General features: G+C 59.7%; 94 protein-coding genes (1 of these 94 running past the window's edge). 40 read left to right on the top strand and 54 right to left on the bottom strand.

Annotated elements, in window-relative coordinates; translation table 11 throughout:
- The 9 genes from BFP95_RS24330 to yegS form a co-directional block, all read left to right on the top strand.
- A partial coding sequence (locus BFP95_RS24330; protein WP_139115329.1) for a chemotaxis protein CheA occupies positions 1-1,257 on the top strand: 1,257 nt, incomplete at its 5' end.
- A 47-nt stretch (positions 1,258-1,304) separates the two neighbouring features.
- Entirely contained in the window at positions 1,305-2,435 is a 1,131-nt protein-coding gene (locus BFP95_RS24335) for a protein-glutamate methylesterase/protein-glutamine glutaminase (RefSeq protein WP_065873416.1), read from the top strand.
- Positions 2,435-3,175: a flagellar motor protein gene (locus BFP95_RS24340; RefSeq protein ID WP_033900785.1), complete on the top strand. Its 741-nt coding sequence runs from the start codon at positions 2,435-2,437 to the stop codon at positions 3,173-3,175. The genes BFP95_RS24335 and BFP95_RS24340 overlap by 1 nt, the downstream gene beginning before the upstream one ends.
- Positions 3,176-3,190: 15 nt before the next feature.
- Positions 3,191-4,078, top strand: a complete 888-nt coding sequence (gene motD / locus BFP95_RS24345) for a flagellar motor protein MotD (RefSeq protein WP_049712169.1) — start codon at positions 3,191-3,193, stop codon at positions 4,076-4,078.
- Positions 4,079-4,129: 51 nt separating this feature from the next.
- Positions 4,130-4,918 carry a ParA family protein gene (locus tag BFP95_RS24350; protein ID WP_065873415.1) on the top strand — a complete coding sequence of 263 codons (789 nt, stop codon included), beginning with the start codon at positions 4,130-4,132 and terminating at the stop codon, positions 4,916-4,918.
- Entirely contained in the window at positions 4,918-5,709 is a 792-nt protein-coding gene (locus tag BFP95_RS24355; RefSeq protein ID WP_065873414.1) for a CheW domain-containing protein, read from the top strand. The genes BFP95_RS24350 and BFP95_RS24355 overlap by 1 nt, the downstream gene beginning before the upstream one ends.
- A gap of 80 nt (positions 5,710-5,789) precedes the next feature.
- Entirely contained in the window at positions 5,790-6,272 is a 483-nt protein-coding gene (locus tag BFP95_RS24360) for a chemotaxis protein CheW (protein WP_003236843.1), read from the top strand.
- Complete coding sequence (locus BFP95_RS24365; RefSeq protein WP_065873413.1) at positions 6,273-6,665, top strand: DUF2802 domain-containing protein; 393 nt, start codon at positions 6,273-6,275, stop codon at positions 6,663-6,665.
- 222 nt (positions 6,666-6,887) lie between these two features.
- The gene (gene yegS, locus BFP95_RS24370) at positions 6,888-7,808 is read left to right on the top strand and encodes a lipid kinase YegS (protein ID WP_065873412.1); all 921 of its coding nucleotides are present in this window, start codon (positions 6,888-6,890) and stop codon (positions 7,806-7,808) included.
- Here the strand turns inward: yegS and BFP95_RS24375 are convergent.
- The 3 genes from BFP95_RS24375 to BFP95_RS24385 form a co-directional block, all read right to left on the bottom strand.
- Positions 7,767-8,426 (bottom strand): response regulator transcription factor, encoded by a 660-nt coding sequence (locus BFP95_RS24375; protein ID WP_065873411.1) that lies wholly within the window; start codon positions 8,424-8,426, stop codon positions 7,767-7,769. The genes yegS and BFP95_RS24375 overlap by 42 nt on opposite strands.
- Positions 8,423-9,316: a sensor histidine kinase gene (locus BFP95_RS24380; protein ID WP_065873410.1), complete on the bottom strand. Its 894-nt coding sequence runs from the start codon at positions 9,314-9,316 to the stop codon at positions 8,423-8,425. Before BFP95_RS24380 ends, BFP95_RS24375 begins: the two co-directional genes overlap by 4 nt.
- 355 nt (positions 9,317-9,671) lie before the next feature.
- Positions 9,672-10,121, bottom strand: a complete 450-nt coding sequence (locus BFP95_RS24385) for a hypothetical protein (protein WP_175403045.1) — start codon at positions 10,119-10,121, stop codon at positions 9,672-9,674.
- A gap of 539 nt (positions 10,122-10,660) precedes the next feature.
- On the opposite strand from BFP95_RS24385, the gene BFP95_RS24390 reads away from it, so the two are divergent.
- Both BFP95_RS24390 and BFP95_RS24395 read left to right on the top strand, forming a co-directional pair.
- Positions 10,661-11,599 (top strand): chemotaxis protein CheV, encoded by a 939-nt coding sequence (locus tag BFP95_RS24390; RefSeq protein WP_065873409.1) that lies wholly within the window; start codon positions 10,661-10,663, stop codon positions 11,597-11,599.
- A 45-nt stretch (positions 11,600-11,644) separates the two neighbouring features.
- Entirely contained in the window at positions 11,645-12,451 is an 807-nt protein-coding gene (locus BFP95_RS24395; protein ID WP_065873408.1) for an MOSC domain-containing protein, read from the top strand.
- A gap of 67 nt (positions 12,452-12,518) precedes the next feature.
- Here the strand turns inward: BFP95_RS24395 and BFP95_RS24400 are convergent, their stop codons facing one another.
- The 8 genes from BFP95_RS24400 to BFP95_RS24435 all read right to left on the bottom strand — a co-directional run bounded on the left by BFP95_RS24400 (position 12,519) and on the right by BFP95_RS24435 (position 21,980).
- Entirely contained in the window at positions 12,519-12,803 is a 285-nt protein-coding gene (locus tag BFP95_RS24400) for a pyrimidine/purine nucleoside phosphorylase (protein ID WP_058424671.1), read from the bottom strand.
- Between the two features lie 63 nt (positions 12,804-12,866).
- Positions 12,867-13,409 carry an exonuclease domain-containing protein gene (locus tag BFP95_RS24405; protein WP_065873407.1) on the bottom strand — a complete coding sequence of 181 codons (543 nt, stop codon included), beginning with the start codon at positions 13,407-13,409 and terminating at the stop codon, positions 12,867-12,869.
- 73 nt (positions 13,410-13,482) lie between these two features.
- Entirely contained in the window at positions 13,483-15,366 is a 1,884-nt protein-coding gene (locus BFP95_RS24410) for an acetyl-CoA carboxylase biotin carboxylase subunit (RefSeq protein ID WP_065873406.1), read from the bottom strand.
- Between the two features lie 368 nt (positions 15,367-15,734).
- Positions 15,735-16,496, bottom strand: a complete 762-nt coding sequence (locus BFP95_RS24415) for an enoyl-CoA hydratase/isomerase family protein (RefSeq protein WP_065910837.1) — start codon at positions 16,494-16,496, stop codon at positions 15,735-15,737.
- Positions 16,493-17,650, bottom strand: a complete 1,158-nt coding sequence (gene atuD / locus BFP95_RS24420) for a citronellyl-CoA dehydrogenase (protein ID WP_065873404.1) — start codon at positions 17,648-17,650, stop codon at positions 16,493-16,495. Before atuD ends, BFP95_RS24415 begins: the two co-directional genes overlap by 4 nt.
- 44 nt (positions 17,651-17,694) lie before the next feature.
- Positions 17,695-19,311, bottom strand: coding sequence for a geranyl-CoA carboxylase subunit beta (gene atuC / locus BFP95_RS24425; RefSeq protein WP_065891079.1), 1,617 nt, complete (start codon positions 19,309-19,311; stop codon positions 17,695-17,697).
- 3 nt (positions 19,312-19,314) lie between these two features.
- Complete coding sequence (locus tag BFP95_RS24430) at positions 19,315-20,187, bottom strand: SDR family oxidoreductase (protein ID WP_065873402.1); 873 nt, start codon at positions 20,185-20,187, stop codon at positions 19,315-19,317.
- 14 nt (positions 20,188-20,201) lie between these two features.
- A complete protein-coding gene (locus tag BFP95_RS24435; protein WP_065891078.1) occupies positions 20,202-21,980 on the bottom strand; it encodes an acyclic terpene utilization AtuA family protein in 1,779 nt (592 codons plus the stop codon).
- A gap of 153 nt (positions 21,981-22,133) precedes the next feature.
- On the opposite strand from BFP95_RS24435, the gene BFP95_RS24440 reads away from it, so the two are divergent.
- Both BFP95_RS24440 and BFP95_RS24445 read left to right on the top strand, forming a co-directional pair.
- Complete coding sequence (locus BFP95_RS24440; protein ID WP_065873400.1) at positions 22,134-22,757, top strand: TetR/AcrR family transcriptional regulator; 624 nt, start codon at positions 22,134-22,136, stop codon at positions 22,755-22,757.
- Between the two features lie 93 nt (positions 22,758-22,850).
- Positions 22,851-23,639, top strand: a complete 789-nt coding sequence (locus BFP95_RS24445; protein ID WP_083207168.1) for a substrate-binding periplasmic protein — start codon at positions 22,851-22,853, stop codon at positions 23,637-23,639.
- 128 nt (positions 23,640-23,767) lie between these two features.
- Here the strand turns inward: BFP95_RS24445 and BFP95_RS24450 are convergent, their stop codons facing one another.
- Positions 23,768-24,319, bottom strand: coding sequence for an RNA polymerase factor sigma-70 (locus BFP95_RS24450; RefSeq protein ID WP_027603895.1), 552 nt, complete (start codon positions 24,317-24,319; stop codon positions 23,768-23,770).
- A gap of 302 nt (positions 24,320-24,621) precedes the next feature.
- On the opposite strand from BFP95_RS24450, the gene BFP95_RS24455 reads away from it, so the two are divergent.
- From BFP95_RS24455 to BFP95_RS24480, 5 genes are all read left to right on the top strand, one after another.
- Positions 24,622-25,374, top strand: a complete 753-nt coding sequence (locus BFP95_RS24455) for a thioesterase II family protein (RefSeq protein WP_065873398.1) — start codon at positions 24,622-24,624, stop codon at positions 25,372-25,374.
- Between the two features lie 52 nt (positions 25,375-25,426).
- Positions 25,427-38,308 carry a non-ribosomal peptide synthetase gene (locus BFP95_RS24460; protein ID WP_065910838.1) on the top strand — a complete coding sequence of 4,294 codons (12,882 nt, stop codon included), beginning with the start codon at positions 25,427-25,429 and terminating at the stop codon, positions 38,306-38,308.
- 131 nt (positions 38,309-38,439) lie between these two features.
- Positions 38,440-41,142, top strand: coding sequence for a hypothetical protein (locus BFP95_RS24470; protein ID WP_256534313.1), 2,703 nt, complete (start codon positions 38,440-38,442; stop codon positions 41,140-41,142).
- Positions 41,143-41,316: 174 nt separating this feature from the next.
- On the top strand, positions 41,317-44,034 hold the full coding sequence (locus tag BFP95_RS24475) for a hypothetical protein (RefSeq protein ID WP_065910840.1): 2,718 nt from the start codon (positions 41,317-41,319) through the stop codon (positions 44,032-44,034).
- A gap of 321 nt (positions 44,035-44,355) precedes the next feature.
- Complete coding sequence (locus BFP95_RS24480) at positions 44,356-47,022, top strand: hypothetical protein (protein WP_065880794.1); 2,667 nt, start codon at positions 44,356-44,358, stop codon at positions 47,020-47,022.
- Positions 47,023-47,077: 55 nt separating this feature from the next.
- Here BFP95_RS24480 and dsbG read toward each other — a convergent pair whose 3' ends face one another.
- The 3 genes from dsbG to dsbD are packed head-to-tail and all read right to left on the bottom strand — an operon-like array spanning position 47,078 to position 50,388.
- Entirely contained in the window at positions 47,078-47,839 is a 762-nt protein-coding gene (gene dsbG, locus BFP95_RS24485) for a thiol:disulfide interchange protein DsbG (protein WP_065873395.1), read from the bottom strand.
- Positions 47,815-48,660 carry a TlpA disulfide reductase family protein gene (locus BFP95_RS24490; RefSeq protein WP_065910841.1) on the bottom strand — a complete coding sequence of 282 codons (846 nt, stop codon included), beginning with the start codon at positions 48,658-48,660 and terminating at the stop codon, positions 47,815-47,817. Before BFP95_RS24490 ends, dsbG begins: the two co-directional genes overlap by 25 nt.
- The gene (gene dsbD / locus BFP95_RS24495) at positions 48,661-50,388 is read right to left on the bottom strand and encodes a protein-disulfide reductase DsbD (protein ID WP_065880797.1); all 1,728 of its coding nucleotides are present in this window, start codon (positions 50,386-50,388) and stop codon (positions 48,661-48,663) included.
- Between the two features lie 162 nt (positions 50,389-50,550).
- On the opposite strand from dsbD, the gene BFP95_RS24500 reads away from it, so the two are divergent.
- The 5 genes from BFP95_RS24500 (at position 50,551) to BFP95_RS24520 (ending at position 55,451) form a co-directional block, all read left to right on the top strand.
- Positions 50,551-51,231: a response regulator gene (locus BFP95_RS24500; RefSeq protein WP_065873392.1), complete on the top strand. Its 681-nt coding sequence runs from the start codon at positions 50,551-50,553 to the stop codon at positions 51,229-51,231.
- Complete coding sequence (locus BFP95_RS24505) at positions 51,228-52,550, top strand: ATP-binding protein (protein WP_065873391.1); 1,323 nt, start codon at positions 51,228-51,230, stop codon at positions 52,548-52,550. The genes BFP95_RS24500 and BFP95_RS24505 overlap by 4 nt, the downstream gene beginning before the upstream one ends.
- A gap of 124 nt (positions 52,551-52,674) precedes the next feature.
- Complete coding sequence (locus BFP95_RS24510; RefSeq protein WP_065873390.1) at positions 52,675-53,442, top strand: N-acetylmuramoyl-L-alanine amidase; 768 nt, start codon at positions 52,675-52,677, stop codon at positions 53,440-53,442.
- Positions 53,443-53,752: 310 nt separating this feature from the next.
- On the top strand, positions 53,753-55,147 hold the full coding sequence (locus BFP95_RS24515; RefSeq protein ID WP_065880798.1) for an aspartate aminotransferase family protein: 1,395 nt from the start codon (positions 53,753-53,755) through the stop codon (positions 55,145-55,147).
- A gap of 82 nt (positions 55,148-55,229) precedes the next feature.
- Positions 55,230-55,451, top strand: a complete 222-nt coding sequence (locus BFP95_RS24520; protein ID WP_065873388.1) for an MbtH family protein — start codon at positions 55,230-55,232, stop codon at positions 55,449-55,451.
- A gap of 144 nt (positions 55,452-55,595) precedes the next feature.
- Here the strand turns inward: BFP95_RS24520 and BFP95_RS24525 are convergent, their stop codons facing one another.
- The 8 genes from BFP95_RS24525 to minC form a co-directional block, all read right to left on the bottom strand.
- The gene (locus tag BFP95_RS24525) at positions 55,596-56,933 is read right to left on the bottom strand and encodes an amidohydrolase (RefSeq protein ID WP_065873387.1); all 1,338 of its coding nucleotides are present in this window, start codon (positions 56,931-56,933) and stop codon (positions 55,596-55,598) included.
- 17 nt (positions 56,934-56,950) lie between these two features.
- Positions 56,951-59,116: a mechanosensitive ion channel family protein gene (locus tag BFP95_RS24530; RefSeq protein WP_065910842.1), complete on the bottom strand. Its 2,166-nt coding sequence runs from the start codon at positions 59,114-59,116 to the stop codon at positions 56,951-56,953.
- Between the two features lie 52 nt (positions 59,117-59,168).
- Positions 59,169-59,336 carry a hypothetical protein gene (locus BFP95_RS29845; protein WP_175406705.1) on the bottom strand — a complete coding sequence of 56 codons (168 nt, stop codon included), beginning with the start codon at positions 59,334-59,336 and terminating at the stop codon, positions 59,169-59,171.
- A 155-nt stretch (positions 59,337-59,491) separates the two neighbouring features.
- Positions 59,492-60,781: a M18 family aminopeptidase gene (locus BFP95_RS24535; RefSeq protein ID WP_065873385.1), complete on the bottom strand. Its 1,290-nt coding sequence runs from the start codon at positions 60,779-60,781 to the stop codon at positions 59,492-59,494.
- A 196-nt stretch (positions 60,782-60,977) separates the two neighbouring features.
- Positions 60,978-61,613, bottom strand: coding sequence for an RluA family pseudouridine synthase (locus BFP95_RS24540; protein ID WP_065873384.1), 636 nt, complete (start codon positions 61,611-61,613; stop codon positions 60,978-60,980).
- A gap of 95 nt (positions 61,614-61,708) precedes the next feature.
- Positions 61,709-61,963, bottom strand: a complete 255-nt coding sequence (minE, locus tag BFP95_RS24545; RefSeq protein WP_003175252.1) for a cell division topological specificity factor MinE — start codon at positions 61,961-61,963, stop codon at positions 61,709-61,711.
- A gap of 3 nt (positions 61,964-61,966) precedes the next feature.
- A complete protein-coding gene (gene minD / locus BFP95_RS24550) occupies positions 61,967-62,779 on the bottom strand; it encodes a septum site-determining protein MinD (protein WP_017737535.1) in 813 nt (270 codons plus the stop codon).
- Positions 62,780-62,979: 200 nt separating this feature from the next.
- On the bottom strand, positions 62,980-63,717 hold the full coding sequence (gene minC, locus BFP95_RS24555) for a septum site-determining protein MinC (protein WP_065910843.1): 738 nt from the start codon (positions 63,715-63,717) through the stop codon (positions 62,980-62,982).
- A gap of 118 nt (positions 63,718-63,835) precedes the next feature.
- On the opposite strand from minC, the gene BFP95_RS24560 reads away from it, so the two are divergent.
- Positions 63,836-64,768, top strand: coding sequence for a lipid A biosynthesis lauroyl acyltransferase (locus BFP95_RS24560; protein ID WP_065873382.1), 933 nt, complete (start codon positions 63,836-63,838; stop codon positions 64,766-64,768).
- Positions 64,769-64,801: 33 nt separating this feature from the next.
- Positions 64,802-65,950, top strand: coding sequence for a patatin-like phospholipase family protein (locus BFP95_RS24565; RefSeq protein WP_065873381.1), 1,149 nt, complete (start codon positions 64,802-64,804; stop codon positions 65,948-65,950).
- A 48-nt stretch (positions 65,951-65,998) separates the two neighbouring features.
- On the opposite strand, the gene BFP95_RS24570 is transcribed toward BFP95_RS24565, so the two are convergent.
- The 7 genes from BFP95_RS24570 to puuE all read right to left on the bottom strand — a co-directional run bounded on the left by BFP95_RS24570 (position 65,999) and on the right by puuE (position 73,145).
- On the bottom strand, positions 65,999-66,784 hold the full coding sequence (locus BFP95_RS24570; RefSeq protein WP_049712208.1) for an outer membrane protein OmpK: 786 nt from the start codon (positions 66,782-66,784) through the stop codon (positions 65,999-66,001).
- Positions 66,785-67,221: 437 nt separating this feature from the next.
- Positions 67,222-68,568 carry a nucleobase:cation symporter-2 family protein gene (locus BFP95_RS24575; RefSeq protein WP_065873380.1) on the bottom strand — a complete coding sequence of 449 codons (1,347 nt, stop codon included), beginning with the start codon at positions 68,566-68,568 and terminating at the stop codon, positions 67,222-67,224.
- A gap of 182 nt (positions 68,569-68,750) precedes the next feature.
- On the bottom strand, positions 68,751-70,034 hold the full coding sequence (locus BFP95_RS24580; protein ID WP_065880802.1) for a urate hydroxylase PuuD: 1,284 nt from the start codon (positions 70,032-70,034) through the stop codon (positions 68,751-68,753).
- A 51-nt stretch (positions 70,035-70,085) separates the two neighbouring features.
- A complete protein-coding gene (locus tag BFP95_RS24585; RefSeq protein WP_065873378.1) occupies positions 70,086-70,589 on the bottom strand; it encodes an ureidoglycolate lyase in 504 nt (167 codons plus the stop codon).
- Positions 70,590-70,669: 80 nt separating this feature from the next.
- Positions 70,670-71,665: an allantoicase gene (alc, locus tag BFP95_RS24590; RefSeq protein WP_065873377.1), complete on the bottom strand. Its 996-nt coding sequence runs from the start codon at positions 71,663-71,665 to the stop codon at positions 70,670-70,672.
- A gap of 41 nt (positions 71,666-71,706) precedes the next feature.
- The gene (gene uraD, locus BFP95_RS24595; protein WP_065873376.1) at positions 71,707-72,222 is read right to left on the bottom strand and encodes a 2-oxo-4-hydroxy-4-carboxy-5-ureidoimidazoline decarboxylase; all 516 of its coding nucleotides are present in this window, start codon (positions 72,220-72,222) and stop codon (positions 71,707-71,709) included.
- Entirely contained in the window at positions 72,219-73,145 is a 927-nt protein-coding gene (gene puuE / locus BFP95_RS24600) for an allantoinase PuuE (RefSeq protein ID WP_065910844.1), read from the bottom strand. The genes uraD and puuE overlap by 4 nt, the downstream gene beginning before the upstream one ends.
- A 386-nt stretch (positions 73,146-73,531) precedes the next feature.
- On the opposite strand from puuE, the gene uraH reads away from it, so the two are divergent.
- Complete coding sequence (gene uraH, locus BFP95_RS24605; RefSeq protein ID WP_065873374.1) at positions 73,532-73,885, top strand: hydroxyisourate hydrolase; 354 nt, start codon at positions 73,532-73,534, stop codon at positions 73,883-73,885.
- A gap of 155 nt (positions 73,886-74,040) precedes the next feature.
- A complete protein-coding gene (locus tag BFP95_RS24610) occupies positions 74,041-79,305 on the top strand; it encodes a dermonecrotic toxin domain-containing protein (RefSeq protein WP_065910845.1) in 5,265 nt (1,754 codons plus the stop codon).
- Here the strand turns inward: BFP95_RS24610 and BFP95_RS24615 are convergent.
- From BFP95_RS24615 to BFP95_RS24625, 3 genes are all read right to left on the bottom strand, one after another.
- Positions 79,292-79,927: a LysE family translocator gene (locus BFP95_RS24615; RefSeq protein ID WP_065891070.1), complete on the bottom strand. Its 636-nt coding sequence runs from the start codon at positions 79,925-79,927 to the stop codon at positions 79,292-79,294. The two genes, BFP95_RS24610 and BFP95_RS24615, sit on opposite strands and share 14 nt — an antisense overlap.
- Before the next feature lie 11 nt (positions 79,928-79,938).
- Positions 79,939-81,285: an NCS2 family permease gene (locus BFP95_RS24620; protein WP_065873371.1), complete on the bottom strand. Its 1,347-nt coding sequence runs from the start codon at positions 81,283-81,285 to the stop codon at positions 79,939-79,941.
- Between the two features lie 169 nt (positions 81,286-81,454).
- Positions 81,455-81,889 (bottom strand): MarR family winged helix-turn-helix transcriptional regulator, encoded by a 435-nt coding sequence (locus BFP95_RS24625; RefSeq protein ID WP_065873370.1) that lies wholly within the window; start codon positions 81,887-81,889, stop codon positions 81,455-81,457.
- Between the two features lie 81 nt (positions 81,890-81,970).
- Between BFP95_RS24625 and BFP95_RS24630 the strand changes: the two genes are divergently transcribed.
- From BFP95_RS24630 to BFP95_RS24660, 7 genes are all read left to right on the top strand, one after another.
- On the top strand, positions 81,971-83,137 hold the full coding sequence (locus tag BFP95_RS24630) for an aminotransferase-like domain-containing protein (RefSeq protein ID WP_065910846.1): 1,167 nt from the start codon (positions 81,971-81,973) through the stop codon (positions 83,135-83,137).
- Between the two features lie 10 nt (positions 83,138-83,147).
- Positions 83,148-83,750, top strand: coding sequence for a glutathione S-transferase family protein (locus BFP95_RS24635; RefSeq protein ID WP_065873368.1), 603 nt, complete (start codon positions 83,148-83,150; stop codon positions 83,748-83,750).
- Positions 83,751-83,929: 179 nt separating this feature from the next.
- Complete coding sequence (locus BFP95_RS24640; RefSeq protein WP_065880804.1) at positions 83,930-84,889, top strand: 3-oxoacyl-[acyl-carrier-protein] synthase III C-terminal domain-containing protein; 960 nt, start codon at positions 83,930-83,932, stop codon at positions 84,887-84,889.
- Positions 84,864-85,124, top strand: coding sequence for an acyl carrier protein (locus BFP95_RS24645; RefSeq protein ID WP_065873366.1), 261 nt, complete (start codon positions 84,864-84,866; stop codon positions 85,122-85,124). Before BFP95_RS24640 ends, BFP95_RS24645 begins: the two co-directional genes overlap by 26 nt.
- Complete coding sequence (locus BFP95_RS24650; protein WP_065873365.1) at positions 85,117-85,761, top strand: hypothetical protein; 645 nt, start codon at positions 85,117-85,119, stop codon at positions 85,759-85,761. The genes BFP95_RS24645 and BFP95_RS24650 overlap by 8 nt, the downstream gene beginning before the upstream one ends.
- On the top strand, positions 85,758-87,110 hold the full coding sequence (locus BFP95_RS24655; protein WP_065873364.1) for an MATE family efflux transporter: 1,353 nt from the start codon (positions 85,758-85,760) through the stop codon (positions 87,108-87,110). The genes BFP95_RS24650 and BFP95_RS24655 overlap by 4 nt, the downstream gene beginning before the upstream one ends.
- Complete coding sequence (locus tag BFP95_RS24660) at positions 87,100-88,155, top strand: alpha/beta hydrolase (RefSeq protein WP_065873363.1); 1,056 nt, start codon at positions 87,100-87,102, stop codon at positions 88,153-88,155. Before BFP95_RS24655 ends, BFP95_RS24660 begins: the two co-directional genes overlap by 11 nt.
- A 243-nt stretch (positions 88,156-88,398) precedes the next feature.
- On the opposite strand, the gene BFP95_RS24665 is transcribed toward BFP95_RS24660, so the two are convergent.
- Positions 88,399-88,944 carry a helix-turn-helix transcriptional regulator gene (locus BFP95_RS24665; RefSeq protein ID WP_065873362.1) on the bottom strand — a complete coding sequence of 182 codons (546 nt, stop codon included), beginning with the start codon at positions 88,942-88,944 and terminating at the stop codon, positions 88,399-88,401.
- 427 nt (positions 88,945-89,371) lie between these two features.
- On the opposite strand from BFP95_RS24665, the gene BFP95_RS24670 reads away from it, so the two are divergent.
- Genes BFP95_RS24670 through BFP95_RS24685 form a run of 4 tightly spaced genes read left to right on the top strand, consistent with a single transcriptional unit; the run spans position 89,372 to position 95,275 of the window.
- A complete protein-coding gene (locus BFP95_RS24670) occupies positions 89,372-90,622 on the top strand; it encodes an efflux RND transporter periplasmic adaptor subunit (protein WP_065873420.1) in 1,251 nt (416 codons plus the stop codon).
- A gap of 44 nt (positions 90,623-90,666) precedes the next feature.
- A complete protein-coding gene (locus BFP95_RS24675) occupies positions 90,667-91,383 on the top strand; it encodes an ABC transporter ATP-binding protein (protein ID WP_065873361.1) in 717 nt (238 codons plus the stop codon).
- A 1-nt stretch (position 91,384) separates the two neighbouring features.
- Positions 91,385-93,814: an ABC transporter permease gene (locus BFP95_RS24680; RefSeq protein ID WP_065910847.1), complete on the top strand. Its 2,430-nt coding sequence runs from the start codon at positions 91,385-91,387 to the stop codon at positions 93,812-93,814.
- A gap of 48 nt (positions 93,815-93,862) precedes the next feature.
- Positions 93,863-95,275, top strand: coding sequence for a sigma-54-dependent transcriptional regulator (locus BFP95_RS24685; protein ID WP_065873359.1), 1,413 nt, complete (start codon positions 93,863-93,865; stop codon positions 95,273-95,275).
- A gap of 10 nt (positions 95,276-95,285) precedes the next feature.
- Here BFP95_RS24685 and BFP95_RS30100 read toward each other — a convergent pair whose 3' ends face one another.
- Positions 95,286-95,636 carry a hypothetical protein gene (locus tag BFP95_RS30100; RefSeq protein WP_256534314.1) on the bottom strand — a complete coding sequence of 117 codons (351 nt, stop codon included), beginning with the start codon at positions 95,634-95,636 and terminating at the stop codon, positions 95,286-95,288.
- On the opposite strand from BFP95_RS30100, the gene BFP95_RS24690 reads away from it, so the two are divergent.
- Positions 95,619-96,593, top strand: coding sequence for a sensor histidine kinase (locus BFP95_RS24690; protein ID WP_256534315.1), 975 nt, complete (start codon positions 95,619-95,621; stop codon positions 96,591-96,593). The genes BFP95_RS30100 and BFP95_RS24690 overlap by 18 nt on opposite strands.
- A gap of 58 nt (positions 96,594-96,651) precedes the next feature.
- Positions 96,652-97,314, top strand: coding sequence for a 4'-phosphopantetheinyl transferase family protein (locus tag BFP95_RS24695; RefSeq protein WP_246750220.1), 663 nt, complete (start codon positions 96,652-96,654; stop codon positions 97,312-97,314).
- On the opposite strand, the gene BFP95_RS24700 is transcribed toward BFP95_RS24695, so the two are convergent.
- From BFP95_RS24700 to BFP95_RS24790, 19 genes are all read right to left on the bottom strand, one after another.
- Positions 97,251-97,916 carry a GIN domain-containing protein gene (locus BFP95_RS24700; protein WP_065873356.1) on the bottom strand — a complete coding sequence of 222 codons (666 nt, stop codon included), beginning with the start codon at positions 97,914-97,916 and terminating at the stop codon, positions 97,251-97,253. The two genes, BFP95_RS24695 and BFP95_RS24700, sit on opposite strands and share 64 nt — an antisense overlap.
- Positions 97,917-97,930: 14 nt before the next feature.
- Positions 97,931-99,001 carry a MupA/Atu3671 family FMN-dependent luciferase-like monooxygenase gene (locus BFP95_RS24705; protein ID WP_065910849.1) on the bottom strand — a complete coding sequence of 357 codons (1,071 nt, stop codon included), beginning with the start codon at positions 98,999-99,001 and terminating at the stop codon, positions 97,931-97,933.
- Entirely contained in the window at positions 98,985-100,292 is a 1,308-nt protein-coding gene (locus tag BFP95_RS24710) for a cytochrome P450 (protein ID WP_065910850.1), read from the bottom strand. The genes BFP95_RS24705 and BFP95_RS24710 overlap by 17 nt, the downstream gene beginning before the upstream one ends.
- Positions 100,282-101,229: a 3-oxoacyl-ACP synthase gene (locus BFP95_RS24715; RefSeq protein ID WP_065873353.1), complete on the bottom strand. Its 948-nt coding sequence runs from the start codon at positions 101,227-101,229 to the stop codon at positions 100,282-100,284. The genes BFP95_RS24710 and BFP95_RS24715 overlap by 11 nt, the downstream gene beginning before the upstream one ends.
- Complete coding sequence (locus BFP95_RS24720) at positions 101,226-102,017, bottom strand: hypothetical protein (RefSeq protein WP_189683649.1); 792 nt, start codon at positions 102,015-102,017, stop codon at positions 101,226-101,228. The genes BFP95_RS24715 and BFP95_RS24720 overlap by 4 nt, the downstream gene beginning before the upstream one ends.
- 59 nt (positions 102,018-102,076) lie before the next feature.
- Positions 102,077-103,291, bottom strand: coding sequence for an acyl-CoA dehydrogenase family protein (locus tag BFP95_RS24725; RefSeq protein WP_256534316.1), 1,215 nt, complete (start codon positions 103,289-103,291; stop codon positions 102,077-102,079).
- A complete protein-coding gene (locus BFP95_RS24730; protein WP_225930646.1) occupies positions 103,236-104,240 on the bottom strand; it encodes a 3-oxoacyl-[acyl-carrier-protein] synthase III C-terminal domain-containing protein in 1,005 nt (334 codons plus the stop codon). Before BFP95_RS24730 ends, BFP95_RS24725 begins: the two co-directional genes overlap by 56 nt.
- Positions 104,206-105,027: an alpha/beta fold hydrolase gene (locus BFP95_RS24735; protein WP_065873349.1), complete on the bottom strand. Its 822-nt coding sequence runs from the start codon at positions 105,025-105,027 to the stop codon at positions 104,206-104,208. Before BFP95_RS24735 ends, BFP95_RS24730 begins: the two co-directional genes overlap by 35 nt.
- Positions 105,028-105,036: 9 nt before the next feature.
- Entirely contained in the window at positions 105,037-105,516 is a 480-nt protein-coding gene (locus BFP95_RS24740) for a hypothetical protein (RefSeq protein WP_065873348.1), read from the bottom strand.
- Positions 105,513-106,640: an acyl-CoA dehydrogenase family protein gene (locus BFP95_RS24745; protein ID WP_065910852.1), complete on the bottom strand. Its 1,128-nt coding sequence runs from the start codon at positions 106,638-106,640 to the stop codon at positions 105,513-105,515. The genes BFP95_RS24740 and BFP95_RS24745 overlap by 4 nt, the downstream gene beginning before the upstream one ends.
- Positions 106,637-107,041 (bottom strand): VOC family protein, encoded by a 405-nt coding sequence (locus tag BFP95_RS24750; protein WP_065873346.1) that lies wholly within the window; start codon positions 107,039-107,041, stop codon positions 106,637-106,639. The genes BFP95_RS24745 and BFP95_RS24750 overlap by 4 nt, the downstream gene beginning before the upstream one ends.
- Before the next feature lie 122 nt (positions 107,042-107,163).
- Complete coding sequence (locus BFP95_RS24755) at positions 107,164-108,681, bottom strand: AMP-binding protein (protein ID WP_065873345.1); 1,518 nt, start codon at positions 108,679-108,681, stop codon at positions 107,164-107,166.
- A complete protein-coding gene (locus tag BFP95_RS24760) occupies positions 108,650-110,203 on the bottom strand; it encodes an AMP-binding protein (protein WP_065873344.1) in 1,554 nt (517 codons plus the stop codon). Before BFP95_RS24760 ends, BFP95_RS24755 begins: the two co-directional genes overlap by 32 nt.
- Positions 110,204-110,458 carry a phosphopantetheine-binding protein gene (locus tag BFP95_RS24765; RefSeq protein ID WP_065873343.1) on the bottom strand — a complete coding sequence of 85 codons (255 nt, stop codon included), beginning with the start codon at positions 110,456-110,458 and terminating at the stop codon, positions 110,204-110,206.
- Positions 110,436-112,031 carry a class I adenylate-forming enzyme family protein gene (locus BFP95_RS24770; RefSeq protein WP_256530426.1) on the bottom strand — a complete coding sequence of 532 codons (1,596 nt, stop codon included), beginning with the start codon at positions 112,029-112,031 and terminating at the stop codon, positions 110,436-110,438. The genes BFP95_RS24765 and BFP95_RS24770 overlap by 23 nt, the downstream gene beginning before the upstream one ends.
- 11 nt (positions 112,032-112,042) lie before the next feature.
- On the bottom strand, positions 112,043-113,020 hold the full coding sequence (locus BFP95_RS24775) for a 3-oxoacyl-ACP synthase (RefSeq protein WP_065910854.1): 978 nt from the start codon (positions 113,018-113,020) through the stop codon (positions 112,043-112,045).
- A gap of 1 nt (position 113,021) precedes the next feature.
- On the bottom strand, positions 113,022-113,930 hold the full coding sequence (locus BFP95_RS24780) for a hypothetical protein (protein WP_065873340.1): 909 nt from the start codon (positions 113,928-113,930) through the stop codon (positions 113,022-113,024).
- Between the two features lie 10 nt (positions 113,931-113,940).
- The gene (locus tag BFP95_RS24785; RefSeq protein ID WP_065873339.1) at positions 113,941-115,248 is read right to left on the bottom strand and encodes a diaminopimelate decarboxylase; all 1,308 of its coding nucleotides are present in this window, start codon (positions 115,246-115,248) and stop codon (positions 113,941-113,943) included.
- Positions 115,229-115,343, bottom strand: the end of a protein-coding gene (locus BFP95_RS24790) for a hypothetical protein (protein ID WP_065873338.1). The gene runs 191 nt beyond the window's last position; 115 of the gene's 306 nt are visible here — the last part of the coding sequence; its start codon lies beyond the right edge, outside the window — the gene reads right to left on this strand; it ends in the stop codon at positions 115,229-115,231. Before BFP95_RS24790 ends, BFP95_RS24785 begins: the two co-directional genes overlap by 20 nt.

Raw genomic sequence — 115,343 nt, forward strand, 5'->3', positions numbered from 1 at the left:
GCCGCCAAGCCTGCGCCCGCACCGGCCGCCGCTCCGGCGCCTGCACGTGCTGCAGCGGCACCGGTTGCCGAGAAGCCTGCCAGTGAAGCCGAAACCACCGTGCGCGTTGATACCGCACGCCTGGACGACATCATGAACATGGTCGGCGAACTGGTACTGGTGCGTAATCGCCTGGTGCGCCTGGGCCTGAGCAGCGGCGATGAAGCCATGCAAAAGGCCGTGTCGAACCTGGATGTGGTGACTGCCGACCTGCAGACCGCCGTGATGAAAACGCGGATGCAGCCGATCAAGAAAGTCTTCGGCCGCTTCCCGCGCCTGGTTCGCGACTTGGCGCGCCAGTTGAAGAAAGAGATCAACCTGGAACTGGTGGGTGAAGAAACCGACCTCGACAAGAACCTTGTCGAGGCCCTGGCCGACCCGCTGGTCCACTTGGTGCGCAACGCCGTCGACCACGGCGTCGAAACCCCGGAAGAACGCGAAGCCTCGGGCAAGTCCCGTGGCGGCAAGGTGATCCTGGCGGCGGAGCAAGAGGGCGACCACATCCTGCTGTCGATCACCGATGACGGCAAAGGCATGGACCCGGCCATATTGCGCAATATCGCAGTCAAGCGTGGCGTGATGGACAAGGACGCCGCCGACCGCCTGACCGATAGCGAATGCTACAACCTGATCTTTGCCCCGGGCTTCTCGACCAAAACCGAGATTTCCGACGTGTCTGGTCGCGGTGTGGGCATGGACGTGGTGAAGACCAAGATCAGCCAGCTCAACGGCTCGATCAACATCTACTCGACCAAGGGCCAGGGCTCGAAGATCGTCATCAAGGTGCCGTTGACCCTGGCGATCATGCCGACCCTGATGGTGATGCTGGGCAACCAGGCCTTCGCCTTCCCGCTGGTCAACGTCAACGAGATCTTCCACCTCGACCTGTCGCGCACCAACGTGGTGGACGGCCAGGAAGTGGTGATTGTGCGCGACAAGGCGTTGCCACTGTTCTACCTCAAGCGCTGGCTGGTCGCTTCGGCTGCCCATGAAGAGCAGCGCGAAGGCCATGTGGTGATTCTCTCCGTGGGCACCCAGCGTATCGGCTTTGTCGTCGATCAGTTGGTTGGCCAGGAAGAGGTGGTCATCAAGCCTTTGGGCAAAATGCTGCAGGGAACCCCGGGCATGTCGGGTGCGACCATCACCGGTGACGGTCGGATCGCGCTGATTCTCGATGTTCCGAGCATGCTCAAGCGTTACGCCGCTCGGCGTATTTGATTCTGGTGGGGCAGGGCGGTTAGCCCGCCCCGCCTAACGGAGTGTTTATGGCAGTCAAGGTCCTGGTGGTGGACGATTCGGGTTTCTTCCGTCGCCGCGTCTCGGAAATTCTTTCCGCTGATCCAACGATCCAGGTGGTCGGCACGGCCACCAACGGTAAAGAGGCGATTGATCAAGCCATTGCGTTGAAACCGGACGTGATCACCATGGACTACGAGATGCCGATGATGGATGGCATCACGGCAGTTCGGCACATCATGCAACGCTGCCCGACCCCGGTATTGATGTTCTCCTCGCTGACCCACGAAGGCGCCCGAGTGACCCTCGACGCGTTGGACGCTGGCGCAGTGGACTTCTTGCCGAAGAATTTCGAAGACATCTCGCGCAATCCTGAGAAGGTCAAGCAGATGCTGTGCGAGAAGGTGCACAGCATTTCGCGCAGTAACCGTCGCAGCTTATTCAGCGCGCCAGCGCCTGCACCGGTGGTGGCCCCTGCTGCACCCGCTAGTTCCTCATTCAGTCGCCCAGCTCCGGCCCCGGCCCCGGTTGCACGGCCTGCGGTGATGCCGGCACGTGCGTCTGCGCCAAGTGCGCATTCGCCTGCACCTAAGCGTAAAGCCTACAAGCTGGTCGCTATTGGTACGTCCACGGGCGGCCCGGTTGCCCTGCAACGCGTATTGACCCAACTGCCGGCCAATTTCCCGGCGCCGATCGTGTTGATCCAGCACATGCCTGCCGCCTTCACCAAGGCCTTTGCCGAGCGCCTGGACAAGCTGTGCCGCATCAGCGTCAAGGAAGCCGAGGATGGCGACATCCTGCGTCCTGGCCTGGCGCTGCTGGCCCCGGGTGGCAAGCAGATGATGGTGGATGGCCGTGGTGCGATCAAAATCCTGCCGGGCGATGAGCGCCTGAACTACAAGCCGTGCGTGGATATCACCTTTGGTTCGGCCGCCAAGTCCTACGGCGACAAAGTTCTGGCGGTGGTGCTCACCGGCATGGGCGCCGACGGCCGTGAAGGCGCGCGCCTGCTCAAGCAGGGCGGCAGCGCCATCTGGGCCCAGGACGAAGCCAGCTGTGTGATCTATGGCATGCCCATGGCCATCGTCAAAGCGGACCTGGCCGACGCGGTCTACAGCCTGGACGACATTGGCAAGCATCTGGTGGAGGCTTGCCTCTGATGGATGTCTTGAGCCTGATCGGCATCATCATGGCGTTTGTCGCGATTATCGGCGGCAACTACCTTGAGGGCGGCCACCTCGGCGCCCTGGCCAACGGCCCGGCGGCGCTGATCGTGATCGGTGGCACCGTGGGCGCGGCGTTGCTGCAATCGCCCATGAGCTCGTTCAAGCGCGCCATGCAGATTCTGATATGGATCATTTTCCCGCCTCGCGTGGACCTGCCAGGCGGCATCGACCGCGTGGTCAACTGGAGCCTCACCGCACGCAAGGAAGGCCTGCTGGGCCTGGAAGGCGTGGCCGATGCGGAGCCCGACAGCTACGCGCGCAAAGGCCTGCAATTACTGGTGGACGGCGCCGAGCCGGAAGCGATCCGCAGCATCCTGGAAGTGGATTTCTACACCCAGGAAAGCCGCGACATCAACGCCGCCAAAGTCTATGAAAGCATGGGCGGCTACGCGCCGACCATCGGCATCATCGGTGCGGTGATGGGCCTGATCCACGTGATGGGCAACCTCGCCGATCCGTCGCAACTGGGCAGCGGTATTGCCGTGGCATTTGTCGCCACCATCTACGGTGTGGCCAGTGCCAACCTGGTGTTGTTGCCGGTGGCCAGCAAGCTCAAGTCGATTGCCATGCGCCAGTCGCGTTACCGCGAAATGTTGCTCGAAGGCATTCTGTCGATTGCCGAGGGCGAGAACCCGCGTTCCATCGAATTGAAGCTCCAGGGCTTCATGGATTGATGGGAGATATCGATTATGAGCCGTCGTCGTCGCGAGCCTGAAGAACACGTCAACCACGAACGGTGGCTGGTGTCCTACGCGGACTTCATCACTTTGCTGTTCGCGTTTTTCGTGGTGATGTACTCGATCTCGTCGATTAACGAAGGCAAGTACAAAGTCATTTCCCAGGCGCTGATTGGCGTGTTCAACGACGCCGACCGCGCCCTCAAGCCGATCCCGATCGGCGAAGAACGGCCCAAGACCGTGACCCCGGCCAAGCCGCTGGTCAACGATAGCGATGAAACCGCTGCCGGCGTCGGTGGCACCAGCGATCCGCTGAAAAGCATCGCCGACGACATCAGTGCCGCGTTTGGCGACTTGATCAGTTCCAACCAGATGACCGTGCGTGGCAATGAGTTGTGGGTGGAGATCGAGCTTAATTCCAGCCTGCTGTTTGCCAGTGCCGATGCGATGCCCAGCGACCAGGCATTCACCATCATCGACAAGGTGGCGACGATTCTGAAGCCGTTCGAAAACCCGATCCACGTTGAAGGCTTTACCGACAATTTCCCGATCGCCACCGCGCAGTACCCGACCAACTGGGAGCTTTCGGCAGCACGGGCGTCGAGCATCGTGCGCATGCTCGCGATGCAGGGCGTGAACCCCGGGCGCCTGGCGTCGGTAGGGTACGGCGAGTTCCAGCCGGTGGCGAATAACGCCACGGTAGAAGGCCGCGCACGCAATCGTCGGGTGGTGCTGGTGGTGTCGCGCAACCTGGATGTGCGCCGCAGCCTGACCGGTACCGGCACTGCCAATGCAACTCCGGATGCGGCGTTGAAGCGGGCTGGCACACAAACTGCACCGGCACCTGCAAAGCCGCCGGTTCGTCAGAGTGCCGTCAATTCTCCGTCGCCGGCTCAATAACCCTATGCAATGTCTCGGTCGCGCCTGTGCCCGCCGGGAGGAACCAACCGAATGAGAGTCTGGGCAGTTGCCAATCAAAAAGGTGGAGTCGGCAAGACCACCACCTCCATCGCCTTAGCCGGTTTGCTCGCTGAGGCGGGCAAGCGTGTGGTCGTGGTGGACCTGGACCCTCACGGCTCCATGACCAGCTATTTCGGCTACGACCCGGATGCGCTGGAACACAGCAACTACGACCTGTTCCTGCATAAAGGCAGCGTGCCGGCCGATTTGCCGGGCCAACTGCTGCTGCCTACCAGCAACGAAAGCATTTCCCTGCTGCCCTCCAGCACCGCCCTGGCCACCCTGGAGCGCCAGTCGCCGGGGCAGAGCGGGCTGGGCCTGGTGATCGCCAAGACCCTGGCGCAACTGTGGCAAGACTTCGACTACGCGATCATCGACAGCCCGCCGTTGCTTGGCGTGTTGATGGTGAACGCCCTGGCAGCCAGCCAGCAACTGGTGATCCCGGTGCAGACTGAACACCTGGCGGTTAAAGGCCTGGAGCGCATGGTCAGCACTCTGGCGATGATCAACCGCTCGCGCAAACAGGCGCTGCCGTACAGCATCGTGCCGACCTTGTTCGACCGTCGCACCCAAGCGTCCCTCGGCACCCTGCGCGTATTGCGCGATGCCTATCCGGAGGCCATCTGGAACGGCTACATCCCGGTGGACACGCGCCTGCGTGACGCCAGCCGTGCAGGCCTCACACCGTCGCAGTTCGACGGCAAGAGCCGTGGCGTCCTTGCCTACCGCGCATTGCTCAAGCACCTGCTGTCCCAGCAGCTTGTGGCGCAGGTGGCGTGATGAACCGGCCCACCAAACTCAAGACCCGGCCGCAACTGGCACTGGAATCCTACCTGGATGCCTTGCTGCAGGATGCGACCGCGCAAGAACTGCCGGAACCGATCCTGGTGCTGGAGCCGGCTGTCGAACCAGTGGCCTTGCTGGATGAATTCCAGTTGGCGGTGCTGGAAGAGCAAGCCCGAGATGCGCAGGTCGTGGTGCCGATTACGCCGGTTGTGACCGCGCCTGTGGTGGTTGCGCCCGTCGTGCTCGAGCCGGTGGTGGAAGTGCACCTGCCACCGAGCATCACGCCGCCGCCGGTGACCGGTGATGGCCGCCCGAGCTGGGCTGCAGAGCCGTTTGAATGCCTGCTGTTCGACGTCGCCGGGTTGACCCTGGCGGTGCCGCTGGTGTGCCTGGGCTCGATTTATTCACTGGAAGGCCAGGAACTGACGCCACTGTTCGGGCAACCGGAGTGGTTTCTCGGCATCCTGCCCAGCCAGGCCGGCAACCTGAAAGTCCTCGATACCGCGCGCTGGGTCATGCCTGACCGTTACCGCGACGACTTCCGCCAGGGCTTGCAATACGTGATCTCGGTGCAGGGCTACGAGTGGGGGCTGGCCGTGCATCAAGTCAGCCGCTCGTTGCGCCTGGACCCGAACGAAATCAAATGGCGCAGCCATCGGGGTCAACGGCCTTGGCTGGCGGGCACCGTGATTGAACACATGTGCGCGTTGCTTGATGTTTCCGAACTGGCCGAGTTGATCGCCAGTGGCGCCGCCAAGTCGATGCCAATAACTAAACGCAGTTGATTGAACAATAAGGGCCGCATGTGAATGCGGTCAGCGAAGCACACACGCCGTGTAAAACGGCATTTGAAGGGGTCAGGGGTATGAACAAGTCAGCGTCCGCACAAGGTTTGGATGATCCGATCCTGCAATGGGTTACCTTCAAACTGGACAACGAGTCCTATGGCATTAACGTGATGCGCGTGCAGGAAGTGCTGCGCTACACCGAGATTGCCCCGGTACCGGGTGCACCGAGCTACGTGCTGGGCATCATCAACCTGCGCGGCAACGTGGTGACGGTGATCGACACCCGCCAGCGTTTCGGCCTGGTGCCGACCGAAGTCAACGACAATACGCGTATCGTCATCATCGAGGCCGACAAGCAAGTGGTCGGGATCATGGTCGATAGCGTGGCCGAAGTGGTCTACCTGCGCCAATCCGAAGTTGAAACCGCGCCGAACGTGGGTAACGAAGAGTCCGCCAAGTTCATCCAGGGCGTGTGCAACAAGAACGGCGAACTGCTGATTCTGGTTGAGCTGGACAAGATGATGAGCGAAGAAGAATGGTCGGATCTGGAGAACATCTGATTGTTTCTTGAAGCAGCGGTAATTGTCCTGGCCCTGTTGTGGGCCGGGACGTTGGCATTCCTGCTGCGCTATGTGCGCCAGCAACGCGAGTTGTTGTTGCAGCAGGCTGAGCGCGATGCTGTGCGTGACCGGCGCGTGCTTGAGTTGGTAAAGCGAGTCGATCATTACCAGCAGAGTGCGGTAAAGGTTGGGGATGAGGTGCATGAACTGCGCGCGATCCTTGCGCCGATCCCGGATAAGCTGGCGCAGATTGAGCAGCGGGATCCCTCGAGTCTGTCGTTTGCCCAGGCCGCCAAGTTGGTGGGGATGGGGGCTACGGTGGATGAGCTGACGCAGTCGTGTGGGTTGACGCAGGCTGAGGCGCAGTTGATGAGTAAGCTGCATAAGAGCTGACTGTGGGCTTTGCTCGGCGTACATATCCATTCCTGCGGTAACGACTACCTATGGTTCCGCTCTTACAGCGGGTCACTTTTGGAAGGATCCAAAAGTAGTGGCCGTTACCTAAAAAACGGATAGGTACTCAGTCATCCAATTATTTTCCCATTCCATGGCTTTTTTCTCCTCGCCAAAGGTCCACATCCTTCAAGCACCTTTGAATCCAGGAGTAACCCACCCATGACCACCCCCAAGGCACTGTTGATCCTCCATGGCAAGCAAGCCCTCAACGAGGATGTGCGCGATGCCGTGAAGGCCCGGCGCGAGCAGGGCGGCGAGCTGGCGGTGCGGGTGACGTGGGAGGGCGGTGACGCCCAGCGCCTGGTCAATGAAGCCCTCACCGACGGCTACACCCATATCATCGCCGGCGGCGGCGACGGTACCTTGCGTGATGTGGCCGAAGCCATGGCCCAGGCCAAAACCGACGCCAGCCTGGTGCTGATGCCCTTGGGCACCGCCAACGACTTCGCCAAGGCTGCCGGTGTGCCGCTGGAACCCGCCCAGGCCCTGGCGCTGCTGGACGTGCCGCCACGGGCCATCGACCTCGGTAAGGTGGGCGGGCAAATTTTCCTCAATATGGCCACCGGCGGTTTTGGCAGCCAGGTCACTGCCAACACTTCCGAAGACTTGAAGAAGGTGCTCGGCGGCGCCGCATACCTGTTCACCGGCCTGTCGCGTTTCAGCGAGTTGAAGGCCGCCTACGCCGAGCTGGATGGTCCCGATTTTCACTGGAAGGGCGAGTTGCTCGCCTTGGGTATCGGCAACGGTCGCCAGGCGGGGGGTGGGCATGAGCTATGCCCCGGTGCAATGGCGGATGATGGCCTGCTGGACGTCAGTATCCTGCCCGCGCCGCAGGAAGTGGTCGGCACGCTGCGTGAGCTGATGACCAATGGCTGGGGCCTGGACACCATGTTTGTCCGTGCACGGCTGCCGTGGGTGAATATCAAGGTTGCGCAAGGCTTGTACATCAACTTGGATGGCGAGCCGCTGGAGGGCGACGACCTGCACTTCGAGGCCTTGCCCAAGGCCTTGCGCGTGCACCTGCCGGTGGATTCGCCGTTAGTCGTCCAGGCTGATGATCTGCTCGCGCACGGCAAATAACACCAGGCCGGCCACGTCGAAAATCTGCAGGCGTTTCATGATTTGCGAGCGGTGCGCTTCCACGGTCTTGATGCTCAAGCCCAAGCCGTGGGCGATTTCCCGGGTGGACTTGCCGCGCACGATCAAGCGCAGGATTTCCAGCTGCCGCGCCGTGAGGTTATGGCTGTGCGCGGCGGGCGTGGCGGGCCCCTGGCTACGGACCAGCGCCTGGTTGATCACCGTGTGGGCAATCGCCGGGCTCAGGTAACGTTCGTTGTTGCGCAAGGCCAGCAGCGCGTGTTCCAGCTCGTTGGCGGTGGTGTCCTTGAGCAGGTAGCCATGGGCGCCGGATTCCAGCGCGCGCATGATCAGTTCCGGGTCAGTGTGCATCGACAGGATCAGTACGCGGCTCTTGGGGTAGGCCCGCTTGAGTTGCTGCAAGGCATCCAGGCCGCCGGTGTGCTTCATCGACAGGTCCAATAACACGATATCGGGCAGCAAGGCGCTGAACTGCTCAAGTAGTTGCGCGCCATCGCTGGCTTCGCCGATGACGGTGTAGCCGGGAATGTCCTGGACCAGCGCGCGTACGCCGGCCCGGATCAAAGCGTGGTCATCCACCAGGAGTAATTTGCAGGTCACTCGATAACCTTAGGGGAACTGGCCCGTTCAAGGGCGCGGGGCGCCCAGGGGAAAAGCGCGTCGATCCGTGTCCCTTTGCCTGGCTGGCTGCTGACGGATAATGAACCGCCAAGCTGATCAACCCGCTCGGACATGCCGGCCATGCCCCGTTGGCCTTCCAGGGCAGGGTTGATGGCCGGCGAAAAACCCTGGCCGTCATCGCAGATACTCAGCGAGAGGCCCTCGGGCAGGCGTTGCAGGCGGACCAGCAGGTTACCCGCCTGGGCGTGGCGTAGCATGTTGGTCACCGCTTCTTGGGTGATGCGAAAGGCCGCTACCGCCATTTCTTCCGGAATACCGGTCAGCCGTTGCTGGCATTCCAGGCTCCAGCACACCTGGGTGTTTTCCAGGGTCTTGAGCAGGTGCGCGCGCAGGCTGGCTTCCAGGCCCAGGCTGGCCAGCTGGCGAGGGTTGAGAATGGCGGAGACGTCGCGCACCTTGGCCAGGGTTTCATTCAGGGTGTTGCACAGCACCGTGCACTGGCTTTGCAGGTCGTCCGGCAGGCGGCGCTTGAGCCATTCGCTTTGCAGCTTGGCGGCTGTGAGCAGTTGGCCGATATCGTCATGCAGCTCGCGGCTGAGGCGGTGGCGTTCGTTTTCCTGGACTTGCAGCAGGCGGTCGGCCAATTCCTGGGGCTGGAACTTGATGGATTTGCGCGAGCGCCACTGTTGCAGGCCCATCACGAGCAGGGTGGCCAGGTTGAGCACAATCACCAGCAGCGGCAAGGGCGCAGAACGGGTATAGGTCCAGAGGCTCAGCAACAGCGAGCCAAGGCACAGGGCGAGGATCAAACGGCGTGCATTGCTGCGGGACGCGGACCTTGCGATGAGTGTCTTGAGGCTGGCGTACATAGCGGATGGAGCCAATGAGGGTTCGCTGCGGGAAGACCGGTCATGGCGGCTGACAGGGCTCTGTTTGGAATGCGTTATCGAATCGTTTTCAAGCATGATGAAGTTGGGTCACTTCGAGCGGGGCATAGTACCACCACTATTACCGTTGGTCGCCTGGCTGGGTTATTAAACGTGCAAATGTTCCAGGTGGTATTCCCGGAGTTCATGAAGTGAGGGGTTATATTACTTCCGTGAATTTGTATCGTTATTACCGTTAATGGCTAATTGATATTGCGTGGGTGGGATTCAATTCCATTTGATGGGTGGCGATGTCGTTTTTAGATACCTTCAGGTTTAAACACGACCTGATATCCGCTCAAGACGTGTGGTGCATTCGCTGCTGAGGTTTAAAGCTGAAATCCTTTTGTGGAATATGCAGAGTTACCGTAGCAATCAGCGTCGTTTGCTCCGCTTCATCCAATGCCAGTTGGCCGGTTCTTACATCAATCAACTCCAGCTGCCAGGCGAGCAATTTCAAGCACTCTTCCAGGGCGTCCAAGGCTTGATCATGCAACTGCAAGGGGCTCTCGGCATTGGCGATCAGGTACTGAATATGCCGCGAGAACTCGCTGATCGCCTGCAGTGCAAGGTGATCGGCGCTCTCGGCGAGCTTGATCAGGCTGGCCTTCATGCAGTCGATGGCGTCACTGTCGTTTCGGATCAAATGCAAGTGGCTCAAGCATTCCTCCGATTTGGCCAGCAGCTTTTCCGCCTCGTGCAGGAATTCGGGAAGTGCAAGTTGCCACTCTCTACCGTTGTTCATCATGCAAGTCTCCACAACATAAGGTCGGGTGATGAGATGTCGCACCGGGTGAATGGCTTAAAAGTAGCGCTGAAATATGACTGAAATCTGTAGGTTGGTTCTGAGATTTCAGTAGGACGTTTATTAGAGTGACGGCGACGGCTGTGCGCGGCCCTCATGAATGGGGTCAATTGCACACCTTCAAGTGCCGACATCTGAGTGTCTGGAAGACCCGCGGGCTGAGGGCTTGGGATGGCAAACAAAAGCCTGACTCCATTCATGCATTGAGAATGGCGTCACATTAATGGCTATTAGATATTGCGAATATCAGGTCGGGCCTGATTGCGCATAGGGGAATCCCTTACATGGCGGAACCTTGCGTCGAACTTAATGTCGCGCAACGTCGCTGCACCGCTACTTGTAGAGCCAGAGCAGTAAACCATGATGTCAGTGTGACATCAATGCATTTACGTGGCATTTTACAGGGGTCAAGGTCTGGCGCTCGCCGCCGATAACAAACCTTATGTGAACTGCACAATCCCCTAGCGCATCAGGAGCTTTTAATGGCCGGCATTCTCGACACGGTAGATCAACGCACGCAACTGGTGGGTGAGAATCGCCTTGAGATCCTTATGTTCCGCCTGGCCGGGCGGCAGCTGTTCGCGATCAACGTGTTCAAGGTGCAGGAAGTCCTGCAACTGCCCAAGCTGACGTTGATGCCGCAACGCCACCCGTTCGTATGTGGCGTGGTCAACCTGCGGGGCCAGACGCTGCCGGTGATCGACCTGTCCCAGGCCATCGGCATGCGCCCGCTTGTGCCGGGGCCCAACAGCACCATTATTGTCACCGAGTACAACCGTTCGGTGCAGGCGTTCCTGGTGGGCGGCGTGGACCGCATCGTCAACATGAACTGGGAAGCCATCCTGCCGCCGCCAGCCAGCGCCGGGCGCCAGCATTACCTCACCGCCATCAGCAAGGTCGACGACCAGTTGGTGGAAATCATCGACGTGGAAAAAGTCCTGGCTGAGATCGTGCCGTACAACGCCAAGGTCTCCCGTGAAAAACTCGAAGACCCGGTGCTGGAACGCGCCCGTGGCCGTGAAGTGCTGCTGGTGGATGACTCCAACGTGGCCCTCTCGCAACTGCGCGACACCCTCGGCCAACTGGGCGTGAAGATGCACATCGCCAGCGATGGTCTCAAGGCCTTGAACATGCTCAAGGCCTGGGCCGACAGCGGCCAGGTGATGACCGACAAGCTGTTGATGATCTTCACCGACGCCGAAATGCCCGAAATGGACGGCTACCGCCTCACCACCGAGATCCGCAATGATCCGCGCCTGCGCAGCCTCTACGTGGTGCTGCACACCTCGTTGTCGGGCAGCTTCAACGACTCGATGGTGAAGAAGGTCGGCTGTGACAACTTCCTGTCCAAGTTCCAGCCCGACAAGCTGGTGGACGTGGTGCGCCAACGTCTGATGCTGGACGAAGTGCCCGCCATGTAGTGAGCGGTTATAGTGTGGGCTTTACTCGTTCAGGAATGCAGGCTCATGCTTCGTCTCAGCGCGTTGTACCGTTACCCTTTGAAGTCCGGCAAGGCCGAAATACTGCAACAGGTCGGCCTGGATAAACTCGGTGTGGACGGGGATCGACGCTGGATGCTGGTGGATGAAGCCAGCGGGCGTTTCCTCACACAGCGCGCCGTGGCGAAGATGAGCCAACTGTCGGCGCTGTGGAACAGCCGCGGTGGCCTCACCCTGAGTTCGCCTGGCTACACGCCGCTGGACGTGGCGCTGCCGGCCAGCGACGACGCGTTGCGGGGTGTGACCATCTGGCGTGACACCCTGCGCGTGCCCGACGCCGGCGACGCAGCGGCTGCCTGGGTCAGTGACTTTATCGGCAAACCGACGCGACTGGTCCACATCCCCCTGGAGCGCGCGCGTACCACCCAGGCGGGTTACGGCAAGGACGATGACCAGGTCGCGTTTGCCGACGGTTACCCCTTGCTCGTGATCGGCCAGGCCTCCCTGGACGACCTCTCGCAACGCATCGGCCGCCCCATGGAAATGCTGCGCTTTCGTCCCAACCTCGTGATCGAAGGCAGCGAAGCCTTCGCCGAAGACGGCTGGAAACGCCTGCGTATTGGCGATGTGGAGTTCCGTGCGGTCAAGCCGTGCTCGCGCTGCATTCTTACCACCATCGACCCGCACACCGGCGAACGCAGCGCCGACCGCGAGCCTTTTGCGACGCTGGAGACTTATCGCAAGACTGAGGATGGCGCGATTTTCGGCCAGAACCTGGTCAATGACGGCGTTGGGCGACTGGAGATTGGAATGCCGGTGACCCTTCTCGAGTAATTCACCCGCCCATAAAAAAATGCCCGTCTCGCAGGAGACGGGCATTTTTTTGAGCCTTGGAAAACCCTTACCCGCGGTATTCGCACAGGTAAGCGGTGTCCACGGCGACCTTGAGCTGGAACTTGCTGTTGGCCGGTACGTTGAACTGGCTGCCGGCAGCGAAGGTTTCCCAGTCGCTGGCGTCAGGCAGTTTGACGGTCAGGGCGCCGGAGACCACGTGCATGATTTCACGCTGCGCCGTACCGAACTCGTATTCACCCGGGGCCATTACGCCGATGGTCGCCGGACCTTCTGCAGTGCCGAAAGCGATCGACTTGACGGTGCCGTCGAAGTACTCGTTGACTTTAAACATGGGCGATTCCTCGGAAAAGGGTCTGGAAAGGTCGGCCAGTATGCCCAAGGGCAGGGGAGCTGCCTAGACCGGCAGAATCAGCGGTAACAAGCGCGCCGTATTGCGCGCATCCTCCAGCGCCCGATGCTGCTGGCCATGGAACTGCATCCCCGCCAATTGCAGGGCGCCGTTGAGGCCCAGAGGCTTGTCCAGACGCCGGGCCTTGGCGAAGCGCTGCTTGAGGTTTACATGGGGCGTGTTGGCGAGCGCGCTGGCCAGGCCATTGCGCTGCCACTCCAGCTCCAACTGCTTGCGATCGTAATCGCCCCAACTGGCCCAGCCTTCCAGGCGCGGCTGATGCTGGCCCAGCCAGCGTTCGAACAGCGGCCACACCTCGGTGATCGGCGCCGCGCCATCGATGTTTGCCTGGGTGATGTGCGTCAGTTGGCGACAGAAAGGCGTCAGCAATGGCCGGCGCAGCGGGCGTACAAAGCGCTGGAAATGATCCAGCTCGCGCCCCTGGCGGTTGACCAGGCTCGCGCCGATCTCAATGACTTCCATCTCCGTCACGGGCCAGCCGCCTTCATCCGTTGTGGCTTCAAGGTCAATAATCAGCCAATGAGGCATCGCGCAGGTTCCCGTACTCTTCCCTTTCTGTTGGGGATAGAGCGTAGCCCGGCCGTGTAGTTCCGCCTAGGGGCTATTCGATCTCCAGTAAAACCTGACGATTACGCACTTGATCTCCGGCAATAACCTGCACGCCCTTGATCACGCCGTCGATACCGGCGGTCAGCGGATGCTCCATTTTCATGGCTTCGAGCACCAGCAGCAGTTGGCCTTTGGTCACGCTGTCGCCGGCGCAAACCCGCACATCGACGATGGCGCCGTCCATCGGTGCCTTGACGGTGCCGCTGCTGGCGTCGGCCTGGCGGCTGGCGACTTGCTGGGTGCGGTTGGTCACCGTGAGGCCGGGCAGCCACAGTTGGTTGCCGTCAAGATGATAGGCAACGCGGCGGCGGATGCCGTTGAGTACCACGGTGGCGTAGCGCCCGTCGGTGGTGAGTGGCAGAGGATCAGCGCTGACGCTGTGGATTTCGCCGTTGACTTCAAGGCGATAGGTGCCTGGGACGCTGGCGCTGTTGCGCCATCCCGCCAGGGCTTGCGGATGCGGGTCGGCGCTGTGCGTATAAAACAGCGCGGCGGCCAGGGCGAGTTGGTCGTTTGATGCGGACTGGGGCAGGACTTCGTTGAAGTGTTCTGCGATAAATCCGGTGCTGAAATCCCCAGCGATAAAGTCCGGGTGCTTGAGCATATCGGCCAACAGCTGCCGATTGGTCGCGACCCCCAGCAACACGGTGTCTTCAACCGCCCGCAGCAGTTTGCGCCGCGCCTCTTCACGTGTGGCGCCATGGGCAATGATCTTGCCCAGCATCGGGTCGTAGAACGGGCTGATGCGCTGGCCCTCCACCACGCCATGATCGATGCGCACGCCCACGGCCGGTTCCCAGAGCAGCACATCGCCGGTTTGCGGCAAGAAGCCCTGGGCCGGATCTTCGGCGTACAGGCGCACTTCCATGGCATGGCCGCCCAGGGTTACGTCGGCTTGGGTCAGTGGCAGTGTTTGGCCGGCGGCGATCTGCAGTTGCCAATCCACCAGGTCCAGCCCGGTGATGAGTTCGGTCACCGGGTGCTCCACCTGCAGGCGGGTGTTCATCTCCAGGAAGTAGAACTGACCGTGGCGGTCGAGCAGGAATTCCACGGTGCCCGCACCGACGTAATTCACCGCACGCCCGGCCTTCAGGGCGGCTTCGCCCATGGCTTGGCGCAGTGCTTGGGTCATGACGGGGCAGGGGGCTTCTTCGATGACTTTCTGGTGGCGGCGTTGGATTGAGCAGTCGCGTTCGCCGAGGTAGATCAGGTTGCCGTGGCTGTCGCCGAACAGTTGGATTTCGACGTGGCGTGGGTCGATCAGGGCTTGTTCGAGGATCAGTTCGTCGCTGCCAAAGGCATTTTTGGCTTCGGAGCGGGCGGTGTGCAGGTTGTTCAACAGGTCTTTTGGATGGTGCACCAAGCGCATGCCGCGACCGCCGCCGCCGGCGCTGGCTTTGATCATCAGAGGGTAGCCGATGCGTTCGGCTTGTTGTTGCAGGGTGGTGTCGTCCTGGGCGCTGCCTTGGTAGCCGGCGATGCAGGGGACGCCGGCTTCGAGCATGGCGAGTTTGGATTGGCGTTTGCTGCCCATCAGTTCGATGGCCTCAGCGCTGGGGCCGATGAAGGTGAGGCTGGCGTCCTGGCAGGCACGGGCGAAATGGGGGTTTTCGGAGAGGAAGCCGTAGCCGGGGTGGATGGCGTCGGCGCCTGTTCGTTTGGCTGCGTCGAGGATGGCCTCGATGTTGAGGTATGACTGGTGGACCGGGGAAGGGCCGATATGGACGGCTTCGTCGGCCATCTGGACGTGCAGGGCTTGGGTGTCGGCGTCGCTGTAGACCGCGACCGTGCGATAGCCCAGGGCTTGGGCGGTGCGTTGGATGCGGCAGGCGATTTCGCCGCGGTTGGCGATAAGGATTTTGGTGAGCTGTGGCATTTTTTTGCTCCGTGGGTATATCCGTTATTTAGGTAACGGCTACTTAGGGTTCCGCTCTTACAGCGGGTCACTTTTGGAAAGGCCCAAAAGTAACCAAAAGGCCTTCGCCCCAACACTCGGCACCTCGCCTAGGCTCGGTGTGCCCTCACTCCGGCTTTGGAGCGTGTGCCGCCGCGATGGGCCATCCTTGGCCCAGCGCGGCTAACCCGGCGTCCTGCCGGGTTACCCACGCTCCAAAGCCTGCGTTCGGCCAGCGTGTTTGACGGGGCGCCTCAGATCAAAAGCAAAAGCGCGGCGGCCTTAGGGCCGACCGGCTTTGTGTGTCGTATGCGGTCAAAAATGTGGGAGCTGGCTTGCCTGCGAAGGCGTCATCTGCACCACCCCGGCTTGCGCTTCTGCACAAACGCCTGCGTCCCCTCAATCCCTTCTTCGCTCCTCACCGCCTCGGCAAACCACTGCGCGCCTCGATCCAGCACGCCTTCAAGCGGTTCATCCACACTCGCCAGCAACAGCGCTTTAGTCCGCCCATTCGCGCCCGGCGCACACCGCAGCACTTGCCCCAACACCTCATCCAAACGCTCCGCCAATGCCTGCGGGTCGCGCTCGGTGAAGTGCACGACGCCCAGTCGCTCCGCTTCCACCCCATCAAACCGCGCCGCCGTCAGCGCCAGCCGTCGTGCCTGGGTCAGACCAATGCGCTTCACCACAAACGGCGCAATCTGCGCGGGTAATAACCCCAGACTGGTCTCCGGCAAACCGAATTGCGCCTGGTGATCGGCAATCGCAATATCACTCACACACGCCAACCCGAACCCACCGCCCAGCACCGCGCCTTGCAGCACTACGATCACTACTTGCGGCACCGCTTCCACTTCTTGCAGTAACGTGCCAAACGCCCGATTCAGCGCCTGTAGTTGGTTGCCCGCAGTGACCAGGTCCTTCACATCCGCCCCGGCGCAGAAATGTCCGCCCGCGCCGCTGATCACCAGCGCGCGCACCTGGCTGTCCAGCTGTGCCAATACGGCGCGCAGTTCGTTGACCATCTCCAGGCTCATCGCATTGCGGCTTTCCGGTCGGTTGAGGGTGATGTGCAGCACGCCGTTGTGCGGTTCCAGCAGCAAGGTATTCATGATTTTTTCCCCGGCAGGGTGCCCATCAGTTTGCAGATGATGCCCAGCATGATTTCGTCGGCGCCGCCGCCAATCGATACGAGGCGCACATCGCGGTAAGCGCGGGCCACAGGGTTGTCCCACATAAAGCCCATGCCGCCCCAGTATTGCAGGCAACTGTCGCTGACTTCGCGGCCCAGACGCCCGGCCTTGAGTTTGGCCATGGAGGCCAGGCGGGTTACGTCCTTGCCTTTGACGTATTGCTCGGTGGCCTGGTAGACCAACGCGCGCAGGCATTCGATTTCGGTGGACAGTTCGGCCAGGCGAAAGTGGATGACTTGGTTGTCGATCAGCGCCTTGCCGAAGGTCTGGCGCTCTTTGCAGTAGTCGATGGTGCTGTCGATGCAATGCTCCAGGCCCTTGATCATATTGGCCGCGCCAAACAGGCGTTCTTCCTGGAATTGCAGCATCTGCATCATGAAGCCTGCGCCTTCGTGGCCGATGCGGTTGCGCTGGGGCACGCGCACGTTGTCGAAAAACACCTGCGCGGTCTCGGAGCTGTGCATGCCGAGTTTTTCCAGGGGCGGGCTGACGCTGATGCCGGGGGTGTTCATCGGCAGCATGATCAGTGATTTGTTGATGTGCGGTTTGTCGTCGGAGGTGTTGGCCAGCAAGCAGATAAAGTCGGCGCTGGGCGAGTTGGTGATCCACATTTTGCTGCCGTTGATCACGTAGTCGTCGCCGTCTTTGCGCGCATGGGTCTTGAGCCCGGCCACGTCGGAACCGGCGCCGGTTTCCGAGACGCCGATGCAGCCGACCTGTTCGCCGCTGATGGCCGGGCGCAGGAATTCGTCGCGCAGTTCATCGGAGCCGAAGCGGGCGAGGGCGGGGGTGCACATGTCGGTTTGCACGCCGATGGACATGGGGATACCGCCGCAACGGATGGTGCCGAACTCTTCGGCGGCGACGATAGAGTAGCTGTAGTCCAGGCCCATGCCGCCGAATGTCTCCGGCTTGGAAATGCCCAGCAGGCCGAGGTCGCCGGCCTTGCGGAAGATCTCGTGGATGGGAAAGCGCCCGGCTTTTTCCCATTCATCCACATGGGGGTTGATCTCGCGGTCGACGAAGGCACGGACGGTGCGGCGCAGTTCCTGGTGTTCCTGGGTGAAGATCATTTTTATTGTTCTCCTGATCGCGACGCGGAGCGTCCCGGCGAAATTTAGAGACGCGCTACACCGAAAGTATTGGCTTGCAACTCACGCACCTCGGCCTCGTGGCAGGTATCCAGCAAAAAGCCCAGCAAGGTCCGCGTATCCCGTGGATCAATCAACCCGTCGTCCCACAGGTTGGCGCTGCCGTACAGCGCGGTGGACTGGCTGTCGAGCTTCTGCGCGGTGACCTGCTCCAACATATCCAGCACTTTGGGATCCGGCACCAGGCCGTCCTTCAACTGCTTGGCCTCGGTGACAATCCGCAGCACCTTGCCCGCCTGCGCGCCACCCATGACCGCGGTGCGGCTGTTGGGCCAGGCGAAGATAAAACGCGGGTCCAGGCCGCGGCCGCACATCGCGTAGTTGCCCGCGCCATAAGAGCCGCCCACCACCACCGTGAGTTTAGGCACGCGGGCATTGGCCACCGCCTGGATCATCTTTGCGCCGTGTTTGATCACGCCTTGTTGTTCCGACTCGGTGCCCACCATGAAACCGGTGGTGTTGTGCAGGAACAATAGCGGCGTGCGGCTCTGGTCGCAGAGCTGGATGAATTGCGCGGCCTTGCTCGCGCCCTTCGGCGTGATGGGGCCATTGTTGCCAATCACGCCGACGGCGCGGCCCTGGATGTGCAGGTGGCCGCAGACAGTGTGCGCATCGAACTCGCCTTTGAACTCGAGGAACTGCGAGCCGTCTGCCAGGCGCGCGAGGATTTCGCGCACGTCGTAGGGTTTTTTCGGGTCGTCGGGGATCAGGCCCAGCAGTTCTTCGATGGGGTACAGCGGCTCTGCGAAGGCGCGTTTCGGCACCGGCGGCAGGCGATCGTCCCAAGGCAACAGGCTGACAATCTCACGAGCGATGCGTACGCCGTCGGCGTCATTTTCCGCCAAGTACTCGGCGGTGCCGGCCGTTTGTGCGTGCATCTCGGCGCCGCCCAGTTCTTCATCGGTCGCCACTTCGCCGGTCGCGGCCTTGAGCAGCGGCGGACCAGCGAGGAACAGTTTGGCGCGTCCGCGCACCACCACCACGTAATCCGACAACCCCGGCTGATACGCACCGCCCGCCGTGGCCGAGCCATGCACCACGGTGATCTGCGGCAAGCCCATGGCCGACATGCGCGCCTGGTTGGCAAAGCTGCGCGCGCCTTCGACGAAAATCTCGGCGGCATAGTTGAGGTTGGCACCGCCGCTCTCGGCCAGGGTCACCACCGGCAGCTTGTTCTCCATGGCGATCTGTTGCAGGCGCAGGGATTTCTTCAAGCCCGTGGGGGAAATGGTGCCGCCCTTGATCGCGCTGTTATTGGCCACCACCAGCATGCGCACGCCGCTGACGTAGCCGATCCCGGCGATCAACCCACCGCCGGCGGCGCTGCCGTCCTTGTCGTCGTGCAGCTTGTAGCCGGCCAGGCTGGCCAGCTCCAGAAACGGCGCGCCGGGGTCCAGCAAAAGGTTGAGGCGTTCGCGGGGCAGCAGTTGGCCGCGCTTGTCGAACTTGGGCTTGGCGTCCTGTGCCTTGCTCAGCAGGGTGTGTTCCAGTTCGCGCACGTGGGTGATGGCGGCGAGCATGGCTTCACGGTTCTGCGCGAACTGTGGGCTGTGGGTATCGATCAGGGATTCAATCACCGGCATGGCTTATTTCTCCGCCTTGAGCACATCCGGCAGGTAGGCGCGGTGGAAGCCGTTGAACGGTTCGCTCGACGGTTGCGCCTTGTGCAACGGCCAGGCGCGGCTGCCGAGGCTGGCGGCGCCGTCAATGCGCAGGGTGCTACCGCTGATAAAGGCGGCGGCGGGGCTGAGCAGGAAGACGATGGCTGCGCTGACTTCCGACTCGGTGCCGATGCGCTTGAGCGGCACATGCTCGCGCAGGGTTGGAATCACTGCCTTGAACGCACCTTCGTAGGTGTCCATGCCGCTGGAAGCGATCCAGCCCGGCGCGACGGCGTTGACTCGCACGCCGGCACAACCCCACTCAAAGGCGGCGGTCTTGGTGAAGTTGTCCATGCCGGCGCGCGCCGCGCCCGAGTGGCCCATGCCGGGCATGCCGCCCCACATGTCCGCGAGCATGTTGACGATGGCACCACCGTGCTTGCTCATGGATTGGTTGAACACTTCACGGGCCATCAGGAAACCGCCGACCAGGTTGGTGCGCAGCACGGTTTCAAAGCCTTTCTGGTTGATCGAGGCCAATGGTGACGGGTACTGGCCGCCGGCGTTATTCACCAAACCGTGGATCGGGCCGTGATCACTCAGGATCTGGCTGACCAGCGTCTTCACCGCCTCCTCATCGCGAATGTCGCAGGCCTGCCAATGAGCGATGCCACCGTCTTCAGCGATTTCCGCTGCGACCGCTTGCAGCTTTTCCGGCTTGCGTCCCACCAGAATCACCTGGGCGCCCAAGGCTGCCAATTCGTGTGCAGTGCAACGGCCAATCCCGCTGCCACCGCCGGTGACAATCACGGTTTGCCCCTGAAACAGGTCGGCTTTGAAGATCGAGTCGAAGGCCACGGCAACGCTCCTGGTTATACGAGTTGATCGGCTATGTGCTGCGGCACGGCAATCGGGATTTCCAGCAGTTGCTGGGCGAGGGCTTTACCTTGCGGGTCAATGCGCAGGCTGGCGATGCCACCACCACCGAGTGCGTTTTCCAGCAAAAAGTTGAGGCTGTGGCTGCCGGGCAAATACCAGCGCTCGACGCGGCCATGCACGGGATCCAGTACGTGGCCCATCCAATCGACAATCACCTCCGGGGTCAGCGCCTCGGCGATCCACGGCAGGTAGTCGGGGTCACGGGCGATTACGCCGATGTTGCTGTGGTTACCCTTGTCGCCGGAGCGCGCCACGGCCAGTTTCACCAGAGGCACGCTGGCGTCGGCGCGGCCTTGGGGTTTGGGTGGGACGATCGGTGCAGCGGGCAGGGTGGGGGCGTCGGCAATCGGCAGTGCGCAGGTGTGGCGTTCGCCTCGGAGGTCGATTTCCAGCTCGCAGGCGGATTTGTCGATCAGGAACGAAAACAGCCGAATCAGCGGATACACCGTTGGCCGCCCGCCGACGATGCCGGTCAGCCCTGGCGCCATGCCGGTGGCGGCCTGGGCAATCTCGCGGGCGAACAGCACCAGCGCCTGTTTACTGGGGTGTCGCACCGCCAATTTCACCACCACTTCGCGGCAGTCCTGGCGCATCGCATGGGCGCCATAAGTCGCTTCGCTCCCCAGCAGTTCGATATTCACCTCGGTGTAGGGCGCCCAGCCGCGTTGGCTGAACAGCTCCGAGGTTTTGTTGATGATCGCCTGGCCGACCCGTTCGGCCTTGGCCACCGCATCGATTCCGGCGATCAGGCAACTGGCGGTGCAGCGAAAACCCTCCGGGTAGGTGGCGCTGACTTTGTACTGGTCGGTTGGGGGCGAGCCCTTGGCGCCATGCAGGCGCACCCGGTTCTTACCTTGCTGCTGCAATTTGACCTGGCTGAAATCGCAGATGACATCCGGTAGCAGGTAGGCATGCGGATCGCCGATTTCATACAGCAACTGTTCGGCCACGCTGAGTTCGCTGATCAGCCCACCGCTGCCGTCGACTTTACTCACAATAAACTGGCCGTCGGCGCTGACGTCTACGATAGGAAAGCCGATGTGCTCGTAGTCCGGTACCTCGCGCCAATCGGTGAAATTGCCGCCGGTGCACTGCGCGCCGCATTCGATGATATGCCCGGCCAGTGCGGCCTGGGCGAGGCGGTCGTAGTCCTGCCAGGACCAGTTGAACGCATGCACCAACGCCGCGCTGACCACCGCACTGTCCACCACGCGGCCGGTGATGACGATGTCCGCGCCCAATGCCAGCGCCTGTGCAATGCCCGGTGCGCCGAGGTAAGCATTGGCGGACACGCACATCGGCGGCAGCGGTGCGCCATTGAACATATCGGTGATGCCGTGCAGCCGTTTGAGCTGAGGCTGCAGGTCATCCCCCAGCAACACGGCGATGTTCAGTGCAACGCCCGCATGGTCACAGGCTGCTTGCAGAGCGGCGGCGCAGGCCTGGGGGTTGATGCCGCCAGCGTTGCTGATCACACGGACGCCCTGGCGTTGGATATCGCCCAGCAACGGCGTGAGCACGTCGACAAAATCCGTGGCGTAGCCGGCCTGGGGATCTTTCATCCGCGCACCGGCCAGGATCGACATCGTGACTTCCGCCAGGTAGTCGAAGACCAGGTAATCCAGCTCACCGCCGTGCACCAACTGCGCGGCAGCGGTACACGTGTCGCCCCAGAAGGCGCTGGCACAGCCGATACGAACCGTCTTGCTCATGAGAAATCCTTCCTCGAATGGCTGTTAGCGAGACTACCAAGCAAGCGCTTGGTTTGTAAACTCCATGCACAAGTTTTAGCCAAGCGCTTGCTTGGGTGGCTGTCACGGCCTAAATTGCCGGCCAAGACGTCCGTGGAAGTAGAGGAGAGAGGCATGGATGAGCATAAAGCCCTGCGGGTGATGCGCACCATGATCGACGGCGGCCAATTGACCGACCCCGAAAGCGCTCGTGGCAAGCTGCTGCAAACGGCGGCCCACCTGTTTCGCAACAAGGGCTTCGAGCGCACCACCGTGCGCGACCTGGCCAGCGCCGTGGGTATCCAGTCCGGCAGCATCTTTCATCACTTCAAGAGCAAGGACGAGATCCTGCGCGCGGTGATGGAAGAAACCATCCACTACAACACCGCGATGATGCGCGCATCTCTTGAGGAAGCCACCGACGTACGCGAACGTGTGTTGGCGCTGATCCGCTGCGAATTGCAGTCGATCATGGGCGGCAGCGGCGAAGCGATGGCGGTGCTGGTGTACGAATGGCGCTCGCTGTCGGCTGAAGGCCAGGCTCAGGTGCTGGCTCTGCGCGATGTGTACGAGGCGCTGTGGCTGCAAGTGCTGGGCGAGGCCAAGGACGCCGGCTATATCCGTGGCGATGTGTTTATCACCCGGCGCTTCCTGACCGGCGCTTTGTCCTGGACCACCACTTGGTTCCGCGCCGAGGGCAGCATGACCCTCGAGCAATTAGCCGAAGAAGCCCTGCTGATGGTTCTGAAGGCCGATTGAGGCGCAAGGTATTAATTTGCCGGAGAAAAGTTGTCTCGCCAGACAAAAACGCCTAGCTTATCGCCATTAGCGTGTTGAACGGTGTGTGCCTTGATGTTTTCGCCATGGCGGCTGGCTGCAGGACTAACTTTTTGGGCAGTGGGCGCCGCGTGGTGGATGCCGGCTTCGGCTGCCCAATTGGTCAGGATCGGCGCGGCGCATTTCCCGCCTTACACCGTGCGTCCGGAGCAGGGCGCTGACACCGGTTTGCTGCCGCAACTGGTCGAGGCCTTGAACGCCTCGCAGACCGATTATAAATTTGTGCTGGTGCCCACCTCAATTCCGCGACGTTTTCGCGATTTCGAGCAGGGCCGGATTGATATGGCCATCTTCGAAAACCCCGACTGGGGCTGGCAGGAGATCCCCCACACGACAGTCGACATGGGCCTGGAAGACGCGGAAATTTTCGTCGCCCAGCGTGAGCCTGGTCGCGACCAGGCCTATTTCGCTGACCTGAACGGCAAGCATTTGGCGGTATTCAGCGGTTACCACTACGCCTTCGCACATTTCAACCCCGATCCCAAGTACATGGCTGAGCACTTCAACGCCACGTTGACCTACTCCCATGACAGCAACCTGTTGATGGTCGCGCGCGGGCGGGCCGACATCGCCTTGGTGACCCGTTCTTACCTGAGTGATTTCATGGTGCGCAACGTGGACATGGCCGGGCAGTTCCTGGTGTCGGAGCGTATCGACCAGGTGTATCACCACTACGCATTGCTGCGCCCCAAAGCGCCGATCACGGGGGAAGCGTTTTCCGCGTTGCTCAAGCGCTTGCGCGAAAATGGCGAGATGTTGAAGATTTTCGAGCCGTATCGGATTGATGTGACGCCGGTACCCTGAGAGGCACAACACAGATCAAAACTGTGGGAGCTGGCTTGCCTGCGATAGCGGTGTATCAGGGAAAACATGGGTAGCTGACCCACCGCTATCGCAGGCAAGCCAGCTTCCACATTGTTTACAGCGGCGTGTCAGACCCGCCGCGCAAACGTATCGCTGTGGTTGCCCGACACCTTGCGGCAATGCACCAGCGCATCCCGAATCATAAAATTCACCAAGGTCGGCGATACGCCGAGTTCCTTGGCGATATCCTTTTGCGGCACGCCATGCAGGCGGTACATCTCGAACGCGTAGCGGGTGCGCTGCGGCAACTCCGTCAGGGCGTCGGCGATGTTTTCCAGGGTATTGAAATTGATGTGCGAGGTTTCCGGTGAAGCGCCGTGAATAACCACATTCAAGCCTTCCTCTTCGGTGCCTGAGTATTTGAGCTCCAGGGCCTGCTTGCGGTAGTGATCGATCGCCAAGTTGCGCACGATCTGGAACAGATAGCTGAGCTGGGCCTTGAACGATGAGGTGATCGTCGGCGCCGACTGCAGGCGGAAGTAGGCATCCTGCACTACGTCTTCGGCCCGGGAGCGGCACCCGGTAATACGTGCCGCAATCTTCACCAGAATCAGTCGATTATCGACGAACGCCTGGAGAAGCGGTGAGTCGCACCTGCCTGTGGATACTTGTTCCGTCATGGAAATCACCTTGTCGCAAAAGAGGTTAGGGGAGGGCGTCCTTGCTGAGGCCTCCTACACATCGGGCAACAAATTATGCTGAATGATAATGATTGTCAAATGAGAAGGCGAACTAATCTTATGCTTTCTGGTTAGGTGTGAACCGCGTCTCGCTTGTACCCGACGACTAATTATTTGCCGGTGCCGTCCGTTCTTCTGGGTGACAGGTCCGTTAGTAAAACGACCAAGGATCAGCACCCGCAGGAGGACGAGATGGGTTTGCATCGTGCACACAGCGTGTTTCAGTTTGGAGTCGTCGCCTGATGAGTACGCCGGCTCGACTGCGTCTGTTCTGCCTGCCTTATTCGGGCGCCAGCGCTATGGTTTACGCGCGTTGGCGCAGGGCCCTGCCAGAGTGGTTGCACGTTTGCCCATTGGAATTGCCTGGCCGTGGCATGCGCATGGACGAACCGTTGCAGCGCGATATCAAAGCCTTGGCTGCGCAGCTCGCGGATGAAATCAGCCGTGACTTGAACGGCCCTTATGCCTTGTTCGGCCACAGCCTCGGCGGCCTGCTCGCCTTCGAACTGGCCCACGCGCTGAATGCACGCAATGTGCCTGCGCCGTTGGCGCTGTTCGCTTCAGGTACAGCCGGGCCGGCACGTCGTGACGTGAGCGAATACGCCATCGAAAAGACCGACGAACAACTGATCACCCGCCTGCGCGAGCTGCAAGGCACCGCCGAAGAAGCCCTGGCCAACCCCGAGTTGATGCAGTTGATGCTGCCAATCCTGCGCGCCGATTTTCTCTTGTGCGGCAGCTTCACCTATGGCGAGCGGGCGCCGCTGGGCATGCCGATTCATGTATTTGGCGGCAAACAGGACAGCGTGCGCGCCGACCAGTTGCTCGACTGGCAACTCGACGCCGCCAGTGGCTTTTCCCTGGACATGTTCGACGGCCACCACTTCTTCCTCATCCAACACGAAAGCGCCGTGCTGCGCTGCGTGCGGCGCTACGCCGACGAACACCTGGCCCGCTGGCGCAACGGCGCGGCGCGGCAACTGGCCGCCGGCTAAAAGCCCCCCCAATTCCCGAATTTCCCGCAAGCCGATTTCAGGCAGGAACCCCATGATGGACGCCTTCGAACTTCCCCAAACGCTGGTCCAGTCCCTTCAACGTCGCGCCGTGCAGACGCCTGACCAGGTCGCTCTGCGCTTCCTCGCTGAGTCGGCCGAGCACGGCGTTGTGCTCAGTTACCGCGACCTGGACCTGCGCGCCCGCAGCATCGCCGCTGCCTTGCAAGCCAATGCGGACCTGGGCGACCGTGCGGTGCTGTTGTTCCCCAGCGGCCCGGATTACGTCGCGGCGTTCTTTGGTTGCCTGTACGCCGGGGTCATTGCGGTGCCGGCTTACCCGCCGGAGTCGACCCGTCGCCACCACCAGGAACGCCTGCTGTCGATCATCAGCGATGCCGAGCCGCGCCTGCTGCTGACCGTCGCGAGCCTTGCCGATGGCCTGGCGCAGATCGAAAACGCCCCAATGGTATTGAGCGTCGATACTCTGGAGAGTGCCGGCACTTGGATCGCCCCCGACCTGCACCCCGACGACATCGCATTCCTGCAATACACCTCCGGCTCCACCGCATTGCCCAAGGGCGTGCAAGTCAGCCATGGCAACCTGGTGGCCAACGAAGTGCTGATCCGTCGCGGCTTTGGCATCGACCTTAACCCGGATGACGTGATCGTCAGCTGGCTGCCGCTGTACCACGACATGGGCCTGATCGGCGGCCTGCTGCAACCAATCTTCAGCGGCGTGCCCTGCGTGTTGATGTCGCCGGCGTACTTCCTCGGTCGGCCATTGCGCTGGCTGGAAGCGATCAGCGAATACGGCGGTACCATCAGCGGCGGCCCGGATTTCGCCTATCGCCTGTGCAGCGAAAGGGTCAGCGAGTCGGCGTTGGAGCGCCTGGACTTGAGCCAGTGGCGCGTGGCCTATTCCGGCTCCGAACCGATCCGCCTCGACACCCTGGAACGCTTCGCCGAGAAGTTCGCTGCCTGCGGTTTTACCCCGAATAATTTCTTCGCGTCCTACGGCCTGGCTGAAGCGACCCTGTTTGTCGCTGGTGGCATTCGCGGCCATGGCATCCCGGCGCTGCGCGTCGACGAGCAGGCATTGGCTGCCAACCGTGCCGAGCCGGGGCAGGGCAGTGCGATCATGAGTTGCGGCACCAGCCAACCCGAACACGCGGTGCTGATCGCCGACCCGCACACCCTCACCGAACTGGCCGAGAATAACGTCGGCGAGCTCTGGGCCACCGGGCCGAGCATCGCCCACGGCTACTGGCGCAACCCCGAAGCCACCGCCAAGACCTTTGTGCGACACGCTGGCCGTACCTGGCTGCGCACCGGCGACCTGGGTTTTATCCGCGACGGTGAGGTGTACATCACCGGCCGCCTGAAAGACCTGCTGATCGTGCGCGGTCATAACCTGTACCCGCAGGACATCGAGCAGACCATCGAGCGCGAAGTGGAAGTGGTGCGCAAAGGCCGGGTCGCGGCATTCGCAGTGAATGACCAGGGCCTGGAAGGTATCGGCATTGCCGCCGAAATCAGCCGCAGCGTGCAGAAAATCCTGCCGCCCGATGCGCTGATCAAGGCGATCCGCCAAGCCGTCGCCGAGGCGTATCAGGAGGCGCCGAGCGTGGTGGTGCTGCTCAACCCGGGTGCCTTGCCGAAGACCTCCAGCGGCAAGGTGCAACGTGCAGCGTGTGCGCTGCGGTATGTCGATGGCAGCCTCGACAGCTATGCGCAGTTCCCTGATCTGCACGTGCAGGTCAGCGATGCAGCGTTGGGCTGCGAACTGCAAAACCAGATCGCCGCGATCTGGTGCGAGCAACTGCACGTCGCGACGGTCGCGGCCGATGACCATTTCTTCCTGCTCGGCGGCAACTCCATCACCGCCACCCAGGTGGTCGCGCGCCTGCGTGAAACACTGGGCCTGGAGCTGAACCTGCGCATGTTGTTCGAAGCGCCAACCCTGGAAGGCTTTGCCGCCAATGTTGCGCAGTTGGAGCAGGACGGCGGCGTCGCCCAAGGCGCCATCCATAGCCTGTCACGCCAGGAAGACCTGCCCCAATCCCTGGCGCAAAACCGCCTGTGGATCACCTGGCAACTGGACCCACACAGCAGCGCCTACACCATCCCCGGCGCCCTGCGCCTGCGCGGCCAGCTGGATGAAGACGCCGTGCGCTTGAGCTTCCAACACCTGGTCCAGTGCCACGAAGCCCTGCGCACCCGCTTCTACGAACGCGACGGCCAGGCCTTCCAGCGCGTCGATGCCAAGGCGGATTTCGAGCTCCAATTCATCGACCTCAGCGACCTGCCCGTGGCCGAGCGTGAAACCCGCGCGCAACAGATTCGCGAAGACGAAGCGCGCACCCAGTTCGACCTGGAAAAAGGCCCGCTGCTGTGGGTGACCCTGGTGCGCCTGGACGATGAAGATCACCAGTTGCTGGTGACGCTGCACCACATCATCGCTGATGGCTGGTCGCTGAATATCCTCATCGACGAATTCTCATGCCTGTACGCCGCCGCAACCCAGGGCGAAACCCTTGAGCTGCCGCCGCTGGCCCTGCAATACGCCGACTACGGTAGCTGGCAGCGCCAATGGCTGGCCGAAGGCGAAGGCCAGCGCCAATTGGCGTACTGGAAAGCGCAACTCGGTGAAGAACATCCAACCCTGAGCCTGGCAACCGACCACCCGCGCTCGGCGCAACACCGGAACAGCGCTTCGCGTCATACCGTACGAACTAGCGTGCACCTCAGCGAAGCGATCCGCCAGACCGCCCAGGCCAACCAATCCACCCCGTTCATGTTGTTACTGGCAGCATTCCAGAGCCTGCTCTACCGCTACAGCGGTCAGCGTGACATTCGCATCGGCGTGCCCAACGCCAACCGTCCGCGCCAGGAAACCCAAGGCCTGGTCGGCTTTTTCATCAACACGCAGGTCATGCGTGCCGAGCTGGACGGGCGTCTGCCGTTCAACGACCTGTTGGCCGCGACTCGCCAGGCTGCGTTGGGCGCCCAGGCCCATCAGGACCTGCCGTTCGAACAACTGCTGGAAGCCTTCCCGCAAGCGCGCGAACAGGGTCTGTTCCAGGTCATGTTCAACCACCAGCAACGCGACCTCAGCGCCTTGCGCCGTCTGCCGGGCATGCTCGCCGACGAGCTGCCATGGCACAGCCGCGAAGCCAAGTTCGACCTGCAACTGCACAGCGAAGAAGACCGTAACGGGCGCCTGAGCCTGTCGTTCGACTACGCCGACGAATTGTTTGACAGCGCGACCATCCAGCGCCTGGCCGAGCACTTCATCAACCTGTTGCAAGGCGCGTGTGACCAGCCGCAGCAAGCCATCGGCGATCTCAAGCTGATGCAGGAAGACGAGCAGCAACCGTGGAGTGAAGCGCCGTGCGCGCCCGCCCAGCAATGGCTGCCGGAGCTGCTCAACAGGCACACCTCGGACAGCCCCGCACTGGTCTGGGAGGGCAGCAGCCTGACCTTCGCGCAATTGCACACCCAGGCCAATCGCCTGGCTCACTATCTGCGCGACAAGGGTGTCGGCCCGGATGTGTGCGTGGCGATCGCCGCCGAGCGTTCGCCGCAACTGCTGATCGGCCTGCTGGCGATCATCAAGGCCGGTGGCGCCTACGTGCCGCTGGACCCGGATTACCCCGCCGAGCGCCTGGCCTACATGCTGGAGGACAGCGGCGTGCATCTGCTGCTGACCCAGACCGCGTTGCTGGACCACGTGCCAGTTGCCTGCGGCGTTTGCGTGATTGCGATGGACAGCCTGCACCTCGACAGCTGGCCGACCCAGCCGCCCGGCCTGCACCTGCACGGCGATAACCTCGCTTACGTGATCTACACCTCCGGTTCCACCGGCCAGCCCAAAGGCGTGGGCAATACCCATGCGGCCCTGGCCGAACGCTTGCAGTGGATGCAGGCCACCTATCAACTGAATGACACCGATGTGCTGATGCAAAAGGCACCGATCAGTTTCGACGTGTCGGTGTGGGAATGTTTCTGGCCGCTGATCACCGGTTGCCGCCTGGTGCTGGCCGGCCCTGGCGAGCATCGCGACCCGCACCGTATCGCGCAGTTGGTGCAGGAACACGGCGTGACCACGTTGCACTTTGTGCCGCCGCTGCTGCAGCTGTTCATCGACGAACCGCTGGCCGCCGAATGCACCAGCCTGCGTCGCCTGTTTTCCGGTGGCGAAGCCTTGCCCGCCGAACTGCGCAACCGCGTCCTGGCGCAGTTGCCGGCGGTGCAGCTGCACAACCGTTATGGCCCGACCGAAACCGCGATCAACGTGACCCACTGGCACTGCCGCGCGGAGGACGGCGAGCGCTCGCCGATTGGCCGCCCGCTGGGGAATGTGATCTGCCGCGTGCTGGACGATCAGCTCAACCCCGTGCCGCGGGGTGTGCCGGGTGAACTGTGCATCGGCGGTATCGGCCTGGCCCGGGGTTATCTGGGGCGCGCCGGGTTGACGGCTGAGCGCTTTGTCGCCGACCACTCGGGTGCGCGACTTTATCGCACCGGTGACCGTGCCCGTTGGAGTGCCGATGGTGTGCTTGAGTACCTGGGCCGTCTCGACCAGCAGGTCAAGCTGCGCGGTTTCCGCGTGGAGCCGGAAGAAATCGAAGCGCGCATGCTGGCCCTGGACGGCATCGCCCAAGCCGTGGTGCTGGTGCGTGACGCGCAGTTGATCGGCTACTACACCGCCCACGGCGAACGGGATGAACAGCAGGTCAAAATTGCCCTGGCCGCCGAGCTGCCGGAGTACATGGTGCCCGCGCTGCTGATGCGCCTGGACGCCATGCCCCTGAGCCCCAGCGGCAAGCTGGACCGTCGCGCGTTGCCTGAGCCGGTGTGGCAAACCCGCGAACACATTGAGCCCGAAACCCCACTGCAACAGCAGATCGCCGCCATCTGGCGCGAAGTCCTCGGCCTGCCAAAAATCGGCCTGCGCGATGACTTCTTCGCCCTCGGCGGCCACTCGTTGCTGGCCACGCAGATCATCTCCCGTACCCGCCAAGCGTGTGACGTCGAGCTGCCGTTACGCACCTTGTTTGAAGCCAGTGAGCTGGGCGCTTTTGCCGAGCAGGTCGGCCTGATCCAGGCGTCGGGCCTACGCAACCAGCAGACGGCTATCGCTAAGGTCGATCGCAGCCAGCCGGTGCCGTTGTCCTATTCCCAGCAGCGCATGTGGTTCCTGTGGCAGATGGAACCGGACAGCCCGGCCTACAACGTCGGCGGCATGGCGCGCTTGCGTGGCGTGCTCGATGTGGGGCGTTTCGAGGCAGCGTTGCAGGCCTTGATCATGCGTCACGAAACCCTGCGCACCACCTTCCCGAGCATCGACGGCGTGGCCTATCAAAAGGTCTCGCCGCAGACCGGCTTGCGCATGGATTGGCAGGATTTCTCAGGCCTGAACGAAACCGAGCGCCAGCAGCGTCTGCAGCAGTTGGCTGATCATGAAGCGCACACGCCGTTCAACCTGGAAACCGGGCCGTTGCTGCGTGCCTGCCTGGTCAAGGCCGGCGAACAGGAACACTACCTGGTGCTGACCCTGCACCACATCGTCACCGAAGGCTGGGCCATGGACATCTTTGCCCGTGAACTCAGCGCGCTGTACGAAGCCTTTATCGACGAGCGCGAATCGCCGCTGGCGCCGTTGCCGGTTCAATACCTGGATTACAGCGTGTGGCAGCGTCAGTGGCTGGAGTCCGGCGAGCGTCAGCGCCAACTCGACTACTGGACCGCGCAACTGGGCACTGAACATCCGCTGCTGGAACTGCCCGGCGACCGCCCACGCCCACCGGTGCAAAGCCATCAGGGCGAGCTGTACCGCTTCGACCTCAGCGATGACCTGGCCGCCCGCGTGCGTACCTTCAATGCCGAGCGCGGCCTGACCCTGTTCATGACCATGACCGCCACCCTGGCCGTGTTGCTCTACCGTTACAGCGGCCAGACCGACCTGCGCATCGGCGCCCCCGTCGCCAACCGTATTCGCCCGGAAAGCGAAGGGCTGATTGGCGCGTTCCTCAACACCCAGGTGCTGCGTTGCCAGCTCAATGGGCAGATGAACGTCGCTGAACTGTTCGAGCACGTGCGCCACACGGTGATCGAAGGCCAGTCCCATCAAGACCTGCCGTTCGACCACCTGGTGGAAGCCCTGCAACCGCCGCGTAGTGCGGCGTACAACCCCCTGTTCCAGGTGATGTGCAACGTGCAGCGCTGGGAATTCCAGCAAAGCCGTCAACTGGCCGGCATGACCGTCGAGTACCTGGCCAACGATGCCCGCGCGACCAAGTTCGACCTCAACCTGGAAGTCACCGACCTCGACCATCGCCTGGGTTGCTGCCTGACCTACAGCACCGACCTGTTCGACGAACCGCGTATTGCGCGCATGGCCGACCATTGGCGCAATCTGCTGGAAGCCTTGATCGCCAATCCGCAGCAACGCCTCAGCGAGTTGCCGTTGCTGAGCGCCGATGAACAGCGTGTGGTGCAAGACAGCCTGGGCGTTGAACAAGGTCAGCACCGTCTCGACCAGTGCATCCATCCACTGTTCAGCGAGCAGGCGATGCATCGCCCTGATGCCCCGGCCCTGACCTTTGCTGGTGAAACGCTCACCTACGCCGAGCTGGACGCCCGCGCCAACCGCCTGGCCTGGATGCTGCGTGAGCGTGGCGTCGGCCCGCAGGTGCGCGTCGGCCTGGCGTTGCCGCGTTCCCTGGAAATGGTCATCGGCCTGCTGGCGATCCTCAAGGCCGGTGGCGCCTATGTGCCGCTGGACCCGGAATACCCGCTGGACCGCCTGCACTACATGATCGAAGACAGCGGCATCGGCCTGCTGCTCAGCGATGCGGCGATGTTCGAAGCCCTCGGCAAGTTGCCGGAGACGGTCGCATGCTGGTGCCTGGAAGATGACTTGCCGGTGCTCGCCAACTACCCGTGCGATGCGCTGCCGTTTATCAGCCTGCCGCAACACCAGGCGTATTTGATCTACACCTCCGGCTCCACCGGCAAGCCGAAAGGCGTGGTGGTGTCCCACGGTGAAATCGCCATGCATTGCGCGGCGGTGATCGAGCGCTTTGGCATGCGTCCCGATGACTGCGAGCTGCACTTCTATTCGATCAACTTCGACGCCGCCACCGAGCGTCTGCTGGTGCCGCTACTCAGCGGTGCCCAGGTAGTGTTGCGTGCCCAGGGCCAGTGGGATGCCGAGGAAATCTGCGGATTGATCCGCACCCATGGCATCAACATCCTGGGCTTCACACCGAGCTACGGCAGCCAGTTGGCGCAGTGGTTGGCGACCCAGCAGCAGACCTTGCCGGTGCGCATGTGCATCACCGGTGGCGAAGCGCTGACCGGCGAGCACTTGCAGCGCATCCGTGCCGCATTTCTGCCTGAGGTGTTCTTCAACGCCTATGGCCCGACCGAAACCGTGGTGATGCCGCTGGCCAGTCTTGCGCCCGAGCAGTTGGAGGAGGGCGCCGCAAGCGTGCCGATCGGCAGCATCATCGGTGAGCGCGTGGCCTACATTCTCGACGCCGACCTGGCGTTGGTGCCGCAGGGTTCGACCGGCGAGTTATACGTCGGCGGCGCCGGTCTGGCCCAGGGTTATCACCAGCGCCCGGGCATGACGGCGGAGCGCTTCGTTGCGGATCCGTTTGCCACGCATGGCGGGCGTCTATATCGCACCGGCGACCTGGTGCGCCAGCGCGCCGATGGCCTGGTGGAGTACCTGGGGCGCATCGACCATCAAGTAAAAATTCGCGGTTTCCGTATTGAACTGGGCGAGATCGAAACCCGCCTGCTGGAGCACGATGGCGTGCGCGAAGCGGTGGTGCTGGCGCTGGATTCGCCAAGCGGCAAACAGTTGGTGGCGTACCTGGTCAGCGACGCAGACCACGGCGCGTTGCGCGACGCGCTCAAGGCCCACCTCAAGGCGCAGCTGCCGGACTACATGGTGCCCGCGCACTTGATCGTGCTGGACAGTATGCCGCTGACCGCCAATGGCAAACTCGACCGCCGTGCCTTGCCGCAGCCCGACCCCGAGGCCAATCGCCAACAGTACGTAGCGCCCCGCAATGAGCTGGAAAGCACCTTGGCGGCGATCTGGTGCGCAGTGTTGAATGTGCAGCAAGTCGGCCTGGACGATAACTTCTTTGAACTGGGCGGCGACTCGATCCTGTCGATCCAGGTGGTCAGCCGTGCGCGGCAAGCGGGCATTCACTTCAGCCCGCGCGACCTGTTCCAGCACCAGACCGTGCAAACCCTGGCCGCTGTCGCCACGCGCGCTGAGCACATCAGCGCTGAGCAAGGCGTGCTGACGGGCAGCTCGGGCCTGACGCCGATCCAGCATTGGTTCTTCGACACCGAGATCCCGCAGCGTCAGCACTGGAACCAGGCGCTGCTGCTCAAACCGCTGCAACTGCTTGACCCGCACCGCCTTGAGCAAGCGCTGCTGGCGGTACTGGAACACCACGACGCGCTGCGCCTGAGCTTCACCCGGCGCGAGGCGCAATGGCACGCCGAATACCTCGCCGTACCGCAAGGTGGTGTGTTGATGCAGGCGCAAGTACGGGATATGGCGCAATGTACCGCACTGTTCACCGAGACCCATCGCAGCCTCGACCTGGAGCACGGCCCGCTGTTGCGCGCTTTGTTGGTGGATGGTCCCGAGGGCCAGCAACGCCTGCTGATCGCGATCCATCACTTGGTGGTGGACGGCGTGTCATGGCGTGTATTGCTCGAAGACTTGCAAAGCGTTTACCGCCAACTGAGCGACGGCCAATCCGTCAGCCTGCCAGCCAAGACCAGTGCGCTACGTGATTGGGCCGCGCGTTTGCAGGCCTACGCCGGCAGCGAATCCCTGCGCGAAGAGTTGAGCGTCTGGCAGCACCAACTGGCCGGCCCGCAGGCCGTACTTCCTGTGGCACGCCCGCAAGGCTCGCTGCGCAACCGTGACGCCGACACCGTCAGCGTGCGCCTGGATGCCGAGCACACCCTCCAGTTGCTGCAACAGGCCCCGAGCGCCTACCGCACCCAGGTCAACGACTTGCTGCTGACCGCGTTGGCGCGCATGTTGTGCCGCTGGAGTGGTCACGCTTCGGCGCTGATCCAGCTGGAAGGGCACGGCCGCGAAGCCCTGTTCGATGAGGTCGACCTGACCCGCAGTGTCGGCTGGTTCACCAGTGCCTATCCATTGCGCCTCACCCCGCAAGCCGGACAGGGCGATTCGATCAAGGCGATCAAGGAACAACTGCGTGCCGTGCCGCATAAAGGTGTGGGCTATGGCGTGCTGCGCTACCTGGCGGATGACGTGTGCAAACGCGCCATGGCTGCACTGCCGAGCGCGCAGATCACCTTCAACTACCTCGGCCAGTTCGACCAGAGCTTTGGCGCCGATGCACTGTTCCACCCGCTGGATGAGTCCGCGGGCCTGGCCCATGATCCGGATGCGCCGTTGCCCAACGAGTTGAGCGTGGACAGCCAGGTGTACGGCGGCGAGCTGGTGCTGCGCTGGACCTTCAGCCGTGAGCGCCACGATCAACAGACCATTCGCGAATTGGCCGATGCGTATCTGGCCGAACTGCGAAGCCTGGTCGCGCATTGCCTTGAGGACACCGCCGGCGGCCTCACACCGTCCGACTTCCCGCTGGCGCACTTGACCCAGTCACAGCTCGACAGCTTGCCGGTTCCGGCCAGTGCCATCGAAGACGTTTACCCGCTGACCCCGATGCAGGAGGGCCTGCTGCTGCACACCCTGCTGGAGCCGGGCACCGGCCTCTACTACATGCAGGACCGTTACCGCATCAACAGCGCGTTGGACCCGGAGCGTTTTGCCCAGGCCTGGCAAGCGGTGATCGCCCGCCACGAAGCCCTGCGCGCCTCGTTCTGCTGGAACGTCGGCGAAGACATGCTGCAAGTGGTCCATAAGCCGGGCAGCACGCCGATTGAGTATCTGGACTGGAGCAACGATCCGGAAAGCGAACAGGAACCGCGCCTTCAAGCCTTGCTCAAGCAAGAGCGCGAAGCCGGTTTCGATCTGCTCGAGCAGGCGCCGTTCCACCTGCGCCTGATCCGCGTCGGTGCTGAGCGTTACTGGTTCATGATGAGCAACCACCACATCCTCATCGATGCCTGGTGCCGGTCGTTGCTGATGAACGACTTCTTCGAGATCTACATGGCCCTGGGCGAAGGCCGCGATGCGCAACTGGCCACGCCACCGCGCTACCGCGACTACATCGCCTGGCTGCAGCGCCAGAACCTGAATGAGGCACGCCAGTGGTGGCAGCAGAACCTGCAAGGCTTCGAGCGCACCACGCCGATTCCGAGCGACCGGCCGTTCCTGCGTGAACACGCGGGCCACAGCGGCGGCATGGTGGTGGGCGATTGCTACACCCGCCTCGATGCCTGCGACGGTGTGCAACTGCGTGAACTGGCCCAGGCCCATCAACTCACCGTCAACACGTTTGCCCAGGCCGCATGGGCGCTGGTACTGCGCCGTTTGAGCGGCGATCGCGACGTGCTGTTCGGCGTCACCGTGGCCGGACGCCCGGTGGACATGCCGCAGATGCAACGCACGGTCGGCCTGTTCATCAACAGCATCGCGCTGCGGGTGAAACTGCCCGAGGATGACCAGCGCTGCAGCGTGCGCCAGTGGTTGAGTGGCCTGCTCGACAGCAATATGCAGCTGCGCGAGTACGAATACCTGCCGCTGGTGACGATCCAGGAATACAGCGAATTGCCCAAGGGCCAGCCGCTGTTCGACAGCCTGTTCGTGTTCGAAAACGCCCCGGTGGAAGTCTCGGTGCTGGACCGCGCGCAAAGCCTGAATGCCACCTCGGACTCCGGTCGCACTCACACCAATTTCCCGCTGACGGCTGTGTGTTATCCGGGTGATGACCTCGGTTTGCATCTCTCCTATGACCAGCGTTATTTCGACGAAACCACCGTGCAAGGCATCCTCGGCGAGTTCAAGCGCTTGCTGCTGGCGCTGGTGCAGGGCTTCCATGGCGACATGGCCGACCTGCCGCTGATCGGCGAGCAGGAGCGCGCGTTCCTGGTGGACGGCTGTAATCAGAGCGAACACGCCTATCCGCTGGAGCGCAGCTATATCGAGTTGTTCGAAGAACAAGTGGCCGCGCATCCGCAGCGCATCGCCGCCAGTTGCCTCGACCAGCAGTGGACCTATGACGAACTGAACCGCCGCAGCAACGGTCTGGGTCATGCGCTGATCGCAGCAGGCGTCGGCCTGGATCAACCGGTTGCCTTGCTGGCCGAACGTAACTTGGATTTGCTGGGCATGATCATCGGCAGCTTCAAGGGCGGTGCCGGCTACCTGCCGCTGGACCCGGGCCTGCCGAGCCAGCGTCTGCGCAGCATCATCGACCTGAGCCGCACGCCGTTGCTGGTGTGCACTGAGGCCTGTCGCGAGCAGGCCATCGCGTTGCTGGACGGTTTCGACTGCCAGTTGCTGGTGTGGGAAGAAATACCGGCGCGTGGCGAAAATCCCGGCATCTACAGCGGCCCGGACAACCTCGCCTACGTGATCTACACCTCCGGCTCCACCGGCCTGCCCAAGGGCGTGATGGTCGAGCAGCGCGGCATGCTCAATAACCAACTGAGCAAGGTGCCGTACCTGGCCTTGAGCGACGCGGACGTGATCGCGCAAACCGCTTCGCAGAGCTTCGATATTTCCGTGTGGCAATTCCTCGCTGCACCGCTGTTCGGCGCACGGGTAGATATCGTGCCGAATACCATTGCGCATGATCCCCAGGGCCTGCTGGAGCATGTCCAGGCCCAAGGCATCACCGTGCTGGAAAGCGTGCCGTCACTGATCCAGGGCATGCTGGCCCAGGACCGTATCAGCCTGGACGGCCTGCGCTGGATGCTACCCACCGGTGAAGCGATGCCGCCGGAGCTGGCGCACCAATGGCTGCTGCGCTACCCGCAGATTGGCTTGGTCAACGCGTATGGCCCGGCGGAATGCTCGGATGACGTGGCGTTCTACCGCGTCGACCTGGCGTCTACCCGCGGTACTTACCTACCGATTGGTACGCCCACCGACAACAACCGTTTGTACCTGTTGGACGGTGCGCTGGAGTTGGTGCCCCAAGGCGCTGTGGGCGAGCTGTGCGTCGCCGGCACTGGCGTCGGTCGCGGCTACGTCAGCGATCCGCTGCGCACCGCCCCGGTGTTCGTGCCCAACCCCTTCGGCGCACCGGGCGAGCGCCTGTACCGCACCGGCGACCTGGCGCGGCGTCGCAGCGATGGCGTGCTGGAGTACGTCGGGCGTGTCGACCACCAAGTGAAGATTCGCGGCTACCGCATCGAACTGGGCGAAATCGAAGCGCGCTTGCACGAACAACCGGAAATACGCGACGCGGCGGTGGGTGTGCAGGAAGGCGTCAACGGTAAGCATTTGGTTGGCTACCTGGTGGCAGCTGATGAAGCGCTCAACCCAAGCGAACGCCTGGACCGCATCAAACAACGCCTGCGCGCCGAACTGCCGGAATACATGGTGCCGCTGCACTGGCTCTGGCTCGACCGCCTGCCGCACAACGCCAACGGCAAACTCGACCGCAACGCCCTGCCGGCCCTGGAGATCGGCCAGTTGCACAACCAGGACTACCTGGCGCCACGCAACGAACTGGAAACCACCCTGGCCGCGATCTGGGCCGAGGTGCTGAAAGTCGAACGGGTAGGGGTGCAGGACAACTTCTTTGAGCTGGGCGGGCACTCGTTGCTGGCGACGCAGATTGCCTCGCGGGTGCAGAAAACATTGCAGCGCGATGTACCGCTAAGGGCGATGTTTGAGTGCAGCACGGTGGCGGAGTTGGCTGAATATATTGAGGGGTTGGCGGGGAATGAGATCAGTGCGGAGAAGGTGGATCGGTTGAGTGATTTGATGGCGGAATTGGAGGGGCTTTGATGGGGTCGCTTGTCAGAACTGTCAATTCTGACAGTAGGCAAGTGGGCTCATACGAGGTTTAGATAACCATTGTTTCCTGGCCTGCAGAGGCGGGCCGGGTGGTTATCTTTCCTTGGATGGGAGTGCCGATCGTGGCTAAACCGACTAAACCAAACACAACAGGCTCAGCGAATACAACGGCTTCGGGCCGGGGCAGCTCGGCCGGCGTTCCCAAAAAACCAGCCAACCAATACCTGTTGCCGACTGTAAAGAACGCCACGACTAACAACACGTTGTATCCGATAGATGCAACGGCGGGGACGACGGTAACGTGCCCGTCAGCGATTCCCGCAGGCACTCAAATTACGCTGAGCGTGGCGATCAAGGGCCAAGAAGCCAATCCCGTTTTCACCGCCATGACCCAAGGCACCGGAGCGCCCAATGTCGAGGTAAATGTTCCCGCATGGGTCATTGGCTATTGCATCGGCCGGACCGTGATCATTTGGTACAAGACGGCGGCGGGTGAGTCCTTCCGGCTGGAACTCTTCATTGAAGTGATCAAGCCTGATGACATGCCTGTTCCCAGGTTCACCGACCTGTCCTTCGTTGACGGCTCCTGGTGGCTGGACATGGCCACTTTTCCAGGCGATGCCGGCGTCGAATTGTGCGATTTGCCCTTTATCGCTGCCGGGCAGCGCATATGGTTTGAAGCGGTTGGCAATGAACACCATGCACAGCCGCGTTTCTTCTGGATTCTTGAAAATCATGTCGTGACGGAAGAGGAGGCGCAGAGTGGCTTCTGTTTCCTGTTGGGCATCCTGCGCGCGTGGCTGGCTGAAAATGACGATTATTCGTCCGTCACCACGGGGGTGGGCATCATCTACTCAGATGTTGAGGCCACCGCACCTGAGGACCCGCGAATTTCCCGGCTCCCGGGGAACGCGCAGTTGTCTCGACGAGCCACGGCTAACCTGCGAGTGCGTGAGCCGGAGTTGACGCTGTATGCGCCGACTATCCGGGAAGCCGTGTATGTCGAGGGGAAAGGGTATTTGATCAACCCGGCGAATACCGTCAATGGGGCCCATGTCGTGGTGGCGTACGACGGCATTAAACCCGGTGATAAGGTATGTGTAGAGTTGGCAGGTACGCCGGGACCAGGCACTCCGGTATTGGCGTGTCAGGTCGTGCAGCAGGGGGAGACCAGCCTGTTGTTCGGCGTGCCTGCTTCGGCCATCAGTGCGAACTTCGGTAAACCCATTAAGGTGTCTTACACCGTCCTTCGTGGCAGTGTGTGGCCTTCGTCGGAGTTACTGGCTCGGGTGCTTGAACCCACCGGATTGAGCGGTATAGACGTTGATGAAAAAACCGGCGGTAAGATTTGCCTCAACACTTTTCCCGGTGACGCTACGGTCAGGGTTTCGATTTGGGATTACATTGCCTTAGGGCAAACCGTTTGTTTGTGGATAACGGGAGAACTAGGAGACGGCAGCCCATTTCACTGGGACATACTCACTGCTGAGACCGTAAAACCCGAGTGGGTGACCGCTGGCGTGAGTGCGGCACTGATTCGGGATGAGTTGGAAAAACTGGCCGACTGCCAGGTATTCCAGATTCATTTTTCAGTGAGCTTCAGCGGCTCGACCCAGATGGAGGACGCAATTGCATTCCTACCGTTGTCATTGGAAATGGTTCAGAAAGACCTCGAGCTGGTGGCGCCTTCGGTGCGAGAGGCAGTCGGTAATTTATTGACCGTCTGGAATGGCCGTGATGGCGTGACGGTGAGAGTGGCCTATGACGGCATGTGCGATCGCCACACCATCGCGTTGTGCTGGGAGCAAGCGGGTGGTTGCCTGGCGTTAGCTCCCCAGCCGGGAGACTCCGTTGCGGGCTATGTGGACTTCCATATCCCTCGCGCAGCGGTCATTCATGGGATTGGCAAAACAGTGCCGATCCGCTTCAGTGTCGTTAGCCGTTGCAAGCACGCGACGTCGCCGGATCTTGAGTTGGAGATCAGTGTGCCTGTGTGCCTGCCGACGCCGGTAGTGCCTCAAGCTACGCCGCCTGCGACGCAGGGTGGCATTCTGGATTTGGCCTCCTTTCCTGGCGATGCATCAATCACCGTTTCGGCCTGGTGGTTCGCTCTGGCGGGACACCACGCCTGGTTGAAATGCACCGGCACAAATAAGGACGGGAGCCCCCGCACGTTCTACGCGGTGCAAGGCAGACGGCTCACGCACGACGAGGTCCTGAACGGGCTGGCAGCACCTTTGATCCGAGCAGAGCTGGATGGGTTGAAACACGATTCCTCTCTGACCGTCACCTGTCTTGTCGCATCCGATGGCAGCGAGCATGAGAGCGGTGCGACCATTTTCCCAGCGCTGAAGCTGACTATCAAGCGACCTTTGATTTGTGGCATCGAGCGTTTCGAATCACTGCCGCTGGGTACTTTTGGCGTGGGTGGGAGTGTGCAGACTTCTTTGATGAAGATCACCTTTGCGTCGGGCTCTGGTGTGGCGGGTATAGTCACGTACGCTAATGATGAGTTCTATTCGGGCAAGCACTTTGTCATGTGTGAAAACGTCGACAATCAAGTTCCGCCACAACTGCACCGAATTGACTTCGTCCGGCCATTGGAGTCCGTCAAGTTTGCCTGGGCCTGGAAACAACAACCCGCGACGGTCGTCTATTATGATGAAGGCGGTAAGGTCATAACCAGTGTCGATTATCCTGACGATTGGCGAGGAGGTTTCTGGGTCGAGCATGTGACAGAACCGGGGACGGCTATCAGTTGGTTGACCATTCTTGTGCGCGACTATTCGTTTATCGATAACTTCCATGCCTGCTATCGAGACTGAAGTTATGACGTCGAAGATTTTGAGTTTGCCGTTGGTCGGGGAAGTCGTGAGTTGGCGGCAGAACTGTCAGATCTGACAGTAGCCAAGATTTCTCATCCGAGCGTTAGATAACCGAAGTTTCTGGCTGGCCTGGCCAGCCTCGACGGTTATCTAACGTTGGACAGGAGTCTTATCGTGGCTAAAAAACCGATCTCTAAAAAAACCTCCCCAGCTCAGGCTATGAGCGTTGCGCCCGCCCCATCAACCAAGGTGGCCACGGCTGAATTACCCTTTGCAATCATCCAGTACGCTACGAACAATAGTCTGCTTTACCCTCTGGATGCAGCCCAAGGTACGACCGCGACACTGGCGCTTCCCGCAGGGAGCGCGCAGGTCATTGTGCATTTCGCTATTAAAGGCCAGAGCTGCGCGACGTTCCCGCCGATCAGTGTCGCAAGCGGTGATGTAGCCGATATTCCCTGGCAATGGATCAGTACCTGTATCGGGCATACCGTGCTGATCTGGTACGAGGCCGTTGTCGGTGGTGCACACAAAGAGTCACTGGTACTGGAGCTTGAGATTCAGGACGTCCGCGAAGAGGATCTGCGTGCGTCAATGCCTGGGTTCGCGCATGCCGAATTGGAGTGGGGCACGTTGTGGTTGAACATGTTCAATTTCACGGGGAATGAAACGATCCGGGTCAAGGCCTGGCCGATGATTCGGGCGGGCTCGCGATTGTTTGTTGTTGTCGCCGGTAATGAGCAAAATGTACCACCTGAATTTTGCTGGGCAGCCTTTGATCACGTAGTAACTGACGAGGAAGCGCATGAGGACTACGTGTTTGAGTTCTTCTTGTCGCGCCCATGGTTAGCACACTTGGATGATTACACGTCCTGTACCTGCCATCTGGGGGTTATCTGGGACGGTTGTCACCCTGAGGCTCCGGTGTCGAATGTGAACTCGCTGCCTAGAAACGCTCAGGATTTCCACCAGCGTTCTACGGTGCTGCTGCGCGTCGATCCTGCGCTGGATTTGAATCCGCCTCGTCTACAGGAAGCGGTGCAGATATCCCCGGGTAACTGGCAGGTCAACCCGGCCAACACCACCCAGGGCGGCCATGCATTAGTGACCTACCCAGGCATGACCGAAGGTGATCATGTTTGTATGCAAGCCTCGGGGCCGAATTATGGGCCCTTATCGCTCGGTTGCCAGGACGTGAAGCTGGGCGATGTAAGTCTTTCATTCGAAGTCGCCCCTGAGATCTTCGCAGCCCTGTTCTGCCAAACGTTGACACTGATCTATAGCGTTCAATTTAACAATTACCTGCCTCAGAACTCTCCCGGGTGTGTAATCCAGGTGCTTGGTCCTCAGTTGACCAAGCTCTGTATCGAACAAGCAACGGGTGACACCCTCGACCTCAAGACATTCGACGACGATGCAACGGTGCTGGTGCCTATCTGGGACTACGCTGCTGTCGGGCAATGTGTCTGGGTTTGGATTAGCGGAACCCTGGAGGGCGGTAGCCCTTACCAATTCTTCATCCTGATGGATGAGCCGCTGACTGCAGGCTGGATGACTAATGGCGTCGACGCCCCCATTCCCAGGGCTGAACTGCAAAAACTAGAAGATTGCAGTGACTTTGAGCTGCATGCGGCGGTGAGCTTCGATGGCAACTGCGATCTGGCGACGGCCCTCGAATTTCCGGTTCAGACCTTCAGTATCGATCAGGTAGATTTTGCGTTGAATCCGCCTGAAGTGCGCGAAGCTGTGGGCAATCAACTGACGATTTACAACGGGCGGGACGGGGTCACCGTCCGGGTGGCCTACCCACACATGAGCAGCAGGCATCAGATCCAGTTGAACTGGAAACGATCAGATGGCACTGATGTGCCGTTACCCCCCAAACCGGGCAACTCCAATCCGGGTTATGTGGACTTCAGCGTTGCCCGCGAAGAAGTGATTCATGCCGCTGGCAAGACGCTGACGCTCAACTACACCGTTACCAGTGCGTGCAAGCTTCAGACATCGGGGGATTTGGATCTGGAGTTCAGCGTGCCTGTACGTCTGACGACGCCGGAAGTGCAGCAGGCAACGCCACCCGCCACCCAAGGCGGCATTCTGGATTTACGTACGTTTGCCGGGGACGCTCGCATAGGCGTGCCGGACTGGTGGTTCATGCTGGTCGGGCAACGGGGCTGGCTGGAGTGCTCGGGCCCGCTGTGGGATGGATCGGTCCATACCTTTAAGGTGATGGACGCCGAGGTGATTACTGCAACGGATGTCACCAACAGTTTGTCGCGTGTACTCAAACGGCTCGAATTGGATAAATACGAAACCGGCGCTAAATTGACCTTCACATTCAGGCTGACCGCGGATGGCAGCGCTAATATCGATGAGGCCATCCCTTTTCCACCGTTGAAGTTGATCTTTCGCAAGCGCTTGCTTGACCAAACGCCCTTCGATCCAAACAGGAAAGGGTGGAATGGTTGGCAGAGAGGTGCGGGCGCCACCGATCCCAGGGATCTGGTGCTCAAGTACGGTCCTTATCCTTGGGAAACGGGGATGGGTTATTGGTTGGTAGACTGGGGATATACGAATACATCCAACCCGGCAACGCAAAGTGAGAAACTGTTCAGGATTTTCACCAACCTGGAGCCGGGGAACTCCTATACGTTCCATGCATGGATCCGCGATTCTGTTGGCCTACCCTTGCCGCCTCGCATGGCACTCACAGTGAATGGGAAAGACATAACCCCAGTAATCGAACCTGGCACAAACTGGTTTTTACTGGAGGGCAAGTTTGTTGCTGATTCAAGTACGGCCAGGCTTGGCATTGATAATCGCAGGATGGGAATAGATCCCGCCAATGATTTTGATGTGACATGGATCAGGGTGTTTGAGGGAACACTCTGATTTTCCGAGACGATGTAAAGATAGGGCCTTCACTGTGTGAAGGCCCTTTTCGTAAGGCCGTTGAGTAACTTACCTCGGTTCCAAAATCTTCCCCAATTATTCCGCGAAGGCGCTCGTTGCTGATTACTCGATTCACATTGGGGGTAGCACAATAATGAAGTTATGGCGTTGTGGGATGGTCATTGATCGGAGAGCAAGGGAAATTCGTCAAAACTGTTAATTTTGACAGTAGGCGAAGAAGCGTTAAAAGTGCTCACTAATAGGAGACCTCGGCCTTAGACTGGCTTTGGGTTACAACCCTTGGAACACGGAGTTCTGACCATGGCTAAAAAAATAACGGCGCCTAATGCTTCTTTAAAACCGGTTAATACGCGCAAACCCAAGGCTATCGAGGTTTTAGCCCCAGTGGTTTACAAAGGGGAAGGCGGAAGCATATATCCGCTCGATGCGAAAGATGACCCGCACCTGACCACGGATCCGGACATGGATGGCTCGGATATTGTCGTCACAATTTGGGTTGAGGATGGCGGCGGACCCGTATTCGAAGAGATTGTGGATAGAAGTGGTATTGGTGGCGCCCGGAAAATCCCAATCCCCCTGAACATCCTTACATCGGGTATGGGTCACACGCTGTTGTTCAAGTATAGAGGGAAGGTGGGAGGGAAGGCCGCAGAGTCTCGGGTAGCAGAGGTGGAAGTACGTTTTTACGATGAAATAGACCTTGAAGGTTATGTGCCCCGGTTTGTCCACTCCAAGTCTGTTCACAACACGGATACCTTGGACATGTATACGTTTACCGGGGATGAAACGATCGTGGCGTATGCCCATCCTCTCGTTAAAGCACGCGATCAACTATTCGTGAACGTAGCGGGTGATCAGGACAGCACGCCCTTTGCATTCAAGACAGTGGCTTTTTCTCGCGTTGTGACTGCTGATGAAGCGGTGCCGGGTCATGAGTTCAGACTTTCTTTGAAACGCAGTTGGATGGGACGTCGTCGACCCTGGGGGGCGTTGACGATTCATTGGGGATGGATTTGCGATGGTCGCCACCCACGCCCTCCGGCTAGTGTCGATCCTATCCATGAGACGCGTCTCCCGGAAAACGCACTTGAAGGTCGTCCTCGCCCTACCAGTGCCCTGATTGTCGATCCTCGCATGGGAAATATGCCGGCCCCTCATCTACGACAGTCGACGTTTTACAACAATGAGTGGTGCCTTAACTCTGCGCTCACCAAAGATCGCGGAAATGTAGACGTCCCCGACTTGGAAACCTATGCAGGCGACCAGATCTGTTTTTATGTGGGCGGGCCCGGTCACGAAAAAAAGCCACTCGGCTGCGTGACAATTAAAAATGACGGGGATCCGGCAACCATCGAGCTTTCTGCCTGTGATATTGCTTGTTTTTTCAGCATGTCGATGACGCTGACTTATACCGTTCAATTCGCCAGTAGCGGTGAAGCACAGCAATCACCTGAGCAGGTGGTCAACGTATTGTTGCCCCAATTCACTCATCCAGGGATTGAAGATGCAACGGGTCATATCCTGGACCTCGGCACATTTACGGAGGAAGCGACAGCTTTTGTGGCTGAATGGGATTATGCCGAGTGCTCGGAATGTCGCTGGATGTGGATCACGGGTGAGCGTGAAGACGGCAGTGCTATCCGCATTGATATTTTGGTGGATGCCCCTGTTAAGGATGCCAGAAAAACTAATGGAGTCGCTGCCTCGATACCAAGGGTCGAGCTGCAAAAGCTGGCAGACTGCAGCGAATTTGAGCTGCACTTTGCGGCGAGTTTCTGTGGCAAGTGTGAGCTGGAGGATGCCCACGAATTTCCTGTTCAGACTTTCAAAATCGAGCAGGAGCCTTTGGCACTGATCGAGCCGTCAGTGAGGGAGGCGGTGGCTGACCAATTGACCGCATACAATGGGCGCAACGGCGTACATGTTGAAGTGAAGTACACCGGCAGCAATCCCAAGCACTCCATCATTATCTGCTGGGAGAGACCGAACGGTTCTTGCTGGTTGGTGACCTCCCAACCTGGTAGCACGACGGGCGCGGTGATCTGGTTGCTGCCGTCGGAGGCCGTGATCGAGAGCTTGGGTAAAGTGGTGGAGATCACGTTTACTGTCACCACCGCCTGCAAGGTGCAGACTTCACCGCCTTTGCACTTGAATATCAGTCTGCCAGTGCGCCTGGAAACGCCGAACGTGCCGGAGGCTACGCCGCCCGAGACTCAGAATGCCTCTCTGGACCTGAGAACATTTGCTGGGAATGCCAATTCACACATGAAGGCTATGTGGTTCTTGCGGGCAGGGCAGAAGTGCTGGCTGCAGGCAGCCGGGACGAATAAAAACGGTAATCCTTACTCGTTCAATGTGTACGCGGCCAGAGCGATTAAGGTGGCAGAGGAGACCGCTGGGGTGGCGAGTCCTGTACTACGATCCGAGCTGGACAAGTTGAAGGACGAAAGCAACCTGACCTTAACTTACAGCGTAGCTACAAACGGCAGTTCGACTGCGAATGTGGTGTGCCCTCAGCGGGTGCTGCAGGTGCTTTCGCCGCTGGATGATTTCACATCGTTTGCCGGCAATAACTGGAACGGATGGATTCCCGGACCAGCAGCCCTTGGCGAGATGAGGTATGCCTCGTTTTTTGGCAAGACCTGCGTGGCAAATGGCACCGCGAGTACTGCTGGCGTGGGCAACGTCCTGTATAAAGTCTTCACGGGGCTAGTAGTCGGTGCGACGTATGATTTCAGCATTCTCGCCTGCACCTACAACGGCGCCGCTCCATTGCCAAGGTTGTCTCTGTGGGCCAGCGCAGGTGCTGTTACGCCGGTCACGACCTTTTACAACATGGCATGGACACTGCTGAGGGGCACGTTTGTTGCGAATGCACCAACGATGCAACTGGAGATACGCAGCCATGAGTCGTCAGGCGCTTCCGGCAATGACTATGCGATCACTGATATTCGAGTGAGCGGATAGTCGAAAAGTCGTTTTACCGTGAAAAATGCTCCTGCCTGTTGCAGGAGCATTTTTCTCACTTGGGCCCCATAATCTTCCCCAACTTCTCCGGCGAAGGCGCCCCTTGCTGTTGCTGTAGCCCGCCCTTGTCATCCAGATAGAAAATCGCCGGCGTCGCCGACAATTCCAGCTCCTCCATCAACTTCATATTGGCATCAAGCTTGGCCTCGATATCCGCCGGAATCTTGTCCAGTGCCTGCAACTTGCTGCCTTTACCGGCGGCTTCATGTTCTTCCAGAGCTTTTTGCGGGTCCTTGGCGGCGAGCAGCGCGGCGGATTTGCCTGGGCTGTCTTCGCGGATGATGCCGACCATGATGTGGCGCAATTGCACCTTTCCGGCTTTTACCCACGGGCGTGCCTGTTCCCAGAACATGTTGCAGTACGGGCAGTTGGGGTCGCTGAACAGGTAGACGGTGCGCGGCGCGTTGACGTCGCCGTCCTGGATCCAGCTGCTTTTTTGCATCTTGGCCCAGACTTCCTTGGCCATCGGTGCGTACACCAGTTTTTCCAGGGGCGCGGTGCTGAGGTCGTTGCCCTGGGCGTCGTACAGGTTGCCGGCGATCACGTTTTTGCCGTCGGCGGTCAGGTACAGGGCCATGCCGCGGTTCTGGTACTGCGCGGCGTAGCCGGTGAGGCCGCTGGGGGCGTCGAATTTGCCGAGGATCTTCGCGCCCTTGGCCTCGATCTGTTTGATCGGCGCCGGCCAGTCTTCGGCCTGGGCCAAGGTGGCGGCGAGCGTCAGCGGCAGCAGGGTCAGCAGGTGGCGGAGGCGGGGCATGTCGGTTTCCTTATTGGAGCGGTTTCGAAGGGTTCCATGGCGCGGGCCAGGCTGGCTTGCGACAGTTCGCCCAAGTGGCTGTTGATCAGGCGTCCATCGGCTCTGTAGAACAAGGTGGTTGGCAAGGCCATCGAGCCCACGGCCTGGCCGAGGCGGCCGCTGGCGTCGAACAGCACGTTGTCGAGGGTCAGGCCCTGAGTCGCGAGGAAGGTGCTGACGCTTTGCATGCTTTCTGCCTGGTTGACGAACAGGAAGGTTACGTCGGGGCGTTGGTGTTGGGCGCGTTCCAATACCGGCATTTCGCGACGGCACGGCGGGCACCAGGTGGCCCACAGGTTGATCACCAGCGGGCCGCCCTTGTAGTCGGCCAGTTGCACCACGTCGCCGTTGGCATTGCGCAGGGTGATGTCCGGCAGTTGCGAGCCTTTGTCGTAGAGGCTCAGGGATAAACTGGTCATGCCCCAGAACACCAGGCCGGTGATCACCCCGGCACTCAGGGGCTTGCGCAGGGCCGGACGACGCCAGCCGTAGGCCAGGGCGCCGACGACCAGAGCGATCACGCCGGGCCAGGCGAGGAAACCGCCGTCGCGCAGGTCGACCATCTGCAACGGGTCGTGGCGGTAATCACTCCAGTACATCAGTACAAAGCTGACGCGAGCTACCAGCATCGCCAGCAGGAACAGGCTGAACAGCACCGATTCCGGGTTTTCACCGCCACGCTTGGCCACGCGCCAGCCCACCAGAGTGGCGAGAATCAGCGCGGTAATCAGCAGCAAGTGATTCAGGGCGATGGCGAAGGTGCCGATGGTCAGGGTCAGCATTCAGAGGGCGTCCCGGGTGTGCGTCCAGCGTTGCAGGAAGGTGACGGCATCGACTTCGCCGGTGATGCGTTGGGCGCGGCGCTCTTCACCGTCCGGGCCGATCCACACGAAGCTCGGTGGGCCAGGGACTTTGTAGCGGCCGAGCAGCGCGCGGCTGGCGGCGTTGTCGGCGGTAACGTCCAGGCGCAGCAGGCGCACGTCCTTCAGGGCGTCCATGACCTCGGGTTTGCCGAAGACCTGTTTTTCCATGATCTTGCACGACACGCACCAGTCGGCGTAGTAGTCCACCAGCACCCATTGGCCCTGAGCCTTGGCGCTGTCGAGTTGGCTTTGCAGCACGGCGGGATCGTTGATGGTCATGAACGCGTCGTGGGCGGTCGGTGCAGCGACGGTCCGCGAGCCGCTGTAGACTTTCAGCGGTTGCCACAGGTCATCGCTGCCACCGGCTGCGCCGACCATCAGCACGGCGCCCCACAGGCCCAGCACCAGGGAACCGGCGCCAAACACCTTGGCCGCGAGGCCGTATTCGCGGGCCAGCGTCCAGCCGCAGTAGGCCATCACCAGCGCGAGTACGCCCCACAGGCCGATCCACAGGCTTTCGCCAACCACCGGGCGCAGCATCAGCACGGCGGTGCCGAGGAACAGGAAGCCGAAGACACCCTTGAGCACGTTCATCCAGGTGCCTGGCTTGGGCAGGAAGCGATTACCCACGGTGACCAGCAGCAACAGTGGGATGCCGATGCCGATGCCCATGGCGAACAGGATCAGGCCACCGTGCAGCGCATTGCCGCTCTGGGCGATGTAGAGCAAGGCGCCGGCCAGCGGCGCGGTCATGCACGGGCCCACCAGCAGGCCGGACAGTGCGCCGAGAACCCCGGCGCCGACCAGGCTGCCACCGCTTTGCTGGCGGCTGACGTTGTCCAGGCGGTCGCGCAGGAAGGCGGGCAGTTGCAGTTCAAAGAAGCCGAACATCGGCAGGGCAAGGATCACGAACAAGGCGGCGAAGCTGCCGAGGATCCACGGGGTTTGCAGCAGCGCGGCTAGATTGCTGCCGAGCAGCGCGGCCAACACGCCCAGTGCGGCATACACCAGCGCCATGCACACCACATAGCTGCTGGCCAAGGCAAAACCGCGACGTGGGCTGGCGCCACTGCCGACGACCAGACCGGCGAGGATCGGCAGCATCGGCAGCGAACAGGGGGCAAACGCCAGCAACAGGCCTAGGCCGAAGAACAGCAACAGGCTCCAACCCAGGCTGCGTTGTTGCAGGCCACTGGCCAGGCTTTGGTCCTGAGCTTCGGCGGTCGCTGCGACGGCCGGGTTGCCGCCAAGGTCCACGGTGATCGACTGCGGCGGATAACACAGGCCCGCATCGGCACAGCCCTGCCAGCCGAGCTTGATCTGGCCGGTTGCGCCGGCCGGGATCTTCACTTCCAGGCCTTGGCGATACACCTCTTGGTCACCGAAGAATTCATCGCTATGGGCCTCGCCTTGCGGCAGCGTGGGCTTTTCAGCCAAGCCATCGAACTTCATGCGCTGCTTGTACAGGTAATAACCGTCGGCAATCTGCCAATACAGCTGGGTCTCGCCACTTTCAAGACGTTCGGAGGTAAAGGTGAAGGCTTTGCCCACCGGAAGGAAATCGGGTTTGGTCTCAAACGGGTTACCAGGCGCGGCCTGGGCAAACCCTGCGAACAACACCAGCAGAAAGGTAAACAGATGCCGCATGGTCAAGCCTTAGTTCGATGCAAGTAGGCACACAATGTGTGGCGTTGATTAACCGATGATTAACCGAGGCTATTCTAGAGGGAGTGTGGACCATTTAGCGGCATAATCTGCGCTTAATCCGCTGCACTTCTAATCACCCCCATCTTTCATGAAGGGTTCACCATGCACGTACTGGTCTGTGAAGACGACGAACTGATCGCCAGCGGCATCGTGGCCGGCCTTACCGCCCAGGGTTTTACCGTCGAGCGCGTGGCCTCGGCCGGCGCGGCGCGCGCCATGCTCAAGGCGGCGACATTCGACATCATGGTGCTCGACCTCGGCCTGCCGGACGAAGATGGCCTCAAGCTGCTGCAACAACTACGCAGCCAGGGCCTGGAAATCCCGGTACTGATCCTGACCGCACGGGACTCGGTGACCAACCGCGTCGACGGCCTCCAAGCCGGCGCCGACGACTACCTGCTCAAGCCCTTCGACCTGCGCGAACTTGCCGCGCGCCTGCAAACTCTGCTGCGGCGGATGGCGGGGCGCAGCGTCAACCTGATTGAGCACGGTCGCCTGGCCTACGATCCGAGCAGCCGCGAAACTTTCCTGGGCGGCCAGCCAGTGGACCTGTCACGCCGCGAACAGGCGCTGTTGCAAGCCCTGCTGCATAACAAAGGCCGTGTGCTTTCCAGCGAGCAACTCAAGGACAGCGTCTACGGCTTCAACGATGAGCTGGAAAGCAACGCGCTCAACGTGCATATCCACCACCTGCGGCGAAAATTGGGCAATGGCATTGTCGAGACCGTGCGCGGCCTCGGCTATCGCCTGGGCTCGGCCGACGGGGGCGAGGACGCGTCGTGAAAAGCCTGCGCCTGCGATTGACGTTCAAGCTGGGCGCCGCTTTTGTGCTGATCTGGGCCCTGGCGGCGGCCTGGATGCTCAGTGACCTGCGCAACCAGATGATGTTCTCCCTCGACCAACGCCTGGTGGCGTCGGCGCGCATGGTGGCGGGGCTGACCGAGCAGATGCCGGGCCTCGCCAGTGTGGGCGGCGGCGCGCATTTCCATGGGGCACAACTGAATGTTCCGGGGGGCATGGCGTGCCAGGTCAGCTCCTTGCGCGGTGAAGTACTGGCGCGTAGCCACGCCACGCCGGATGAAGGGCTGGAATCGCGCCAGAGTGGTTTTCGTGACCAGGTGATCGATGGCGTCAACTGGCGCAGTTTTACCCTGTCCCGTGGCGACCTGTTGATCACCACCGCCGACCGCCAAGTGGAACGCGAGGCGCTGAACCTGTCGATCCTGCTGGCCGCGTCGGTGCCGGTGGGTGTGGCGATGCTCGGCTGCCTGTGCTTGTTGTGGCTGGGCATCGGCCAGAGCCTGCTGCCGCTCAACCGCATGCGTGACGCCTTGATGCGGCGCAGCGCCGACTCTCTCGAACCGCTGCAGATCCACCCATTGCCCAGCGAACTCAAACCGCTGCTCGACACTCAGAATCAACTGTTGCAGCGTATCGCCAAGACCATCGAGCGCGAACGCCGCCTCACTGGCGACGCCGCCCACGAACTGCGCAGCCCCTTGACGGCGATCAAGACCCACCTGCAAGTGGCGCGCATGACCGACGGCGCGGCCCGCGATCAGTCCCTGGCCCATGCCGAGGCGGGCGCCGACCGTTTGCATCGCACCCTGGAGCAGTTGCTGTTGCTGGCCCGCGTGGAAGGCAGCCTGTCATTCGACGATGGGCTGCAGTCCAGCGCCGAAGAAGTGGCGCGCCTGGCGATCCAGGATGCGAATGCCGGCGACAATTCGCGCATTGACCTGATCCTGCCGGACAACCTTTCGGCCACCCCGGTGGAAATGCCTGTGGGCCTGGCAGTCGCAGCCCTGCGCAATTTGCTGGACAACGCCTTGCGTCATACGCCTGCGGATACGCGGGTGGAACTCAGTGTATTCACCGACACCGACAACGTGGTGTTCCGCGTGCGTGACCACGGCACGCAGATTTCCGCCGATGACCTGCAATACCTGACCCAACGCTTCTGGCGTAATGGCAGCAGCGAAGGCTGCGGCCTGGGGCTGGCGATCGTGCAAGCCATTGTGCAGCGGTGTTCCTGTTCCTTGAAATTCGACAGTCAACCGGATGGCCTGCGCGTCGACCTGGGCATGCCGCTGCGGCGCTGATCACTTTTCTTTCACGTGCCAAATAGTTACCGCCTTCCTGAAGTTCAAGCCTTCAGGATGGCGGTAATTTTTTTGCGCTTGAACGGGCTGAACGACTCTGCCTGTATTGAAAAGGACGGTTCTTATGTTGGTCATCGATACCAGTTTTCCTGCTACAGGCTTCAACGAACGTAACGGCGAGCCTGTGGGGCAGGTCATCCTGCATTACACCGCGGCGCCTTTTGGCTCCTCCCTGCGCACCCTCACCCAGGACGGGGTGAGTGCGCACTACTTGCTGCCCGACCCAAAAGATCCCAGCTACCGCGCGGCTGGCTATGAAGAGTTGCGTGTCTTCCGCTTGGTGGAGGAAGACAAGCGCGCCTGGCATGCCGGGGTCAGCCATTGGGCAGGGCGCGATAACCTCAATAGCCGCTCGATTGGCATCGAGATCGTCAACCTGGCGCGGGATGTCGGCGGCGTGTTCACGTTCCCTGAGTACGGTGAGGAACAAATTGAGGTGTTGATTGCGCTAGTGCGCGACATTCTCGGGCGTTACCCACAGGTTGGGCCCACGGACATCCTCGGGCATTCGGACGTGGCATACGCGCGCAAGAGTGATCCTGGCCCCAGGCTGCCTTGGCAGCGCTTGCATGAAGCGGGGCTGGGGGCCTGGTTTGATGAGGCGACGCGGGCGATGTATCAGCGACGCTTTTGTGTCGGGTTGCCACCGGAAGCCGAGGTGGAGCGGGCGTTTCAGCGGTTCGGGTACGCACCTGCAAAGAACCGGCAGGGGTTTCAACAGCGCACGCGAGCGTTTCAGATGCACTTCAGGGCGCGGGATTATTGTGGGTTTCTGGATGGCGAGACCTGCGCGATTTTGTATGCGCTGAATGAAAAATACCGCGGGCTCTGATACTGGCTGCTCTTCTGTGGGAGCTGGCTTGCCTGCGATGGCATCGACCGGATTTTCCTGATACGCCGAGTTGACCGCATCACAGCATAGGTATCGACACCTCCAAAGCGAGCCACCCGCGTAGCAGTGAGAAATGTGTAGATACGGGTGCCCGAGCTGCGGTCTATAGGCTTTTCGCGACCGGAGGAGTAAATCCCGTCGGCGCTGGTGCGTTTCCAGAACAGTAAATCCGTTCGCACGCTCCCTCGGGGCCAGACGCCAGCGGATCGGCAGTTTGGTCACCACCATCAGCGTATTGAGGGATCGAGAAATGTCAGTCGCTACCAGCCGTATCGAAGACGCCCAGGTGTATGAAACGCTCTACCAGTTCGACGAAACCCCGCTGCTCGCCCGCCAGCGCCAGCAGGAGTCCAACGCCCGCAGCTACCCACGCCGCATTCCCCTGGCGCTCAAACGCGCCAAGGGCATTTACGTGGAAGACGTGGAAGGCCGCAGTTTCATCGATTGCCTGGCGGGCGCCGGCACCCTGGCGCTGGGGCACAACCACCCGGTGGTGATCGAAGCTATCCAGCAAGTGCTGGCCGATGAACTGCCGCTGCACACGCTGGACCTGACGACGCCGGTCAAAGACCAGTTCGTGCAGGACTTGTTCGGCCTGTTGCCACCAGCGCTGGCGCGGGAAGCGAAGATCCAGTTCTGTGGCCCCACCGGCACCGATGCCGTGGAAGCCGCGTTGAAACTGGTGCGCACCGCCACCGGTCGTAGCACCGTGTTGTCCTTCCAGGGCGGTTACCACGGCATGAGCCAGGGCGCCTTGAGCCTGATGGGCAGCCTGGGGCCGAAGAAACCTTTGGGCGCCTTGCTGGGCAACGGCGTGCAATTTTTGCCGTACCCCTACGACTACCGTTGCCCGTTCGGCCTGGGTGGCGCGCAAGGCGTGCGGGTCAACCTGCATTACCTGGAAAACCTGCTGAATGACCCAGAAGCTGGTGTGTTGCTGCCGGCGGCGGTGATTGTCGAGGTGGTGCAAGGCGAGGGCGGTGTGATTCCGGCTGATCTGGACTGGCTGCGCGGCCTGCGCCGCATCACCGAGCAAGCGGGTGTGGCGTTGATCGTCGATGAAATCCAGAGCGGTTTTGCTCGCACCGGCAAGATGTTCGCCTTCGAGCACGCCGGCATCATCCCGGATGTGGTGGTGATGTCCAAGGCCATCGGCGGCAGCCTGCCGCTGGCGGTGGTGGTCTATCGCGACTGGCTCGACACCTGGCTGCCGGGCGCGCATGCCGGGACGTTCCGTGGCAATCAGATGGCGATGGCGGCGGGTTCGGCGGTGATGCGCTATCTCAAGGACCACGACGTGGCCGGCCATGCGGCCGCCATGGGCGAGCGCCTGGGCGAACACCTGCGCATCCTGCAGCGAGACTTTCCGCACCTGGGGGATATTCGCGGTCGCGGGCTGATGCTCGGCGTGGAACTGGTTGAGCCGGATGGCGCACTGGATATCCAAGGCCACCCACCCGTCCATCGCCAACTGGCGCCGCTGGTGCAGCGCGAATGCCTCAAGCGCGGGCTGATCCTGGAACTGGGCGGTCGACATGGCAGCGTCGTGCGTTTCCTGCCGCCGCTGGTGATCACTGCCGCGGAAGTTGATCGGGTGGTGGATATCTTCGGTCGCGCGTTGGCAGCGGCGGTCGCCAGCCTCTAATTTTTTTGCAACTTGATACGTTTCTACAGATATCAGTGCTGCGTGCAGTGCGCAGCCGGCCTTTTAGCGATGGAGAACAGCAATGACCTCAGTATTTGACCGCGACGACATCCTGTTTCAGGTAGTGGTCAACCATGAAGAACAGTACTCCATCTGGCCCGACTACAAAGCCGTGCCGGAAGGCTGGCGGACCGTGGGTAAGAGCGGCATGAAGAAAGAGTGCCTGGCCTACATCGAAGAAGTCTGGACCGACATGCGCCCGCTGAGCCTGCGTCAGAAAATGGACGGTGCCACGCTCGCCTGATCTGTAGTGAGCGGGCTTGCCTCGCGCTGGGGGGCGAAGCCGCCCTAAAACCAGGCGCCTGAATTCTGTCTGGCAGAACGCGGTGGCCGGATTGGGGCGGCTTTGCCACCCAGCGCGGGGCAAGCCCGCTCACTACAATAGCGGTCAGTTGGCGTACAGGTAATCCGTCGCCAACGACGCCAACGTCCTCACCCCTACCACCAACGCCGACTCATCCACAAAGAACCCTGGATTGTGATTCGGCGCAGCTTTGCTCATGTCCTGATCCCGCGGCGTCACCCCCAGGAACACAAACAGCCCCGGCGCCTCCTTGGCATAAAACGAGAAGTCTTCCGCGCCGCCCACCAGCGGGCCCTGCACCACATCATCCTGGGCCGCCCAGCGCAGGCTTGGCAGCATCTTCTCGGTCAGCGCCGGGTTGTTGATGGTGGGGTCGTACTTCTCGATGATGGTAACTTCAGCCTTGGCACCGCCGCTTTCGGCGATTTTCTCCACGGTCTGTCGTACGTCTGCGTGCAGTTTCTGGCGGATGCCATAGTCGTAGGAGCGAATGGTCCCGGCCATGTCCACCGACTCAGGAATGATGTTGTAGCGCGTACCGCCATTGATGGTGCCAATGCTCACCACCGACGGAAACGACGAGATGTCGGTGCGGCGGCTGACCACGGTTTGCAGGCCGACAATGGTCTGCGCGCCCACGGTAATCGGGTCAATGCCATCCCAAGGGCGACCGGCGTGGGTTTGCTTGCCGAGGATCTTGATGCGCAAGTCATCGGAGCTTGCCAGGGTCGGGCCCGGGCGATACGCAATCCGGCCGGCGGGCACACCGGCCCATACATGCAAGCCAAACACCGCGTCCGGCTTGGGCGCCTTCATCACGCCTTCCTGCACCATCATTTTGGCGCCCCAGGTGTTTTTGCCGTCGGGGATGAAATCACTCGGGCCTTCCTCGGCCGGCTGGAAGTAGAACACCACGTTACCGGGCAGGCGTTCACGCATGCCGGTCAGGATCTTTGCAGTGCTCAGCAGAATGGCAACGTGGGCGTCGTGGCCACAGGCGTGCATCACGTCGACTTCCTTGCCCAGGTAGGTGCCCTTGGCTTTTGAGGCGAAAGGCAGGTCAGCGACTTCCTTGACGGGCAGCGCGTCCATGTCGGCGCGCAGGGCGACGGTCGGGCCGGGCAGGGCACCTTTGAGCACGGCAACAACGCCGGTGCGTGCTACGCCGGTTTTCACCTCGAGGCCGAGGTCGCGCAGCTGCTTGGCGACCAGCTCGGCCGTGCGGGTTTCGGTATTGCCCAATTCAGGGTGGGCGTGAATGTCGCGACGGGTTTCCAGCAGCGCCGGTTCAAGGATTTTTGCCTGCGCGGCGATTTCCTCCCGGGCACTGTCCTGGCCGCTGCTGGCGGCAATCACGGCACTGCTGGCGACCCCGCACAGCATGCCGAAAACCCATGGGTGTGTCAGACCGGTTAAACGCATAAGGACCTCTCCTGAGTTTATTGTTGTAGCGCTTTCTCCTGCAAAGTGCCGGCGGTGACCACCTGCACACTCAAGCGCGGCGTCGCCAGGTCCAGCCCGGCTTCATCCAGATGACGCTTGAGCGACAGGTTGAACGCCCGCGACACTTCCCACTGCTTGATCGGCGCCGTCTTGAAGCGCGCACGTAGAATCGCACTGCCTGACTCGAAGCTCTCCACGCCCTGAATCTCCAGCGGCGACCAGATGTTGCGGCGCTGCAGTGGGTCGTTGCGCATTTTCTGGCCGACGTCGCGCATCAGCTTGATGGCGTCGTCGATTTCCATGTTGTAGGGGATCGCCACGCGGAAGATCGCATAGCCGAACTCCCGCGAGTAGTTCTTGATGCTCTTGATCTCGCTGAACGGGATGGTGTGCACAATGCCGTCGATATCGCGCAGGCGCACGGTGCGGATGGTCAGGCCTTCCACCGTACCGAGGTGGCCGCCGACATCGACATAGTCATCGATGGCCAGGGAGTCTTCGATGATGATGAACAGGCCGGTGATCAAGTCTGCCACCAGCGATTGCGCACCAAAGCCAATGGCCAGGCCGATCACACCGGCACCGGCCAGCAACGGCGTGACGTTCATGCCCATGTTCGCCAGGGCAACAATGGCAGCGATGATAAAGATGGTCACAAACAGCACGTTGCGGATCAACGGCATCATCGTCTGCGCGCGGGCATTGGCCAGGCCTTTGCGCGAGCGGGTGAGCGCGTGGTGGATCGCGGTGTCGCTGAGGATCCAGATCAGCCAGGCAAACAGCAGCGTGCCGCCGAGGCCGAACAGCTTGACGCTGATTTCATGCCCGTCGCCTTCGGTAAAGCGAATCAGCGACAGGCCCCAGACCCGCAGGCCCAGTTCGATAAACACCAGCCAGACCACCAGATGCGCCAGGGTATAGACGAAGCTCTTCAGCCGCTCGGAGTACAACGCATGGCGTTTGTGCCCGCGTTGCGGCTTGAGCGCATGGCGGCGAACAAGGCCATTGATCACCATGCACAACACCAACAAAACGGTGCACAGCAGCGACTGGCGCAATGCCGTGCTGGTATCGCCGGCAGACACGAAGGTGGCGAACAGCGAGATGCCCACCAGCAGCAAGGCCGGGATGTACCAGAAGGAGCCGATGATTTCGATGGTGTCGCTGAGTGCCCTGCGGGTCAGGCGACGGGACAGCGGCTGGTTGCGGATCAGGTGGGCGATGGGCCGGCGGAAACGCAGGATAAACACACCGGTCGACAGTGCTGCCATGACATTGGCGATCGTCGCGGCAGTGTGTGACAGGTGCTGGCCCAGAGCCAGGACGAGGCGCGGGTCGCTCAAGGCCTCACCGAAGGCGGCAAAGCTGCCGATCCACCACAGGGGGCGGAACGCTTGGTGACGCAGGATGTACAGCGCGCGATGGCGATGCGGGCCGTCGAGCACCGAAAAGGCAATCACGCAGATGGCAGAGAAGCAGGTACCGACCACCAGCGCGTAGGCCAAGACCATCGCCAGGGATTTGCCCAGGGACGAGGGCAGGGCATAGCTCAGGTAGACCGTGATCACCAGGGCGATCAGCCATGGGCCGAGCTTGCGCAGCGCGAAGCGCACCATGTCCCAGGTGCGTGGGTGTTGCGGCAATTCTTCGGGCAGGCCGAAGCGTTCGCGGACACGGTGGCTGAGCCAGATCAGCGCGGCGGCGAGCAGGCTCCACACCGCCAGGATAAGGGCAAACCCGAAAATGATCGGCAGCCATTCGTTGGCCGGCAGCATCAGCGCACTGAGTTCTTCTTTGGCCAGGTCGACTTCGTTGGACCAACGCCCCACCGGGCTGTCTTCGCCGGAGAACTGCTGCTCAAAGCCCGACAGCGTACTGCCGATGAGCCCCAGTACGCCTTGCTCGGCGGCGGGCTGGGCTTTTTGCGTGGCGGCGCGCAGCTTTTTCAGGTCGCTCAGCAACTGAGTGCGCTGCTGGTCGTTTTCCAGGGTCTTGATCACCTCGTCCAACGACTGCCCCAGTGGCACGTCGGCCTGGGGCTGGGTTTTGCTGTTGTTACCCAATAGGCCGGGCAGGCCCACGGCTTGGGCAGGCGTGAGCGGCAGCAAGGTGAGCAGGGCAATCAGGCAATAGCAGGGCAGGGCAAACAGACGGGAAAGCACGAGGCGGTCAACCTTGAAAACGACGGGTTGAGCGAGTGTACGAGTGCAATCGTCATTCGGCCAGTTTGGCGAGGATCTTGTACACCACGGTGCCCAGGATCAGCAGCATGCCGACCCACATGCCGAAGACGCCGAGGGGCTTGTCACGAAAGTTGAAGCCTACAGCCAACAGGATCATGCCGATCAGAATCGGGATAAGCATGGCGTGGAAAGAGGACATGGAGATCATGGTGCGACGGCCTTGTCGGAGTGGGAATACTGACAAGTCTAGGTCGGATCGCAGAAAGTGCAGGTGATGCAGATCAGGTGTGCACAGAACCAAATGTGGGAGCGAGCAAGTCCGCTCCCACATTTTAAACCCCATCCGGCCCTGAATCAGGGCAGGTCACGGCTCGCATAAAACGCACCCAGTACCTTCACCAAATGCGCCAGGTCATGGCTGCCGCACAGCTCACGAATCGAGTGCATGGCAAACGTCGGCAAACCGATGTCCACGGTGCGCACGCCCAGGTGGCTGGCGGTGATCGGGCCGATGGTGGAGCCGCAACCCATGTCGCTGCGCACCACAAAGCTCTGCACTGGCACTTCCTGTGCCATGCACAAGTGACGGAAGAACCCTGCGGTTTCGCTGTTGGTGGCGTAGCGCTGGTTGCTGTTGACCTTGATCACCGGGCCCGCGTTGAGCTTGGGGCCGTGATTGGCGTCGTGCTTCTCGGCGTAGTTTGGGTGCACGCCGTGGGCGTTGTCCGCAGACACCAACAGAGATTTCTGAATGGTGCGTACGAATTCATCACCCTCTGGTAGCAGGCGACGCAGGGTCTGTTCCAGCATCGGGCCATCCGCGCCGCACGCCGAGCAGGAGCCGACTTCTTCGTGGTCGTTGCACACCAGCACGCAGGTTTCATCGGTCTCGCTGGTGAGCAAGGCTTGCAGGCCGGCGTAGCACGACAGCAGGTTGTCGAGGCGCGCGCCGGCGATGAAGTCACCGTTCAGGCCAATCACGGCGGCACTTTGGGTGTCGTAGAAGCTCAACTCGTAGTCCAGCACTACGTCGGCGTTCAGCCCGTGTTCCCGTGCCAGCTGCTCAGTGAGCACGGCACGGAAGTCTACGCGCTCGTCACCGGCAAATTGCGCGAGGATCGGCGGCAGCTCGGTCTGGGCATTGATCGGCCAACCCTGGTTGGCTTCACGGTTCAGGTGAATGGCCAGGTTGGGGATGATGGCGATGGGCAGCTTGAAATCGATCAACTGGCTTTCGACCTTGCCGTCACGGCGGAAGGTCACGCGGCCAGCCAGGGACAGATCACGGTCGAACCACGGCGCCAGCAGTGCACCGCCATAGACTTCCACACCCAACTGCCAGAAACCCTGGCGTTGCAGCTCCGGCTGAGGTTTGACGCGCAGGCATGGGCTGTCGGTGTGGGCGCCGACCAGGCGAATACCGCCCTGCAGCGGCGAATGGCGGCCAAGCTTGAAGGCAATGATCGAGGAATCGTTGCGGGTCACGTAATAGCGCCCGTTGGCTTCGGTGGTCCAGGTCTCGCGCTCGTCGAGACGCTGGAAACCGGCCGCTTCCAGGCGCTGGGCCAGGGCGGCAGTGGCATGAAAAGGAGTAGGGGAGGCCTTGAGGAAGTCGATCAGGCCTTGATTCAACGCTTCGCGCATAAATAGCTCCAGACAGCAGTGCGCGGAGTTTACCGTATTGGCTCGCGATTTGGCGTGAAGCTACGTTCTTGAGCACCACACAAAACGACTGTGGGAGCTGGCTTGCCTGCGATAGCGGAGTGTCAGCCAATACATTTGGCACAGATAGACCGCTATCGCAGGCAAGCCAGCTCCCACATTGAATGCATTTGCAGCGTTAGAACGGGGCGGAGCACTCGAAGCGCAAGCGCTCGCCGCTCTGCGGATGCGTGAAGCTCAGCATGCTCGCGTGCAGGCACAGGCGCGGCCAGGCAGCCAAGGCTTGTTCGTGGGCATAAAGACCATCACCGAGCAGCGGGTGGCCGATGGAGAGCATGTGCACACGCAACTGGTGCGAACGCCCGGTAATCGGCGTCAGCTCGACGCGGCACCAATCGCCGCAACGTTCCAGCACTTTCCAGAAGGTCAGCGCATGCTTGCCAAACTCGTGGTCGACCACATGGCGTGGCTTGGTCGGCGGGTCGTAGCGCAGGGGCAGGTCGATACTGCCGCTGTCCAGTTCCGGTTGGCCCCAGGCCAGTGCGGTGTAGGCCTTTTCGGTTTCGCGGTCGTGAAACTGGCGGGACAGTTCGCGGTGGGTATCGGCGTCCCGGGCCAGCAGGATAATCCCCGAGGTTTCCCAGTCCAGTCGATGGACGATGCGGGCTTCGGGGTAGCCGTTTTCCTGCAGGCGGGTGATCAGGCAGTCCTTGTTGTCATCGGCACGGCCAGGCACCGAGAGCAGCAGGGTCGGCTTGTTCACCACCAGGACAGCGTCGTCCTGATGGAGGATGTGGATATTGGACAACGGCATTAAACAGCCTCGCAACAAACGCCAACGGCGGCTCGCCCACCCGGCCCTTAAAAGGGATCAGGGTGAACGAGCCGCCGTGGCGGCCGCCTTTTCGATTAACGATCAGGCAGGGTGATATTGAGTTCCAGAATCGAGCAACTGCCGTCATTTTCCAGGGCGACATGCACGTCATCGTTGCCGATATTAACGTACTTGCGGATTACCTCGACCAGTTCCTTCTGCAAGGCTGGCAGATAATCCGGCGTGCTGCGTTGGCCGCGTTCGTGCGCCACGATGATCTGTAGACGCTCTTTCGCTACCGACGCGGTACTTGGCTTTTTGTTGGCGCGAAAGAAGTCGAGAAATTTCATTGTTTAGTTGCCTCCAAAGATACGCTCGAAGAATCCCTTCTTCTTCACATCGAGGAAGCGGTGTTCCACGGTCTTGCCCAGCAAGCGATCGACGGCATCGCTGTACGCCTGGCCGGCGTCGCTCTGGTCGTCAAGAATCACCGGAACGCCCTGGTTGGAAGCCTTCAGGACTGCCTGGGATTCTGGAATCACACCCAGCAGGGTCACTGCGAGGATGTCTTTCACGTCTTCAACACCGAGCATTTCGCCGTTGCTGACGCGCTCAGGGTTGTAACGGGTGAGCAGCAAGTGCTCCTTGATCGGGTCTTCGCCTTTTTCGGCGCGCTGGGACTTGCTGGCCAGCAGGCCGAGCATGCGGTCCGAGTCACGTACCGAGGAGACTTCCGGGTTGGTCACCACGATGGCCTCATCCGCGAAGTACATCGCCAGGTGAGCACCGGTTTCGATACCGGCCGGTGAGTCGCAGACCACGTATTCGAAGGTTTCCTTCAGCTCGGCCAGGACTTTGCCTACGCCTTCTTTGGTCAGCGCGTCTTTGTCGCGGGTTTGGCTGGCGGCCAGTACGTACAGGTTCTCAAGGCGCTTGTCCTTGATCAGGGCCTGTTGCAGGTTGGCTTCGCCGTTGACCACGTTGACGAAGTCGTACACCACGCGGCGCTCGCAGCCCATGATCAGGTCGAGGTTACGCAAACCGACGTCGAAGTCGACGATAACTGTCTTGTGGCCGCGCAAAGCGAGGCCGGTACCGATAGCGGCGCTGGTGGTGGTCTTACCCACACCACCCTTGCCGGATGTAACCACGAGAATCTTGGCCAAGGTGTTTCACCCCTAAGGAAAAAGGACTTTTCGGTCCCTGAAAAACATCTCTTGGAACTCGCCGCAGGCGGACAGCCTTTGTAGGAAAAAGATGTGGTTTCCGCTGGGAAACGCCAACTTCCAATTATTCCTACGCAAGTATTGCCGGTTTCGCTGTGCTATCAGAGTCTAGAGATGCTTGGAAAATGCGGCAGTATCCGTTAAAGACGGATGATGTTCAACACATCGCCCGACAGGTTGATCTGCACCGAAGCCCCCCACAGCGGATCACGGCGCAAATCTTCTGAAACCTTGTACTGGCCTGCGATGGACACTAGCTCAGCGGTCAACTGCTGGCAAAAAATACGCGCCTTGGCATCGCCCTTGATGCCGGCGAGGGCACGTCCGCGCATCGGGCCGTATACATGGATGTTGCCATCGGCAAGAAGTTCCGCCCCCGGGCTGACCGAGGCGATCACGACAAGGTCTCCCCCCTGGGCGTAAATCTGCTGCCCGCCGCGTACGGGCGAGGTGATGATCTTTGTCGGCTTGATCGTCGGCTCCGGTGGTTTTTCCGGTTTTTTCTTCTCTTCACCGACCAATGGTTCAAGCGGTCGCTCGCGCGCGCCGGACGGTGGCAGTACTGGCAGTTCAATGGCGATGGCCGCAGCAATGTCTTCAATGCGGCTGGCGCGAATCGCCAACGTGCGCAGGCCATGGGAGCGACAGACGCGCATCAGGCCAGGCAGATCGATACTGCCCTGGCCGGCGGGCAGTTTGTCCAGCGCCAGCACCAGCGGGGCGTTGTTGAAAAAATTCGGCGCCAGGGCGACCTTGGCGGCGAGCTGGCGGTCCAGGGCCTCGAGGTCGTTACGGGCGAGTTCCAGCACGGTGATGGCGAGCATGCTGCCTTTCAGCTGGAACACGGGATCTTGGTCTAGCGGTTCGGTTTGGCTCATGGTCGGCAAAGCGGCTTGTCACGAAAAGTGTCGAGACTTATAACGAGAACACTCACCCGCCGCAAGCCGAGTCGAACCGTTGTAGAATGCGCGGCCCTTGTCTTTACCGGAATCTGTAATGGATCGCCCGCGTTTTCGAGCTGTTTTTTTTCACCCGCGCTTTTGGCTGTTATGGCTGGGGCTCGGCCTGCTGTGGCTGATTACCCAACTGCCATACCGCGCGCTGCTGACCATTGGTCGCCTGCTGGGTGCTGGCATGTACCGCGTGGCGGGCGAACGTCGCCGTATTGCCGCGCGAAACCTGGAACTGTGCTTCCCGGAAAAATCCGCTAAAGAGCGTAAACAATTGCTCAAGGAAAACTTTGCCTCCACCGGCATCGCCTTCTTTGAGATGGCCATGAGTTGGTGGTGGTCGCGCCAGCGCCTGGCGCGCCTGGCCCATGTCGAAGGCCTGGAACACCTCAAGCAGGCCCAACTGGATGGCAAGGGCGTGATCCTCATGGCCCTGCATTTCACCACCCTGGAAATCGGTGCGGCACTGCTTGGCCAGAAGCACACCATTGACGGCATGTACCGCGAGCACGGCAACCTGCTGTTCGACTACATCCAGCGCCGTGGTCGCGAGCGTCACAACCTCGATTCCCTGGCCGTGGAGCGCGAAGACGTGCGCGGCATGCTTAAGCTGCTGCGCGCTGGCCGCGCCATCTGGTACGCACCGGACCAAGACTACGGCGCCAAGCAAAGCATCTTTGTGCCGCTGTTCGGCATCCAGGCGGCCACCGTGCCCGCCACCAGTAAGTTCGCCAAGCTGGGCAAGGCGCTGGTCGTGCCGTTCACTCAACAGCGCCTCGCCGATGGCAGCGGTTACCGCCTGGTGATCCACCCGCCGCTGACTGACTTCCCTGGCGAAAGCGATGAAGTCGATTGCCTGCGCATCAATCAGTGGGTCGAAGCCTCGGTGCGTGAATGCCCTGAGCAATACCTGTGGACTCACCGCCGCTTCAAGAGCCGGCCACCGGGTGAACCCAAGCTGTACGAAAAACGCCGCTGATAAGACCGATTTTTTCCCACATGGAGTGAAGCAATGCGCCCAGCTGAACCGGTTACAGGCTTGATTCTTTCCGGCGGCGGGGCGCGAGCGGCTTATCAGGTGGGGGTGCTGGCGGCCATTGCAGAGTTGTTGCCGCCGGGAGCACCGAATCCTTTTCCGGTGATCGTCGGCACCTCCGCCGGCGCGATCAATGCGGTGAGCCTGGCCAGCGGCGCCATGGACTTCAGGGCCGCGATCCAACGTCTTACCGCCTTCTGGCAGGGCTTTCGTAGCCACCAGGTGTTGCGCAGCGACTGGCCGGGGGTGATTCGCCAAGCGAGCCGCTTCTTTATCCACAGCCTGCTGGGCCTGGGCGCCCGTGTGCCGGTGGCCTTGCTCAACAGCTCACCGTTACGCGACCTGTTGCAAGAGCGCTTGAACCTGGACGGCATCGACGAGGCCATCCGGCATAAACATCTGCACGCGGTAGCAGTGACGGCCTTTGGTTATGAGTCCGGGCAAGCGGTGACCTTTTATCAAGGCGGCGGCACCATCGACGCCTGGTTGCGCCATCGCCGTATCGGCATGCCCACTCAGTTGACCGTTGAACACCTGCTGGCCAGTTCGGCGATCCCTTTGCTGTTTGCGCCGGTCAAACTCGACCAGGAGTTCTTTGGCGACGGCGCCGTGCGGCAATCGGCGCCCATCAGCCCGGCCCTGCATTTGGGCGCCAATCGCGTGCTGGTGGTGGGGGTCAGCGGCAACCCGCGTGGCAATGAACCGGCCGTGCAACGCACCTACACCGGCCAGGAACCGACCCTGGCGCAGATCGGCGGGCACATGCTCAACAGCACGTTCATTGACAGCCTGGAAAGCGATATCGAATTGCTGGAGCGCTTGAACCAGTTCAGCCATTTCCAGCCGGGCGACAGCGCGGCTCAGGGCCTGGCGCCGGTTGAAGTACTGGTGATTGCGCCGAGCCAGCCCATTGATGAGATCGCCGCGCGGCATCGCCAGGAATTGCCGGCGGCGTTGCGCTTGTTTTTACGCGGGCCGGGGGCGACCAAGACCAGCGGGGCAGGGGTGTTGAGTTACTTGCTGTTCGAGGCGGGGTATTGCAGCGAGTTGATTGAATTGGGGCGGCGGGATGCGTTGGCCAAGCGTGAGGAAATCACTCGGTTTTTGAGGTTGCCCCCAAACTAAATGTGGGAGCGAGCAAGCCCGCTCCCACATTTTGTATTGCGGTGTGAGTTAGAAGTGGTACTTGACCAAGAAGCTCGCCGTATCCTGCGTCGTCTTGAACGCACCCGAATCTTCAATCCCGTACTTGTTCTTCCAGTAGTCGTATTCAAAACCGACATACAACTGCTTGTCGCCCCAGTGCAATGCCTTGCCCAAGTCATATTTGACCTGTGGGTTGAAGTGCAGGTTGGCGTGGTAAGTGCCACGGGCATTCTTGTCGTTGTCCACGACCCAGTCCATGAAGCCGTCGATCAACACGTCGGAGTTGCCCACCGGAATCGTGTACGACCAGACCGGCGTGATCTGCCAAACGCCATCACCCGGGCGATTGCCTTCGGTCTGGCGCTGGTAGAAGTTCAGCTGGAAGTAGTCGAAACCCGGAATGTTCAAATCGAAGCCAGGACCGACCAGGTACGATTCGTTATCGCCTTCACCAAACTCGTAAGTCATCGCCAGCAATACATCCTTGATCGGACCAAAGGACAGGTCCTTGTCGAGAATCTTGCCAAACGACAAACGCGGGCTGAACTCGCCGTAATAAGTATTCGGGCCGACGTTGCCATCTTCTTTGCCGTTATAAAAGATGCGGTCGAGGAAGAAGAAGTTGTCGCCGTACTTCCAGGCATCGGCATGTTCGAACGTGACGGTTTGTTGGATCTGCGGGTTGACGGTGAAGCTCTTGCCCCACAAGTAAGTCAGGCTGTTGTTCTGCCACTGCAACAGGTCACCGGCCACGGCTTGACCACCTGCCAGCAGGGATCCCGCCAGCATCAGGCCTTTGAACATAGGTTTCATTCGGTTGCTCCCGAGTTAAAATTTTATGGTTTTTCTTCTACGCAGGCGCTCTGGTGTGGCGCCTTTTGGTCAGCTGCAAAAATCGTCTGTTCGGTCAGCTTTAGTGCATTTAGCAAGAGCTGCGCCAAGGTGTTTAAAAAGCCAAAAAATCCCCGTCGGCTGCATGGGATGCAGTCGAATTCAGGGGACTTTTGCGCACATTGGCCGCAGACATAAGGCCGGGATAAGTTGGCCTTGCAGTCAGCTTTTACATTCGCTGTTTTTTTTTGAGTCGATTCGAGCGGGCGCGGAGAATACTGGCTCTTATGCCTGGGCTCAAGTGCGCTGTAACAGAGCGCGTGGGGCGAGAATGGGGCACGGCTTGTGGCCGGCCCCGGGTGAATGGCGTGCATGTCGTGGTTCCCAGTATCGTTATTGTTTTTGTAAGAACGAAGGAATCAATGCGTAGGCGCGACGGCAGGTCGTTCTGACCCGCCGAGGATGTTGAACAGGATATTCAGCGACAACGCGCTGAGGGTGGCCATGGCGATGCCACTGTGGGTGATCGGGCTCATCCACAGCGGCAGCTGCGCGAAGAACTCCGGGCGCACCACCGGGATCAGGCCCATGCCGATACTCACCGCCACCAGCAGTTGGTTGCGACGGTCGGCGATATCGGCTTCCTGCAGGATCTTGATCCCGGTGGCCGCCACCATGCCGAACATGGCAATCGCCGCACCGCCCAGCACCGCCGGTGGAATCGACGCCACCAGGTATGCCGCTTTGGGCAGCAGGCTCAGCACAATCAGAAAGGCCCCCGCCATGATCGTCACCGAGCGGCAACGCACGCCGGTCATCTGCACCAGGCCGATGTTTTGTGCGAACGAAGAGTGGGTAAATGTGTTGAAGAACCCGGCAAAGAACGACGCGCCGGCATCACACAACAAACCACGGCGCAGCATCTTTGGCGTGACGTCCTGGCCGGTGATCTTGCCCAGCGCGAGGAACATCCCGGTGGACTCGACAAAGATGATCACCACCACCAGGCACATCGAGAGGATTGGCGCCAACTCGAACTTAGGCATGCCAAAGTGCAGCGGTGTCACCACCTGCACCCACGGTGCCTGGGCCAGGCCGCTGAGGTCGACCATGCCAAGCAGGCCGCACAAGGCGTAACCCAGGCCCATGCCGACCAGTACCGAAATGTTCACCCAGAAACCGCGCATGAAGCGGTTGATCAGCAAGATGGTGGCGAGTACCAGCGCGGCAATCGCCAGGTAGATCGGCGAACCAAACGTCGCAGCGGCACTGCCGCCACCGGCCCAGTTCACGGCGACCGGAAACAGCGAGAGGCCAATCGCGGTGATCACGGTGCCGGTCACCAAGGGCGGGAAAAAGCGCACGATCTTGGACATGAACGGCGCGATCAACATACCGAAGAACCCGGCGGCGATGGTCGCGCCGAAGATACCCTGCAAGCCGATACCGGGCATGCCGGCCATGGCGACCATGCTGCCGACGGCGGCGAAACTGGCGCCCATCATCACCGGCATGCGGATGCCCACTGGGCCGATGCCGAACGACTGCACGAGGGTGGCTATGCCGGCTACCAGCAGGTCGGCGTTGATCAGGAAGGCGATTTCTTCACGGCTCAAGCCGGCGGCCTGGCCAATGATCAGGGGCACGGCGACGGCGCCGCCGTACATCAGCAAAACGTGTTGCAGGCCTACCAGAATCAGTTGCAAGAGGGGCAGCCGCACCATCGCGGGCACGGCAGGAATCTGCGGTTCGACTAACTCGGTCATGCAACACCTCGGATCTTTTTTATTTTTGTGTTGTGTGGAACGCAATCTCTACATCACCACAAATCCCCTGTGGGAGCGGGCTTGCTCGCGAATACGGTGTGTCAGTCACTGAATGTGCTGACTGATCCAGCGCCTTCGCGAACAAGCTCGCTCCCACATTTGGATCTGTGTGAATCAGTTAATTAATTGGTGCGGGCCCCCTGGTTGATCCAGGTACCAATCAAATCCCGCTCCTGCTGGGTCATCTGGGTGATGTTGCCCAACGGCATGATCTGGCTCGCCACGGCTTGCGCTTGAATACGCGCGGCCTGCTGCTGGATCTGCGCCGGTGTGTCAAACATCACCCCGGCCGGAGCGGTGCTGAACAGCGGGCTGGTGGGCTTGGCCGAATGGCACACGGTGCAGCGTTGTTCGATCACGCTGTGCACTTGGCCAAAATCCGTCGTGGCCTGAGCCGGTGCCGGTTCAGCTGCGGGCGCTGGCGGCGCGGCGGGCTTCAAACCACCCCCCAATGCCGTTTCCGGCAGCGGCTGGTACTCAATGGCAGCCGGTGCCTTGGCCACTTCGGCGACGGGCTTGGGACCGGTCACATAGGCCAGGCAAATCATCGCCAGCGCGCCCACCGGCAAGGTCCACGCATACTTCTGGCTGTTATGCCGGGTGTTGAAGTAATGGCGCACCAACACCGCCGCCACCGCGATACCCGCCAGGATCAGCCAGTTGTATTGGCTGCCGTAGGTGCTCGGGAAATGGTTGCTGATCATGATGAACAGCACCGGCAAGGTGAAGTAGTTGTTGTGACGAGAACGCAGCAAGCCTTTGGCGGGCAGCGCCGGATCCGGCGTGCGGTTTTCCGCGATAGCCGCCACGAGCGCGCGTTGCGCCGGCATGATGATGCGGAACACGTTACCGACCATGATCGTGCCGATCACGGCACCCACGTGCAGGTACGCACCACGCCCGCTGAACACCTTGCTGAAGCCATAGGCCGCCGCAATCAACAGCACAAACAGGATGAAACCGAGCAGGGCAGGGCGTTTGCCCAGGGCCGAGTCGCAGAGGAAGGAGTAGATGAACCAGCCGGCGAACAGTGAGCCAATGCCCAGCAATACGCCTTCGGTGCCGCTGAGCGTGCTGCCGGGGGCGAGCAGGTACAGCGTCGGGTTGAGGTAGAACACCACGCACAGCAGCGCGACGCCCGACATCCAGGTGAAATAGGCCTCCCATTTGAACCAATGCAGGTTGTCCGGCATGGTCGGTGGGGCCAGTTTGTATTTTTCCAGGTGGTAGATACCGCCACCGTGGATCGCCCACAAGTCACCGGCCAGGCCGCTCTTGGGGTTGACGCGGTTGAGGTTGTTTTCCAGCCAGACGAAGTAGAAAGAAGCGCCGATCCACGCGACGCCCGTGATCATATGAACCCAGCGCACGCTCAGGTTCAGCCATTCCAACAGATGTGCTTCCACAGTCTTTACCTCTCGCCTGTCACCCTTGTTGTCGGGTGATCCGGCCTTCTCTTATTGGTGGGGGGCGAGGATCAACCGCTCATCCTCTTCAAAAAAATGCTCATCGCAGTTATTGCCTGTGCCACTGCGATCAACCACCAGGAAGTCATCCCGCTTTTCGATCGTCAGCACCGGGTGGTGCCAGACGCCGCGATGGTAATTAATGCCCTGCCTGCCGTTGGTGACGAAGGCGCGGACCAAACCTGATACAGGTGCATCGCCAAGTGGCGCGACCACGATCAGAAAGGGGTTGCCGAGCAGCGGTATGAACGCTTGGCTGCCCAGCGGGTGTCGTTCCAGCATGCACACGGTCAGCGGCATGTCCTGCGCGTCGGCGCGGAAGATGCTGATGATCGCGTTGTCCTCAGGCTGTGCGGTTTCGACCGTCGCCAGCTTATGAAAGCGCATGGTCGACCCGTTGTTGATCATGAAGTGATCGCTGCCATCGGTTTCGATAACGTCTCCGAAAGGGGCGAAGGCTTCTTTGGTCAGGGGTTCGATCATCAGTGTGCGCATGGCTGTCTTCTTATCCAGATTCTATGTGTTTGTTTTGCTTCTGTAGTGAGCGGGACAAGCCCGCTCACTACAGGCAGTGTCTATTTCGCGACCTTGCCGAGGACGCGCAGGCGACTTACACCCCCATCCGGGAACACATTCAGGCGGATGTGGGTAATCGGCCCCAGTGCCTTGATCTGCTCGGCAAAGGTGTGTTCGGCGTGCATTTCCAGCTTTTGCGCCGGCAGCAGTTCGCGCCAGAACAACGATTGAGTTTCGATCTGGCTGTCGGTGCCGCCCTTGACGAACGCGCCCTGGATCGAGCAGGTGTCCGGGTAGTTGCCCTTGAAGTGCAGGGTGTCGACGATGATCTTCTCGATCTCGCCCGGGTGGCCCAGGGCGACGATCACCCAGTCATTGCCCGGTGTACGACGACGTGCGGTTTCCCAGCCGTCGCCCATGTTGATGCCACGGCCTGGGTTGAGAATGTTGCTCATGCGGCCGAAGTGTTCATCGGAGCAGGCCAGCGCGCGGCCACCGTTGAGGGCTGAGGCCAGGTCGACTTGTTCGTTGTCGCCGACCGACGACCAGTCGCGGAATGGAATGCCGTACACACGCAGACGCGCCACGCCGCCATCCGGATAGATGTTGAAGCGCAGGTGGCTGTAGGCCTGGTCGTTGTTGATCTCGTGGTAGTGGTGGCTGTTGCCTTGCAGCTCGACGGCCGACAGCACTTCCACCCACTGGGTGTTCTCATCCGGGTCGCCCGAGGCCAGGAAGCAGGCTTCCAGCGACGCCGACGGCGGGTAGTTGCCGGTGAAGAATGAAGTGTCGATGTCCACGCCTTTGATCGAGCCGGGTACGCCCAGGCGGATGACCGCGCTGTCGTAGCCTTCGAAGCGCTTGCGGCGCGACTCCCAGCCGTCCATCCACTTGCCGTTGTCATCGAAAACGCCCTCCTTCCACACGGCCGGGGTCGGCTGGAACAGGCGGTTGGCGTCAGCGAACCAGTCATCGGTCACCGAAAGGATCTTGGTGCCCAGACGGGCGTCGGCCAGGTTGACGAACTTCTCGAAAGGTACGGCGTAAGCTTTCATTCTTCTTGTCTGCCTTAGATAGAGTGGCTGGGGATGGTCGTTTAGAGGGTCAGTAATCGGAACAATGCGATCTTGTTGATCTCGGCCAGTGCGCACTTGAACTCGGCGTCTGCCGAGTGGTGGATGCGCGTTTCGAACGCGGCCAGGATCTGATGCCGGTTGCTGCCTTTTACCGCCATGATGAAGGGAAACTTGAACGTGGCCTTGTAGGCGTCGTTCAGCTCGGTGAAGCGTGAGAACTCTTCGGCCGTGCATTGGTGAATACCCGCGCCGGCTTGTTCATCGGTGCTGGCTTGGGTCAGTTGGCCCTGGACGGCGGCTTTGCCGGCCAGGTCCGGGTGAGCGTTGATCAGGGCCAGTTGACTGGCATGATCGGCGCTCAACAGGATGTCGCTCATGCGCTGGTGCAGGGTTTCGATCTCGTCGATCGAGGCGTCCTGGCCCAGGTCGAAGGCCTTCTCGGCCACCCATGGCGAATGTTCGTAGATGTCGGCGAAGGCGGCGACGAATTCATCGCGGCTCAGGGTCGATGGTTTAAGGGTTTGGAACGCAGTCATTTCGCTGCTCCCGTGTACGGGTGGGTTTCGTGCCAGTGACGGGCAATGTCCATGCGGCGGGTGAACCACACCTGTTCGTGACCTTTGGCGTACTCGATAAACCGCTTCAACGAAGCCAGGCGCGCAGGGCGGCCGATCAGGCGGCAGTGCAGGCCGATGGAAAGCATCTTCGGCGCCTCGGCCCCTTCGGCGTAGAGTACGTCGAAGGCGTCCTTGAGGTATTCGAAAAAGTCATCGCCCTTGTTGAAACCCTGCACCTGGGTAAAGCGCATGTCGTTGGTGTCCAGGGTGTAGGGGATCACCAGGTGCGGCTTGCCGGTAGGGTTGTTAGGCTCCCAGTAGGGCAGGTCGTCGTCGTAGGTGTCGCAGTCATACAGGAAACCGCCTTCCTCCATCACCAGCCGGCGGGTATTCGGGCCGGTGCGCCCGGTGTACCAGCCCAATGGGCGCTCGCCGGTGAGTTCGGTGAGGATGCGGATGGCTTCGAGCATGTGCTCGCGCTCCTGGGCCTCGTCCATGTACTGGTAGTCGATCCAGCGGTAGCCGTGGCTGCAAATTTCGTGACCGGCCTCGACCATCGCGCGGATCACGTCCGGGTGACGCTGGGCGGCCATGGCCACGGCGAAGATGGTCAGTGGAATATCAAATGCTTTAAACAGCTTGAGGATGCGCCACACGCCAGCGCGGCTGCCGTATTCGTACAGCGACTCCATGCTCATGTTGCGCGCGCCTTGCAGCGGCTGCGCCGAAACCATTTCCGACAGGAAGGCTTCAGACTCTTTGTCACCGTGCAAAATATTACGCTCGCCGCCTTCTTCGTAATTGAGTACGAAAGACAACGCGATGCGCGCCTTGCCCGGCCAGTGGGGGTGAGGAGGGTTACTGCCGTAACCGATCAGGTCGCGTGGGTAGTCAGCGCTCACTGCAGTCTTCCTTCTTGTTCGTGATCATTCATGTGGCGGCCGGGCAGTGAAAAGACTGGGTGGCGTCACGGCGATGAGTGATTGTATACAACTTGTCGGCAACTTTGTAAGCCTGCATTTATGCATTTTTTCCGCAGAGCTCTGTGTAAAGGGTGTAGCAAGAAACTTGCCTGACTGGTCAGCTAATGGACAAAAGGTCGTTTAAAAGCAAGGATTACCCATCGATCAGTCTGTCGAGCATCAGCGGCGTGCTGATCCGAGGCTTTGTGATTTTTATTGTGTACAATTTTTTTTAAAAGTGTCTTAATCAGTCATCGCCGGCTTTTTCGATGCCCTGAAAAAGTGCGGATCACTCTTCTACTGACCACGGGAGGCGCGTAGACGCCATGGGACGCTTGACCACACACGTTTTGGACGCCGCACACGGCTGCCCCGGCAGCGCGATCAAGGTTGAACTGTATCGCGTCGACGGCACTCAGCTTGAGCGGGTCGCTACCGCCGTGACCAACAGCGACGGCCGCTGCGACGCGCCATTGCTGCAAGGCGACGATTACCGCAGCGGTGTCTACCAGCTGCAATTCAGCGCCGGTGATTACTACCGCGCCCGTGGCGTGCAATTGCCTGAGCCGGCGTTTCTCGATGTGGTGGTGCTGCGCTTCGGCATCAGCGCCGAACAGGATCATTACCATGTCCCGCTGCTGATTTCGCCTTACAGCTACTCCACCTATCGCGGTAGCTGAGCGTCACCTCGCTTCACACCCCCAAAGCTCTTCGTTGGTTTTTCGCCCGCCCACACTGCGGGCTTTTTTTTGCCTGCAGTGGGCTCAATTATCTAGCGCCTTCTGACCGCCTGCGTTGCTTAGGCTGAGTGTTTTCCTCCACGAGAAAAAACACCATGACCTCGGCCACCGAAAGTCAGTCCGCTCCTCCCGTTTCCAGCCCTGCGTCCGACACCGACGACATTGACGACGCCAGCGATGCTGAAGAGACCGTCGACGCCGAGTTACGGGCCATTCGCAACCAGTTGAAAGTACGGATTCGCACCTCTACCCATCCCAGCCGTCTGATCAATCAGATCTGGCTGGCCGACATGCGCTGCCGCGAGTCGGCGCAGACGCTGACACATCTGCTGGGGCGCTCGCCCAAAATCTTGAAGGTGATTCGCGCCGAGCTGTACAAGGAATTCAAGGAGGAACCGGATGATCTGCTGTTTACCGTGCCTGCGAAGGGCGGTGAGCCCGAGAAAGTCGACAGCCTGACCAGTCGGGCATTGTCGTTGCTTTTTGAGCCCTGGACGGCTGCCAGTGTTTCCCCGTCAACCACCCTGACCATCAAAGGAAAGCCCGGCTCTGGATTGACGTTGACGCCGTTGGAAGCCCTTCAACGAGTGGTCGCGATGCGGCTCTATGAGCGATTAATCCACACGGCCGCTCACTATTGGGACACCTTGGCATACGGTTCCTGGCGGACGCGCCGGGAGCGCTGGGTAGCGTTGCACGAGGAACTCTTCGCCGACCGTGCTTTGATCGCGCGGCAATTGGATGAGCTGTCGAGTACCGGAATGGCCATGGTTCAGGCCGTGATTGATGCCCCGAGCGCGCAGGCGCGTCAGGTCGCGGGGGGGGATTGGGCCGGTGTGCGAGTGGGCCAGTTACTCTGGCCGGGTACACCTGCGATGGTGATTCCAGGTGCCTTGCATATCTATCGCGAGGGTGACCCCAGTGGTGTGCCGCATATCATTTACCTGCCGGGTGTGGCCCGCAATCTCTACGAGTACCCTTCCTTCGTCGCGCTTCAGTGCGGTGTGCTGGAGCTGAGCAAGTCGCGGTTTGACGAGCTCTGGCAATGCTTGCCTTTAAATCGTCGCCCAGTGTTATGCCGTCCTGCGGACTTGTCCCCGGCGTCCAGCGTTGTGCGTGGCTTGGAGATTTTAGAGGATGCGTTGGCGCTGGGCGCGCAGGAGTTGCTGAGGCAGCAATGGAATAACGAGTTGGCCTGTGTTTCGGTGATTTATCACCCGCACGTATTTGCCACAGAGCGGCCGCAGCCACTTGATGCAGGTTCCTTTCTCAAGCACGTGGAGGGCAACAGGAAACAACTGGTCGGGGGGGCTCGGCTCGGCGCGCTGCGTGACGAATTGCTCGATTGGGACCACCAGCGACGAAGCACAGAAATTATCTTTGCCAGTATCGCGCCCGGCTTGGCGCTGCGCACGGCAGAGCAGCAGATCAAGCGTTACGAAAAAGGCCTGGTCGCGCTGCTGGATCCGGATAATCCAAGCGCCGAGACACCGGAATATCAGGAGGTCGTCGCCTGGGTGGACCAACTCAAGGTTCACGCCCAAACCTTGCATGCCTTGTCGCTGGGTGCCGGGCAACGATTGCTTCACGTTGATTTTTGGTCTGAGCGCCCAGGTGGGGAGGGGACGCCCAGGCGGGTTGTGTCGTTTATGCACGCCCAAGCCGAGGCCTTGCGCTGCGAAGTGCAGGTGCAACACAGGCTTAAGTTGCTGAGTGCGGCGCATCGTGACTTGATGATTGAAGTGGTGGAGCAGCCTTTGCCCGCCCGGCGTCCGAACAGTCAAACCCAGGTATTGTCGATCGCCATTGGCAGCGAGCTGGATGCCTTTTATTCGCTCCATAACATCAGGGTGGTGACGACCGCCGCAGCGGTGAGGGTCCCGCTTCGCCAGCTACCCGTGGTGCTGTATGCCTTTGGCGAAGTGGGCGGAGTGATGGCTTTTGCCGGGCTGGACGCCCTCACCCGAAGTGTCAAGGCCAGCCTCGTCAGTCGGGACGATTCCGTGCTGTGGGGCTGTGTCGCGCGCGATAAGCGCAATGACTTACGCACACATGCGGCGCGTAAAACCTTAGAGGTGCGCTACGTGCCTATCCCTGGCAAGCCTGCATTGGCCTCCCTCAAGAAGCTCATTGGGACTTGTTATCGCTTGTACAACAGCGCCGATGACATCACGCGTATTTTCAGTGAGGTAAAGGATGCCGAGTTGAGTCGTGCGCTGTTGCTGACCGAGCTGGAGCAACACCTGCAGGTTCCCGTCAATAGCGCTCTGAGCCGCGCGCAGGCGAATGTCGAGCTGCTGCGCAAGGTAGCGCTCGAAGCGAAAAAAATGCCGGGATGGTTAACGGGGGCAACCCGTGCGCAGCGAAAACACTTCAGACGCTCGCAGAAGCTTTACATGAGCAGCACCTGGGCATTTTTAGCCCGGCTCGAGCAACGTCTGCCGGACTTGAACACCTATGCCCGCCAAAAGTTGACCGCCCGGTTGCGCCACGAGGGGCTCTCCTTGGGGGTAGAGATAGACGAGCCCTTTATGGCGATGTCCGGAGATATCCACGGCACGTATTGTGATCATAAAGACGCTTGCCGCTTGAAAGACCCGCAAAAGCTACTACCCGCGTCTTCTTCGTGCAGGGCCTTCAGTCTGTTGGAGCTGGCGCTGCACAACCTGGATCCGCTGGCACCGTGGACGAACCATAAATTGAACCGTGCTTGCCCTCTGCGACGGACGTGGCCAGACAGTCTTTCTACCGGGCATTTGAGGCAAATCATCTCTTCGCTGGATATCGGCGGCCGGTACGACGCGTTGATCAATAAGGTGTTTTATCCACCTGTTAACCCCAACCGCCCGCTCAGCGAAGGACGTATTCCCGAGTTATTGAATCGCGTGTTGCGAGCGGGTGGTAAGCATCATCTGTTTTCAGCGGTTCAACAGGGGCTGTCGGCGACAGCGCAAAGCGTTTTCAGCACTGCAATGGCCGCACGGATACCGCAGGACCTGATGAAAAACCAGCATGAGTTACAACTGCACGTGGTTCATTTGGTGGGCCATACGATGCAGCATGATCGCTATGTCGCAGGGATAGTGGTCGTGCAAGACAAGCGCTCGGAGCTTTGCGTGGTCTATTGGCCCCAGGCCCCCCTCGCCTTGGTACTCACTGAGTACGGCAACCTTGAAAAGGCCAAGGCTGAATTGAACCGTCTAGGCGCATTGCCCGATAACGTTAAGACGCTGGCACGCCAGGTCGCACCCGGCTGGGCCTTTCAGGCAAAGCATCAGTCCCCGTTCGAACCAAAGGTCTTCAACCTATTTGATGTGCTTCCTGGCAGTTCCCTCGTGAGAGGGATTTGGCGGTTGACCCGCCTGTTCTCCGTCAAGCATCTGGAACCGTCGCTGTTGCTTGATGAGATTGAAGAACAGGTGCTCGAGCAGATTGCCAGTGATCCACGGGATTGGCTGGCGATTGTCGCCACGTCCAACTGCAATGCCCAGGCGTTGCTGTACCACGGCAAAGTGCACGAGTTGCAACGCCAGACACAGGCAGCCAGTTACTCCAATAAAGCGCTGAAGGAATACCGAATCCGCCGCCTTCGCGACGATAGCTTAGCCAAAACACGGATGGTGTTAAGTGCCTTTATTCCAATACTCGGAGTGTTCAGTGACATCTATGAGTTGTACGTTGCAGCGCGGCATTACAAGCGTTATGGCGACACCAGTGATAAGCGCGTGTTGGCCGATACGATTAAATTTTTTATGGTCAACCTGGTAATGACTTTCGTACCCGGCCCCAAGAGGGCGGGCGTTGCGGCAGCTTCCGCGATACGGTCTGCGCTGCCCCCGGCTCTGGGGCGGATACGCCGCTGGCGGGTGGAACCGAGTGGTGTTCCCCGTTCGGCGTCATCCGTGAGGCAACTTCCGGCCCTGGAGCGTTTCAAGACTGCATCGGTGCCGGAGGGGGCCGTGGCGTTGAGGGGGCCGGGTCGGGAAGGTGTCTACGTCAAAAATGGAGAGCTATTTGTGGCGGATGACACACACCATTATCCGGTTTACAAACGGGACAGCGGGCAAGGGTTTCGTCTGAAAAACCAGCAGTCGCCGGGTCAGGACGAACTGATTCTGGATATTCACCAGTCCAGGGAGTGGTTACTCGGCGCGGACGCGCCGCAACCGGTGGCGGGAACGAGTACGAGCCTGCTTAGCCCGTGGACACCCCCGGTACCACCGCCGCCGGATTGGTGGCCACCCGTGGTGCGCAGGGCGACGGAAAGCCAGATACGCCAGTCCTCCTCCACGTCCACCCACTGGTTGGATTGGCGTGTGCAGGTTCTGAACCATCAACAATTGACGTCCCCGGCGCCCGGCGTATTTCACGTCCCGGTAGATAGTCGAGGATTTTCCTACAATGTCCTCCGGCTGGCGCCTCCCTATACGGCCCTGAACGATCCTTTGAGCGGTTATTACCGATTGCTCCCCCAGGGTGGGCAGGCACCCTTGGGTTACATAGTGTTTATCACACAGGATGAACCACTGGTTTCATTGGCTCGCGTTGATATTGAGCGTTGGGCAAGCACATCACGTGCTGAACAGCCCCTTCCTGTATCGCGCACGCCAACGGGCGGGTGGCAGCTCCATGCCCCTCTCTTTGACAGGCCGTTGGCGGAGTACGTCGGCACGGCATTCCCCACCATGACCACCAAAAGCCGAGAATTTACAGTGGCACGAATTATTGAGTTATCAGGCCCGGAACGCCCTGCAACGGCCAGTCATATGCTCAATCTCCGTGCGACGTTGAACGATTGGTTGCCAGCGGCCCCCGCGATACCAGGGCAAACGGATGATGTGTTGAGATTGCTGAGGCCTACTGACAGACAAAGTAAATCGATATTCATAGGGGTAGAAGGCAAAGCGCCAGGCTTTACCCGAGTCGACTTCCGGATATCAGGTTTAGATCTAGATCCTGCGCTTCAATTCCGCCTTCCCAAGCGCCCGGTCCAGCGCGGGGTTGCCATGCGCCAGGCCATTACACACGTGTTGCAGCAGCAAGGCTTTGACGTGCATGAAGTGCTGGTGAAGCATTTCAATAAAACCACCCGTGATTTGATCGTGACCCACCCTCTGTCCAATAAGGTTTACTACGTTTCAATCCATTGGACGTACGGTGGGACGATCGAGTTGGATACGCGACTGACGGCTCAGTGGCTCAATGAAACCATTCGCTTTAATCCGGGTGTGCTGCCACTGGTAGACGTCAGCAGCGCCATGAGCGAAAACCGTCTGGTTCTGATCGTAGCAGGCATCCAGTGGCGCGGTATGAGGGGGAGCCGACCGAGTGTCTATTTCGCCAAAGTCAGCCGGTCCTAGCCTTTATCAATGCCATCACGCCAGCGCCACCGAATAGCCCGGCGCTGATGCGGTTAAACCAACTCTGGCCCTTGCCACTGCGCAGGTAGCGAGCAGCGCCGTGGGCACCCAGGCCGTAGGCCAGCTTGCACATCAGGTCGAGCGCCGTCCAGGTGACGATCATGATCAGCAGTTGCGGCAGAAAAGGCTGTTGGCTGTTGAGGAATTGCGGCAGGAAAGCGGCAAAAAACAGGATGTCCTTGGGGTTGCTCGCGCCCAGTACGAACGCCCGGCCAAATAGCGCACGAAAGCGTGGGACGGGGGCGGCGTACGGCACCTCGGCACGCTGGGCCGGTTGCCGCGATTGCTGCCAGCTCTGCCAGGCGAGATAAAACAGGTACACCGCGCCAACCATCTTCAAGGCGCTGAACAGTTGCTCGGAAGCCAGTAACAACGCACCCAAACCCAGCGCCGAGGCGCTGAGCAGGCAGATCGAGGCAAACACCCCGCCAAGAAACGCTGGATACGAGCGGCGCAGCCCATAGTTGAGGCTGTTGCTGATCATCAGCAGGGACAGTGGCCCCGGTATGAGGATCACCACCAATGCTGCGCCGCTGAACAGTAGCCAGGTTTCCAGGTTCATCCGTTGCTCCTTTATAGAAATATGAATTTGGCGATAAAGATCGCGCACAGCACCCACAGGCTGACAGAAATCTCGCGGTACTTGCCAGTGCCAGCCTTGAGCGCCACATACGTGATAAAGCCCAAGGCGATACCGTCGGCGACCGAGAAGGTCAGCGGCATCATGATTGCGGTGACAATCGCCGGGATGCTGTCAGTGGCTTCATCCCAATTGATATGGGCCATGCTCGCCATCATCAGCATCGCGACATAAATCAGCGCACCCGCCGTGGCGTACGCTGGAATCATCCCGGCCAGCGGTGCAAAAAACATCGCCGCCACAAACAGAATGCCCACGGTCACGGCGGTCAGCCCGGTACGCCCGCCAGCGGCCACGCCGGCAGCACTTTCCACGTAGCTGGTCACCGGTGGTACACCCACCATGGCACCGAATACGCTGGAAGCACTGTCGGCTTTCAACGCACGGGACAGGTTATCGATCTTGCCATCGGCGTTGACGAGGCCGGCCCGCTGGGCGACGCCCATCAGTGTACCGGCAGTGTCGAACATGTGTACAAAAAGAAATGCAAATACCACGCTGATCATGCTGACATTGAATACACCTTTTACGTCCATCGCCATCCAGGTCGGTGCCAGGCTCGGAGGTGTGGCAAGAATGCCGTTGTAGTGCACCAGGCCCAGGCCCCAACCCGCGATGGTCACGGCGATGATGCTGATCAGGATCGCGCCGAACACGCGGTGGTAGCTGAGGATCGCGATCAGCAGGAAGCACACGGCTGCCAGCAATGGCGCGGGCTCATGCAACGAACCGAGTTTGATCAAGGTCGCCGGACTGTCGACGATGATCCCCGCAGTCTTCAGGCCGATCACCCCGAGGAACAGGCCGACACCCGCGCCCATCGCATGGCGCAAGCTGACAGGGATGCTGTTGAGCAGCCATTCGCGCACGCGGGACAGGGTCAGGCCCATGAACAGAACGCCGGAAATAAACACCGCGCCCAGCGCAGTTTCCCAGGTGTAGCCCATGGTGCCGACCACGGTGTAGGTGAAAAACGCGTTCAAGCCCATGCCCGGCGCCAGGCCTACCGGCCAGTTCGCGTAGAGGCCCATCAGCAGGCAGCCCAGCGCGGCGGCGATGCAGGTGGCGACGAATGCCGCGCCGTGATCGATGCCGGCGTCGGCCATGATGTTCGGGTTGACGAAAATGATGTAGGCCATGGTGATAAAGGTGGTGAGGCCGGCGATCAGCTCGGTCTTCACTGTGGTGCCATGCAAGCGCAGCTTAAACAGGCGTTCCAGCCAGCCGGTGCGGGTGGGTTGGAGGTCCAGGGGTGAGGCTTCGGATTTGCGGCTGTCCACAGCGAGTACTCCTCAAGCATTTTATTGTTATGGCCAGCGCTTAGGCGCTGTGAGGTACTGGCGGGTTTGTTGACCAATAGGTCAGGAACTCGCACGAGGCGAATTATGCTTTTGTATACAAATAAAGCAAATAATGTTTTCGATCGACTGCGTAAAAGTGGATGAAAGGCTAGTTCAGGCCACTTAGCGCCTGGTTCACCGCTAGCCATCCGGCCACGGCTTCAGCCCCCGCGTCACTGAAGGCGCGTTGCAACAACTTCACCTGTTCGCGGCGCAGGGATTGCTCAAAACGCAGGCCTTCTTCAGTGAGCGCCAGCAGGCGTTTGCGCTTGTCGGTTTCGGAAGCGACGCTGTCGACCAGATGCATTTCCTGCAATTGGCGCAGGGGCATGTTCAGCGCCTGCTTGCTCACACCGAGCAATTCCAGCAGTTCCTTCACGCTCAAGGCGGGGTAGCGCGCGATAAAAAATACGATGCGCTGGTGCACGCGGCTCAGGCCGCGACGTTCGAGCATTTCGTCGGCTTTGGCGGTGAAGGCCTGGTAGCCGAAAAAGAACGCCTCCATGGCCTCTTGTTGGCGGGTCTGGTTTTTAAGGTCAAGCATATTGACGTATCCACTGAAGTCGTCGTAATTTCGGTCAACCAGTTTGACGTATTTAACGCACTCTTCGCTACCGGTGACCCCATGGCCTTCTCTGAACGTGTTACGCGCCTCAAAAGCTCCCTGATCCGTGAAATCCTCGCGGCAGCCCAGCGCCCGGAAGTGATGTCGTTCGCCGGGGGCCTGCCGGCGGAGGTCATGCTGCCAGCATTGAACTGGGATGACATGCCGCTGAACATCGGCCAATACGGCATGAGCGAAGGCGAGCCACAATTGCGCGAGTTGCTCGCCGCCGAGGCCCGAGCCCTTGGCGTGCCGTGCCAGGCCAGCCAGGTGCTGGTGGTCAGCGGTTCCCAACAAACCCTGGACCTGGCGGCCAAGCTGTATATCGACAAAGGCACGCAGATCCTGTTGGAAGGCCCGACCTACCTGGCTGCCTTGCAGATCTTCCAGCTGTTCGGCGCCGAATGCCTCACCGTGTCATTGGAAGCCGATGGCCCCGACTTGGCCGCTCTGCGGGTCAACCTTGAACGCCACCGTCCGGCGTTCATTTACCTGATCCCGACGTTCCAGAACCCGTCGGCCGTACGCTACAGCGAAGTCAAGCGCGCCGCCGTCGCCGCCTTGCTCGACGAGTTTGGCGTGACCCTGATCGAAGATGAGCCCTACCGCGAACTGACGTTCGACGGCGGCAGCGCCAAACCGATTGTCGGACGCCTGAAAAAAGCCAGTTGGATCTACACCGGCACCGTGTCCAAGACCCTGTTGCCGGGCCTGCGCGTTGGCTACCTGATAGCCAGCCCGGACCTGTTCCCGCACCTGCTCAAGCTCAAGCAGTCGGCGGATTTGCACACCAACCGCGTCGGCCAGTGGCAAGCGATGCAGTGGATCGGCACGGAGAAATACCAGCATCACCTGGTGGAACTGCGCAGCTTTTACCGCGAGCGTCGCGATGCGTTCCAAGCCGCATTGGAACGTCACTTCGCCGATCTGGCCGACTGGCAAGTGCCCCAGGGTGGATTATTCTTCTGGCTGACCTTGAAACAGCCGCTCGACACCCGCACCTTGTTGGCTCAAGCGCTCGACCAGAACGTCGCGTTCATGCCCGGTGAACCGTTCTTTTCCGAGCCGGACCAGCACCACGGTTCGCTGCGACTCAATTTCAGCCATATCGACCCGGCCCGCCTCGACGAAGGTCTCAAACGCCTGGCCGCGGTGGTCCGTCAAGCACAGCACGCGCAAGCGGCATAAGGGGAGCCCCATGTACAAGGTTTATGGCGATTACAAGTCGGGCAACTGCTACAAGGTCAAATTGATGCTCAGCCTGCTGGGCATCCCGTATCAATGGATCGATGTCGATATCCTCAACGGCGATACCGAGACCCCCGAGTTCCTGGCCAAGAACCCCAACGGTAAGATCCCGGTGCTGGAACTGGAAGACGGCACCTGCCTGTGGGAGTCCAACGCGATTCTCAACTTCCTCGCCGATGGCAGTGAGTTCCTGCCCACCGAGCCACGCCTGCGCACGCAAGTGTTGCAGTGGCAGTTCTTCGAGCAATACAGCCACGAGCCGTACATTGCAGTGGCGCGGTTTATCCAGTTTTACCTGGGCTTGCCGCAAGACCGCCTCGAGGAATACCAGAAGCTGCACAAGGGCGGTTACAAGGCGCTCAAGGTCATGGAGCGCCAACTGCAACTGACGCCGTATCTGGTGGGCGACCAGTTCTCCATTGCCGATGTGGCGTTGTACGCCTACACCCACGTGGCCCATGAAGGTGGTTTTGACTTGGACGCTTATCCGGGTGTTCAGGCGTGGATGGCGCGCGTCGCCAGTCATCCCCGCCATGTGGCGATGTTGGACTGACCTGCAGGCCGCCAGCGGTCCAGCTGGCGGCCAGTTAGTTGTTAAAAATTCCATTTGTGGGACCAGCAAATGGGAAAAATCTGCCTTTTAAGCAATTTGAGGCAAAAAGCACGACGCGTTTCTGGGACGATGTGGGTAATTGATAGTTGCGTTAAACAATTACTCCATGCGGAAACTGTATGCTGCCACTTAATTATTTATGTTGGTTGCCGGATCGTATTTCTTTAGTCCCCTTGAGTTCGCTTGAGCACTCCCATGATTTAAAACCGGGGGCTGGCAAGGTACTCCAGCGCTATTATTCCTTGGCGTCGGTCGGCCTGTCTTCCACAACACATGCCGAGATGCTGGTGGAAACGTTGCGCGCACTGGTAAGTGCGAACCCCCAGGTCAAACAGTTAAACGGTTGCCTCGTGTATGCCAAGACACAAACACATAACACGTTCTTTGATAATCATTGGTTGGACGATATTGCCCACGCGTGTGGCCTAGCGCATTGGCAAGTATTCAGCGTCAGTTTGAATCATTGTTCGTCTGCCCTGTCGGCCATTCACTTGTTAAAAAGCCGATTGATTAAGAAGGGCGAGCCTATGCTCCTGCTGACGGGAGAGAAGGCTTTTCACAGTGCTGTCAGTCGACTGGATAACAGCGTCCTGGCCGAAGTGCCGGCGGCGATGCTGCTCAATGCCGGGCCAGCGCTGTGGAACTTGAAACACACCGCCGTCAGGCATTTATCGTCTTTTTATGACAATCACCGGGGTGAGTCGGCTGTACGTCGGCGCGAGTTATATGCGTCGCTGGAACAGGAATATTATGATTTTTATCGTTACGCGCTGGATAAATTCAATGTCTCGCCTGACAGCATTGATGCCATCGTTCCGAATAACCTGGATCTGCCGTTGCTGAAAAAAGTGTCCGCCAGGCTGGACTTCAAGGGCGTCATGTTTACCGAACATATTGCCAACTACGGGCATGCGTATTGTGCCGATATCTTGTTTAACTTGTCGGCGCTGTTGGAAACATTCACAGGCAACAGAATCCTCTGCATCACCATGGGCATGGGCGTTACGCTTTCATGCGTGCTAATCGAAAGAAACCACTCCAGCGAGGTTTTACATGTCACACCTTCTCTTGGCTGTTAATGAAGCGCTTAACGATATTATGTCCTCGGCCGTGTCGGTCAATCTGGAAACTGACTTTAACGAAGACCTGGATTTGGACTCGGTGCTGTTTGTGCAGTTCTTATTGACCCTCGAAGAGAAAGTGCCTGGTTTGATGTTTGAGCCTGATCAAATCGACCAGGATGCCTTCACGACGGTGGGTAAATTGATCAGTTGGATCGAGCAGCATGTGCAGTTGGAGAGCTCCTATGCCTGACGGTCTGTTTGACAGGGTTTTTCAGCTGTTTGCGGGCAATGAGCCCGCAGATGCTGTGCGGCTGTTGCGTCTTGAGTCTACCGACCCGGCTCGGTGCGCATTCAGCCAGGGTTATCAACTCGTGCCGAACGAACGAACCGTGGTAGCCGGGCAACCACCGCAGGCGGACAGGGTGCTTGCCGCCCTCGGCTTGGAGCTGAAGTTTTTCGGAGAAAAGCAGACGAGCGCCGCCGACGGCCTCCAACTCATTGTCTCTGTCGCTGCCCGCCTGGGGTTGTTGATGCGCATGCTCGGCATGAGCTGGGCGCACTTGTCCAACCGCAGGAGCTTTGGCGTGAAAGCCACCCGGCATCAGCTGATCAAGGCTGAGTTCGCGGACCTCAGCAGTCAGTGCAACCAGTTGGCTTTGCAGTGGGAAATGCGCATCGCCGCGCAGGACTACCAGGACGCCGAGGAAGACCACTGGCAGATCACGCTGCTGAACAACAGAGCGGAAAAATTGATGGGGGGGCATGGCTACCTGCTGGGTGCGACGCACACGCTGTCCTATCTCTCGATGATGCTCTACAGCCTGTATGGAAAAACGACGGGGCACTACCCCATGTCACGGCGCGACAGCCTGGGAGAGGTCATGTGAATACCTCACCCGGCATAGTTCTGTCGCAACACCAGGGCGCAGGCCGGGATATTGCAGATCTGCTGAAGCTTGCCTGGCCCATGATTGTGGTTGCCGTCGCGGTGTCTTTTTCACAAAACATACAGACTGCCATTTTGGGGCACGGCGCTGAGACAACATCGATTTACTGGCTGTCGATGATCCAGCCGTTCAGCTTTTTGTTCCTGGCGATTCTCGAATGCCTGGCCATCAGTAACCAGGTGTTCAGCGCCCGGTCTGTGAACCTTTGGTCAAAACAGAAAGTATTCAGGGCAACTTCGCTTTTATCGGTGCTGGGTGTTTTGATCGTTGCATTGCTGAGCGGCGCGATTGCGTTGACTTCGCCTTGGTTGGAGAAGTTACTTCCCGTCTCTGGTGGTCGCTTTTATCAAGAGGCACTGCCGCTGTATTTCCTTTCGATGTTGCCGTTCATTCAGTTGGAGATGTGTAACAGCGCGCTCCGGGGGCAGGGCAGGAGCGCGGTGAGCATGCTGCTTGTGATTGCCTATATCATCCTGAACGCCGGCATTTGCTACACCAGCTACCACCTCTACGGTTTGGGCTTTTATTCCATTATCGTCGCCAATGCCCTGGCGTCCGGCTTGTTGATCCCGATCGCGACCTGGCTGGTCAGGCGAGTCAGTTACCTGGAGCAGGATGACCGGCCGCAAGCGTTCATCCCGCGCTTGAAAGGTTTGCTGCAGCAGGTGGGGTTGCCGATTTTTGCGTCTTTCATTGTGGTGTTTTTCAGTTCACTGCTGGTATTTCCACTGATAGGGACCCTGGGTGAGCAATATGTCGCCGCCTTCTTGATCATTACCAAGATCAGGATGTTTGTGGTCATTCCGGCCGTGGCGTGCGGCTCTGCGTTGGCGATATTGATAAATCAGCGCCTGTCGATCAGTAGCGGTGGGGAATTGAAACGGCTACTGCACCGTGGGCTGATGTTTATCGGTGGGCTTTATCTTGTGCTGACCGTCGCGATTTACTTCAGTGAAAAGATGCTGATTGGCCTTCTTTCAGGCGATGGGGCGATCAGAGACGCCAGTAGCCAGATGATGCTGATTTTATTGCCGACGTTTTTTATCACGGCGTTTGTTGCGTCCTTGCAAGCGTTACTTGAGCAACTTGATCAGGCGCGTCGCGTGTTGATTCTGACGGTCATCATAGAGTTACTGATGGTCGTCGTCTTGTTGGTCGGATGGGAGCGGTTCTCTAACCTGAACTCAATCATGAGTATCATCATCCTGTTCAGTACCATCAACTTGTTCGCCTTTGCCAATGAGTATTGGCGGCTGGCGAGCAAGATAGGGAACGAGCATGTTCTTTAGTGTTATCTATCCGCTCTTGCTGGTCGTTTCGCTGATCCATCAGAACTATCTTCGTGTACTGGTGGTGATGCGACTACGGCCTACCTTGTTGATGAAGGCCAGGGTCAGGCCAACGACTCACTATGTTCGTGTGTGTCGTTTCATCAGGTTGTTCGATCTTTACTCGCTGGACATGATGTCTTCCTACCTATCAGCGCTGTATGCGATGCATCTGTTTGAAAAAACCCGACCGTTGCCTTACAAACCCGCAGAGATGATGCTGCTCAGCCAGTGCCGGCAGGAAAACCTCACCTGGCGGCACACGTTCGTGAAGATGTTCGTTTACCCTCAAGCCGAGCAGCAGGCAGAAAAAGTATTGCTGCTGCACGGCTGGGATGGCCGCAGCATCATGCTCAGGCACCTTGCTCAGCGCCTGCAGGCTAAAGGGTATACGGTTTTTGCACCTGACCTGCCGGCACACGGGGTGTCGCCGGGCAAGGGCGTCTCTTTTTACGATCTCTCCCGGGCAGTCATCGATATCGAGCGACAGTGCGGTCCTTTTTCAGTGGTGATCGGGCATTCGTCCGGTGGGTTGGTAGGCTGCATGGCTGCACTGCAAGGGCTGCGGTTCAAGAGAATGGTCTTGATCAGCAGTCCGTGCAGTTTTGGCGAGGTGCTGGACAACTATGTACTCAGCCATAAACTACCCCGGCATATTGCGACGTCAATGAAGAAGCTCTACCAGTTACGCTACGGTGTGAACCCCGATAAGATTGGCCCCGAACTGATCGCCAAAATACAACAGCCAGTGCTGATATTGCATGACCAGGCCGACGTCAGTATTGATTTGGAAGAGGCCATGGTACTCAACCATGTCTTGGGAAGAAGCAAACTGATAGTCACCGAAGGCATAGGACATAATGGCGCACTGCGTGATGCCACGGTGTTCAGCCGTATTTCCAGTTTCCTGGACGCTACTGCGCAAGAAGATTATGCCGCTATGGGGCATCCCGCACTGCGCTTGCGCGCCGCGATTCGTAGACGTGTCAAACATCCAAGGCATTAGCCTTATGCTCGCTGATTGCAGAAAGTCACTAGACTATTCGAGTACCCCCTGTGCACTTTCGTGCATTCCCCTCAAGTACCCATCAAACGTCCACGACGAATGTTAGAATCACTTCATCTGTCGCGCCCACTGTCTCCCGACGCTAGGGGGAGCGGCTGCACAGTGACGTTGATTGTTCTAGCCTTGCCGTATCGAATGGATGAGTGACTTGAGGTTCGTGCGTAGTCGGCTGGTTTTTATTGATCAGAGTGAGTTGATGTTGTTGATCAGCATCGTGCGTGAAAAGCCATTTCTTTGTATGCCAAAGATAAAGTCATATTCCGAAGACTCTTTCTTGGCTTCCGGTCGCGTGGACTTCATGACGCACTGCTTGAGTTTCAGCGGTGTTTCATTATAGGTTTTACTGAAACTACGCGAGAAGTGCGGCAAGGAGGAAAACCCGCAGGCATAGCTTATATCAGTCAATGACCATTCCGGGGCCAGATGAATAAACTCTTTTGCCAGTGCCAGGCGGACCCTCCACATCCATTTGATCGGTGTCACATTGTAGAACAAGTTGAACATCCGACAAATATCAAAGCGGGATTTACCACAAATCTGCTCAAGGTCCTCCAGGGTGATCTCCTCTGAAATGTTTTCCACGATATGGTTAATCACATTGACAATACACAGGGCTTTTTCCATGTGGGCATGTTTGCCGTAGATATCAAAATGACGTTTATACAAATCGTCCATTATGTGTTGTGTAAATAAGGTCTTTTCTGCGTCTGAAATTTTACGTTCCCACATACAGACTCCGTTCTGCAGCGCTCAATGGCGAAGAGATTTATTATGGGTGTTGCGTTTGTCAGCGCAGATGAACAGGCAATTGCTATGCCATTTTTTTAGCCGCCTCAAGTGGCTGTTTGTTAAGTGCTTTTTAAGTGAATCTCGATTCAGGGAAAAGCCAGTCCCATTTTCGAAAGCTTTTTACGCGGTAAGTTGTGTTGCGTCCCGATAGTGGGATCGGCGATTTACAACGGATTGTCCTTGGGAACCCGATAATAGGCGCTGGCATATCGCGTTCGTTCCGAAAGTGAGACGCCCGGCCGTGTGGGGTAGGTCGTATTAATTGGTTCTACGTTTTTACTTTATAAGTATCAATTAGTTATAGGGCTTTCTTATTCTGGCATGGAATATGCTTTTGCTTGGGCAGAACGTTAACTTTGGTGTTGTCATGGATATTTCGATCCCGCAGCCGGGAAATAAGCGCTTATTCAAGAAGCACAGTAAGGCCATTGCGGGTGGCGTGTTTTTGCTGGTGCTATTGCTGGTTATCTATACCTATCGGTTCTCGCCTTACCAGGTTGCCCGTAGCAGCGTGACGGTCGCCGAAGTCAAGTACGGTGAGTTTGCCGTCGAGGTGCGTGGTAATGGCGTACTGTTGCCCTGGGATATCAACTGGGTGGCGGCGAACGTTGATGCTCGGGTGGAGGAAGTTGTCTATAAGGCCGGGATGAAGGTCAGCAAGGGAGAGTTGCTGGTTGTCATGAGTAATCCGACGCTCGAACAGCGACTTCAGGAAAACCAGCTGGAACTTAACGCGCAACGGGCAGAAACCGAGGCAAAAAATGCCGAACTGCAAAATAAAATTCTTAATCAAGAGGCGTTGATGCTGGAGGCCAAGAGTCGCTTGCTGGGCTCGACACTTCGTCTTGCCGCCCAGAAAAAATACATCGCGGCCGTGCCCCGGCTGGAATATGAAACCACGCGCATCCTCACTGAGCAGTACACGCAACAGGTTGTGTTTGAAGAACGGCGGTTGAAGACACTTAAGCTCAGTGTCCAGGCTGATACAAAGGCGAATATCGTGCGCCTTAATAAAATGGAGTCATTGGTTGCGTTGAGTCAGCAGGAGGTTGATTCGCTCAGGGTCAAGTCTCCCATAGATGGCATTCTGCAAGATGTGAAAGTCCAGGTCGGACAACGGGTCACGATAGGCAGCGATATTGCCCGACTGGCCAAGGAGAAGGAGCTGTATGCCGAACTCAAGGTGCCCGAGTTGCAGTCGCGTGATCTGGCGGTCGGCCAGGCTGTCACGATCAACACAGGTCGAAGCCGCTTTACCGGCGTGCTGTCGAGGGTCGATCCTGCGGTTACCAACGGTACGGTCAAGGTGGATGTTACGTTTAATCAACCACTGCCTCAGGAAGCCCGTCCCGACCTGAGCGTCGACGGTTTGATCGCTGTGACGACAATCAATAATTCCTTGTATGTCGAGCGCCCGCCATTCGCGCAGAATAACTTGCCTTCTATGCTCTACCGGCTGGATGACAAAGACCGCTCAGCGACCAAAATGAAAGTGGATTTCGGGCAGGGTTCGGCTGACTACATTCAGATCACCAGCGGGCTCAAGGCTGGCGACAAAATAATTCTCAGTGACAGCACCGCTTGGCAGGGTGCCGATCACATTCAAATCGCCAATTGATGCCGCTCGCGCCGGCTGCCGGACAATGCCCTGGAGACAATAAGATGGAACCTTTGGTAGAACTGACAGATTTGAACAAGATTTTCCTGACTGATGAAATCGAAACCCATGCACTCAGCAAGATCACGCTCACCATCTCAAAAGGCGAGTACGTGGCCATATCGGGGCCTTCAGGCTGCGGGAAGTCCACGCTGCTTTCAGTACTGGGGCTGCTGGATACGGCATCGAGCGGCACTTATCAGTTGGCCGGTCACAACGTCGAGAATATTTCCAAGAAACAGCGTGCGCAGGTGCGTAATCGAGACATCGGCTTCATCTTCCAGTCGTTCAACCTCATCAGTGACTTAACCATTGAGGAAAATGTTGCGCTGCCACTGACCTACCGCAGTGATATCTCCAAGTCTGAACGGCAGCAGCGAGTCGCCGAGGCCTTGCACAAGGTCAATATGTCTCACCGCAGTCGTCACTATCCTTCTCAACTTTCCGGCGGGCAGCAGCAGCGCGTGGCGGTGGCTCGGGCCATCGTCGGTAACCCCTCGATCCTTCTCGCGGATGAACCCACGGGTAACCTGGATTCGCACAACGCCGAAGCGGTATTGAATATCCTCGATAAGTTGCATCAGGAAGGCGCCACCATCTGCATCGTGACTCACGATCCTCGCTCTGCCGAACGCGCACAGCGCAGTATCGTCCTGTCTGACGGAAAGGTCGTCGGCGATGGTGAACAGGCGCCGCAACTGACCCTGGTGAAGGAAGCATAAGATGCTTTTTGACATTCGCTATGCCTTGCGTTTACTCCTGAAAAGCCCCGGCTTTACTTTCATCACCGTGCTAATCATGTCCTGTGGGCTGGCGTTGACCCTGTATATGTTTTCGGTGATCAATACCATCATGTTCACGCCGCTCCCTTACCCGGACGGAAAAAGCATGGTGCTGATCAACCCGACCGTGAATGGTGTGAGCCTGAGCGATTCCGGGCTGAACTACATGGATTACAGCGATATCAAGGCGCGCGTGACCCAGCTCGAGGATGTGGGGTATTTCTACGCGGAGCGTGCGGATATCAGTGATGGCAGCAAGGCCGTTTCCTATATGGCCATCAGAAATACCCCACAAATGTTCTCCTATACAGCTGTTCAGCCCTTCCGCGGGCGTGTGCTAAACGAGGAAGACGTTCAGTCGGGCGCTGAGCCTGTCGCGGTGATCAGCTACGCAATGTGGCAAAACTACTTTGCTGGCGACGCGCAACTCATTGGCCGCGATATCAGGATCAATGGCGTACATACCCGCATCGTTGGCATCATGCCGGCCGATTTTGCCTTTCCTTTCTTCCATGACCTGTGGCTGCCTTCCCAGCTCGAACCTTCGCAGTACCTGGTGCGTAAAGGCGCTCCGGAAGTCTCCGTGTATGCGCGTTTGAAGCCCGGAGCGACGCTTGAAGACGCTGACCGCGACCTCAACGGTGTCATGCGTTCACTGGCGCTGGAACATCCGGAAAGTAATAAGGGACTGTCTGCCCAGGCGCTGACGTTCCAGGAAAATTTCATGGGCGAGGAGACCACACCGATCTTTATCGTCATGTTGCTCGCGGTCAGTTTTGTGCTGCTATTGGCGTGCTGTAACGTCGGGAATTTATTGCTGGCAAGAACGACCGAGCGTTCCAAGGAAATTGCCATCCGGGTCGCATTGGGCTCTCCCGCAGGCCGCCTGGTACTGCAAATGATGCTGGAAAGTCTGTTTATCTGCTTCCTGTCCGGTGTCGTGGCGGTCCTGCTGGCGGCGTGGGGCCTGGAGATCACCAATACGATACTGCCTGGCTTCGTGCCCAATAAGATCCCGTTCTGGTGGCACTTGTCGCTCGATAACCTGTTGATCGTCAATGCCCTTGTCCTCGTGATCATCACCGCTGTGCTGACCAGCGCACTGCCGGCCTGGAAAATCGTCCATGGCAACTTCAATGATGTGCTCCGTGATGGCACCCGAGGTGCGCAAAGCCGTGGCGCAGGTCGGGTTTCGCGGATCCTGGTGGTGTTTGAGGTAGGGCTCTCCTGCTCGATCCTGTGCATCAGTGCGTTGTTCGCGTTGCTGGTCTATCAGGCGACCCGCGCTGATTACGGTGTCGACACCCATAACTACCTCACCGCGCAAGTCCACCTCAACGTCAATAATTACCCTGACGATGCCAGCCGTGTGCTGTTTTACCAGCGCCTGCGCGACGCCACCGCCGCGATCCCCGGGGTTCAAAGCGCAGCATTGACCACCAGTGCTGTAGGGCAATTTACCGTGCCGCGTCAGGTGGATGTCGACTCGTCCACCAATAACACCAACGAGCGCTGGTCTTTCCCGATGGTCAATGACGTGCAGGTCATGCCCGGCAGCCTGTCGGCCATGGGTATCACACCTACAGCGGGCAGGGAGTTCGCCCACGGTGATACGCGGGACTCACAGCAGGTGGTTGTTGTCAGCCAGTCTTTTGCCGAACGGTTCTGGCCAGGAGAGCATGATGTGATTGGCAAGCGCCTGCGCTTTCGCGATAGCGATGACCAGCGCTGGTACAACGTAGTGGGCGTGGTGCCCAGCGTCATTCATGGCCGGCCTTTCAGCGCCTTCCGCCACCGTGCCACGGTGTACCGCTCTCTGGAGCAGCAGCCCGCGTCCTCATTGATGTTGGTGCTGCGCGCCCAGCATCCAGAGACGCTCGGGCCTGCGCTGATCAACGCGGTCCGTCAGGTGGACAGCAACTTGTCGGTCAATCAGATCCAGACGTTGGATGACCGCTTGGCCCGCAACACTGCCGGTTTGCATTTTATTGCCAACCTTTTCATGTTATTCGGCCTGGTAGCGATGATACTGGCGGCGACAGGTATTTATGCGGTGATGTGCAACCTGATCAATCAGCGGACCCAGGAAATTGGTTTGCGCATGGCCATGGGGGCTACCGAGAATAATTTGTTGCGTATGCTCATGCTCCAGGGCGGTAAGCAATTGTTGACCGGCCTTGCCATCGGCTTGCCCCTGGCATTCTTTGTGGCACCCAAGTTGACGAGCGTCCTGGGTAATGGAAGCACGCCCTTTGTGCTCCTGTTCTGGATGGTCGCGCTTATGATTTCGCTGGTGGTGGCGCTCGCAGTCTGGCTTCCTTCGCGACGGGCAACCAATATGTCGCCCGCCGACGCGATTCGATATGAATAAACGACCGCCGTGCTCCCCGGGCACGGCGGTACAAGCTGGATGCTTACAATGAACGATAAAAAACACATCCTTGTGATAGATGATGACGCGGGCATCCTGACCAGCCTCGATATCCTGCTGCGCATGCAAGGGTACGACGTGACCGTGGAAACCCAGGCCGATCGCCTGCTGACGCATTTGTCGGCCAGGCCTGTGGATCTGGTATTGATGGACATGAATTTCCAGAAAGACACCACCTCAGGCATGGAAGGGCTGCAGTTGCTGGCCGAGCTGAAAAAATTTGATGATTGCTTGCCGGCTGTCGCGATGACGGGGTGGGGCAGCGTCGACATCATCGTCAACGCTATGCGTTCGGGGGCCGCCGATTTTATTCAAAAGCCTTGGGACAACGAGCGTCTGCTGAGCATCGTTCAGCAGCAGATCACCCTCAGCCAGGCGCGTCGTTCCGGTGATTGCCTGCGCGAAGAAAACAAGTTGCTCAAATTGGCGCTCGAAGATGATATGGACAGCGAATGGGTTGTCCGCTCACCGGCGATGAAACGCCTGATCAGCCTGGTGGAAAAGGTTGCGGTGACCGATACCAGCGTGCTGATTCTGGGCGAGAACGGCACCGGGAAAAGCTTGCTCGCGCGGTATATCCACCAGATTTCTTCGCGGTGCGAACACAGTATTGTCGAAGTGAACATGGGGTGCATTAACGAGCAGTTGTTTGAAAGCGAGATGTTTGGCCATGTCAAAGGCGCCTTCACCGATGCGCGAGAAAACCGTATCGGGCGCTTTGAACTGGCCGACAAAGGGACGCTGTTCCTCGACGAGATCGGCAACCTGCCCCTGACGCAGCAAGTGAAATTGCTGCGGGTGCTGGAGGAGCGGCAGTTTGAGCGCGTCGGGTCGTCGCGCACCCAGACCACTCAATGCCGGATCATCGCCGCCACCAATTCCGACCTGGATAAGGCCGTGGCAGAAGGGCGTTTCCGTCAGGATCTGCTGTACCGCATGAACCTGATTCAAATCCAGCTGCCGCCGCTGCGCGAACGGCTGGAAGATATCGAGCCGCTGACCGAGCGCTTCCTGAAACGTTTTGCGCGTAAATACAACAAGCCTCGACCGGTCTTGTTGCCTCAGGCACGCCAGCGGCTGCTGGACTATTCATGGCCTGGAAACATCCGCGAACTCAGCCATTTGCTCGAGCGCGCTGTGTTGCTGTGTCGTGCCAACGTGATTGACCTGGAAGACCTCTGCCTGCCGCTTCTGGTGCCAGCCCAGGACGCAGCCGGCCAGGCCAGCGAGTTGCCGTCAGGATTGACGGACGCGTGCACGCTTGCCGAAGCGGAAGAAACCCTGCTGTTACAGCGCCTGCGTCAGTATGACGGTAACGCGGTCAGGGCAGCCGAATCGCTGGGGCTCAGCCGCAGTGCTTTTTACCGTCGGCTTGAGAAACTGAAAATCTGCCATGAGTAAGTTTTTTCAATCATTTGAACTCCGTCACTTGTTGCTCTGCAGCCTGGCCCCCGTAGGCGGAATCATTGCTTACCTGCTGCTCTGGCTTTTTCCGCAGCAGTCCGTTTACCTCAAGTTCTTCACCCTGTTTATGCTGTGCGTGACGCTGGTTTATTTCTGCTATCACTTTTTTCAGCAGCTGATCTATAAAATCAACGTCATTTCCAATCTGCTCGAGGCCGTTGAACAGGAGGATTTCAGCCTGCGCGGTGTGACCAACGGGGCCGGGGCCTTTGAGGGGGTCATCGAGCAAATCAATGATATTTCCGGCCAACTGTCGCGACACCGTCAACAGCAGCGCGAGATGGATTTCCTGCTGCAAAAAGTGATCTCCAATATCACGGTTGCGATTTATGCCCTGGACGGCAGTCATCGACTGATCTGGTGTAACAGCGCCGCCTCGCGGATGTCGGGCACATCGTTGGAAAAGTTGATTGGCAATACGGCCAGCACCTTGCAACTGGACAGTCTTTTGCACAACGCCAACACGGAGCAGCCGGTCGTGTCCGATCATGAAGGGCGACCGGGGCGCTACAAGGTGACCAGCGACACCTACATGGTGGACGGTGTGCAGAACGTGCTGTTGTTTGTCAGTGACGTTGACGACATGTTGCGTCAGGAAGAGCAGAAAGCCTGGCAGGACTTGTTGCGTGTGATAAGCCACGAAATCAACAACTCCCTCAGCCCCATCGCCTCTATCAGCCAAATGCTGCAACAGCATTACCGGCAAAACGCTGACAATTTGCCGTCCGGTTTTGCCGAAGGCATCGACCTGATCAACCGGCGGGCACGTGAGCTGATTGCGTTCATCAGCAGCTACAGGCAGTTGAGCAAACTGGCGCCGGCGATGAAGGAATGGGTGGATCTGACGGCGCTGGTGGGCGAGCTGCCGCTGCTGTTTTCGCACCGCGTGATTACCCTGAAGGGACCGCGCCCGCTGATGGCAAGCCTCGACCGGGTACAGATCCATCAGTTGCTGATCAACTTGATCAAAAATGCCGACGAGTCGATGGGTGGCAGCACCGACAGTATCGATATCGAATGGGCCGAGGAGAAAGGGCGCTTGTTGATCTCCATCCTGGATCGGGGCGTGGGGCTGACCAACCCGAAAAATCTGTTCGTGCCGTTCTACACCACCAAACCCAATGGCACCGGCATCGGCCTGATCTTGTGCCGGCAAATTGCCGAGAGCCACGGCGGCTACTTGTCTCTGGAAAATCGACATGAACAGACCGGTTGCAAGGTCACCATCAATTTACCGCTGCAATCCCCTGCCTGAGTTGATCGCAGGCAGGGCCGTGTGCCTGCTGCAGCACTTTGACGATGGGCTGCCGGAAATGACGGTTCGTCAACGTGCACAACATTGGTTGCATCAGGTGCTGTCTGATTGCCTGGCGATCCCGGTTGATCAGGTGTGCCTGGCCAGGACCGCGACCGGCAAACCCTGGCTGCCTGAGCACCCTTGGCTGCGTTTCAACTTGAGCCACAGCGGTCAGTCGGCCGCGATCGCGTTGTGCAAGGACTATGAGGTCGGGGTTGACCTGGAAAAAGTCAGCGCAAACGTGGCGGCAAAAAAAGCCATCGCCCGGCGCTTTTTTCACCCGGACGAGCAACGCTGGCTGGCGCTGGACGAAGCCAACTACCTCACGCGCTTTACCCGGCTATGGAGTATCAAGGAAGCCTGGTTAAAAGCCCGAGGCACGGGGCTGACCAAGCCGCTTGCCAGCTTTTGTGTGATCCCCCAGGCAGGCGAGAGCGGTGTGGCGCAGGTCATGGTTGAACTTGGCGTCAGCAGTGGGCAGATCCATTATTGCCAGGTGCAAGGGGAGGGGCTTTTCTGCCTGGCTTATGGCGCGATCATTACTGCGCAACGTACCCCGGTGCAATGGCAGCTCGGCTGCCATCACACTGCGAGTGACCCGTTTACACAGGCTGTTTACGAGCAATCAGAGGTTGAAATTTCGCTGGCGAAAGACCCCGTAGCACCGGTATCGACCTGAGCCGATGGGCTGACGGCCATGCGGGCACCGGCAGACAGGCTGCCGTTGATTCGTGGGATGTTGCACAAGGATGATTCAGCTCCCATGCTCATGCGCACGTTCGCCACCTCTGCAATGAAGGGCAGCGGTTTTTTGTTGAAGGTGCCGCCCATGGCCAGGTCAAGCGCCAGCTCGCCCGTCTTGCCTTCAACCTGGATGTCGGTGCCCATGCTGCCGGCAACCGCCAGTTTGGACGGGGCGACGGCACAGGCCGGCGCCACGATCTTAACCCCTGCCTTGCCGGCCAGCCCGGTCAGTGGTTCGCTGGTGTACAGCGTGATATCCAGTGCATGGGTGACGAAGCGATCATTCTCCGCCGCCGCATTGACGAGCAAAAGTGCCTTGTTGTTTGTCGTCACCTGGAGCTTGCTCAGCGTCTCGGGAGCGCCTGAAACCACCATTGAAGATGTCGCGGCGCATTTGATCGACAGGTTGATACCCTGTCGCACTTCGACGCTGTTGAACGCGGTGAGCGCAAAGGTTTTTTCTGAGGCCACCGCAGCGTAAGCGGTGGTGCCGGCCAGCAGCGCAAGTACCCATTTCATTGTGTTCATGTTGTTCATTCAACCTCCGTATTTCACAGTAATGTCGCCAGAGTGCGCAGTGTTGTTTCAACACTGTCCTGAGGCATGCCAAAGTCCACCAGCCCCGCCACCTCGTCGATGCCTTCACGCTTGAGCTGCTTGAGCTGCGTCAGGCACTCGGCTGCCGAGCCGAACAAACCGTAGTGGTGAAGGTATTTTTCCACGCCCCACTTAAGAGCGTAGTCCTGCTTCTTGTCCGTCGTTTCTTGGCCCTGCGCCGGTGGCGCATTAAGGTTTTCCGACAGCTGCATAAACGCGCGCAGGTAGCCCGCCAGCGCGGGTCGCAGGCACGGCGACAGCGATTCCCGCTCTTCTCCGGCCTGGGTATGCATCATCAGCGTGATCGTACCGCCCGCCGGATCCAGCCCAGCGTGGTGACGTGCAAGGCGATAGCTGGCGCAGTTTTCCTGCAACTGGTCACGGGTTTGTGAGATCAGGTGCGTCAGCACATTCAGGCCGCGCTTTCCCGCCTCGCTGAACAACAACGGATTGCTCCCCGTCGTGACCCAGACCGGAATCGTGGCCTGATAGGGCGGTGGCCAGGTTTGCAGCGTGACGGGTTCCGGTTGCCCCGGCCGGGACAGTTCGTGGCGTGTTACGGACTCGCCGCGCCACAGCGCCTGAATCTGCTCCAACGAAGAAAAAAGCACCGCATGACGGTCGCTGTAGTTCTGCGCATTGAGCACGAAATCGTTGCGTTGCCAGCCCGAGGAAAACGCAACGCCGGCGCGGCCGCGAGACAGGTTATCCACCAGCGCCCATTCTTCAGCGACGCGCAACGGATCATGCAGGGGCAGCACCACGCTGCCTGCGCGGATCCCGATACGCTGGGTACTCGCGGCCAGCGCAGCGCTGACCACCGAGGGGTTGGGGAACATGCCGCCAAAGGTGTGGAAGTGTCGTTCAGGCGTCCAGATAGCATGAAAGTTGAGCTCATCCGCCAGCCTGGCGGTGCTCAGCAACTGTTCATATTTTTGCGCAAAGCTGTCGCGGGCCACGTCCGAAAAACAAAACACACTAAGTTTCGGGATGGCATCTCCCGCCAGGTCAGGCGGTGCATTCATGCGCAGTGGCTCTGTCTACAGATTCAAGGGTGAAACAGATAGTGCCCCTGGGCATCACATTCAGACCGTACAGCGGTGTGAGTGCGGCGGGGGCGGTCGATGGCGCCAAGCTGAAATGACAATGGCTGCACAGCGTTTCAACAGCAGTGGTGAGTTGGTCCAGCGCGAGCGCCATGCCTACGCAATTGCGCTTCCCCACGCTGAAGGGCACAAAGTGCTCCCGGGCAATTTTGCGGCCTTCAAGAAAACGTTCTGGCCTGAAACTCAGCGGCTCGGGCCAGTAAGCCGCATCGCGATGGATCAACCAGGGTGAAAACAGCACTTTGGTTCCGGCTGGCACGCTGACGCCGTCGATCTCCAGAGGGGCGAGGGTGCCGCGCTCGAAAAACGCCGTCACCGGGGTCATGCGCAACGATTCCTTGACGATGGCGCTGGCCATGTCGCGCGTTCCGTGGCGCGCCTCTTCAAGCACCTGGTTCTGGTAATGCGGGTGCTGTGACAGATGGGTCAGGCACCACAGCAGCGCGATACCGGTGTTATCCACGCTGGCAACCAGATTACCCAGCAACATGCTGATCGCCCGTTCCCGTTCCTGTGGGTTGGCCTTGATATCGAGCGCCTGGCAAAAACGTTGCAGCATGTCGACGTTCCCGCCGCCGTCTCCCGTGATCAACGGCCCGATCATGGCCTCAAGTTCCTCGCGGAACGCGGTCAGGGCCGGGTGTTGGCATAACGCGGTGTAATCCTCGGTCGGCTCGTCGACAATCAGTTGCAGGTAGATCGTGCGAAAGTGATTGATCAGGCGATCCAGCTGCAGAGGACCCAGCGTGGAGCCGACGAACCCTTGCGCAACACACATCAACGCCCATTGCAGGCAGATCTCCCGCATGGAACCTGTCTGCGGGTCCTGGAGAATGTCCACCAGCCACTGCGCGGCATGTTGGGTGCCTTGTTTGAGTAACACTGATTTGGGATTGACCAGCGGTGCGGTGAGCTTTCTGGCCAGGTGCCATTCTTCACCTTCCTGCGCGGTGATCAGCGACTGGCCCAGTAATAGCCGCCTGGCTGACTGGCCGTTGTCGAGCTCCTTGTGAAAGTGGCTTTCGTTCTCAAGGAAAAACCGGATATGTCGCGCGCCAGCCAGCAGCAGCACTTCATCCTTGCCCTCACCGATCCAGACCTTGTCCCCGTGCTGGCGCACGGCAGCCTCTGCAATTTTCAGAAAGCCCAGCTGCGCAAACTTGGCTGCGGACGGCTTGACGATCGCAATCGCATTGGGGTTATTGAGCATGGACAGCCTCCGGTAAGGCGTCTGAGGTAATGGCGGCGCAACCTACCCAGCCTCCCAGGCCCACCGATAGCAGCAGCGCAGGGCGGCCAGTATCGTGCGGGGCGTAGCGGTCGAGCAGGAGCAGAGGGTCCGCGGTATAGCAGTGCCCACATTGGCTCAGCAGGTCAGTGGCGACCGATCGGTCGCGGTTTTCTGGATGGCGCAGCCAGGTTTGCCAACTGAGGCGGTTGATGTTGTGCGGCAGCAGCCAGGCACGCTTGCGCACGTCGTCGGGGTAGGACGACAGGGCATGTTCGACCAGGTGGTTGTGGGACTGATAGAAGCGCTTGGTGTCCTCGCGAGTACCGTCCAGGCCTTGCCAGAACCCAGGATGATAAAAGCACTGGATGCCTGACACCCTGCGTTGACCGCCACCGGGTTTGAGCAGGGCGGCCACGAAGCCGTCGGCAATCATTGTGCAGCCCGGGATATAGCGCTCGGCCAGGTCAAAATCAGCGAGCGTGTCCCCCGCCAGCAGCGCCACGCAGCGGTGTCTGCCGCTTGCCAGCAATCGTTCGGCCAGCCGCAACCCCCAGAACAGGGTGGCGCAGTTTTGCTGGTTGAGCGTCAGCAGCGGTGCCTGCACGGCGATAAAGTCTGACCGTTGACGCAGGGCTGACAGGTTGACGCTTTGGCGCACGGAGGGAGAGGGCAGGCCCTGGATCAAGATGACCGCATCAATCTGCTCCCCTTCATCCAGGCTCTCGCCCAGTTGCTGGAGCAAGGCGTGAAAGCAGCCCTCGGCACTTTCCTCATCCGCCAGGGTCGATGCCTCCCGCATGCCGAACAGTTGGCCAAATGTGCGGGCTTCTGACGGACTGCCGCCGCGATGCGCGACGACCTCCTCGAGCGACACGCGAGTCGAAGGAATATAAGTGGCCAGGGAGGCAATGTTCATCGTGGACCCTCTTCGGCTGCGAGCCCGCACAGGCTGATCCCGTTATCATTTTCGCTGATCAGCAGGTAGTCACGTTGCGGCTCCCAGAAGGTACGCAGCGCAACGAAAGGGGCCGCGCACAGCAACCTAGGGTTGATGGCAAACGAGCGAGCGCCGGCATGCGCGGCCTCCAGTAGTTGGGCGGGGCCGATCAGCGTCAGGCGTTCGTGGGTCAACCCCAACTGTTCAACGGCGTGAGCAAGGTACTCGCTGGACCATTGCGCATGGCGCGCGCGCCTGAAGCCCCGGTAGCGCAAGCCACGTTGCTGCTTGTTGAACAGGCAGACGCAGGCATTGTTTTCCGGTTGCAGGGCTGCCATCAGCGGCGAGGCATACATCAGGTTTTTCTGCTCGGCAATCAGCAGTAGCCCATCCTCGTTTTTGCCGGCCAGACAATCATTGAGGCCGTCCAGCGCATACAGGCCGGCGTCCGCTCCGCGATCGCTGATCGCCAATGCCAGGCAGGCGGAGAGTCCCAATTGATGGATGGCGGCATTCACCACCGAACTGCCCATGTGCAGGTCTGGCGTCCAATGCGCCATCAGCACGGTTTTCACTCGCGCAGGCGTAATGACGTTGGCCAGCCGGGGCAGCAGCACGGCGATCATATCGCTGAAGGAGGCGCGCTCCGTGCTGGTGACCCACTCCAGCGCCCGATCGTCCTGCGGGCTGAGCGTCTCACCGTTCGCCCGAAAGAAATGCTGCGTATAAGAACGCCAGTGCGGGATATGGGGGTCTGACTCGGGCATGGCCGGATCAGTATGGTGAAACGACTGGAACACGATATCGGCAGGATCGAGGCAGAGTGTCACAGGCTGGTCCCTTGGGTTACGGGCGGACGGAAGCTATTGAGCAGGTGAATGTGGCTGGTGCCCTCCATGTACTCAAACGCAAAGCTGTCGCGATAGCGCTTGCGCAGCAAGCGATCTTCCAGCCAGTCATCGCGGTTGAGCCAGTGGGGCAGGTGGCACGCGGTTTCCTCGACCAGGCGGGTAGCATTACGCTTGAGTTGGCTGGTGAGGGCGTGCTGATGCTGGCCGTTGCTGTAGCCTTCTGCCACGGTCAGCATTTGTTGGTAGATCGCGTGGTATTTTCGCCACAGCCGCGCGACCGAGCGCCTCGCAATGGCCGGCAAGGGACGGGTGTCGAGGGCGGTAAGCAAGCCAAATGTGGTGCCCAGCGCCATGGCGGCCACCATGGGACGATGACGCTCGAATACCAGGCTCAACGCGTTGAGCCCCTGCAGGAGTTCGCGCCGCTCGTGCCCCAGAATATCGTCTTCCTGGACGCGATAATCCTTGAACGTCAGGCGTGTTAAACCCGCACCTGCCAAACCGACGGTACCCAGTGGCTCACGCAGTAAGGCGGGCTCGGTTTCATCAGGGAAAACCATCACCAGGCGCTGGCTTTGTTGATAGCGCGCAAACACAAGGCCGGCGCTTGCCAGCATCGCGCCCCCAATCAATTTTTTGGTGCCGTTGAGCCGCCAGCCCTGTTCGCTGTGCGTGAGCTCAGTGGAAATGGCCCCGGCATCTGAACCTATGTCGGGCTCCGTGACGGCAAAGAATGTCCAGGCCGGGCGTTCGGCAAAGCAGGCAAAGAAACGTGTCTGCTGCTCTTCATTGCCCAGGGTCAGGATGGCCCGGGTACTGAGGGATGCGCCCGGCAACAGCATCATGGCGCTGGCGTCCGTTCGGCTCAGGTATTCGATGATTTGCAAGTGCCAGGGATAGCTGACATTGGAAAAGGCCGGCGTTTCCCAGGGGTTGAACTGTGAAGGTATGCCGATACAGGCCAGGCTTCTAAGCTCTAGGTCATCCAGATAGGCGATCGCCAGTGGGAGATTGCTATCCTCGAGCTGTCCGGCGGCAAGAAGTCGCTCTGACAGCGCGTAAAGTTGTGGGTAGCGGCGGGTGATATCGCTCATGGGTGGCTGCGTTCGCATAGAGGAATAACTAGGCGTTAACTTAATCGGGCCGCACATCCGGGTATTGCTCGAGGTTGCAAAAAACGGGGGTTTCATTGCCGGCAGGTAACTCAAGCAACAGCGAGGAAAAGGTGGCGCCCATGCCGACGCTGACCAGCATCACTTTGGCGCCGGGAGCAAGCTGTTGCCCACGAATGAGTGCGGCGAGATTGAGGTAGGGGTCCGCGCCAAAACAATGGCCATAGCGGGGAACATTCTGCAAAAACACCTTTGTGCGGGGGATAGCGAGCGCGTCGGCTATTTTCTGCCAGGACGACAGGTTGACGTTGTGCGGGGCTATCCAGTCCAGGGCATCCAGCGCGCAGTCGAACTGCTGCGCCGCACGGCGCATGGCCGTGCTGACGAAGTCGAAATAGGCATCGGCGAATTCCGGGTTGGTCCTGGGTTCATTCCCCTTGTGTTGACTGAACTGGCCGGCCTGCTCACTGTGCCGGGCAATGACCCTGGCGCGGTCTCCTGATCGACTGAGCAGCACGGCACAGCCGGCTTCGCCCATGATGGTGGTGTCGTCCAGAAGCTCCACCTTCGGGTGGAAGGCTTTCTCGCCGATCAGCAGTAGCGCGTATTCCCCGTCCTTGAGGCGGCTGCACAGATATTCCACGCCCGACAACGAGGTTGCACAGTGGCCCATCGTCAGGCTGGCGTACTCGGTGTCGTGGGCAAACCCGCAGGCGTCGAGTACGGCCCTGCCGGTCTCGTGAAACGGCCGCAGGGTCGGCACGGTATGCGCATGCACCACATGCCGGATGCGTGCGACGACGTCAGGATGAGTGGCGACGAATTGTTCTAGGAGCTGGCGTATCAGGTCATCCACCGTACCGGGATGACGCGGGAAGCTCTCCAGGCCGTAGAAGCGTGAAAACATCCTGACATCCAGCGCGGTCAACCCAAGGGTGAGGCCGGCCTCGACCAGTGACGTGCGCTGCTCGGGAATGTGAAGGGTGATGGATTCAATATGCCCCAGCATGGGTGTTCCCTTTTTCATGATTGGCGTCTTTCGCGCCGAGAAACCCGGCCAGCACTTGCTGGGTACGCTGGTGCGAGAGAATTCCCAGGTGGCCTGTATTGTCGATGATATGCAGTTGACTATCCGGCAACTGAGCATGAATTTGCCTGGCGTCGGCAGGGTTGATTCGTTGGTCTTGCGTGCCGTGCAAGATGAGTGCACGTGCCCCGTGGAAGGTGTACGGGTGTGCGGTCTGCAAGTCGGCGGGCATGGGGTAGCGGCTCTGGTAATAGCGACCGAGCAGTGGCAGGTACTGTTCGTCTGCCTTGAGCAGCGTCAAATAATGCTGCAACAGGCTGGACAGTGATGCCGGGGCTGACAGCAGTGCTACGTGGTTGAGAGTAAAACCCAGCCAGTGCGCCATCGCCGTGATTAGCCCGCCGGCCGAGTGGGCAACCACGGTATCGAACGGGCCGTATCGGGTCTGCATTGCCAACAGTAAGGAGCACTGGCCGGGCAAATCGCAATTGGCCGGCGCGAGAGGATCATGGCCCAACAGGAAGGGGGTGTAGACCCTGTATCCCTGGGCCTGCAGCACTGCTTGCAAGTCAGACATCATCATCGGATGACCACCCCAGCCGTGCAGCAACAGTGCGCTTTTGGCCTGTGGGCCGTGGTTGTCCTCTATCAGCACCCGGCTGTGGTATTCGCCGCAGGTGAGCACCTCGGCCTTCAGGGTCGCCAGCTGTCGCGACTCACCCGGACGCATCGGCAGCAGGGTGGGTTTGGCGAGGCGCTCGATCAATGAAGCAAACTGGGTATCCATTGCTTGCCCCTAGGCTTGTGCAGAAAAGATCAGGTAGTGCAGCGTCGCCAGTTGGGGCGTCGGGTCACCACTCAGGCGCTGCAGCGGGTCATACAGATACAGCAGGCGTTGCCCGGGTTGAAGCAGGGTGTTAGCCAGAGAACCGGCGTAATGCGGATCAAATTGCCCACTGCACACGCCCCAGATTTCGATGAAGCCCGGGCATTGGGATATCAGGCTTTGCAGCAGGGGCGTTGCACCGCGCGCTGCCGGGTGCAGGCTGTCGTAAACCAACTGGGTCGGGTACGGCTCACTGATGACGCGGCGGCACAGGTCCACAGCGGCCTTGGCGTGCAGGCGCTCGCCGCAATCGATGTGTGGCCAGTGTTGATACCAGCGCGCCTGGGTCGATAGCTCCCGGGTAGCAAGAAAGTGCCGGCTGTCCGGCGTGATGGCTTCACAGGTACTGACGATATTCAGTTGACCCTGCACGAGAGGGGCGAGCGTCATCGGCACTCCTGGCTGGCTGGTCGGGGTGAAAAACGCTGGTTCAGGCGGTGGATCTGTCGTGTGCCTTCGGTGTACTCAAAGGCTTTTACATCACGAAATGCCTGCCACAGGGTTGCCGGTACAGGCTGAGCGTCTGTGGGGAACGCGTGGATCAGTTCACTGACAATTTCATCGGCGAGGATCACGCAGGCGGTTTTCACCATGCCACGGCTTTTTTCCAGGGTGTGCTGCTCATCGACTTGCTGACAGACCCTCGACGCCTCACGGTAAGCGGCATACCAGCGGCGCTTCATATGCGACAGCCGTTGTGACTGTGCCGGGGTCGGCGTGACGCAGGCTTGCCATTCATGCAATGCGCGTCGCGCCACTCCCAGCGCCAGGGCGCCGACGCAGGGGCGCAGCGCATCGAACGTGGCCATCGCCGACTGCGCAAAACGCTGGGTCGGTTTCAAGTGTTGCCCGAGCAAATCCCCTGCCGGGATAAACAGGTTGTTGAACTCCATCAGCGCCAGGTTTGTACCGTCAAGCCCTGTCAGTTCAAGGCGGTGGCGGGTGATGGCCGGGTCTTGTGGCGAAAACACAAAAGCATTGATCCCCAATTGCCCCGGTGCGGTACGCGCAAATACCACACCGGTTTCGGCGATGACACCGTTGCCGATAAACATCTTGCGCCCGCAGATAAGGTACCCGCCGTCAACCGGTGTCGCTGTGGTCTGCATGGCCCCGGCATCGCTGCCCTGTGTAGGTTCGGTCATCGCAAAACAGGACCAGCACAATGCCTTTTGGAACTGGCCGAAGAAGGCATCCTGCTGCTGTTCGTTGCCCAGCCCGGCCACCACATAGGCGGCCATGCTCGGCCCGGGTGCGCTGAATATCAGCGCCGGGGAGAGGAAACCGATCTGCTCGTAGAGCTCATAGCGTTCAGCCAGGCTGATCACCTGACGGCTTGGCGGTACCTGGTACCTTTGCGGCAAGCCGAGATGGTTCAACGTCGCCGCGAACGACCACTGCTCCATGATCTGCCGTGTGTCGCCGAAGTTGCGCAGTTGGTCGGCAATCTGCTGGGCGTCTGCGCCCAACGGGCAGGATTGCCCGGCGAACGTGTCATCGTAGAGTTGACTCATAGCGGGCCTGACATGATTTCAATGACCCCGGCATCAGGGTGATAGAGGTGGCTGGAGCGGTGGTTGCTGTCAAAGGCGTTGAACGGGCGTGTCAGTACGATCCAGCCGGCGCTCTTCATGACGTTGAATTGCTCATCAAAGTCATCGACTTCAAAGCAGATGTGGTAGGGCAGCGACGACTTGCCGGATTTGGCCAATAGCTCGCGCAAGGGAAGATTGTTTTCCAACGGTTCGACCAACTCTATCTGGCTGTGCCCGTCATCCGTTTCCAGCAGGGTGATGAACACTTTTTGTGCGCCAACATATTCTTTGTATCGGACGATAACCGGGAAAAACGGTTTAACCGCGACAGCCGTTGCGTCGCTGTCGCCCACCACATAACCGATATGACTAAAACGCATCGCGACGCCCTTATCCTTGGGGAAAACGATTGACGCCGGCGCCTGTCCGGCGCCGGTGCGTGAGTGATGGGCATTTTCGCCGTGGTGGCGGGAAGTTTTTTATATGTGCTTGCAGGTGGCCATCAGCTGACGGACAGCGGCTCTTTGTGTTGATCCACCAGCTGTTGGCGGTCGATCTTTCCATGCAGTGTCACGGGGAAGGTCTGACAAAAGAACAGGGATTTCGGGATCATGTAGGCCGGTAATTGTTCTGCCAGGAACTGGCGCAGTGCGGCGCGGTGGGTTGCACTGTCCTCGCGCAATTGAATGAAAAGTTGCAGGTCGATGACCTTACCCTCTTCCTTGATCGGCACCGCGCAACACTGGGTCACCTCCACATAGCGGCATACACTGCTTTCAATTTCGGCCAGCTCGATACGGTTGCCGTTCAGTTTCAGTTGCCCATCATCCCGACCGTGGATAAACAGCGATTGTTCGTTATCCAAAAAACCCCGGTCACCTGTGGCGTAGTAACGTCCGAACTCGTCATGGCTGAATGCACTGTTACGTGGGTCGTCCTCAGGCAAGTAGCCCAGTGCGACTTGCGGGCCGTACAAACGCACTTCGCCTATTTCGCCTGGCGGGAGGCTCTGACCCTCGGCATCGACGATCCTGATCCCGGTCAACCCGCAGGCAGCGCCAAGGGACAGTAGGCCTGCGACGTGCTGGGGCGGCTGGCCAAGCTCGAAGGTATGGGTCATGCCGGTGGTCTCGGTCGGGCCATAACCGTGCATTACCTCCAGGCCCGGGAAACGCGTCTGCAACTGGGTCACCAACCCCAGCGAGGCGCGCTCGCCGGCCATGAAAAACCGCTTCAGGTCCGGAAACTGCTCCCCGCTGAACAAAGGGTCCTTCAACATCAAATCGACAAAGCTTGGCGTGGAGAACCAACTGGTGACCGGGCTTTGCGGATAGCGCGACATCAGGCGGATATTTTGCCGCGGCAGCATGTTGTGGCGGTGATCCAGCATCAACAGGGCTCTGCCCTCGCACAGCACCGGGAAAAGGTCGAGCAAGCCCATGTCGAAGGAGAAACAGGCGTGGCTCACATGGCATCCGTGTGCGATACCGTCACGGATCATCGGGCTGTACCAGATCGAGAATGCGGCGAAGTTCTCATAGCTGACGACGACACCCTTCGGTTCACCGGTGCTGCCCGATGTTGGGAGAATATAAAAGGCTGGCTGGGTCAAATTGGGTTCGAGTGGCAGTGATGCCGGGTCGCCGTTCTCCAGGGTGGAGGTCACCCATTGGGGCCAAGGGTCCAGACCCTCGAGCTTCTGGGGCGTCGCCGTGAGGATCAGCTCGGCGCGGGTCAGCCGGGCAATTTTTTCAATTCGCGCAATGGGGTTGGACTGGTCGGCAAAGCTAAAGCAGCAACCCTGGCTGATACACGCCAGCATGGCGGCCACGGCATCCATTTGCTTGTGGCCGTGAACCAGCACGTTACGGCCTGCCCATGGTGCGAGCACCTGCGCAATCGCGGCGGTGCGCACGCCCAGTTCGGCAAAGCTGTAGGTGCCTTGCTCGTTGATCAACGCGGTCGCTGTGCTCTGATATTTCAGCCGCTCAAACAGCGGTTTGATTTGCGATAAAAACATATTTTTCTCCGTTGTCCAAAGCCAGTTGGCGGGCAGCTGAACGATCCAGTTTGCCGTTGTGATTGAGTACGGTGCGGGGCGTGCTGTACCAGTAACGCGGGATCGCCCACGGGGGGAAATGGGCTTGCATGGCGTGGCCAAGTTGTGAAAGTTCGCAGGTTGCATTGAGGATCACGCAGGCCTGGATTGCCTCTGCGTTGCCTTTGCGCCAATACGGCTCTACCACCGCATCGGCGACCAGGTTGCGGTCGCGCAGGAAACGTTCGATTTCATGCAGGTCAATACGGTATCCCTGGATTTTGACCTCGCCATCTTCACGCCCCAGGAAGTAGTACCAGGTGCCATCAAACAGGCCGATATCTCCGGTGGCGTAAGTCGGCTGCCCATCCGCATGGCTGAAACTGGCCTGACGCGCAGGCGCTGCATTGAGGTAACCCGGGCCGACGCACTTGCCGCTGATCAACAGTTGCCCGCGGCCAGCAGCGTCCACGGGCTGGGCCAGTTGCAGCACTGCGCCGGGCCTGGCGCGACCGATCGGCAGGGGCAGTGACGAGGTCACCATGTCCTGGGTAATCAGCACTTGTGACGCCGCCACGGTACATTCGGTAGGGCCGTACGTATTGACCACCTCACTGCCTGGGAAGCGCGTCCACAGCTGGGTGACGATCGCTTTGGGCAGCGTTTCACCGCAGAAGATAAACCGGCGCAACTGCGCCAGTGTCTGCCCAGTGAACGTCGGGTCCAGCAAGTAGAGGCGCATCATCGACGGCGTAGATACCCAGCAGGTCAATGCCATCTGTGCATGCTGGGCAATCATTTTGCGGGTGTTGATCAAGTCTCTATGGTCGAGCACCGACAGCGGTTGCAGAAACTGCCAGGCGAGCCAGATTTCAAATAGGGAGACATCGAAGCAATACCGCACATTTCCGGTGATAGCCCCATCAAGTGGAAAGTCGCTGCGTATCCACGCCACGAAATCGACTAAATTGGCCTGACTGACCTGAATGCCCTTGGGCTCCCCGGTGGTTCCCGAGGAAAACATGATGTAAGCCAGCAGGGGGCCGCTTGCGTTGTCTATCCACTTGCGCGTGTCGTCCAGCAAATGCCGCAGCGCTGCAGGGGCATGGTGCTGCCACGGCAAGGCGGCGAGGTCAATCACCTTGGCATTGGTGGCGTACAAGGGAAGGGCGTCGGTGTTCAGAATCAAACGGGCGCCGACCGTACGGGCGATCCGTTCCAGCCGCTCGGGAGCGTTGTCAGATTCAACCGGCACAATCGGACAACCACACAGCAGGCAGGCCCACCAGGCCGCCAGGAAATCGAAGGATTTGTGGCCATAAACCAAGACCGGCGCCAGCGGCGTCTCGCTGCGTGACGGCTGGCGCACTATTTCAATGGCGATATCCTGCGCGCGGTGGGCGAGCGCCGCGTAGCTGTACGTCATTGAGTGGTGGCGCCATGCGGTATGCGCTTGATCCTCAAAGCGCATAAACACCGTTATGAGCTCAGACCAGGCGTCCATTCATGCCGCCCGGCTGGCGAGTTTGAGTTCGATGAAGTTCGACAGGCTGCCCACGGTCTCGAAGTGCTGGTATTCCAGTGTGGCCGGGTCGAGCACCAGGTCCTCGATGCGCTCCTCAAGGTACATAATGAGTTCGATATACAAACCGCTTTCAAATCCCAGGTCGCGCTCCAGGTGTGTGCGCGCACTCAGCTCCGAGAGGTTTGACGTTTCCAGAACCAGCCCGATGGCTTCAATAATGGTTGGCGTATACATGTTGGCTCCCTGTTTGTTGTGTGCTCCCGACGTTCAGGCTGTTCTCCCGGTGCGGCAGTAGGGCGGACAGCTGGCCGCGGTCAACTTTCCCGTTATTGTTTTTGGGCAAAGCCTCACTGAAGTAATAGCGGTGCGGCCGCTTATAGGCTTCAAGATGAGCCTGGCAAAAGGCTTTGAGCTGCGCGGTGTCGAGGGGCGCGACGCATTCGATACAGGCCACGATTTCGTCACCATAGACAGGGTGGGCAACACCGAGCACTGCGACCTGGAGCACTCCCGGCATGCGTTTGAGTACGCTTTCGACTTCCCGGGGAGCGACTTTTTCGCCATTGGTTTTCAGGATGTCATCGCTGCGCGAAAGGAAATACAGCAAGCCCTGCTCATCCAGCCGGCACACGTCGCCGGTGTAGAGGACCGACTCACCGGGCAATGGGCCAGGCCGCAGCTTCTTCGCGGTCTGCTCCGGGTTGCGCCAGTAGCCGCGCATCACGGTTGCCCCGCGGATCACCAGTTCACCCGTGGCATTGCTGCGGTGTGCAACGCCGCTGTCGTCCACCACCCAGAGTTCGGTGTTCGGGATGGCATAGCCCACGCTGTCTTTGTGCTGGGACAACAGGGCCGGGGGAAGCCAGGTACAGCGATGGCACTCGGTCAGCCCATACATGGAAAAAATCTCGGCTTGCGGGAAGAGCGAGACCAGTAGGTCGATGTCGCTCGCGTGCAGTGCCGCTGCGGTGTTAGTGATTTTGCGCAGGGAGGAAAAGTCATAGCGCTTGGCCAATGGCGCAATGATCGCCAGCAGTGTGGGAACGATCGGCAGGATGGTTGCTTGGTGCTTGACCAGCTGTTTGAGGGCAAACAATGGACGGCTGAAATCCTTTTCGATAATCAGCGTTGCGCCCACCTTGGTCGCCATGATCGCTTGATACAGCCCATAGTCGAAGCTCATGGGGATCGTGCAGAAAATCCGGTCGCTGGCTGCCAATTGCAAATAGGTGGCGACGGAGTCCGCCGCGCTGAGCATATTGCGCTGGGTCAACATGACCCCCTTGGGGTCGCCCGTCGAACCTGAGGTGTAGATCAGGCAGGCCAGGTCAATATCCAGTGCGCCCTCGACCACCAATGGCATCGCTGAGGTGATTGCCGCCATTTGTTGCAGGGAGAGCAGTGACGAATGACTTTCTGGCGCGTCGGGAACCTGGTCAAACAGCACGCGTAGTTCAAGGTCATTTGTCGCCGCTGCCAACGCGGCGGCTTGCCCTGACTGGGCAATCAGCAGGTGCGACGCTGCGTTGTCGAGTAACCAGCCGACTCGGGCCAGCGGCGTGTCCGGGTTTACTGGCACAAACACGGCCTGCAAATATTGCACGGCCCAAAAGCAGACGACGAAATCCACCCCGTTCGGCAGCCAGACCAATACCCGGTCGCCGCGTTCGACCTGCAGCTGGCGCAAGTAGGCGGCCGTATTGATCACGCGTTGATGGAGCGCGGCCCAGGTCACGGCATGTTCACCCTCGATCAGTGCTGTGCCCTCAGGGCACTGGTGTGCAGCGTGCACCAGCCACTGGGTCAAATGGTTTGTGCTCATGTCTGATCCTCATTATTCAATTCAAGAACTACGGCTGCAAAGGTGCCCGCGATGCCGGACGCCACGGCGAGAATAGGGCCTACGGCTACAGCGTTATCGCGGTGCGTCAGCAGGCTTTTCAGGTTGAGGAACGTGTCGCTGCAAAAGCAATGTCCCAACTGGTACAGATGACGGCGGTAAATGATGTCCCGGGAAAAGCCTGCTGCGTCGGCAATCCTGTCGAAGGTGGGTGGGCTGATGTGGTACGGGATCAGCGTACGCAGCTCTTCAGGACGTCGGCCCGCGTTCAGCAGCGCGGTGTTTACGGTTTCCAGCATGGTGGGAATGAAGGCATGATCGTAGGCGTTTTCACGTTCGCGACTGGTCTCGCGCGTCCGTGTGCCGTAGGCGGCCAGTTGCTGGACATGCATGCCACTCATGCATAAGGCGCCGGGCGAAGGACGTGCGCTGAGCAGGGTGGCGCAGAATGCTTCGCCGAAAAAGCCATTCTGATTGACGTATTGCACGGTGCCGTGGAAGCACTTTTCCCCCGTGATCAATAGGCCGCAGACGTTTTCCTGCCTGGCGTGAGCCGCTGCCAGTTTGGCATCGAGAAACTTCAGTCCGACCAGCGCCGACGCGCACGACGCTTGGGTAACAGAGAAAAACTCTACCTCTGTGCGCACCAGAAAGCTGCGCACCTTGTTGGCCAGGACAGGCCCAAGATCAAAAGGGCTGGGGCTATTCAGAGAGTGCGCCCAGACCACATAGCCAATCTGCTCGAACAGTACCGGGTCACACTCGGCCCGGAACTGTTGCAAAAGCTGCATCATCAGGTCAGGCAAACCCTCGTGTTCAAACAGGCTGGCCGACTCCATCCGATGAAAACGGCCAAAAATTCGCGTGTTGCGCTCACCCCAGGCATATTTTTCTGCCAGCGCGGACAGCGGCGTGAGGTCTGCAGCGACCAGGCTGGTTATCGTATTGATATACATCTCAGGCTCCCGCCACAAAGCCGGCGCAGGACAGAGAGTCACCCTGTGCCAGCATCAGCAGAATACGGTGGCTGCTCGGCGCAATTTGTTCCAGCCGAGCCCAGGGGGCACAAGACAACAAAGACTCATCCCAGCTCTCGATACGGTGGCTCGCCAACGGCGCATGCTGGCGCAACTGTTCGGCAAAAACCGGCGTGGTCAGGATCAGCAGGGGCAGCCGGTCTTCGCTGGGCGTGAACATAGCCAGCGTGAGGAGTAGGGCATCCAGAGCCTGGCGCGTGGCCGGAAAAGGCACCTTGCGATAGTGTTTGAACGCGATGCTTCCAGGTTGGCCGCCGGCCCGTTCGCTCGGCACGCTGCGCAACAGTACAACGCAGGCGCTGGCTGCTGGGTTGAAACGGGCCAGGCCAGGGCAGTCATACATGATGGCGTCCTGGTCGGCGATCAACAGCAAGGCCTTTTTTTCACGGTTTTCACGGTGGCTGTCATCGAGGTAATCCTCAATGACCTGCAGTGCCAGGAACGTGCTGCTCAAGCCGTGATCGCTGAGAGCAATACCAAACGCATCATGGGCACCGGTCTCATGAATAATGGCGTTGGTTACCGAGCATCCTACCTCTACGTCCGGCGTCCAGTGGGCGAGCACCACCAGATCCAGGTCTTTGAGCAGGGCCTGGCTTGCCAGCTCGCCGACCAGCTGTTTGAGCATGACCTGGAATGCCTGGTTCTGTGCGGCGTACCAGCGAAAGGCATGGGCGTCCTGGGCCTGGCCCACATGGCCATGGGAGTGAAAAAAGCCGTTGACGAAGTCCTTCACGAGCTTCAGTTGTGCGTCGTCGACGGCGGGCGTGGTGGTTGGTTTTTCGAACTGGCGCCATACGATATGGGAACTCGCAAACTCAAGGGACATGGCGATTCCCTCAGGCCTTGGCCAAAGACAAACGCTGACACACCTGCGGAGCCAGCATGGTGTCTACGCTATCGGCTGTGCGGATCAGGAAGGCTTGGTCGTTTTCGACAAGCACTTCGGCCGGGTGACCAAAGCTCAAAAAGCCCACCGGCGACGCACTGGCACCATAGGCCCCGGAATGCGCGATACCGATCAGGTCTCCCGAACGAAGCTCAGCCAGCATGATGTTCTCGCCCAGCAGGTCCGTGGGCGTGCACAGCGGACCGGTCACTTGGTAGCGATGCAGGTCACCGGGCCGGGACGGGCCGAGGCGCGCCATCGGGAAATTTCGACGGATCAGGGAGTTGATGCCGGCAGCGCTGCCGTGGCAGTTTGCACCGCCGTCACACACCGCAAACCACTCTTCACGGGACGGTTTGAGGTAGTTGACCCGCGTCACAAAAATGCCTGCGCGTGCAATCAGGAAGCGGCCCAGCTCAATAACAATTCTGCAGTGTGGAAAGGCCTGTCGATAGTTATTCACCAGCGGAAGCAGTGCCTCGCCCAGGGCGGGCAGGTCGAGCGCTTTTTCCTTGTCGAAATAGCGCACGCCAAAGCCACCACCGACATCCACGAAGTCGAGGGCGATTTCATAGGTTTGCTGGAGTGTGGCGGCCAGTGTCAGGATATTTTGCGTATTGTTGGCAAGGGCCTGCCAATCCAGAATGCGCGTGCCAAGATAAATATGGATGCCCGCCAGGCGCAGTTGCGTCAACTGCCCGAGCAGGGCGAATGCCTGCGGCAATAGTTGCTCATCAATACCAAATTGTCGGGGCTTGCCACTCATCACCAACTTGGCTTTTTCGCCAGTGAAGTCGGGATTGATACGCAGGGCAATGTTTTGGATTACGCCCAGGCCCGCGGCAATATCATTGAGCAAGCGCATTTCTTCGATGGACTCGACCACCACGGCTTTAATGCCCGCCAGGCAACATTGCGTCAACTCGTTAATATGTTTTCCCGGTCCGACAAAAATGATATCGCTTGGTGCCACACCTTGGCGTAGTGCGATTTCCAGTTCCACCAGGGAACACACTTCACAGCCCGTCCCCGCCTCATGCAAGAGCGCAACCAAGGTTTTATTCGGGTTGGCTTTCAGGGAGTAGAAGTAATCGATGTCGTGGGGGAGCGAGCGTTTGAGCTCTGCAAAGTCTGTTTTTATCTGTGTGGCACTGTAGGCATAAAACGGCGTGGGTACGTAGTCTGCCAGCAGCTGATAGGAGATGTTTTCAATTTTGTCGGTGTGGATATAGCGACTATCAGGCGCAAAAGCTGACATGACTGAATTTCCCGTTCAATAACGATTCGATTCGATTGATATCTTTAAAGTTGTCGAACAGATCGTCATCGAGAATATCGAAGAAACTCTCGGAA

It is taken from the genome of Pseudomonas sp. 58 R 12, assembly GCF_900005865.1.
Classification (GTDB): Bacteria; Pseudomonadota; Gammaproteobacteria; order Pseudomonadales; family Pseudomonadaceae; genus Aquipseudomonas; species Aquipseudomonas tritici.

What these genes read in the sequence shown, in the direction of transcription:
- BFP95_RS24510 (WP_065873390.1), top strand. Translation starts at nt 52,675, where the DNA reads ATGTTGGTCATCGATACCAGTTTTCCTGCTACAGGCTTCAACGAACGT.
- BFP95_RS24450 (WP_027603895.1), bottom strand. Translation starts at nt 24,319, where the DNA reads ATGACGGAACAAGTATCCACAGGCAGGTGCGACTCACCGCTTCTCCAG.
- BFP95_RS24570 (WP_049712208.1), bottom strand. Translation starts at nt 66,784, where the DNA reads ATGAAACCTATGTTCAAAGGCCTGATGCTGGCGGGATCCCTGCTGGCA.
- BFP95_RS24680 (WP_065910847.1), top strand. Translation starts at nt 91,385, where the DNA reads ATGCTTTTTGACATTCGCTATGCCTTGCGTTTACTCCTGAAAAGCCCC.
- BFP95_RS24730 (WP_225930646.1), bottom strand. Translation starts at nt 104,240, where the DNA reads ATGAAAAAGGGAACACCCATGCTGGGGCATATTGAATCCATCACCCTT.
- BFP95_RS24585 (WP_065873378.1), bottom strand. Translation starts at nt 70,589, where the DNA reads ATGCGCACACTGATGATCGAACCCCTGACCAAAGAAGCCTTCGCCCCT.
- BFP95_RS24710 (WP_065910850.1), bottom strand. Translation starts at nt 100,292, where the DNA reads ATGCTCAATAACCCCAATGCGATTGCGATCGTCAAGCCGTCCGCAGCC.
- BFP95_RS24675 (WP_065873361.1), top strand. Translation starts at nt 90,667, where the DNA reads ATGGAACCTTTGGTAGAACTGACAGATTTGAACAAGATTTTCCTGACT.
- BFP95_RS24745 (WP_065910852.1), bottom strand. Translation starts at nt 106,640, where the DNA reads ATGAGTCAACTCTACGATGACACGTTCGCCGGGCAATCCTGCCCGTTG.
- BFP95_RS24700 (WP_065873356.1), bottom strand. Translation starts at nt 97,916, where the DNA reads ATGAACAACATGAACACAATGAAATGGGTACTTGCGCTGCTGGCCGGC.
- BFP95_RS24360 (WP_003236843.1), top strand. Translation starts at nt 5,790, where the DNA reads ATGAACAAGTCAGCGTCCGCACAAGGTTTGGATGATCCGATCCTGCAA.
- BFP95_RS24380 (WP_065873410.1), bottom strand. Translation starts at nt 9,316, where the DNA reads ATGTACGCCAGCCTCAAGACACTCATCGCAAGGTCCGCGTCCCGCAGC.
- BFP95_RS24560 (WP_065873382.1), top strand. Translation starts at nt 63,836, where the DNA reads ATGGATCGCCCGCGTTTTCGAGCTGTTTTTTTTCACCCGCGCTTTTGG.
- BFP95_RS24610 (WP_065910845.1), top strand. Translation starts at nt 74,041, where the DNA reads ATGACCTCGGCCACCGAAAGTCAGTCCGCTCCTCCCGTTTCCAGCCCT.
- BFP95_RS24460 (WP_065910838.1), top strand. Translation starts at nt 25,427, where the DNA reads ATGATGGACGCCTTCGAACTTCCCCAAACGCTGGTCCAGTCCCTTCAA.
- BFP95_RS24750 (WP_065873346.1), bottom strand. Translation starts at nt 107,041, where the DNA reads ATGCGTTTTAGTCATATCGGTTATGTGGTGGGCGACAGCGACGCAACG.
- BFP95_RS24660 (WP_065873363.1), top strand. Translation starts at nt 87,100, where the DNA reads ATGTTCTTTAGTGTTATCTATCCGCTCTTGCTGGTCGTTTCGCTGATC.
- BFP95_RS24665 (WP_065873362.1), bottom strand. Translation starts at nt 88,944, where the DNA reads ATGTGGGAACGTAAAATTTCAGACGCAGAAAAGACCTTATTTACACAA.
- BFP95_RS24435 (WP_065891078.1), bottom strand. Translation starts at nt 21,980, where the DNA reads ATGAGCAAGACGGTTCGTATCGGCTGTGCCAGCGCCTTCTGGGGCGAC.
- BFP95_RS24695 (WP_246750220.1), top strand. Translation starts at nt 96,652, where the DNA reads ATGACGGTTCGTCAACGTGCACAACATTGGTTGCATCAGGTGCTGTCT.
- BFP95_RS24520 (WP_065873388.1), top strand. Translation starts at nt 55,230, where the DNA reads ATGACCTCAGTATTTGACCGCGACGACATCCTGTTTCAGGTAGTGGTC.
- BFP95_RS24705 (WP_065910849.1), bottom strand. Translation starts at nt 99,001, where the DNA reads ATGAATGCACCGCCTGACCTGGCGGGAGATGCCATCCCGAAACTTAGT.
- BFP95_RS24735 (WP_065873349.1), bottom strand. Translation starts at nt 105,027, where the DNA reads ATGGATACCCAGTTTGCTTCATTGATCGAGCGCCTCGCCAAACCCACC.
- BFP95_RS24440 (WP_065873400.1), top strand. Translation starts at nt 22,134, where the DNA reads ATGGATGAGCATAAAGCCCTGCGGGTGATGCGCACCATGATCGACGGC.
- BFP95_RS24615 (WP_065891070.1), bottom strand. Translation starts at nt 79,927, where the DNA reads ATGAACCTGGAAACCTGGCTACTGTTCAGCGGCGCAGCATTGGTGGTG.
- BFP95_RS24685 (WP_065873359.1), top strand. Translation starts at nt 93,863, where the DNA reads ATGAACGATAAAAAACACATCCTTGTGATAGATGATGACGCGGGCATC.
- BFP95_RS24335 (WP_065873416.1), top strand. Translation starts at nt 1,305, where the DNA reads ATGGCAGTCAAGGTCCTGGTGGTGGACGATTCGGGTTTCTTCCGTCGC.
- BFP95_RS24565 (WP_065873381.1), top strand. Translation starts at nt 64,802, where the DNA reads ATGCGCCCAGCTGAACCGGTTACAGGCTTGATTCTTTCCGGCGGCGGG.
- BFP95_RS24645 (WP_065873366.1), top strand. Translation starts at nt 84,864, where the DNA reads ATGTCACACCTTCTCTTGGCTGTTAATGAAGCGCTTAACGATATTATG.
- BFP95_RS24490 (WP_065910841.1), bottom strand. Translation starts at nt 48,660, where the DNA reads ATGCTGACCCTGACCATCGGCACCTTCGCCATCGCCCTGAATCACTTG.
- BFP95_RS24355 (WP_065873414.1), top strand. Translation starts at nt 4,918, where the DNA reads ATGAACCGGCCCACCAAACTCAAGACCCGGCCGCAACTGGCACTGGAA.
- BFP95_RS24445 (WP_083207168.1), top strand. Translation starts at nt 22,851, where the DNA reads ATGTTTTCGCCATGGCGGCTGGCTGCAGGACTAACTTTTTGGGCAGTG.
- BFP95_RS24715 (WP_065873353.1), bottom strand. Translation starts at nt 101,229, where the DNA reads ATGAACATTGCCTCCCTGGCCACTTATATTCCTTCGACTCGCGTGTCG.
- BFP95_RS24625 (WP_065873370.1), bottom strand. Translation starts at nt 81,889, where the DNA reads ATGCTTGACCTTAAAAACCAGACCCGCCAACAAGAGGCCATGGAGGCG.
- minE (WP_003175252.1), bottom strand. Translation starts at nt 61,963, where the DNA reads ATGAAATTTCTCGACTTCTTTCGCGCCAACAAAAAGCCAAGTACCGCG.
- BFP95_RS24350 (WP_065873415.1), top strand. Translation starts at nt 4,130, where the DNA reads ATGAGAGTCTGGGCAGTTGCCAATCAAAAAGGTGGAGTCGGCAAGACC.
- BFP95_RS24775 (WP_065910854.1), bottom strand. Translation starts at nt 113,020, where the DNA reads ATGTATATCAATACGATAACCAGCCTGGTCGCTGCAGACCTCACGCCG.
- BFP95_RS24395 (WP_065873408.1), top strand. Translation starts at nt 11,645, where the DNA reads ATGCTTCGTCTCAGCGCGTTGTACCGTTACCCTTTGAAGTCCGGCAAG.
- BFP95_RS24780 (WP_065873340.1), bottom strand. Translation starts at nt 113,930, where the DNA reads ATGTCCCTTGAGTTTGCGAGTTCCCATATCGTATGGCGCCAGTTCGAA.
- BFP95_RS24630 (WP_065910846.1), top strand. Translation starts at nt 81,971, where the DNA reads ATGGCCTTCTCTGAACGTGTTACGCGCCTCAAAAGCTCCCTGATCCGT.
- atuC (WP_065891079.1), bottom strand. Translation starts at nt 19,311, where the DNA reads ATGCCGGTGATTGAATCCCTGATCGATACCCACAGCCCACAGTTCGCG.
- BFP95_RS24405 (WP_065873407.1), bottom strand. Translation starts at nt 13,409, where the DNA reads ATGCCTCATTGGCTGATTATTGACCTTGAAGCCACAACGGATGAAGGC.
- BFP95_RS24535 (WP_065873385.1), bottom strand. Translation starts at nt 60,781, where the DNA reads ATGCGCGAAGCGTTGAATCAAGGCCTGATCGACTTCCTCAAGGCCTCC.
- BFP95_RS24740 (WP_065873348.1), bottom strand. Translation starts at nt 105,516, where the DNA reads ATGACGCTCGCCCCTCTCGTGCAGGGTCAACTGAATATCGTCAGTACC.
- yegS (WP_065873412.1), top strand. Translation starts at nt 6,888, where the DNA reads ATGACCACCCCCAAGGCACTGTTGATCCTCCATGGCAAGCAAGCCCTC.
- BFP95_RS24670 (WP_065873420.1), top strand. Translation starts at nt 89,372, where the DNA reads ATGGATATTTCGATCCCGCAGCCGGGAAATAAGCGCTTATTCAAGAAG.
- BFP95_RS24635 (WP_065873368.1), top strand. Translation starts at nt 83,148, where the DNA reads ATGTACAAGGTTTATGGCGATTACAAGTCGGGCAACTGCTACAAGGTC.
- BFP95_RS24650 (WP_065873365.1), top strand. Translation starts at nt 85,117, where the DNA reads ATGCCTGACGGTCTGTTTGACAGGGTTTTTCAGCTGTTTGCGGGCAAT.
- BFP95_RS24480 (WP_065880794.1), top strand. Translation starts at nt 44,356, where the DNA reads ATGGCTAAAAAAATAACGGCGCCTAATGCTTCTTTAAAACCGGTTAAT.
- uraD (WP_065873376.1), bottom strand. Translation starts at nt 72,222, where the DNA reads ATGACTGCGTTCCAAACCCTTAAACCATCGACCCTGAGCCGCGATGAA.
- motD (WP_049712169.1), top strand. Translation starts at nt 3,191, where the DNA reads ATGAGCCGTCGTCGTCGCGAGCCTGAAGAACACGTCAACCACGAACGG.
- uraH (WP_065873374.1), top strand. Translation starts at nt 73,532, where the DNA reads ATGGGACGCTTGACCACACACGTTTTGGACGCCGCACACGGCTGCCCC.
- BFP95_RS24515 (WP_065880798.1), top strand. Translation starts at nt 53,753, where the DNA reads ATGTCAGTCGCTACCAGCCGTATCGAAGACGCCCAGGTGTATGAAACG.
- BFP95_RS24760 (WP_065873344.1), bottom strand. Translation starts at nt 110,203, where the DNA reads ATGGACGCCTGGTCTGAGCTCATAACGGTGTTTATGCGCTTTGAGGAT.
- BFP95_RS24540 (WP_065873384.1), bottom strand. Translation starts at nt 61,613, where the DNA reads ATGCCGTTGTCCAATATCCACATCCTCCATCAGGACGACGCTGTCCTG.
- BFP95_RS24340 (WP_033900785.1), top strand. Translation starts at nt 2,435, where the DNA reads ATGGATGTCTTGAGCCTGATCGGCATCATCATGGCGTTTGTCGCGATT.
- BFP95_RS24720 (WP_189683649.1), bottom strand. Translation starts at nt 102,017, where the DNA reads ATGCCCGAGTCAGACCCCCATATCCCGCACTGGCGTTCTTATACGCAG.
- BFP95_RS24400 (WP_058424671.1), bottom strand. Translation starts at nt 12,803, where the DNA reads ATGTTTAAAGTCAACGAGTACTTCGACGGCACCGTCAAGTCGATCGCT.
- dsbG (WP_065873395.1), bottom strand. Translation starts at nt 47,839, where the DNA reads ATGCCCCGCCTCCGCCACCTGCTGACCCTGCTGCCGCTGACGCTCGCC.
- BFP95_RS24385 (WP_175403045.1), bottom strand. Translation starts at nt 10,121, where the DNA reads ATGATGAACAACGGTAGAGAGTGGCAACTTGCACTTCCCGAATTCCTG.
- alc (WP_065873377.1), bottom strand. Translation starts at nt 71,665, where the DNA reads ATGAAAGCTTACGCCGTACCTTTCGAGAAGTTCGTCAACCTGGCCGAC.
- BFP95_RS24725 (WP_256534316.1), bottom strand. Translation starts at nt 103,291, where the DNA reads ATGAAACCCCCGTTTTTTGCAACCTCGAGCAATACCCGGATGTGCGGC.
- BFP95_RS24390 (WP_065873409.1), top strand. Translation starts at nt 10,661, where the DNA reads ATGGCCGGCATTCTCGACACGGTAGATCAACGCACGCAACTGGTGGGT.
- BFP95_RS24785 (WP_065873339.1), bottom strand. Translation starts at nt 115,248, where the DNA reads ATGTCAGCTTTTGCGCCTGATAGTCGCTATATCCACACCGACAAAATT.
- BFP95_RS24500 (WP_065873392.1), top strand. Translation starts at nt 50,551, where the DNA reads ATGCACGTACTGGTCTGTGAAGACGACGAACTGATCGCCAGCGGCATC.
- BFP95_RS24640 (WP_065880804.1), top strand. Translation starts at nt 83,930, where the DNA reads ATGCTGCCACTTAATTATTTATGTTGGTTGCCGGATCGTATTTCTTTA.
- BFP95_RS24410 (WP_065873406.1), bottom strand. Translation starts at nt 15,366, where the DNA reads ATGCCACAGCTCACCAAAATCCTTATCGCCAACCGCGGCGAAATCGCC.
- dsbD (WP_065880797.1), bottom strand. Translation starts at nt 50,388, where the DNA reads ATGCGGCATCTGTTTACCTTTCTGCTGGTGTTGTTCGCAGGGTTTGCC.
- BFP95_RS29845 (WP_175406705.1), bottom strand. Translation starts at nt 59,336, where the DNA reads ATGTCCTCTTTCCACGCCATGCTTATCCCGATTCTGATCGGCATGATC.
- BFP95_RS24575 (WP_065873380.1), bottom strand. Translation starts at nt 68,568, where the DNA reads ATGACCGAGTTAGTCGAACCGCAGATTCCTGCCGTGCCCGCGATGGTG.
- BFP95_RS24525 (WP_065873387.1), bottom strand. Translation starts at nt 56,933, where the DNA reads ATGCGTTTAACCGGTCTGACACACCCATGGGTTTTCGGCATGCTGTGC.
- BFP95_RS24690 (WP_256534315.1), top strand. Translation starts at nt 95,619, where the DNA reads ATGGATTTCCTGCTGCAAAAAGTGATCTCCAATATCACGGTTGCGATT.
- BFP95_RS24755 (WP_065873345.1), bottom strand. Translation starts at nt 108,681, where the DNA reads ATGTTTTTATCGCAAATCAAACCGCTGTTTGAGCGGCTGAAATATCAG.
- atuD (WP_065873404.1), bottom strand. Translation starts at nt 17,650, where the DNA reads ATGATCTTCACCCAGGAACACCAGGAACTGCGCCGCACCGTCCGTGCC.
- BFP95_RS24765 (WP_065873343.1), bottom strand. Translation starts at nt 110,458, where the DNA reads ATGTATACGCCAACCATTATTGAAGCCATCGGGCTGGTTCTGGAAACG.
- minC (WP_065910843.1), bottom strand. Translation starts at nt 63,717, where the DNA reads ATGAGCCAAACCGAACCGCTAGACCAAGATCCCGTGTTCCAGCTGAAA.
- BFP95_RS24455 (WP_065873398.1), top strand. Translation starts at nt 24,622, where the DNA reads ATGAGTACGCCGGCTCGACTGCGTCTGTTCTGCCTGCCTTATTCGGGC.
- BFP95_RS24415 (WP_065910837.1), bottom strand. Translation starts at nt 16,496, where the DNA reads ATGAATACCTTGCTGCTGGAACCGCACAACGGCGTGCTGCACATCACC.